Source organism: Mesorhizobium sp. M0060 (assembly GCF_040323155.1).
In the GTDB taxonomy this organism is placed as follows: domain Bacteria; phylum Pseudomonadota; class Alphaproteobacteria; order Rhizobiales; family Rhizobiaceae; genus Mesorhizobium.
On record NZ_JAMYUP010000001.1, the window covers coordinates 394,761 to 479,233 of the forward strand.

The 84,473-nt window shown below is 61.3% G+C and carries 71 protein-coding genes, 1 tRNA gene and 1 other RNA gene (1 of these 73 only partly in view); 38 read left to right on the forward strand and 35 right to left on the reverse strand.

The features are described from left to right. From NKJ94_RS01850 to NKJ94_RS01900, 11 genes are all read right to left on the reverse strand, one after another. Positions 1 to 281, reverse strand: the 5' end (the start) of a protein-coding gene (locus NKJ94_RS01850; protein WP_352522684.1) for an enoyl-CoA hydratase family protein. The gene continues 532 nt to the left of window position 1, outside the view; 281 of the gene's 813 nt are visible here — the first part of the coding sequence; the start codon lies at positions 279 to 281; its stop codon lies beyond the left edge, outside the window. Continuing rightward, the gene (locus tag NKJ94_RS01855; RefSeq protein ID WP_352522685.1) at positions 278 to 748 is read right to left on the reverse strand and encodes a MarR family winged helix-turn-helix transcriptional regulator; all 471 of its coding nucleotides are present in this window, start codon (positions 746 to 748) and stop codon (positions 278 to 280) included. The genes NKJ94_RS01850 and NKJ94_RS01855 overlap by 4 nt, the downstream gene beginning before the upstream one ends. Next, a complete protein-coding gene (locus tag NKJ94_RS01860) occupies positions 742 to 1,515 on the reverse strand; it encodes an SDR family NAD(P)-dependent oxidoreductase (protein WP_352522686.1) in 774 nt (257 codons plus the stop codon). The genes NKJ94_RS01855 and NKJ94_RS01860 overlap by 7 nt, the downstream gene beginning before the upstream one ends. Further along, on the reverse strand, positions 1,512 to 3,806 hold the full coding sequence (locus NKJ94_RS01865; protein WP_352522687.1) for a bifunctional salicylyl-CoA 5-hydroxylase/oxidoreductase: 2,295 nt from the start codon (positions 3,804 to 3,806) through the stop codon (positions 1,512 to 1,514). Before NKJ94_RS01865 ends, NKJ94_RS01860 begins: the two co-directional genes overlap by 4 nt. Before the next feature lie 145 nt (positions 3,807 to 3,951). Beyond that, entirely contained in the window at positions 3,952 to 4,551 is a 600-nt protein-coding gene (locus NKJ94_RS01870) for a VOC family protein (protein WP_352522688.1), read from the reverse strand. Between the two features lie 82 nt (positions 4,552 to 4,633). Further along, complete coding sequence (locus tag NKJ94_RS01875) at positions 4,634 to 5,464, reverse strand: ATP-binding cassette domain-containing protein (RefSeq protein WP_352522689.1); 831 nt, start codon at positions 5,462 to 5,464, stop codon at positions 4,634 to 4,636. After that, positions 5,457 to 6,341, reverse strand: coding sequence for an ABC transporter ATP-binding protein (locus tag NKJ94_RS01880; RefSeq protein ID WP_352522690.1), 885 nt, complete (start codon positions 6,339 to 6,341; stop codon positions 5,457 to 5,459). Before NKJ94_RS01880 ends, NKJ94_RS01875 begins: the two co-directional genes overlap by 8 nt. Further along, the gene (locus tag NKJ94_RS01885) at positions 6,338 to 7,186 is read right to left on the reverse strand and encodes an ABC transporter permease (protein WP_352522691.1); all 849 of its coding nucleotides are present in this window, start codon (positions 7,184 to 7,186) and stop codon (positions 6,338 to 6,340) included. Before NKJ94_RS01885 ends, NKJ94_RS01880 begins: the two co-directional genes overlap by 4 nt. Continuing rightward, positions 7,179 to 8,186, reverse strand: coding sequence for an ABC transporter permease (locus tag NKJ94_RS01890; RefSeq protein WP_352522777.1), 1,008 nt, complete (start codon positions 8,184 to 8,186; stop codon positions 7,179 to 7,181). The genes NKJ94_RS01885 and NKJ94_RS01890 overlap by 8 nt, the downstream gene beginning before the upstream one ends. A 64-nt stretch (positions 8,187 to 8,250) precedes the next feature. Next, positions 8,251 to 9,777 (reverse strand): ABC transporter substrate-binding protein, encoded by a 1,527-nt coding sequence (locus NKJ94_RS01895; RefSeq protein ID WP_352522692.1) that lies wholly within the window; start codon positions 9,775 to 9,777, stop codon positions 8,251 to 8,253. Between the two features lie 109 nt (positions 9,778 to 9,886). Further along, positions 9,887 to 11,461: a phytoene desaturase family protein gene (locus NKJ94_RS01900; RefSeq protein ID WP_352522693.1), complete on the reverse strand. Its 1,575-nt coding sequence runs from the start codon at positions 11,459 to 11,461 to the stop codon at positions 9,887 to 9,889. 117 nt (positions 11,462 to 11,578) lie between these two features. On the opposite strand from NKJ94_RS01900, the gene NKJ94_RS01905 reads away from it, so the two are divergent. From NKJ94_RS01905 to NKJ94_RS01925, 5 genes are read left to right on the forward strand one after another with little or no spacing between them, the layout of a single operon-like run. After that, the gene (locus NKJ94_RS01905; protein ID WP_352522694.1) at positions 11,579 to 12,370 is read left to right on the forward strand and encodes a cyclase family protein; all 792 of its coding nucleotides are present in this window, start codon (positions 11,579 to 11,581) and stop codon (positions 12,368 to 12,370) included. 16 nt (positions 12,371 to 12,386) lie between these two features. Continuing rightward, entirely contained in the window at positions 12,387 to 13,958 is a 1,572-nt protein-coding gene (locus NKJ94_RS01910) for a phytoene desaturase family protein (RefSeq protein ID WP_352522695.1), read from the forward strand. After that, positions 13,958 to 14,437 carry a MarR family winged helix-turn-helix transcriptional regulator gene (locus NKJ94_RS01915; protein ID WP_352522696.1) on the forward strand — a complete coding sequence of 160 codons (480 nt, stop codon included), beginning with the start codon at positions 13,958 to 13,960 and terminating at the stop codon, positions 14,435 to 14,437. The genes NKJ94_RS01910 and NKJ94_RS01915 overlap by 1 nt, the downstream gene beginning before the upstream one ends. A gap of 45 nt (positions 14,438 to 14,482) precedes the next feature. Then, entirely contained in the window at positions 14,483 to 16,636 is a 2,154-nt protein-coding gene (locus tag NKJ94_RS01920) for a thiamine pyrophosphate-dependent enzyme (protein ID WP_352522697.1), read from the forward strand. After that, positions 16,629 to 18,224, forward strand: a complete 1,596-nt coding sequence (locus NKJ94_RS01925; protein ID WP_352522698.1) for an indolepyruvate oxidoreductase subunit beta family protein — start codon at positions 16,629 to 16,631, stop codon at positions 18,222 to 18,224. Before NKJ94_RS01920 ends, NKJ94_RS01925 begins: the two co-directional genes overlap by 8 nt. A gap of 375 nt (positions 18,225 to 18,599) precedes the next feature. Here NKJ94_RS01925 and NKJ94_RS01930 read toward each other — a convergent pair whose 3' ends face one another. Then, complete coding sequence (locus NKJ94_RS01930) at positions 18,600 to 18,875, reverse strand: DUF4238 domain-containing protein (protein WP_352522699.1); 276 nt, start codon at positions 18,873 to 18,875, stop codon at positions 18,600 to 18,602. Between the two features lie 4 nt (positions 18,876 to 18,879). After that, the gene (locus NKJ94_RS01935) at positions 18,880 to 19,806 is read right to left on the reverse strand and encodes a trypsin-like peptidase domain-containing protein (protein WP_352522700.1); all 927 of its coding nucleotides are present in this window, start codon (positions 19,804 to 19,806) and stop codon (positions 18,880 to 18,882) included. Positions 19,807 to 20,113: 307 nt separating this feature from the next. On the opposite strand from NKJ94_RS01935, the gene NKJ94_RS01940 reads away from it, so the two are divergent. Beyond that, positions 20,114 to 21,352 (forward strand): tyrosine-type recombinase/integrase, encoded by a 1,239-nt coding sequence (locus tag NKJ94_RS01940; RefSeq protein ID WP_352522701.1) that lies wholly within the window; start codon positions 20,114 to 20,116, stop codon positions 21,350 to 21,352. Here NKJ94_RS01940 and NKJ94_RS01945 read toward each other — a convergent pair. The 9 genes from NKJ94_RS01945 to NKJ94_RS01985 form a co-directional block, all read right to left on the reverse strand. Continuing rightward, positions 21,315 to 21,905 (reverse strand): hypothetical protein, encoded by a 591-nt coding sequence (locus NKJ94_RS01945; RefSeq protein ID WP_352522702.1) that lies wholly within the window; start codon positions 21,903 to 21,905, stop codon positions 21,315 to 21,317. The two genes, NKJ94_RS01940 and NKJ94_RS01945, sit on opposite strands and share 38 nt — an antisense overlap. After that, positions 21,902 to 22,174 carry a helix-turn-helix transcriptional regulator gene (locus NKJ94_RS01950; RefSeq protein ID WP_352522703.1) on the reverse strand — a complete coding sequence of 91 codons (273 nt, stop codon included), beginning with the start codon at positions 22,172 to 22,174 and terminating at the stop codon, positions 21,902 to 21,904. Before NKJ94_RS01950 ends, NKJ94_RS01945 begins: the two co-directional genes overlap by 4 nt. A gap of 236 nt (positions 22,175 to 22,410) precedes the next feature. Next, positions 22,411 to 22,608, reverse strand: coding sequence for a hypothetical protein (locus NKJ94_RS01955; RefSeq protein WP_352522704.1), 198 nt, complete (start codon positions 22,606 to 22,608; stop codon positions 22,411 to 22,413). Positions 22,609 to 22,610: 2 nt separating this feature from the next. Continuing rightward, entirely contained in the window at positions 22,611 to 26,747 is a 4,137-nt protein-coding gene (locus NKJ94_RS01960; RefSeq protein WP_352522705.1) for a tape measure protein, read from the reverse strand. 464 nt (positions 26,748 to 27,211) lie between these two features. Further along, positions 27,212 to 27,724, reverse strand: a complete 513-nt coding sequence (locus tag NKJ94_RS01965) for a hypothetical protein (protein WP_352522706.1) — start codon at positions 27,722 to 27,724, stop codon at positions 27,212 to 27,214. A gap of 1 nt (position 27,725) precedes the next feature. Continuing rightward, on the reverse strand, positions 27,726 to 27,917 hold the full coding sequence (locus NKJ94_RS01970) for a hypothetical protein (RefSeq protein ID WP_352522707.1): 192 nt from the start codon (positions 27,915 to 27,917) through the stop codon (positions 27,726 to 27,728). Further along, a complete protein-coding gene (locus NKJ94_RS01975; protein WP_352522708.1) occupies positions 27,918 to 28,223 on the reverse strand; it encodes a hypothetical protein in 306 nt (101 codons plus the stop codon). It lies immediately after the preceding gene. Between the two features lie 18 nt (positions 28,224 to 28,241). Further along, positions 28,242 to 28,442 (reverse strand): ribbon-helix-helix domain-containing protein, encoded by a 201-nt coding sequence (locus tag NKJ94_RS01980; protein WP_352522709.1) that lies wholly within the window; start codon positions 28,440 to 28,442, stop codon positions 28,242 to 28,244. 789 nt (positions 28,443 to 29,231) lie between these two features. Beyond that, positions 29,232 to 29,921, reverse strand: coding sequence for a recombinase family protein (locus NKJ94_RS01985; protein ID WP_352522710.1), 690 nt, complete (start codon positions 29,919 to 29,921; stop codon positions 29,232 to 29,234). 398 nt (positions 29,922 to 30,319) lie between these two features. Between NKJ94_RS01985 and NKJ94_RS01990 the strand changes: the two genes are divergently transcribed. Then, on the forward strand, positions 30,320 to 30,589 hold the full coding sequence (locus NKJ94_RS01990) for a Y4lK-related protein (protein ID WP_352522711.1): 270 nt from the start codon (positions 30,320 to 30,322) through the stop codon (positions 30,587 to 30,589). Between the two features lie 66 nt (positions 30,590 to 30,655). Here the strand turns inward: NKJ94_RS01990 and NKJ94_RS01995 are convergent, their stop codons facing one another. After that, positions 30,656 to 31,246, reverse strand: coding sequence for a hypothetical protein (locus tag NKJ94_RS01995; protein WP_352522712.1), 591 nt, complete (start codon positions 31,244 to 31,246; stop codon positions 30,656 to 30,658). A gap of 93 nt (positions 31,247 to 31,339) precedes the next feature. Here NKJ94_RS01995 and NKJ94_RS02000 point away from each other — a divergent pair, with 93 nt between their 5' ends. Beyond that, on the forward strand, positions 31,340 to 31,558 hold the full coding sequence (locus tag NKJ94_RS02000; RefSeq protein WP_352522713.1) for a hypothetical protein: 219 nt from the start codon (positions 31,340 to 31,342) through the stop codon (positions 31,556 to 31,558). A gap of 881 nt (positions 31,559 to 32,439) precedes the next feature. On the opposite strand, the gene NKJ94_RS02005 is transcribed toward NKJ94_RS02000, so the two are convergent. Beyond that, positions 32,440 to 36,342: a hypothetical protein gene (locus NKJ94_RS02005; protein WP_352522714.1), complete on the reverse strand. Its 3,903-nt coding sequence runs from the start codon at positions 36,340 to 36,342 to the stop codon at positions 32,440 to 32,442. Positions 36,343 to 37,220: 878 nt separating this feature from the next. On the opposite strand from NKJ94_RS02005, the gene NKJ94_RS02010 reads away from it, so the two are divergent. The 7 genes from NKJ94_RS02010 (at position 37,221) to NKJ94_RS02040 (ending at position 44,389) form a co-directional block, all read left to right on the forward strand. Beyond that, the gene (locus NKJ94_RS02010) at positions 37,221 to 38,519 is read left to right on the forward strand and encodes a tyrosine-type recombinase/integrase (RefSeq protein ID WP_352522715.1); all 1,299 of its coding nucleotides are present in this window, start codon (positions 37,221 to 37,223) and stop codon (positions 38,517 to 38,519) included. A gap of 216 nt (positions 38,520 to 38,735) precedes the next feature. Then, the gene (locus NKJ94_RS02015; protein ID WP_352522716.1) at positions 38,736 to 38,999 is read left to right on the forward strand and encodes a DNA-binding protein; all 264 of its coding nucleotides are present in this window, start codon (positions 38,736 to 38,738) and stop codon (positions 38,997 to 38,999) included. Positions 39,000 to 39,112: 113 nt separating this feature from the next. Next, positions 39,113 to 39,391: a hypothetical protein gene (locus tag NKJ94_RS02020; RefSeq protein WP_352522717.1), complete on the forward strand. Its 279-nt coding sequence runs from the start codon at positions 39,113 to 39,115 to the stop codon at positions 39,389 to 39,391. Further along, positions 39,388 to 40,290 carry a DUF7146 domain-containing protein gene (locus tag NKJ94_RS02025; RefSeq protein ID WP_352522718.1) on the forward strand — a complete coding sequence of 301 codons (903 nt, stop codon included), beginning with the start codon at positions 39,388 to 39,390 and terminating at the stop codon, positions 40,288 to 40,290. The genes NKJ94_RS02020 and NKJ94_RS02025 overlap by 4 nt, the downstream gene beginning before the upstream one ends. Next, positions 40,287 to 41,579, forward strand: coding sequence for a virulence-associated E family protein (locus NKJ94_RS02030; protein ID WP_352522719.1), 1,293 nt, complete (start codon positions 40,287 to 40,289; stop codon positions 41,577 to 41,579). Before NKJ94_RS02025 ends, NKJ94_RS02030 begins: the two co-directional genes overlap by 4 nt. 225 nt (positions 41,580 to 41,804) lie before the next feature. Further along, the gene (locus NKJ94_RS02035; protein WP_352522720.1) at positions 41,805 to 43,166 is read left to right on the forward strand and encodes an ATP-binding protein; all 1,362 of its coding nucleotides are present in this window, start codon (positions 41,805 to 41,807) and stop codon (positions 43,164 to 43,166) included. Next, entirely contained in the window at positions 43,163 to 44,389 is a 1,227-nt protein-coding gene (locus NKJ94_RS02040) for a toprim domain-containing protein (protein ID WP_352522721.1), read from the forward strand. The genes NKJ94_RS02035 and NKJ94_RS02040 overlap by 4 nt, the downstream gene beginning before the upstream one ends. Positions 44,390 to 45,366: 977 nt before the next feature. Here the strand turns inward: NKJ94_RS02040 and NKJ94_RS02045 are convergent. After that, complete coding sequence (locus NKJ94_RS02045; protein WP_352522722.1) at positions 45,367 to 47,961, reverse strand: DEAD/DEAH box helicase; 2,595 nt, start codon at positions 47,959 to 47,961, stop codon at positions 45,367 to 45,369. Between the two features lie 287 nt (positions 47,962 to 48,248). Between NKJ94_RS02045 and cas3 the strand changes: the two genes are divergently transcribed. The 4 genes from cas3 to cas7c are packed head-to-tail and all read left to right on the forward strand — an operon-like array spanning position 48,249 to position 53,941. Then, positions 48,249 to 50,528: a CRISPR-associated helicase Cas3' gene (cas3, locus tag NKJ94_RS02050; protein ID WP_352522723.1), complete on the forward strand. Its 2,280-nt coding sequence runs from the start codon at positions 48,249 to 48,251 to the stop codon at positions 50,526 to 50,528. Positions 50,529 to 50,574: 46 nt separating this feature from the next. Next, entirely contained in the window at positions 50,575 to 51,243 is a 669-nt protein-coding gene (gene cas5c / locus NKJ94_RS02055; protein ID WP_352522724.1) for a type I-C CRISPR-associated protein Cas5c, read from the forward strand. Continuing rightward, on the forward strand, positions 51,240 to 52,988 hold the full coding sequence (gene cas8c / locus NKJ94_RS02060; protein WP_352522725.1) for a type I-C CRISPR-associated protein Cas8c/Csd1: 1,749 nt from the start codon (positions 51,240 to 51,242) through the stop codon (positions 52,986 to 52,988). Before cas5c ends, cas8c begins: the two co-directional genes overlap by 4 nt. Beyond that, positions 52,985 to 53,941 carry a type I-C CRISPR-associated protein Cas7/Csd2 gene (gene cas7c, locus NKJ94_RS02065; RefSeq protein ID WP_352522726.1) on the forward strand — a complete coding sequence of 319 codons (957 nt, stop codon included), beginning with the start codon at positions 52,985 to 52,987 and terminating at the stop codon, positions 53,939 to 53,941. The genes cas8c and cas7c overlap by 4 nt, the downstream gene beginning before the upstream one ends. Before the next feature lie 1,517 nt (positions 53,942 to 55,458). Here cas7c and NKJ94_RS02070 read toward each other — a convergent pair. Then, positions 55,459 to 55,689 (reverse strand): hypothetical protein, encoded by a 231-nt coding sequence (locus tag NKJ94_RS02070; RefSeq protein WP_352522727.1) that lies wholly within the window; start codon positions 55,687 to 55,689, stop codon positions 55,459 to 55,461. Positions 55,690 to 56,050: 361 nt separating this feature from the next. On the opposite strand from NKJ94_RS02070, the gene NKJ94_RS02075 reads away from it, so the two are divergent. The 3 genes from NKJ94_RS02075 (at position 56,051) to NKJ94_RS02085 (ending at position 57,893) form a co-directional block, all read left to right on the forward strand. After that, positions 56,051 to 56,668, forward strand: coding sequence for a nuclease-related domain-containing protein (locus NKJ94_RS02075; RefSeq protein WP_352522728.1), 618 nt, complete (start codon positions 56,051 to 56,053; stop codon positions 56,666 to 56,668). A gap of 279 nt (positions 56,669 to 56,947) precedes the next feature. Further along, positions 56,948 to 57,256, forward strand: coding sequence for a hypothetical protein (locus NKJ94_RS02080; RefSeq protein ID WP_352522729.1), 309 nt, complete (start codon positions 56,948 to 56,950; stop codon positions 57,254 to 57,256). A 178-nt stretch (positions 57,257 to 57,434) separates the two neighbouring features. Further along, entirely contained in the window at positions 57,435 to 57,893 is a 459-nt protein-coding gene (locus NKJ94_RS02085) for a hypothetical protein (RefSeq protein ID WP_352522730.1), read from the forward strand. A gap of 247 nt (positions 57,894 to 58,140) precedes the next feature. On the opposite strand, the gene NKJ94_RS02090 is transcribed toward NKJ94_RS02085, so the two are convergent. Beyond that, positions 58,141 to 58,638, reverse strand: a complete 498-nt coding sequence (locus tag NKJ94_RS02090; protein ID WP_352522731.1) for a hypothetical protein — start codon at positions 58,636 to 58,638, stop codon at positions 58,141 to 58,143. 130 nt (positions 58,639 to 58,768) lie between these two features. Further along, positions 58,769 to 58,844, reverse strand: a tRNA-Thr gene (locus tag NKJ94_RS02095). A 349-nt stretch (positions 58,845 to 59,193) separates the two neighbouring features. Here NKJ94_RS02095 and NKJ94_RS02100 point away from each other — a divergent pair. Continuing rightward, positions 59,194 to 60,333 (forward strand): hypothetical protein, encoded by a 1,140-nt coding sequence (locus NKJ94_RS02100; protein WP_352522732.1) that lies wholly within the window; start codon positions 59,194 to 59,196, stop codon positions 60,331 to 60,333. A 100-nt stretch (positions 60,334 to 60,433) separates the two neighbouring features. Here the strand turns inward: NKJ94_RS02100 and NKJ94_RS02105 are convergent, their stop codons facing one another. Continuing rightward, entirely contained in the window at positions 60,434 to 62,035 is a 1,602-nt protein-coding gene (locus NKJ94_RS02105) for a cisplatin damage response ATP-dependent DNA ligase (RefSeq protein ID WP_352522733.1), read from the reverse strand. A 229-nt stretch (positions 62,036 to 62,264) separates the two neighbouring features. Continuing rightward, positions 62,265 to 63,275 (reverse strand): ligase-associated DNA damage response exonuclease, encoded by a 1,011-nt coding sequence (locus tag NKJ94_RS02110; RefSeq protein WP_352522734.1) that lies wholly within the window; start codon positions 63,273 to 63,275, stop codon positions 62,265 to 62,267. A gap of 108 nt (positions 63,276 to 63,383) precedes the next feature. Here NKJ94_RS02110 and NKJ94_RS02115 point away from each other — a divergent pair, with 108 nt between their 5' ends. After that, positions 63,384 to 64,328 (forward strand): class I SAM-dependent DNA methyltransferase, encoded by a 945-nt coding sequence (locus tag NKJ94_RS02115; protein ID WP_352522735.1) that lies wholly within the window; start codon positions 63,384 to 63,386, stop codon positions 64,326 to 64,328. Between the two features lie 55 nt (positions 64,329 to 64,383). After that, entirely contained in the window at positions 64,384 to 64,743 is a 360-nt protein-coding gene (locus NKJ94_RS02120; protein WP_352522736.1) for a hypothetical protein, read from the forward strand. Positions 64,744 to 64,797: 54 nt separating this feature from the next. On the opposite strand, the gene NKJ94_RS02125 is transcribed toward NKJ94_RS02120, so the two are convergent. Both NKJ94_RS02125 and NKJ94_RS02130 read right to left on the reverse strand, forming a co-directional pair. Continuing rightward, positions 64,798 to 65,661, reverse strand: coding sequence for a prephenate dehydratase (locus NKJ94_RS02125; RefSeq protein WP_352522737.1), 864 nt, complete (start codon positions 65,659 to 65,661; stop codon positions 64,798 to 64,800). 29 nt (positions 65,662 to 65,690) lie between these two features. Continuing rightward, positions 65,691 to 66,419 (reverse strand): 3-deoxy-manno-octulosonate cytidylyltransferase, encoded by a 729-nt coding sequence (locus tag NKJ94_RS02130; RefSeq protein WP_352522738.1) that lies wholly within the window; start codon positions 66,417 to 66,419, stop codon positions 65,691 to 65,693. Positions 66,420 to 66,611: 192 nt separating this feature from the next. Between NKJ94_RS02130 and NKJ94_RS02135 the strand changes: the two genes are divergently transcribed. From NKJ94_RS02135 to NKJ94_RS02165, 7 genes are all read left to right on the forward strand, one after another. Next, positions 66,612 to 67,265: a c-type cytochrome gene (locus NKJ94_RS02135; protein WP_352522739.1), complete on the forward strand. Its 654-nt coding sequence runs from the start codon at positions 66,612 to 66,614 to the stop codon at positions 67,263 to 67,265. 172 nt (positions 67,266 to 67,437) lie between these two features. Further along, entirely contained in the window at positions 67,438 to 69,321 is a 1,884-nt protein-coding gene (locus NKJ94_RS02140) for an extracellular solute-binding protein (RefSeq protein ID WP_352522740.1), read from the forward strand. Further along, positions 69,321 to 71,189, forward strand: a complete 1,869-nt coding sequence (locus NKJ94_RS02145) for an extracellular solute-binding protein (protein WP_352522741.1) — start codon at positions 69,321 to 69,323, stop codon at positions 71,187 to 71,189. The genes NKJ94_RS02140 and NKJ94_RS02145 overlap by 1 nt, the downstream gene beginning before the upstream one ends. 321 nt (positions 71,190 to 71,510) lie before the next feature. Continuing rightward, positions 71,511 to 72,605: a microcin C ABC transporter permease YejB gene (locus NKJ94_RS02150; protein ID WP_352522742.1), complete on the forward strand. Its 1,095-nt coding sequence runs from the start codon at positions 71,511 to 71,513 to the stop codon at positions 72,603 to 72,605. Continuing rightward, positions 72,605 to 73,744 carry an ABC transporter permease gene (locus NKJ94_RS02155; RefSeq protein ID WP_352522743.1) on the forward strand — a complete coding sequence of 380 codons (1,140 nt, stop codon included), beginning with the start codon at positions 72,605 to 72,607 and terminating at the stop codon, positions 73,742 to 73,744. The genes NKJ94_RS02150 and NKJ94_RS02155 overlap by 1 nt, the downstream gene beginning before the upstream one ends. Continuing rightward, positions 73,741 to 75,372 carry an ABC transporter ATP-binding protein gene (locus NKJ94_RS02160; protein ID WP_352522744.1) on the forward strand — a complete coding sequence of 544 codons (1,632 nt, stop codon included), beginning with the start codon at positions 73,741 to 73,743 and terminating at the stop codon, positions 75,370 to 75,372. Before NKJ94_RS02155 ends, NKJ94_RS02160 begins: the two co-directional genes overlap by 4 nt. A gap of 93 nt (positions 75,373 to 75,465) precedes the next feature. After that, entirely contained in the window at positions 75,466 to 76,407 is a 942-nt protein-coding gene (locus NKJ94_RS02165; protein WP_352522745.1) for a 2-hydroxyacid dehydrogenase, read from the forward strand. A 204-nt stretch (positions 76,408 to 76,611) separates the two neighbouring features. On the opposite strand, the gene NKJ94_RS02170 is transcribed toward NKJ94_RS02165, so the two are convergent. Genes NKJ94_RS02170 through NKJ94_RS02180 form a run of 3 tightly spaced genes read right to left on the reverse strand, consistent with a single transcriptional unit; the run spans position 76,612 to position 78,355 of the window. After that, a complete protein-coding gene (locus NKJ94_RS02170; protein WP_023676866.1) occupies positions 76,612 to 76,914 on the reverse strand; it encodes a Dabb family protein in 303 nt (100 codons plus the stop codon). Positions 76,915 to 76,940: 26 nt separating this feature from the next. Next, complete coding sequence (nudC, locus tag NKJ94_RS02175) at positions 76,941 to 77,882, reverse strand: NAD(+) diphosphatase (RefSeq protein WP_352522746.1); 942 nt, start codon at positions 77,880 to 77,882, stop codon at positions 76,941 to 76,943. Positions 77,883 to 77,935: 53 nt separating this feature from the next. Beyond that, entirely contained in the window at positions 77,936 to 78,355 is a 420-nt protein-coding gene (locus NKJ94_RS02180; RefSeq protein WP_352522747.1) for an HIT family protein, read from the reverse strand. Positions 78,356 to 78,773: 418 nt separating this feature from the next. Here NKJ94_RS02180 and ffs point away from each other — a divergent pair. The 6 genes from ffs (at position 78,774) to recR (ending at position 84,275) form a co-directional block, all read left to right on the forward strand. Next, positions 78,774 to 78,870: signal recognition particle sRNA small type (gene ffs / locus NKJ94_RS02185), an RNA gene on the forward strand. 104 nt (positions 78,871 to 78,974) lie between these two features. Continuing rightward, complete coding sequence (locus NKJ94_RS02190) at positions 78,975 to 80,801, forward strand: DNA polymerase III subunit gamma/tau (RefSeq protein ID WP_352522748.1); 1,827 nt, start codon at positions 78,975 to 78,977, stop codon at positions 80,799 to 80,801. Positions 80,802 to 80,916: 115 nt separating this feature from the next. Next, the gene (locus NKJ94_RS02195) at positions 80,917 to 81,240 is read left to right on the forward strand and encodes a YbaB/EbfC family nucleoid-associated protein (protein ID WP_023719593.1); all 324 of its coding nucleotides are present in this window, start codon (positions 80,917 to 80,919) and stop codon (positions 81,238 to 81,240) included. Positions 81,241 to 81,836: 596 nt separating this feature from the next. Further along, positions 81,837 to 82,205 (forward strand): hypothetical protein, encoded by a 369-nt coding sequence (locus NKJ94_RS02200; RefSeq protein WP_352522749.1) that lies wholly within the window; start codon positions 81,837 to 81,839, stop codon positions 82,203 to 82,205. Positions 82,206 to 82,342: 137 nt separating this feature from the next. After that, positions 82,343 to 83,281, forward strand: a complete 939-nt coding sequence (locus tag NKJ94_RS02205) for a cell wall hydrolase (protein WP_352522750.1) — start codon at positions 82,343 to 82,345, stop codon at positions 83,279 to 83,281. Between the two features lie 388 nt (positions 83,282 to 83,669). Then, positions 83,670 to 84,275 carry a recombination mediator RecR gene (gene recR / locus NKJ94_RS02210; RefSeq protein WP_352448580.1) on the forward strand — a complete coding sequence of 202 codons (606 nt, stop codon included), beginning with the start codon at positions 83,670 to 83,672 and terminating at the stop codon, positions 84,273 to 84,275. Positions 84,276 to 84,473 lie beyond the last annotated feature (198 nt).

The following is an 84,473-nucleotide window of genomic DNA, read 5'->3' on the forward strand; positions in this document are numbered from 1 at the left end:
ATGCGGGTGAAGGCGAGCAGCGCCTTCATGTCCATCTTGACCAGTGGACCGATAATGTCGTGGACATCGCCGCCGGAGCAGAAATTGCCGCCATTGGGCAGGAACACCACGGCATCGACATCGTCGGCGTAGACGAGGTCGCGAAAAGTGTCACGCAATTCGGCATAGCTATCGAAGGTCAGCGGGTTCTTGCGTTCGGGCCGGTCGAGCCGGATTTTTGCGATCTTGCCTTCGACCTGCCAGAGGAAATGCTTCGGCTTGCGGCCGGCCATCTTTGTCATTCCCGTCCCTCCCAATTGCTGCGGAAGGAGGTCAGCATGCCGGTCAGCCGGCGCGCCTCGTCCTCGCTCACATTGCCCAGCAACTCGCCGACCCATTTTTCATGTGCGGCGGCGATAACGGAGAAAGTCTTCGACCCCTCTTCCGTCAGCCGAACCACCGAGGTGCGGCGGTCGCCATTGCGTCGGGCCCGCATGACCAATCCTTCCGAGACCAGCCGGTCGATAATGCCGGTGACATTGCCGTTGGACACCAGCAGGAAGCGCGACAGGTCGCTCATCAGCATGCCTTCCGGCGCGCGATAGAGCGCCGCCATCACGTCGAAGCGCGGCAGCGTGGTGCTGAATTCCTGCCGCAAGCGTTCGCGCAGTTCGGCCTCGATGGTGCGCGAGGCGCGCAGCAGGCGTATCCACAGCCGCAGGCGGTCCTTGCCGGGTCCGGACGGGGCGGGCAGGGGACCGGCTACCATGTCTCACCTCCGGAGATCGAAATCGTCTGCCCGGTGATCGACCGGGCGGCATCGCCGCACAGATGAAGCACGGCGGCCGCGACCTCTTGTGGCTGGATGAAGCGGCCTTGCGGGTTGGTCGAGGCAAGGCTTGTCCGTGCCTGCTCGGCCGAGCGGCCGGTCGTTTCGGCGATGCGCTGGACGGCGCCTTCCAGCATCTCGGTTTCGACGAAACCCGGGCACACCGCATTTACGGTCACGCCGGACTTGGCGGTCTCGACGGCAAGTGCCCGCATCAGGCCGACGACGCCATGCTTGGCTGCGACATAAGCTGCGACATAGGGATAGCCTTTCAGTCCGGCGGTGGAAGCGATGAATATGATACGGCCCGTCTTGCGCGCGGCCATGCCGGCCAGCGCCGGCTTCACGGTCAGGTACGCACCGGTCAGGTTGACGTCGAGCGTGCGCTGCCAGTCTGCCAGCGAGGTCCGTTGCGCCGGCGCACTGCCGGACATGCCGGCATTGGCGACGACGATGTCGAATGGTCCACGTGCCGCTTCCGCGGCCTCGTGTAGCGACGCCATTGCCGCTTCGTCGGTGACATCGGCGACAATGGCGAAGATGCGCTTGTTCTCAGCGGCGACCGCAGCCAGCGGCTCTTCACGCCGGCCGCAGATGGTCACGTCGATGCCGGCGCCGGCAAGCGCCAGCGCGATCGCGCGGCCGACGCCGGATCCGCCGCCGGTGACCAGCGCATGCCGCCCCGAAATCGTCGCGGCGGCACTCATACTTTCAGCCCCGCTGCTGCTTCGCGTTCGGCCAGCCGGTAGAGCTGGTCGCGGCCGGGCAGATAGGGATCCGGCCATTTGACGCCGCGATCGCCAAGCGTGACGGCCGCATGCAGCGTCCAATAGGGATCGGCAAGATGTGGCCTCGCCAGTGCGACGAGATCGGCCCGGCCGGCCATCAGGATCGAATTGACATGGTCCGGCTCATAGATATTGCCGACCGCCATGGTCGCCATGCCGACCTCGTTGCGGATGCGGTCGGAAAACGGCGTCTGGAACATGCGGCCATAGACCGGCCTTGCCACGGCCGAAGTCTGGCCGGCCGACACGTCGCAGATGTCGACGCCGGCTTCATGCAGCAGCCGCGCGATCTCGACGGCATCGGCCGGCGTCACGCCCTCGATGCCGAGCCAGTCATTGGCGGAGATGCGCATTGAGATCGGCTTCTCGGCCGGCCATGCGGCGCGCACCGCATGAAAGATTTCCAAGGGATAGCGCATGCGGTTTTCCAGCGAGCCGCCATAGGCGTCGGTGCGCCGGTTGGTCAAGGGCGTGATGAAGGAGGACAGGAGATAGCCGTGCGCGGCGTGGATTTCGAGCATGTCGAAGCCGCAGCGCGCCGCCATCTCGGCCGAAGCGACAAACTGCTCGCGCACCATATCCATGTCGGCGCGGTCCATCGCCTTCGGCATCTGGTTCTGCGGCGACCACGGCACGGAAGATGCCGCCATCACAGGCCAGTTGCCCGAGGTCAGCGGCACGTCGGTTCCTTGCCAGCCGAGCCTAGTTGACCCCTTGGCGCCCGAATGGCCGATCTGGGCACAGATCTTGGCCTCCGTCTCGGCATGGACGAAATCGACCAGCCGCTTCCAGGCGACCCCGTGCTCGGGCGCATAGAAACCGGGGCAACCCGGCGTGATGCGGCCTTCCGGGCTGACGCAGGTCATCTCGATGTAGACGAGACCGGCGCCGCCTTTGGCCCGTTCGGCATAGTGGGCGAAATGCCAGTCGGTCGGACAGCCGTCAACCGCCTTGTACTGCGCCATAGGCGAGACGACGACGCGGTTCTGCAGCACCATGTCGCGCAGCCGGAAAGGCGCAAACATCGGCGTGCGGCGCAGACTGTTGCCGCCGGCGCCGGCCTGACGCTGGAACCATTCCTCGGCGCCGGCAAGCCATTCGGCGTCGCGCAGCCGCAAATTCTCGTGACTTATGCGCTGCGAACGCGTCAGCAGCGAGTAGTTGAACTGCACCGGATCGAGGCCGAGATAGCGCTCGACCTCTTCGAACCATTCGAGGGAATTGCGCGCCGCCGACTGCAGCTTCAGCACCTCGGTGCGCCGCGCGTCCTCATATTTGCGGAAGGCTGCTTCGAGGTCTGGCTCGGACTCGACATAGTCGGCCAGCGCCACCGCGCTTTCCAGCGCCAGCTTGGTGCCGGAACCGATCGAGAAATGCGCGCTCGCCGCGGCGTCGCCCATCAGCGCCAGATTCTTGTAGGACCAGCGTTCGCACAAGATGCGCGGAAAATTGATCCAGGCCGAGCCGCGGATGTGATTGGCGTTGGTCATCAGCTCGTGGCCGCCCAGATGGCTGGCAAAGATGCGCTCGCAGACGGCAATCGATTCCTGCTGCGACATCGCGCCGAAGCCGAATCGCTGCCAGGTCTGCTCGCTGCATTCGACGATGAAGGTCGCGGTGTCGCTGTCGAACTGGTAGGCATGCGCCCACACCCAGCCATGCTCGGTTTTTTCGAAGATGAAGGTGAAGGCGTCGTCGAATTTCTGACGGGTGCCGAGCCAGACGAACTTGCACTTGCGGACATCGATATCGGGCTTGAACACGTCGACGAAGCTGGCGCGGGCTTTCGAGTTCAGCCCGTCGGCGGCGACGACCAGATCGTGCGTCTCCATATACGGCCTGGGGTCGGCGATATCGGTCTCGAAGACTAGCTTGACGCCGAGTTCGCGCGCCCGCCGCTGCAAAAGGGTGAGCAGCCGCTTGCGGCCGATGCCGCAAAAACCGTGGCCGGTCGAGACCGTGCGCACGCCGTCATGGATGACGGCGATATCGTCCCAATAGGCGAAATGCTTGCGGATCCAGACGGCGCTGACCGGATCGTTCCTGGTCAGGTTTTCCAGCGTTTCGGCCGACAACACGACGCCCCAACCGAACGTATCGTCGGCACGGTTGCGCTCGAACACCGTCACCTCATGCGCGGCGTCCCTGAGCTTCATCGAAATGGCAAAGTAGAGGCCGGCTGGTCCACCGCCGAGAACCGCAACCTTCATTGTGCGATCTCCTCTTCGCTTCTGTTTGTCGAGTTTACGCCTGAGGCTGATTAATTCAAGCTTGAAGTTTCAAGATTGAAACAATCCGCTTCGGATGACTCCGACTTGCCGTCGGTCGGTTTCAACAGGGCGCGTAATATCCCGGCTATTTTTCCGGGTTCTTCGGGCTCCACAGCACCGTTTCTGCATCTTTTTCATAAGCCATGCCATTGGGATAGCTGATTGCTTCCAACTGCAAGCCCCAGGGCGCCTGGAAATAAAGGATGGTCTGGCCGGCGGCCGGGCCTTCGGTAACCGGCAGCGGCCCCATACGCGTCTTGATGCCCCTTTGATCGAGATAGGCTTTTGCGGCGGCGATATCGTCGACATAGAAGGCGATGTGGAAGCCGCCTATGTCGCTGTTGCGGGGCGTCAGGTCCTTCTGGTCCGGTGCAGTGTATTTGAACAGCTCGATGTTCGACCCGTGTCCGCAGCGGACCAGGGTGATCTCCTCGATCACCGCCTTGGGATCGACGCCCAGCAGATCCTGCATGAATGTGCCCTTGTCGTCGGCGAACGGACCGAAGGACATCGCCTTCTTGCAGCCGACCACCTCGGTAAAGAAATCGACCGCCTGCTTCATGTCGGGGACAGTAATGCCGGTGTGGTCGTGGCCGCGCATGCCGGGAATGGAGCTGGCACAAGCGGTGCCGATGCTTCCCAGCACGGTGGCTGCAAGCGTAGCGTATCGGATTGCATTCTTCATATCTGTCATCCTCCATCGCGGGACACTTGCGGACGCACGCCCGAGGCCCGCTCTTCGGCGTGCGGTTGAAGTTGCAGGTGTTTCATGCCGGCGCCTTTGCGGCGGGCAGTAGCCAGCCGTCATCGATCTCGGGCAGTGGAATGGCGGCGATGAGGTCGCGCGTGTAGGCCTGCTGCGGGTGCTCGAACAAAGCGTCGGTCGCGCTGGCTTCGACAATCGCCCCTTCGCGCATGACGATCACTTGCCGGCAGAGCCGCCGGATCACCGACAGGTCGTGGCTGATGAAGGCAACGGTCAGGCCCATTTCGGCTGCGAGTTTTTCCAGCAGCGTCAGGATTTGCGCCTGGGTCGACACATCGAGGCCGGAGACGATTTCGTCGGCCAGTACGAATTTCGGCGACAGTGCCAAGGCGCGGGCAATGCCGACGCGCTGGCGCTGGCCGCCCGACAGTTCGTGGCGGTAGCGGCTGGCGAAACCTTGCGGCAGGCCGACGCGCTGCAGCGCCTCCGCGACACGGTCCCTGAGATTGTCGCCAAGCCCGTTTTGCTTCAGGGGTGCTGCGATGATGCTGAAGATGGTGCGGCGCGGATTGAGCGACGACATCGGGTCCTGGAAGATCATCTGCAGATTGCGACGCAGCGGCCGGAGTTCCGCCTCGGGCAGATGCGTGATGTCGCGGCCGTCGAAAATGACATTGCCGGCGCTGGGCTCCAAAAGGCGCACCAGCGTGCGGCCAAGCGTCGATTTGCCGGAGCCGGATTCGCCGACGATGCCGGTCACCGATCCCCTTGGCAGGTCGAAATCCAGCCCTTTCAGGATCTCGGCCTGCGGCGCCCGGCCGATCAGCGGCTTGCGCGTCATGTCGGGCAACGCAACCTTCAGTCCGCGCACGGAAAATAGCGGCTCAGCCATGCGGCCGCCTCCATGCCCGGTCGGCGGCGGCGATCTCCGCGGCCAGCCCGGCCAGTACCTTGTCGTCGACCGGCTTCAGCGACGCGAACGGATCGGTGTAGCGCGGCGTCGCCGCCATCAGTGCCCGCGTATAAGGATGCTGCGGTGAAGCGAAGAGGGCTGCCGTCTCGGCCTCCTCCACCACCTTGCCGGCATAGAGCACCGAAACTTTCTGGCTGATCTTAGCAACGACACCGAGATCGTGAGTGACGAACAGGATCGCCGTGCCGTGCTCGCGCTGCAATTGCGCGATCAGCCGCAGTATCTGCTTCTGCACCGTCACGTCGAGCGCCGTTGTCGGCTCGTCGGCGACGATCAGCCTTGGCTCGGCCGCGAACGCGGCGGCGATCAGCACGCGCTGGCGCATGCCGCCGGACAGCTCGTGCGGATAGCTTTTGAGCACACGGTCCGGGTCGCGGATCTGCACCTCGTCCAGCAGCTGGCGGATGCGGGCATCGGCCTTCTCACCGCTCCAGCCGAGGATGCGCACCAGCCGGTCGGTCATCTGCGGGCCGATGCGACGCGACGGGTTGAGGGCGGTCAGCGGATCCTGCGGGATCAGCGCGGTGCGCGCGCCGATCAGCGCACGTCTTGCCTTGGGCGCCAGCCGGCCGAGGTCCTCGCCTTCGAGCAGCATATCGCCTTCGACGATGCGCACGCTCAGTGGCAGCACGCCGAGCACCGCCTTGCCGATCATCGTCTTGCCGGCGCCGCTCTCGCCAACCAGCGCGCGAACCTCGCCGGGCTGAACGGAGAGCGATACCGAGCGCAACACGCGTACGCCATTCGGCAGCACCGCGCTCAAGTCTCTGATGGCAAGGCACGGTTTCGCGTTCATCGCAGCACCGGATCGAAACGCGCCCTGAGGCCCTCGCCGAACTGGCTGAACGACAGCACCGTCAGGATCAGAGTGACCAGCGGAAACACCAGCACCCACCAGGCCTGATGGATCGACAGGCGACCCTCGGCGATGATGCTGCCCCAGGTCGGGTCGTCGGTCGAGATCGACAGATTGACGAAGGACAGGATCGCCTCGACGATGACGGCGATACCCATTTCGAGCGATAGCAGCGCCACGATCGACGGCACCACGTTGGGCAGCACCTCGCGCAGCATGATGCCGATCCGGCCGTAGCCGGCGATGCGGGCGTTCTCGACATAGTCCATGCGCGACTGGCCCATGGTCTCGGCGCGGATCACCCGGCAGAAGCGCGTCCAGTCGATGACAACGATGGCGATGATGACCGAGCTCAATCCGGTGCCGAGCACGGCGACCAGGAGGATTGCGAACAGCACCGGCGGAAACGCCATCCAGATATCGACGATACGCGAGATGATGCGGTCGGCCAAGCCGCCGAAATAGCCGGCGATCAGCCCGAGCGCCGAGCCGACCAGGCATGCAGCGATAGCCGCTGCGAAGGCGACAATGAAGGCGATGCGGGCACCGAAGATCAACCGCGACAACAAATCCCGGCCGAGGCTGTCTGTGCCGAGCCAATAGCCAGGCTCGGCGCCATTCAGCCAGAATGGCGGCAGCCGCTCCAGCATCAGATCCTGCGCCAGTGGGTCTTGCGGTGCGACCAGCGGCGCGAAGATCGCGGCAAGCAAAGCCAGCAATAGCCAGCCGCCGGCAAGCCACAGCCTTGCGCCCGAGCCATGTCTCGAAATACGCCCCTCATCCATGGCGCAGCCTCGGATTGAGCAGCGCATACATCATGTCGACGGCAAGGTTGATCAGCACGAACAGCAGTGCGAAGACCAGCACGATGCCCTGGATCAGCGGCAGGTCGCGATTGATGACGGCATCGATCGCCATATTGCCGAGACCTTCATAGGAAAACAGCCGCTCGACAATGACCGTACCGCCGATCAGGAAGGTGAATTGCACGCCGACCAAAGTGAGCGTCGGAAGCGCGGCGTTCTTCAGCGCCTCGCGTAAGATGACCTGCGTTTCCGAAAAGCCCTTCACCCGCGCCAGCACGACATAGTCGAGATCGAGCACTTCCTTGAGAGACTGTTTCAACAACTGCGAAATGATCGCGGCAAGCGGCAGCGCCAGTGCAATCGCCGGCATCAGCATGTGCGCCAGCAGGTCCTTGGTCAGGTCGAAGCGCAGCCGCACGATGCTCTCAAACAGATAGAATTGCGTGACGAAGGGCAGGTCGAGTTGCGGCGACACCCGGCCGGAAATGTCGAAAACCGGCACCAGCACGCCGAACAAAAGGATCAGCACCAAGCCCCACAGGAAATCGGGAATCGAGAGCGCCGCACCGCTGGCGATGTCGATGCCTGCCTCGACCGCGGTGCCGCGTTCGCACGCGCCGAGGATCGCCGTCGTGCCGCCGATCGCCAGCGCCATCAAGAGCGCGACGATCGCGAGTTCCAGCGTCGCCGGCAGGCGGTTGAAGACCAGCCCCAGAACATCCTGCCGGAGCGAAATCGAAGTGCCGAAATCACCTCTGATGACACCGGCCAGCCAGATGAAGAATTGCTGGACGATGGTCTTGTCCAGCCCGTAAAGCGCGCGCAGACGCGCGATGTCGGCATCGGTGGCACCGGGCGGCAGCATCATCGCGATCGGATCGCCGGGGGCGACACGGATCACGACGAAGACCACGACGGCGACGCCGAACAGCGTGATCGCCATCGTCAGAAGACGGATCAGGAATCTCTGCAGCAGCATGGTCGCCCGTGGCGGAAAATGCGCGCCGTCGTTCTGGACGGCGCGCGGCAAGCCCAGGACCGTCTCAGGCCGGGGTCATCAGCGCCGGCAAAAGCGCGCCGGACACATGCTGCACGACATTGACGCCCTTGGCATGCACGATCGGCTGCGCATACTGGATCAGCGGCAGCACATAGGCCTGCTCGGCAATGTACTTGTCGACGGCCTTCCAGCCGGCAATGCGCTTGACCTCGTCCTTCTCGCCCCATAGCGGGTTGATCATGTCGATCAAATCCTGGCTGTCCCACACCGAATGCGGGCTCGGGCCATACATGGCAAAGCCGGTCGAGGTGGTGGGGTCGCCGATGGCATTGCCCCAATTGTAGAAGGCGGCTGGTGCCAGCTTGTCGGCGGCGCGCAGTTCGTAGTGCTTGGCGATCTCGTAGACCTCAATCGTCGCCTCGATGCCGACCTTGCGCCACATGCCGACGATCGCCTGGATCATCTCGTAATCTTTGGGCTTGAAGCCCTTCGTCGTCTGTATCGTGAACTTGACCGGTTTTTCCGGCGAATAGCCGGATGCCGCCAGCAATTCCTTGGCCTTCTCCGGGTTATGCTCGACCTTGATCGACGGATCGTAAGCCGCGTATTCCGGCGTTTCCAGCGTATCGATCGGCTGGCCGTAGCCGCGCAGCAGTCGGTCGACGAGCAGCTTCTTGTCAACCGCCATCACCGCCGCCTGGCGCACGTTCTTGTCCAGCATCACGTCGATGTCGTTGAAGAAGATCATGCCGATGTCGGAAACGTTCTTGCAAGAGCCTGCAAGCTCTTCCGTGGCGATCAGGCGGTCATACTCCTCATAGGGAATTTCGAGCGTCACCTGCGAGGAACCGGACTCGATCTCGGCGACGCGGCTCGCCGCGTCGGTGACGAACTTGATGGTCACGTTCTCGAAGGCCGGCTTGCCGCCCCAGTAGTTGGGATTGGCCTTGAGCCGCAGGAAGGCGTTGCGCTCGAATTTGTCGACCATATAGGGGCCGGTGCCGATCGGGGCTTTCTCGAAGCCCTCGGCGCCGACCTTCTCGTAATAGGCCTTCGGCATGATGTAGCCGGTGAGGAACGACATCCACTTGAAATACACCGGGTCGAACTGCACGATATCGCCGGTGATCTTGTTACCGTCGATCTTGAAGTTGTTGACGTTCTTCCAGACGAACTGGATCGGATTGCCGGTCTTTTCGTCGCCCGCCCGCTGCAACGACCAGACCACGTCTTCGGCCGTGAACGGCGAGCCGTCATGCCAGGTGACGCCCTCGCGCACCGTCATCGTGATCTTGCTGCGATCCTCGTTCCAGCCCCATTCGGTAAGCAGGCCGGAAGCGAAGGAAAGGTCCGGCTTCTGCGGGATGAACTGGTCGAACACCGACTGGTAGAGGCCCTGGATGGTCGGGTTGACCGCCGAAGGCCCGGTGGTCGGGTCCCAGGACGGCAGGTTGACATTGTAGGCGATGGTCAGTTCGCCGGCTGCCTTGGCGATTTGCGGCAGGCCGATGACGGTGGCGCCAAGCGCCGCTGCGCCATATCCAAGCAATTCTCGTCTGTTGATTGTCATGGTCGTTCCCCTGTTGGTTTTTATGCGCGGTGTCGCTGTCGATTGGTGGGTTCAGGCTCCTGGGCAACCGCGCACTGTCCTCCTTCACCCTAAATGAAAAATGCGGCTCTTACCTCCCGCCAAGTTGTTGCGCGAGCATGAAGCCCGAGGCCGCACCTGTGCCGGCGCCCGGCCATGTTGCCGCCCCGGTCAGATGCAGATTGCCGACCGGCGTGTTCCAGCCGGCGTAACCGCGCGCCGGCCGAAACAGGAAGTTCTGCGCCAGATGATGGCTGCCGCAGATCTGGTCGCCGCCGACAAGGTTCGGGTTCTCGCGTTCGAGGTCGATCGGCGAGAACACGGCACGGCCAAGGATCTTCCGGCGAAGGCCTGGCGCATAGGTCTCGATGATGTCGAGAACGCGCTCGGCGTAGCGTTCCCTAACCTTGTCCCAGTGATCTGGCGCGATCTTGTCCGCCGCATCGCCTGATATTTCGGCGGGCAGCATACGCACCTGCACCCACAGCACGTGTTTGCCGTCCGGCGCGCGCGACGGGTCGACCGCCGTCGGCTGGCCGACGACCAGCACCGGTTCGTCCGGCAGCGTGCCGGACATCGCCTGCTGATAGGTCCGCGACATGGCGTCGAGGGACGGCGACAGATGCACATAGGCGAACTGCCGAAGTTCGGCGCCGGCGCGCCAGTCTGGCAGATCGTCGAGTGCCAGATGGATCATCATCGTCCCCGGCGCGTGGCGGAACTTTTTCATTGCCGCGTCGAAGTCGGCGTCGCCGGAGCCGTTTGGCAGCAATTTCCCGGTCAGCGCTCTGGGCGCGACACCTGCGATGACCGCCTTGGTGGCGCTATGGGTTTCGCCGGAAGCGAGCCGCACGCCGGTCGCCTTGCCGGCCGAAACCGTGATCTCGGCCACGTCAGCCCCAGCGACGATCTTGCCGCCGGCAGCCGTGAGCATGCCCGACAAGGCCCGGATAATTGTGTCGGCGCCGCCTCTGCCGAGCACCATGCCGAAGCATTGGTTGGCGATGGATTCGAGGTAAGGAAACACCGCGCCGCCGGCGATGTCAGGCGCGAAATCAAGATGCATGCCCCAGGTGGCGAGCGTCGCCCTCACATGTGGTGACTGGAAAGTCTCCTCGAGCCACGCGCGGGGTGAGGAAAGCAGTAATCGACCGGTATCGAGCGCGCCGGCAAAACCCTTCTTGCGCCAGAGGTTCCAGGCGGTGCCGGCGAGCGCACGGCCGCTCATCGGCGAGCCCAGCAGCCGGAACAGGTGCTCGGCCTCTGCAGGGAAAGCCGCAACCAGACGGCGCCATGTCTGTGCATCGCCCTCGGAAAAAACCGCCATGCGCGCGGCAGTCTTTTCCAGATCGCTGCTGACGCCGAACCAGCTTCCGTCCGGGAAGGCGCTGGCAAAGCAATCGGCCACCGGCGCGAATTCCAGCCCGTGGGTTTTCAATTCATTTGCATATTTCTTGTGAAAGGCCGAGCCGGCGAACAGGCTCAGATTCATCGCGCCGAAATCGTGCCGGAAGCCGGGCAGCGTAAATTCGCGCGTCTGGACGGCGCCGCCGATCGTTGGATTGCGTTCGAAAACCGCTGTGTTCCAGCCTTTGAGCGCCAGATGCGCGGCGCATGCCAGACTGTTGTGGCCCGCCCCGACAAATATGGCGTCGAACTCGCTCACGCCCCGTCCCATTCCTTTATGCTTAAAGATAATTGCAGATGCATATGTTTTCGTCTAGTAGGATATTAAGGGCCGCAACGAGCCTTCAGAGCCATCCAAGAAGAGGGAACAGAGACCATGGACACGCAACAACTCCTCGGCGAAGTCGCCGGCCAGCTTCTTTCAGGCGCCATCCAGGTGGTCGACCTGACGGCGCCGCTCGGGCCCGACACGCCGCTGATCAAGCTGCCGCCGGAACTCGCCGTCGACACGCCGAAGATCGAGATCCATGCCATCTCCGCCTATGACAAGAACGGACCTTGGTGGGCGTGGAACTGGCTGAAGCTCGGCGAGCATTCAGGCACGCATTTTGATGCGCCCAATCACTGGATCACGGGCAAGGATTATCCGGACGGCGCTACCGACACCATTCCGGCTCAGAACTTTGTCGGACCCGTCAATGTCATCGACTGTTCGAAGGAAGCGGCCGCCGATCACGATTTCCTGCTCACCGTCGACTACATCAAGGCATGGGAAGCCAAACATGGCACGATCAACGCCGGCGAATGGGTGGTGATGCGCACCGACTGGTACAAGCGTAACGGCTCGGAAGCCGAATTCCTCAACGCCGACGAGACCGGACCGCACACGCCCGGCCCGACCGCCGAAGCCATCCAGTATCTGATCAGCAAGGACATCAAGGGCTGGGGCAGCGAGACAATCGGCACGGATGCTGGCAAAGCAGGGGGAATGGAGCCGCCATTCCCGGCGCACAGCCTGATGCACAAGGCCAACCGCTACGGTCTCGCCAGCCTCTGCAAGCTCGACCGGCTGCCGCCGAAAGGCGCCATCCTGATCGCCGCACCGCTCAAGATCGAGCACGGCACCGGCAGCCCGATCCGCGCGCTGGCGCTGGTGCCGCGCGCTTAAGCGACAGGCCACGACGATGAGCGATATCGACCACATCATCATCGGCAGCGGCATCAATGCGCTGGTCTGCGCGGCGATGCTTGGTGGCAAGGGGGCGAAGGTGCTGGTGCTCGAGCGCAACGACCGCATCGGCGGCTGCATGCGCACCGAGGAGATCACCGCTCCAGGCTTCATCCATGACGTGATGGCGACGACCTTCGTCCTGTTCATCACCTCGCCGGCCTATGCGGCGCTGGGCAAGGACCTGGCGCGGCACGGCCTGGAGTTCTGCAACACCGGCACGCCGACCGGCGTGCTGCGGCCGGACGGCAGCCATGCCGTCGTGCGTACCGACCGACCCGCCAATGTCGCGGCTGCCAATGCGCTTGCCGCAGGCGACGGCGACCGGCACCGCAGCGATGTCGGTGAGATCGAGCGCAATGCCGGCCTGCTGTTCGGGCTGCTCGGCGGCAGCCTGTGGTCCTATCCCACGGCCAGGCTGCTGGCGGGCGAAGCCTGGCGGCGCGGGCCGCGCGGCCTTGCCGCCTTTCTCGGCGAAGCGCTGGTTCCGGCACGCGGCTGGCTGGAGAGCACTTATCAGTCGGAAATCACCCGCGCGCTGTGGGCGCCCTGGGTGCTGCACGCCGGCCTTGGGCCTGAAGACGCGTTCTCCGGCCAGATCGCCAGGGTTATCGCCTTTGCGCTGGAAGCTGCCGGCGCGCCGATCGTCAGGGGCGGCGCCAAGAATCTGCTTTCTGCCTTCGAAGCGCTGATCAAGGAGCGCGGCGGCGTGATCCGGACTGAAGGGGACGTTGCCTCCATCATCCAGAGTGGAGGCCGAGCCACCGGCGTGCGGCTGGCTTCGGGCGAAACAGTCAACGCGAAGAAGAGCGTGATCTGCTCGGTCACGCCGACCCAACTTTACGAGCGGCTGCTCGGCAAGGATGCTGCAAAGGACGACATCGAGGCGGCGCAAAAATACCGCTACGGCAAAGGCAATTTCCAGATCCACTATGCGCTTGACCGGCCACCGGCATGGCGCGTCGAAGGGCTCGACAAGGTCGCGCTGCTGCATTTGACGCCTGGATTGGATGGCGTGTCGAAGGCCTGCAACGAGGCCGTGCGCGGCATGCTGCCGGAAGTGCCGACCATCTGCGTCGGTCAGCCGCACGCGCTCGACCCTTCGCGCTGTCCGGACGGCAAGGCGATCCTATGGTTGCAACTGCCCGAGGCGCCACGCTATATCAAGGGCGACGCCGCCGGCAAACTGCAGACACCGGCGGACGGCCGTTGGACCGAGGCATTGCGCGAAGCCTATGCCGACCGTGCCGAAGCGATCCTCGCCAGCCATATCGACGGGTTCAAGGACAGCGTCATCGCACGCCACGCCTATTCGCCGGCCGATCTGGAAGCGATGAACATTAATTTGGTCGGCGGCGACCCCTATGGCGGTTCCTCGACCATCGACCAGTCGTTCCTGTGGCGGCCGTTCAAGACGAGCCGCAACCACGACACCGGGGTCAAGGGCCTCTACCATATCGGCGCCTCGACCCATCCCGGCGCCGGGCTTGGCGGCGGCTCCGGCTTCCTGCTGGCGGGGAGGCTGTGATGGAACAGAAGGTTGAAAAGCGCCAGCGCATCTCGACTTTGGGTCAGATCGGCCTGCAGCAGTTCGCGCCCTATCTGATGAACCGCATTATGGGCCGCTACAACGCCACCTTGCGCGACGATTTTCGCAAGCAGGGCCTGACCATCCCACAGGTGCGAACACTCGCCGTGCTGTCGGTCACCGATGGCGTCACCGTCAATGACCTTTCGGTGTATACTGTGATCGAGCAATCGACGCTGAGCCGCACGCTTGATGCCTTGGAAACGCAAGGCCTGGTGCGGCGCGAGCCCGGCGACACCGACAGCCGCGTTCGCAAGGTGTTCCTGACCGATGACGGCCGCGCCGAGTTCGCGCGCGCCTGGCCGGCCATGCATGATGCGTTCGAGGCCATGTTCGACGACGTCGACGATGCCGAATATGCGGCGTTGATCGCCACGCTGCAGAAGATGCTGAAGAACATTCGCAAGCACGACATCTGATCTTACGCGCCGCCAAGTTGCCGGCGGCAACGGAAGGAGCAAAAAATGGCCGAACGGTCTTTTGCCAAGGAAGTCGAGAAGCTCAGGCTCGGTGCCGGCGAGGAGTTTTCCGGCGAAGGCATTCTCGCCATCACCAAGGCGCTGCTGCAATGCGGCGTCGGTTATGTCGGCGGCTATCAGGGTGCACCGATCAGCCATTTGATGGACGTGCTGGCCGACGCGCAGGATATTCTGGGCGAGCTTGGCGTGCATTTCGAGGCAAGCGCCTCGGAAGCCACCGCCACCGCCATGCTGGCGGCATCGGTGCACTATCCGATCCGCGGTGCGGCGACCTTCAAGTCGACGGTCGGCACCAATGTCGCGTCCGACGCGCTCGCCAATCTGGCGTCCGGCGGCGTCACCGGCGGTGCGCTGATCATCGTCGGCGAGGATTACGGCGAAGGCTCGTCGATCATGCAGGAGCGCAGCCATGCCTTCGCCATGAAAAGCCAGGTCTGGCTGCTCGACCCGCGACCGAACCTGCCGTCGATCGTCAAGGCGGTGGAGGACGGCTTCGAGCTTTCGGAGGTTTCCAACACGCCGGTCATGCTGCAGGTCCGCATCCGCTGCTGCCACGTCCATGGCCATTTCATCGCCAAGGACAACAAGCGCCCGGCAATGACGGTCGCCGATGCGCTCGATGCGCCGCGCCGCGACACCGGCCGCATCGTGCTGCCGCCCGCGTCCTTCCTGCACGAGAAGGAAAAGGTGCAGAAACGCTGGCCGGCGGCGGTCGATTTCATCCGCAAAAACAAGATCAACGAGTTCTTCGGTCCGGAGCAGGGCTCCGTCGGCATCGTCATGCAGGGCGGCATGTACAATTCGGTCATTCGGGCGCTGCAGCGCCTTGGCCTGGCCGACACCTATGGCGACACCGACGTGCCGCTCTATGTGCTGAACGCCGTCTATCCGCTGGTCGATGACGAGTTTCTGTCCTTCTGCGAGGGCAAGGACGCCGTTCTCGTCGTCGAGGAAGGCCAGCCCAACTACATCGAGCAGGCCTTTGCCGCGATGCTGCACAAGGCCGGGCGCGGCACCAAACTCGTCGGCAAGGAGCATCTGCCGATGGCCGGCGAATATACCGGCCAGGTGATGCTCGACGGCATCGGATCGTTCCTGCGCGCCACCATCCCGCATCTGCTGCCAAGCGAGGTCCGCGCGCCGAACAAGATCGGCGATGGGCTCGACACTGCCGACCTGATCAATGTCGTCCCGGGCCGCCCGCCCGGCTTCTGCGTCGGCTGCCCGGAACGGCCGATCTTCGCCGCGACCAAGCTGGTCGAGCAGGAGTTGGGCAAGCACCACATCGCCTCCGACATTGGCTGCCATCTGTTTTCGATCATGCCGCCCTTCGAGCTGGGCGCCACCACCATGGGCTACGGGCTGGGGCCTGCCTCGGCCTCGGCGTTGAACTCGCCCGATGCCAAGCGCCGCTCGATCTCCTTCGTCGGCGATGGCGGCTTCTGGCACAACGGCCTGACCTCTTCGATCGGCAATGCGGTGTTCAACAAGAACGACGGCGTCATCGTCATCGTCGACAATTTCTATTCCGCCGCGACGGGAGGGCAGGATATCCTTTCATCCCGCGCCGGCAACAAGACGAAGTCGACAAAGCATCCGATTACCGAGGCGGTAAAGGGCATGGGCGTCAAGTGGCTCCGCCACATCGACCGCACCTACGACGTGACCAAGATGCAAGCCACGTTGCGCGAGGCACTGACGACGGACGAGAAGGGCCCAAAAGTCATCGTCGCCTCGTCCGAATGCATGCTCAACCGGCAGCGTCGCGAAAAGCCGCTGGTCGACAAGGCGATCAAGGGCGGGACGCGCATCATCAAGCCGAAATTCGGCGTCGACGAAGACATCTGCACCGGCGACCATGCCTGCATGCGGCTGTCCGGCTGCCCATCGTTGTCGGTGAAATCGCTAGACGATCCGCTGCGCGATGATCCGGTGGCGCATATCGATCAGAGCTGCGTCGGCTGCGGCAATTGCGGCGAGGTGGCCGATGCGGCGGTGCTCTGCCCATCCTTCTACCGCGCCGACGTGGTGCACAATCCCAGCCGCTGGGACCGTTTCCTGGAAGCCGCCCGCCGCGCCACGATCGGCCTCTTGCAGCGGCGCCGCGAAAGCCGGCGCCTGACATTCGCCGATGCTTGACGCCGTTCCCTCATCGCGCTCGAAAGCCGGCGCTCCCGAAGACGAGCCCGTCATCAAGCTTGCCGTGTTGGCGGTCGGCGGCCAGGGCGGCGGCGTGCTGGCCGACTGGATTACCGACGTTGCCGAGCGCAACTTCTATGTCGCCCAATCGACCTCGGTCGCCGGCGTTGCCCAGCGCACCGGCGCCACCATCTACTATGTCGAAATGTGCCGCGACACCGGCCGTCTGCCGGTCTTCGCGCTGTCGCCGTCGCAAGGCGACGTCGATATATTGATCGCCGCCGAACTGATGGAAGCCGGCCGCGCCATCATCCGCGGCTTCGTCACGCCCGAGCGCACGACGCTGATCGCCTCGTCGCACCGCATCGCAGCGGTCTCGGAGAAGATCGAGCCCGGCGACGGCCGCGCCTCGTCCTCGAAGGTGCATGCCACGGCGGAAGCCGCCGCCAAGCGCTTCATCGCTTTCGACATGGAGAAGATCGCCGCCGACAATGGCTCGATGATCTCGGCCAGCCTGCTCGGCGCCCTGGCCGGGTCCGATGCCTTGCCGTTCACGCGCGAGAGCTATGAGCAGGCGATCGGCGCCGGCGGCCGCGGCGTGAAGGCCAGCCTCGCCGCCTTCGGCGCCTCCTTTGATCGGGCCCGCGGCAGCGCGAGTGCGCCATCGGGCGACAAGACTGCACAGCAGGCGGCCGCTAAAACCGGCTCGGGCGCGGCGACAAAAGTCAGCGGCCCGGAAAGCCTGTTGAAGGGCTGGCAACAACTGGCGTCGCGCGTCGCTGCGCTGCCTGTACCCGTGCACGACATGGCGCTTCGCGGCCTGAGGAAAGTCGTCGACTATCAGGACGTCGCCTATGGCGGTGAGTATCTCGACAGGCTCGACAAGACAGTCGCTCTAGACGATGCCGAACATGGCTACGCGCTGTCGAACGCCGCGGCAAAACATTTGGCCAACGCCATGTGCTACGACGATATGATCCGCGTCGCCGACCTGAAGACACGTTCGAGCCGCGACCAGCGCGTGCGCCGCGAGATCGGCGTCAAGCAAGGCGCGGTCCTGCAGGTGACGGAATATTTCCATCCGCGCATCGAGGAATTCTGCGGCACACTGCCGGCCGGGCTCGGCAGCTACATCGAGGCGCGGCCGAAGCTTGCCGCCTTTCTCGACCGCCGCATAAATCGCGGCCGTCACATCCGCACCGACAGTTTCGCCGGCTTCGCCGCTTTGTGGTTCATCGGCGGCCTGCGCCGCTGGCGCCGCCGCCTGCTGCGCCACAAGGTCGAGACCGCGCATCTCGAGCGTTGGTACGCACTGGCGCTCGGCCAAGTCGGCCAGGACTATGCGCTTGGCACGGAAATCCTCAATTGCCGCCGCCTGATCAAGGGCTACAGCGACACTCACGCCCGCGCGCAGTCGAAATTCGACCGCGTGCTGTCGGCGCTCGACCTGCTCGAGGGCCGCGCGGATGCCGCCGACTGGATCCGGCGCCTGCGCGAAGCCGCGCTGAAGGACGAGAAGGGCGACATGCTCGACGGCGCGCTGAAGACGGTGGCGTCGCTGGGAGATGGCGACGTTCCATCGAGTTGATTTGTGAAATCTTGGTGCCGCCGCTGATATAGCACCAGAACACGAATTCAGTGGAAGCGCTGATCGACAACTTCCTCGACTCGGACGACGGTGCAGGGTTCCCTGGCAAGCTCCGTGCAGCTCCGTCCGACGACCATCTCACGAATCTCATCGCAGGCCTGAAGCAGCGGCGCTAAGCAGGGTCAATTAAGTGAGTTCGCTTCCTCTCCGACCCCATGCACCAGCAACAACGTCTTTTAGCGCTGTTGAACTAATAAGTTCGTTAGCCGTGTTGATTTCCTTTGACGCTCTCTCTCCAAGATGTTGCAAATAGACTTCGGCGTAAAACTCTGCATTTGAAAGTCGATATTGATCCTATGACAATTTCTGTGACATTCAGTTTTGGGCGATCACTGTGACAATAACGGGGGCAGCTGCACTCTCAATAGAAGCCATGTTACCTTCGACTGAGACGACGCCAAAGGGCGTATTGACACGATTAAAGTGTGTTTCACCGAAGAGGCCATCAATATTTGCTGGAAACGCTCTTCCAGTAGATTTGTCGAACACGTTTGCAAAATATTTTCCTGGCCTTCGTTCGATAGCGAAGCGCCGCAACATGAATTGCGGAACGTAGTGGTGGAGCTTCGCGTCCGATGAACTGTTATTCATTGCCTCAGCCTTCAAAGCGCGCATGGTGCTTGACTACGAGCGCCTCTACGGAGCCGATTTTCCATACCCTTCCGACGGAGAGTTCATACTCATCCGGAGAAACACCGTCGCGCCCGGCGTAAACGCCAACCATTAGAGAATCCTCGGCCTTTTGCTCGACCTCCGTGCCCTCATCGGAGTAGAGCTTATCCCCCGCCCTTGCCAGACAAACGACTGGCGACCCGGACATCCCAGATTTGGTCATCGCGTCAACGTAAAAAGCATTGTCATAATTTCGCCCGCAAAGGCTTACCCCCGTTTGCGGCTCGGATGCGATGGATGCTCGTTTCCAGATTGGGAAAATTCCATTCGAACTAATCCCCAAAGGGTAGCCGATCACAAAGACCTCGGATCCGATCCGTGGATAGAAATGGGCGATGTCTTGCGCCCTCACCATTCCTGGCTTGGATGTCACATCTGCCTCCCGCTTCAATGTAACTTTCCCCCCCTCGATACATCTCAGTTTTGAAATTCCGTCGCGCAGCTCTGGAACATGCCGATTGATGGGTATCACGACATAGTCATTCTGCACCTCCGGTTCCTTTTCGTCGAACCAGATGGGAGAACCAGCTTTGTCATACAAATCCAATTCCATTGGTTTGAAGTACATCAAGCCAAGACGCTCCTCTCCGGGTTCCTTGGGCGTAAACACCGCCACGTGAAAAGAGATTCGGTTGGGTATTCCGCCCATTCTGGAGATGCAGGCACCAGTGACCGGGTGGATACCGCTGACGACATGCCAATTGGTCACCAGGCTGTACAGGGGCCCAACGTGCAGCACGAAGCCCGTCGCACAACTTAGACGCTGCTCATTGAAATAGAGGTCTATGCGCGTGGTCGCATAGCTGAGCGGGTGTCCCGGCCAAAATGTGACAGTCGTGGTGTCTGGCAACTTCCCCTCCAAGCGCAAGAAGGCGTCGCCCGCTCACTGGGCGACGCATATGACTCGTGCACGGGGGAGAGCCCTATGCAAGCGATTCTAAATGCTGGGAAATTGTTGGTGCCGCTTAGGTGACTCGAACACCTGACCCCATCATTACGAATATCGTAACTACGCTTTTCATATCTCCTCATCTACGAACATCATTCCCGCTGTAAGCCTTGATTTGCAAGGCGTTGCGTGTTCTAAGCTTCTCATACGTGAACATGCCAGCACCGCTTTGGCTGTGGCCTATGTGTGGCCTATGAGGGGGTATCCGATGAGCGCCTTGACCGAATTGCAGTTGAAGAATGCCAAGCCGAGCACCGACAAGGCCCAGTACGAAATCAAGGATGGAAAGATCGCCGGACTGTTCGTCCGCATCAGCAAGGAATCAAAAACCTTCGTTCTGAAATACCGGCACGAGGGCCGGTCTCTTCGGTTCACGATCGGACGCTATCCCGATATCTCGCTGCTGGAGGCTCGCAACAAAGCGCAGGAAGCTCGCACTCATGTCGCCAAGGGGCTAGACCCTCAGGCAGTCAAGAAAAAGGAGAAGCGAAAGCTCGCCGATCGGGTGGACGCTCTCGTGGGGCAGTTCATCGAGGCCGTACGCGAGGGCGACGGCTTCGACAAGAAGTGGGATTCGTGGAAGCTGGTCGAGCGGAGCCTGAAAGAATACCTTGTCTCCCAGTACGGCACTCGCTCTGTCCACCACGTGACGAAGGCGGACATCAAGAGCGCCTTGAAGCGGATCGTTGCCATGGGTCATCCGCAGGCGGCCAACACGGCGTTTTGGTATATTCGGGCATTTTTCAATTGGTGTAGGAAGGAAGATGTCATCGCTGTTTCGCCGTGCGACGGACTGGACAATCCCGCACCGATCAAGACGCGTGAACGGGTCGTTTCAGATGCGGAGTTAGCGGCGATATGGAAGGGCTGTGAGCCTGCCCCGGATGATGTCGGTTACCCGTTCGGCTCGATTGTCAAACTGCTCATTCTGACAGGCCAGCGCCGTACAGAGGTCGCGGCAATGCGGTGGTCTGAACTCAACCTTGACGAAGGTAATTGGGAAATATCCGGCGACCGAACCAAGAATGAAAACGCCACCACCATCCCGCTACCGACGCTGGCAATCGACATCCTGCGACGCGTTCCCAAGATCAAGGACTCGCCGTTCGTCTTTCCTGCGAGAGGCAATAAGGACAGTCATTTCTCAGGCTACGCGAAGGGCAAGAAGCGTCTGGACGACAACACGGCTATCGATGAGAAGCCGCTGGAGAACTGGACGCTGCACGACCTCCGCAGGACCCTGGCAACGAACCTTGGCGAGAGACAGGTACCGCCGCACGTGATCGAGCACATCCTGAACCACTCGGCAGCGTCCATGACCGGTGTGGCCAAAATCTACAACCGCTACGCCTATGGGAAGGAAAAGCGAGAGGCGCTCCAGTTGTGGGCAGATCAGATCGAAGGGCTGCTTAAGCAAGCGGCGGAAGGGCACGCTCTGGCGGCGTAGGAAGGTGAGGCACCACGATTTCCAGCGCCTCATCGAATTGAAGATCATGTTTGACTAGGAGCCGAGCGGCCAAGGCTTCGATCGCAGGCCAGCATTCGCGTACCAAGCGCGCCGTGCGATCTTCGATATTTCCCCAGTCAGGTCGGCGCGACATCAGGAAATTCAGATCACTGTAGACCCGCTCGGCTTCCACGTAGTCGCTGCTCCCCTCGTTCATGTCGTTCGCCTCCATCGCCATATCAAATGGGTCGTGGTAGCCATCGAAGGCAGCTTCTGCGAAAGGGCCGGCGAGACAGGCGATTATCTCCCAAATCGCCCAATCCCGCTCGATACGCCGAGCCATATCAATATCACCCGCGATTCCGGTATATTCCCGCGTCGAGTACAGGAAATTGCCCTTTACGAAGCCCGGACCCCGAATATTGTCGATGTGAACGCTCTCAAAAGCAGGAAATTCAGGATCGTCTCCGAACACCCGCCGATTGAATAGGATGTAAGCGACTGCGTGTCCCGCCTCGTGGTATGCGACGGCAGACCAATCGACCATGGTCATGAAGCACGCCTTTGCTTGGTCTTCGCATCCATCCATGCCATGATCTCGGAATAGACCCACGCCACGCGGCCGGGGCCGAGGCGAACGCGCTGCGGGAAGAGTCCCGTCTTCTCCAGTCGGTCGATGTGCTGCGGCGATATCGATGTCAGTTGCCGCAATTCCGTTTTGCCGACGAAACGCTCGCCGGTGAAAGCGCGGATTGGCGTCGTCACTGGTGAGTGTTTCTTGACGCCGCGTGGCACGGTCGAAGTGGTGAAAAGGTCGCTCATAATCAAGCCCGTTAGCGAAGCAAACCAACACCGTCAACAGACAAAAAGGCTCTGAAAAACAGGCGCAAGAGGCACAAAAGCGGAGCCGTTGAAAAACAACGAAATCGATCAAGACTTTGCCGCAAGGCTCCGCTTTTGCCGTTGCTGTAAAATAAAAAGAGGCCGCATCGGCGTGAGACGATGCGGCCCAAAACTAGCTCCGGTGCGAGACGGAGCTATTCGATATCTAGCAGTGATCAGAACCTACGTTTGCGTGGGAAGGCTCGCCGGAACGGCCCCGCAAGATCGTAGCACCGTCGCCGCATGATCGGGTCTCGCGGCTCACCCATGTCTGCCAGCCGGTCGAACTCCATCTGGATTTCCTGGGGCAGCACTTCGAGGTCTTTTTCACGGATACCGAGACCATTAATAAAATCGTACTGGTGGATGTTCATGGTCAGGCCCTCATTTCCGCGCGTTTCATCGCCGAGAGCATCTGCCGCTGAGTCTCTTGTTTTGACTTTTTGAAGGTATCGAAGTCGCGGATTCCGTTCAGGTTGAAGTTATTGACCACCGGCCGGTTTTCGCGGCTGCGATCGTTCGACCGGTTATCGTTCCCAAGGTCTACGGGGATTTCACGGCCACGGGTGAGCGGGATCACGGCCTCGTTAGGGTGGAGCACCGCAGGCATTCCGCCAGAGGTGTTGGCCGTGCCTTCCGCATAGTGTGGCGCGTTCGACCACATGCCGGCCGGTAGCGAGGCCCGTGCCAGTGGCGATGTGGAATAGCCGCCTTCCGAGAACAGGCCGCCGAGCATGCTGCCAATGCCCCCTCCGCCCATCATGGATTGGAGAAGCTGCATGATCATGCCACCGAACTGACCAAGACCCGGAATAGCGGACGCCAGAGGGCCAAGGAGGCTGCTGATGCCCTGGCCGAAGCCTCCGACACCGGATGCACCGGCTTGCGCCTGTGTGCCCGCTGTAGCCGCCTGTTGGCCGGCTGTAGCAATCGACTGCCCTGCCGTGGTGAACTGCGGCGAGGCTGTTCCTGCCATGGTGCCGGCCTGCTGCACCTGCACACCTGTCATGGTCGATGCCGTAGCGAGGTTCTGGTTAGCCGCGCGCATCGTATCAAACGCCGGAGCCGTCGATGCTGCCGTGGTGCCTACGGTCTGGAGTTTTACGTTCAAGGCATCAATGCCCTGTGTGGTCGCGGGATCGATAGCGCTTGATTGGAATGTCTTGCCGACCCGGAAGCCTTCAATCTCCTCTTGCTTCATCATCAGGAGTCGACGCTGCTCCGCCGTCATGTCCGACATACGGGTCTGGCTACTTACGCCGGCAGTAGCAGCAAGCTGGCTGGTGTATCCCTTGGTGTTGTTCTCGAATGGTGGAGCGTAACGGTTGATCGCCGACTCCAGCGTCCGGTCGCGATAAGCTGGAGACTCAAACAGAAGGCGTTCACGGGCAGCGCGCCCGTTCTCTAGCGTGTCGAAGGCTGCGAAGCGTCCACCACCTTCCAGATATCCCGGCTGCGAGCGGGTGAACCGTCCGTCCTCAATGTTGCCCGGATTGTTGTTGCGCCATGCGAAGCTGCCGTGGCGGGTCACTGTCGAGCCGTCAGCATTCATGAAGCTGGTGAAGCCCTTGCCGGAAGCAATGACCTTGGTGAAGCCAGCGCCCATGGACTCGCCGGCACGTGCCAGATCACCATTGTTCGGTGTAATGCCCGGCGCGAAGCGTTCAGGATCGACGTAGCCAATCCGATTGGTCTTGGCCGTGGTGTTCGCGCCGATCGGGCCAGTTGCTGCCCATCCTGCCGGCAAGCCTCTGCTCGGCTCGATTGGGAAGCGATCTGTACCAAGCGGCATGCGTGGGGCAACGCTGCTGCCTGGGATATCCGCCAGCGGTGCACGGGTGATCTTGGACATAGGGCCAAGGCCGCCATCGACCGGCATGCCATTGATGGATAGACCGGTCGTGTAGACATTGGTCATGGCAGTTGAGATCGTGCTGCCGATGTTGGCGAGCTTCGCGAGAGCAGCGTCTGCCATGCTGCCGCCGTTGGTCTGACCATCCATACCCATTCCCTTGAACATGTCCTTGAGAAGACTGTTCAGGCTGATCTGGACGAACGTTCTAAGGATCGATCGGGCGAGGCCGGCGAAGTCGGACTCAGCGCCAGTCACAAAATTGGTTAGCTCGTCGGAAAGACCGCCGATGCCGTCTTTAATCGCGTTCTGGATTGAGTCGTTGAAGTCGCCGACAGTCGTGGTCCAGCGCTCGATACCATTGCCAATTTCTCCGGTCATACGACCGACGCCACGGTAATAATCCTGCAAAGCGGCAAGGCCGGAAGCGCCGATGTCCTGACCTTTCTTAAGGAGGTCGTTGTAATCCCTCTGGGCATCGTTGAGGGCCTTCTGTTCGCCTGTCTTGGCGCGAAGGTTGGCGAGATCGTCGCCGTGGTCACGTGCCAGTGCTCCAGCCGGATTGCGGTCATCAAGAGTCTTGACAGCAAGCGCCTTTTTCCACGGTGCGGCATCGATGCCTTTCTTGGCAGCGATAGCGTCTAGGAGGACAAGCTGTTTCTGGTACTCGTCGTTAGCCTTGCCAACGGCGTTGACCTCATCCCAGACGGCTTGCTGGGCATCTGTGAGGGCAGAGAGCTTGGCGGCTGCATTGCTGGCCTCACGAGTGGCGTTTCGGCTGATTAGGTCTTGGTTCAAGAGGTCCGCGTCTTGGATTGCCTTGGCGTATTTATCGGTCTCGGCCATGGCAGCGCCGAAGGCCTTGGACACGCCATCAGCAAGGTCAGCGCCGAAGCTGGCCACCTTATCGGACAGGGCCGTGAAGACCGCGCCAGCGCCATCGATCAATGCGTTGGTGGCTCTACTGTCGTTGAAGGCCGAATCGATTGCGGCAGCGAAGAGTCCAAGGGCGGCGACCGTCAGCATGACTTCGCTGGTGAGAACCGCAAACGCCGCGCCGATGCCACCCACTGCTGCCAGAGTCTCGCCACCGGCGAAGATCATCATAGCTGTTTTCAAACCGCGAAAGGCCGCAGTCGCGCCGGTTACCAGCGGGGCCATCAGGGTAATTGGAAGGACCAACAATCGTAGAGCGCCGGCGGCGGCTGTGATCGCAGCATAACCTGCGAATGCCTTCATGAAGGTGGCGACGGTTTTAGTGTTGTCCGAGAAGATTTTGACCGTTGCGCCGATCACGCGGAAGGCTGATCCGAGATAGGTTCCAATATCAGCGGCGAACTTCTTCACCGGGTCGCTGTTCAATGCGGCGGCCAACTGCTTTGCGAGCGCACCCAGACCAGCGTTGAAGCCATTGTCGAACAGGGTCCGCTGGAAAGTCGTCCAAGCATTCTGGAGCCCTACGATGGATGCCTGCGAAGAATTCATTGCGGACGCCATAGCCGGCCCGAACTGCGACTGGAGTCGCGCGGACATCTTAACCAGAGCTTCCGACCCGACTTCGCCGGCCTGCATCATTTTCTGGAGTTTGAGCGTGGTCACGCCAAGGCTGTCGGCAAGAATCTGGGCCGCTCCAGGCATCGCCTCGGCCAACTGGCCACGCAATTCTTCCATTTGGATGGTGCCCTTCGACATCATTTGCGTGAGCGCAAGGAAGGCGTTCTTCTGCTGCTCCGTGCTCGTGCCCATGGCAGCGAACGCAGTCGAGAACGACGAGAAAATCTTTTGGGTATCAGCGACACTGACGCCGGACAGACGAGCGGCAGTCGCGAACTGGCCATAGCTGGTAGCCACGGCGTCCAACGAGATGGGCATCTGGGCAGTGAGGTTCTGTAGAAACCGCATCTGCTGTCCAACTTCGTCGGAGGACGATGCAACCGTGCCCAGAGTTCTCTGCAAACTGATGAAGGCGCTGCCCGTCTGGTACACGCCGCGTGCTGCTGCAACCGCACCAATGCCTGCCAATGCGCTCCGCAAGAGGTTCGCGGCGGACGTGGTGGATGACATCTGCGACGTGAAACCACGAAGTGAATTCGTCGACTTCGAGAAGTCGGGCATGCTCCCACGGCCGACGCGAAGGCTTAGACCATTGAGGCGCGATAGCGCGGCGGCGGCAGCATTGATGCGAGCGGGATTGGCTACGGCAAGCCCGGCGACAAGGGCGTTTAGGTTGCGAACGGCAGCGAGCGGAGGGCCTTTGAAACCTACCAGAGCAGCCTTGATCTGATTGAGTGACGTGACGAGCCGGCCGTCGATGCGGATACGGTTCAAGTTCGCCAAGGCAATCGGTACGGCCTTTATGGCGGCTGCATTGAAACGGAAGTTGGCGAGGGCCTTCTGGAGGGTCTGGAGATTGGTGACCAGCGCTTTTGAGACCTTGACCCTGTTGAGGGCTTCGAGCGCCTGTGCGGTCCCCCTGGCTGACTTGGCGAGGCTGCCCAAATTGGTGCGGCCGAGCTTGTCGAGCGACGCAAAGGCGCTCTTCGACACGGAGTCGAACTGCCGAAGGGCTTTGAGGGAATCCGAGACGGAGCGGGTGAATTGTGTGACGCCGGTTTGAGCCTTGCGGCTATCGACGCCAATCTGGATTTGAAAATCTGACATGGGACTCCCGTGCGCTGCGAGAGCGCGTGACGATTAGGTACTGTCGGGAGTGAGGCGCACCGCGCCGGGACGCTTATGGTTTTGAGGGCTCGGCCACCTTGCCGGGAGGGGAACGGCAAGGTGGCCGGCTAACCTCGAAGTCTATTAAGCTTCGAGGTTCGGTTGGAATAGGTGCGCCGGCCCAGCCCGGTGATTTGTCTGCTGTCGGAACTGGGCCAGCTGACTCGAAGCGAGCTCTGCGCTTCGAGGATACGGTGCGGCGACTAGCGAAAGGACAACTCTAGCCGCCGCCATGCATACTGAGCTTCACAGGCTTTTTCCCTAGGCCTGCCTGTGCCGCTTAGCGCACGATGCTGCTCTTCAGTTTCCCCGCGTCGGGAGCGGGGTGTTACCGGGCATTCGACCGGCCGTGGTCTCAGTCGATCTGGCACCGGCATGGAGGTGGACACACATTCTTCCGCCTCTCACTTTTTGACGAACTGGCTCAGATGAAGCTTCGCCTGCGCAAGCGAATGTTGATCGTTGAGCGTTGCATGGGTGGGAAGCCCGGCTTTCAGCACCCGGATATGGTCCGCGATGGCGTTGCGTCGCCATGGGCTGAGGGCCGAAATTTTCTCAATGTCGAACTCGGTATGCGGACCGATGATCACAGGGGCTTCCGGCAAGCGCTTGGCGACCTCGACGGGCCCTTCGGCTTCGGTCTTTTTGCGGAAAATGCCGGTGCCGAGCGCCTCATAGTTTTCGATGTCGCTGGGTGAGGTAAGCTGCTCTCGCGGGCGGTCGCCTCGATAGGCTTTCTGCTCAGCGGTCTCTTCAACCGGTTCGGATTCGGGCTCTACTTCGGCCGGTGCTGCTGCCACGGCGCGATCGGCCCGGTTCGCATATTCCAGACGATGCGCCGAATCGGCCTTTCCAGATGTAATATCGTCTTCCGTGAGCCCGAATTGGCTGAGATAGTCCTGCTGCCGGTCATTCATGTTATGATTCTTTCATCTTGTCGGTTTTCGAGCGCTCTACTTCGTCGCGATTGAGCCGTTCCAAGACCGCCTTACGGAGCCAGTCCACGCGGCTCTTGCCTGCCGCCAGTGCGGCTGCATCGATTTTATCGACGACGCCGGGCAGCAGCTTTAAGAGAACCGTGCGGCGGATAGTTTCAAACGGATGGCCCATTCAGCGGGGTCCCCCTTCCGAGCGGTTGAGCTTTTCGAGAAGCGCGAGCCGTAGCCAGTCCCCCCGATCGATATTGTCGCGGGTGCAAGCATCTGCAATGCGCCGCTCCATGGTTTCAGGAATCGCAATGGCAATTCGCTGGAAACCCTCTTGTGGGCGTGTCATTTGCTGGCTTCCTGATCGGCCAAAGCCTTTAGGATAGCTGCCGACAACCAGTCCGGGCGGGATTGGATATTCTGACGCCGCATCGATTGCGCTATGGCGTGACAGGTATCCGGGTGGAGCCGAAACGACACGAGCGGCCATTCCTCTTTCTTCAGCATATCAATGCGAGCCTTCGTTCGCGGCCAAATCGCGCTCTATCGCTTCGTCACGACGGCGCTGGGTTTTCCTCAACGCGATAGCCTGCCTAATAATGGCCGATCGTTTATGGCCTGTGCGCGCGATCTCAGCTTCGATGAACTCCATCAGCGGGTCGGGCAGATGCACGACCACGCGATTCTTTGACACGCCATCATTGATCATCGTAAATTCTCCTGATAACCTTGACTGATCAGGTATTCCTTGATTGCGATCCTCACAACTTCTGAGAAGCTGATGTAGTTCTGACGAGCAAGGTCCTTCACGGCCGATCTATACCGCGCGGGAAGATACACGTTCTGAGACTCACCGGGCTCGATTACAGGCGGTCTGCCCATGCGCTTCTGCGGCATTGACTCTGTCTCTCATTGTTCGGGAGAAAAGCCGATTCGTCCCACGAATTGCGACTTTTGTAATTTTGAATAGTAAACAATGAAACAGGAAATGTCAATCTATTCTTGAAAGTGGCTCACTCAGTTTTAATCTGCACGAAGAAGGCAGGACTAAAAGGGGCCAATATGTCAGCACGTTGATTCTATTGTCTGCGCTTCTGCGCTCAACCCCCTATTCTCTATTGGTCAGCCGCAGTCCGGAGTTGGCGGGATGTGTATGGAATAGGTTGCAAGTCTTTATAGTAAAATGATGAGTGCAGAATGTTGGTTAGAGAATGAGTTCAGACTAAATCCAAACTATACAATGTAGCATTCAGTGACAATCGCCCTGAGAGGTCAAAATCTACTTTGGTGATACGTACGTGTTGGGACCACGGCGCGCCGATAGCTATTAACGACCCTGGAAATAGAGGAAGAAAAAATAGAAGGGGCGGCCCTACCCTGTCGGCGCTGGCGTCGGGGTCGAGGGGAACTGCGCTCAACCTTCTCGAACCACAAGCCGGACAGCAAAAGGCCGGACAAATGCCCGGCCTGATCCGCACGCAACCTGAGAGCTTCGAAGCTATGCGGCTTGGCGTGCGAGGATGCGTGAGACCTGCACGGCCGACCACGCGCCACCACGTGTCGTCGGGATGCTCCTATCATTCAACGCCGCTGCGATCTCCCGAAGGGTTGACGCTCCAGCAGAGCGGATGTCAGCGAGGATAGGCGTCAGGTCCGTAGCGCGCCGTTCAGCCTTGGCCGTCCTTGTGGCACGTCCTGCCTTCCGGCCTTCATCCTGATTACTGAGGTTTTCAGGCTTGCCGAGCTTCACGCCGCGCGCCTTAGCAGCAGCAAGTGCCTTCTTGGTCCGTTCGCTGATCATCCCGGCTTCAAGCTCCGCCACGGCAAGCATCTGTCGAAGCATGAACTTGCCCGCTGGGCCTTCAATCGAAGGAAGATCGCAGAAGCGGACCTCGACGCCAGCGGCCACGAGGCGCGCCATGAAGTCAGGGGAACGCGTCAACCGCGATACGTTGGCGACGATGAGCGTTGCGCCCATAATGCGGCAGTGCGCCAGCGCGGCTTCTAGTTCAGGCCTGTCGGCCTTGCCCGTGCCGCTCTCGACCTCGACGAACTCAGACACAAGACTCCAGCTACCGCCGTTCAGGAACGTGCGCACGGTCTCGCGCTGGGCCTCCAGACCCAGACCGGAACGGCCCTGCCGCCCCGTCGAGACCCGCAAATACGATATGAAGCGACCTTCAGCCATGCTTGTTACACCCTTTCGATCCTTCGTTTGATAGAATGTAACAGGTCGCGAGTCAAACAGAAAATCATGGTTTTTCAGGCATTTAGGCCGGGTGACGTTAAGCCTATGCGGTAAGGTTAATTTCTGGGATGAGTGCAGAGTGTGATATATTTACAACAATGACAATACTCTGATACATATCGAACCGCTCGGTTCGGTAGCGCCCCCTGCCGACGTTTGACACATCGGATTCCGCGTCGGAAAGGTGGTGGAATTTTTTGTAGAAAAGCGCGATTTTGAAGTGCCTACGGTGCCCTTGGCTGGCCCAGTCGAGTCCACAGCGCTGGCTGCCCACGACTCCCTTGACGGTCTGAGAAAGATGTCATAAGCGCGAATTGGCTATCTCGGAAGGTGGAGCGATGGTGCGCATTGGTACAATCATGGAAGAAAAAGACATCCCCGCGTTCGTCCAAGCAATTGTCGACCTTGGCTGTGATATATCCGCCGTCGGCCATTTCGGTTATGTTATAGGAGACACCGACTTGCCACGATCTAAGCAAATCGCCATCGAAGCACAACTGCGATCGATCAGTGAGGCTTTCGGAGAACGTGACCATCTCATGCCAAAAATAATCGAATACCTGCGATCGATCGGACGTTATATCGAGGTGCCGCAGCCAAGAGGCTAATGACGGCAGCCGCACCGAGGACCCAATTCCTAGTCTACGCTGAGAAGCAAGTTTCGTGTGCGCCAGCTATGGTTGAGGCAAGCGTTTTCGTTTTACGTGAATTTGAGGAGGAGGTTTCGAAAGAGCCTCAGGCAACAGCAGTCTTTTAGGCGCTGTCAGAGGCCCAGAAATTGAGTTGTCCTCAATGACACAGCAAAGAACCCAAAGATTGGTCTCCACTAGCCGTATCTCATGGGCAACCCGCCTGAGGCTGGCCAAATCGCTCTTGAAAGTTGATGGGTCGATGGCGTCAATTTTCCTGCTCTTACGCGCTAGTACATATTCTCCATCGAATTGGCCGGCCGTCCAGGCATGAGCAATGGTGTTTCTGTTTAGCCGGTTAATGTCGTATGCGTCTAACGCGTTGAGGATCAGTGCAACACCATCCGCGTGAAACACACGGTTAGCCAAAATCGCCTTGATGCGGCTGCAAATAGCGATATCCCCGAGGTCAAAGACGAGCGCCCACGCGTCTTTTTGGTCAATGCCGGAGACCTTGCAAAACAGTTGAAAAAGCCAGAACTCACACTGGTTCCATCGAAATGTTATGAGTCCGATGGCGTGTAATCGCTCGGGTGAGAGTGGAGAGTTCTCGGCAATCCAAGGATCTGATTTCATGTCAGCTAATGACCAATTTGAATCTCGCGCCAATTATGCGTTTCGACATCGGGCCGAACTCCTATACGCTTACCGGAAAACATGGGAGCCAGAATGCGAATTTCGGATGATGACTATTACACCTTGGACCATTTCATCTCCGCCGTCCTAATAAGGGTGCGAGACGGCCACTGCTCTGCCGGCGAAGGTCGCTCCGCAATTATGCACACGTTGACAGCATGGGATCGCGAGAACTGGCAGGAATTCGGGCCGTGGATGACGCTGATGATGGAACAATGGAAGTCCGACGATGACAACCGTGCGGTCGGTTAACTCAATTGGGAGCCGGAGCATGAGCCGCTACCAGCGGTGAACTAAAGGTGGTACTACGCCCGGATCGAAGTTCAGGGGAGGTCCACAATGTCTGATCGAGGAAACGCAAGCGACGGTAGCGGCCTTGCGGGGCAACTACTATCCGATGCTTTGGCGAACACACTCATTGCCAAGGGTGTGATCGACAAGGCCGATTGGATTCAAGCTGTGAAGGGCGCGTCGGAATTCGACAGAGGCCAGACCGCGACAACGACAGAGCGTCGGAACGCCACGGCAATTCTACAGGGCATACACACCAGACTGGTCGCTCAGAAATAGCGGGCCGCAGTTCCCCCCCGCAGCACTTAAAGGTGTCTGGCCGGAATTCCTTCTGCGCTCAACCTCTCATGCACGGTGTTTGGTGAACTTGGTTAGCGGTATGTGACACTCGCTGCCGTGGGCCTGTCTCCCGGCGCGGTCGTGGAGGCCGGCGTCTATGTGCATTCGATGCGAGGAGTACCGACAGGCGGTGGGTCCAGCCGGTAAGCGTCAAGGACGAGTGCAGAAAGACAATCGAGGGACTTCAGGGGGACTATAGGTGGACTTCAGGGGGACTCTGTTTTTGCGGAAACCCTTGCGGCATAAGGGTTTGCGGCTTTCAGAGGGGGACTAGGGGACTTTTCTTCTAAACTGACTCGTGTGAGATAATTTTATCGATCTTCCGGTGGCAAACTCGCCTGCCACACGCGCCTGTAAAATGGGCGCACGCATATTTATGCGTATGTAAATGGCGTTTTCCCGAAAAGTCCCCTAGTCCCCCTCGAATTCACGCAAACCCTTACGGCATAACGCTTTGCGCGAAATCCAAGTCCACCTCAAGCCCACCTCAAGCCCCCTCCGGCCTAGCCTTTCGACGCTTTTGTGCCTTCGACACTTGCCAGCCTCCACTTACGCGACCCTCCAGAAGTGCCGTCGTCGGTGAATCTCACTACACAATCAGCATCTCCAATCCGGACAGTGTAAGTCTTGTCGCGATAGTTACTCAGTCGCATGCCGAGAATTTGCTTCTGCTTCTCGCAATCCATATCGGTGTGCGGCCCGCTGGGTGGGATATCGAGCACGGCGAAGCGCGATCGGTAGGCAAGGTCGATCGGATCACCGACAGGTTCGAGTGCTACACCAAACACATCAGCCGTCGTGATCTTCCTATCCGCGCCAAAGGCCTCCGCCACGGCCTGCATCAATCCGTCTTCCTTAGGCTTATCGTTCGTCACAGCGGCAAGGAACGCTTCTCGGCCGTCAAGGAAGCCGTCGATACCATTGGCCTCCAGCACGCCGCCCAAAACCGCCGTGAAATCATCAAATGAGGCCAGCCGTTTCTTGCTACGCTTCGCGCCGTTCTGGTGCCACCAGCGGAGCATGGTGATAAGCGCTTCCACGACTTCAGCGCGATTCCTCGGGTCGTCGAAATAGGTGTCCAACGCTGCAATTGCGAAAGTGCGCCCCGTCGTCGGGTCGAGAGTTCCGGTGTTCAGCCGGATTGGCAGTACTCGGCGGGCGTTCTCCAATGAGAAACTGAGTTGGTTACCCGCCACGATCACCGGCACCTTCAACTCACCGACATACACCTCGTTCGTGTTCAAGGGGCGGTCGCTCCATTTGCCGGTTACCAACTTCGGGATCACAGAACCGCCGATATGGCCATGAACGTTGTCGAAGCAGATGGATGCGACCGACGCCATGAGTGACGACGTGATCTGCTTCCGGGTCTCGGCCTCATCCTTGGACATCCACGTCAAGGAACCGGCCCGTTCGCCGGTCCAGATGCGGTGCAGGGTATCGATCAGAAGGGACGCCCCGGTGCCCCAGATTGGTTTGTCGATCGCGAAGATGGGTGCGTTGCCCGTGAACGCCTCGCGCAGGATTGGCATGAAGAGCAGGGCGTACAGATGCGCTTTGGAAGCCGCCGCGCCCTTGCCGTCCGCATCGCTGCCGTAGCCAGCAAATGGGAAGTTGCCGAACACCTTCTCGACAACGGCCTTGACGGCGTCACGCTGTTCGACAGTCACCTTGGCGTCGGGGTCGATGACCAGTTTCATGTCGCCAAGATCGATGATGACCTTGGCCTCCTTATCGTAGCCTGACACCAGCTTGACGTTGCCACTCTTCATAAACAGCGGATGCCGTACGACACGATCGGCAAATGGTGCGAAGGGCTTCCTTGCGGCACCGCGCAACTTGTCGGCTACCTGCTTAGGCAGGAACGCATTCTTGCTCGTATCGCCACTTCCGACCTGATATTCGACCATATCGGCGCACCGGCTCCAGAACTCGTTAGGGTCTACCGTCGCCAGCATGACGCCCTCGCGTTCCTGCATTCCGCGTTCGTCAGGGGTGAGGACGTATTTGAGAGCGCCACCATGCTGGATGAACATGACGCGCTTCTCCATTGCTTGCGTAAGGCCTCGCACAACGGCTTCAGCGATCACGTCATCGTCGTCTTTGTCGGTGGCGCGAGGTTTATCACCGGACTGGCCTTTCGCGGCCTCCTGCACGTCGCGCCGAAGCGTTTTGATATCGGTTGGCGTGTTTCCGACCCTGCCCGCGATCAGCTTGTCGAGGGAGCCCGCTTCGGTCTTTTTAAGCACAAGGGTTTTCTCCAGAAGGTCCTTGATTTCCTCCTGCAATGTGTCGCCCGCGAAGGTGGCAGCGATTTTCTTGGCCTTGGCATAAATGACGCCACGGGCCTTGTCTCGCTTCGGCCCCGCGCTCATCAAGTGGTATACGTCGAGTTCTTTCTTGGTGATCGGCTCCGCCTTGCGGTCGGCTCCTGCGCTGCCAGTGTCATCCTGCCCCGGCGCGGCCTCCATAACAGGCTCATCTTCGCCCGATACCTCCTCCTGGCCTTCATTGTGGTCCTCTTCGTCGGCTCCGCTGATGTCGTAGGCCGGATCGGTCAGAACGTCGTCGGTGAACCAGCCGTCCACCATTGCCTTTTCAAGCATGACCAAGCGATCGCGGCCGGCGCAGCTATCATGCGAACAACGGAACGTGAAGCTTTCGGCATCCATGCCGGCGTCTTGAATGAAGCAGCCGGGATCATCCGGATCGCCGGCATTGCTGTGGTCGTCGTCGAACGGGCATTCGACCGTGTACTTGCCGGGTCCGGTCTCGACACGGATGCGGTCATCGCAGTGATCCTTGAACACCGAACTGATCTGGAAACCATGCGCGCGTTCGGACGCCCATTTCTGGAGATGCAACCCCTTCTGCGGCGATAGGATTTGGCCACGGATTTTGCCGCCCATAATGTTTGCGGCTTGATCGAACGGATCGGACGACATCGAGCCAGCCACGTCAACACGTGGCAGAGAACGCCAGTCCAACGCGTTGCCGGCCGAGACCACCACACGAGCGTTAGTCGCGTTCTTGGCCTTGGAGGGTAGGTAGAACAGCCGGGAACAGTCGCGGGCAGCGCGGTCTACGCTGATGCCTAGCAAGCCACCCATGCCGAGGATCATATCACCCCATGCCTTGATGGCGTCACGTTGTGTTCCAGCCTGCTCAGCGATGACGTAGGGTTGTTCAAGGATGAACAGAAGTCTGAACTTATCTATCGGCCGGGTGGTGATGGTCAACTGAATGCCACTAGTCTCGTGGGACGTGTTTACGCCCGAGACCGACGCGACAACGTCCTCGGTGTATTTGCCTTCGTTTGTCAGGAAAAGCTTGACACGCTCAACAGTGACTTCCAACTCATAGCCATTGTCGGAAGCCCATTTGAAGAAACGATCTCGCTTAATTTCGATGCTGGCTGTGCCATGGGAATGCGTGGTGTAGGCAACGAAGAACAGCCCCATGGACTGGAGCTTTCGCATGGTGTCCAGCATGGAGGCACCGGAGTCCACGTCAAGACCCATCATGTAGAGCTTGGTGACAGCCTGATTTAGGCGTCGCCCGTCCTTCAAGATACCGGGAACCAGACAGGCACCATCCTTCACGCCGGTTCTGATTTTGGACAAGTTCGAAATCAAAATGTCGCTGAAACGAAGTTCCGGCGACACTTTGAAAAACTTCTCTTCGCGTTTCTTGGCGACCGACACGAACAGCGGCTTGTTTAGTATCGCCTGCGGAATCTCCCCGTAGACCTCCGCATCGTTCAGAGTTTGCGTGGGCTCGCCGTCAATGGACACGACCTCGCTTTCTGCACTCAACCCTTCATCTTTGACACCTGATGGATCGTCGTCATCGAACTCCTCCACCTTGCAGACCCTGAAATTCTCGCCGGGCTTCAGCGCCTCCAGCGCAGCCAAGTCATCCGCATGCAGCCCGTACTCGCCATAGGCCAGCGGCACGTCGTCATCCGTGTCGGCGTCGTCGGTATCGCTCTTGCGGCGTTTGGTGAGGAGCGTGGCCAGCCGATCGGACGGCTTCATGGGATAGACAAGATGGATGCTGCCACCGGGGCCATCGAGCGCGTAGGAGGGCTCTGGAAGATCGGTTGCGGCATTGGCGCTGGCTTTGTCCTTGAACGCCAGCCGGAGCCCTGTGAGGGCTGCAAACACATGGTTGTCGCCGGCCAAGTGGCGGGCTTCATGGATAGCTGCTGCAATATCGGCAATTGGCTTGGTGATGATGCCCTCGCGTTTGCCCTCATCGTTGCGATGGAACAGTGTCACAGTCGAGGCACCCGGCAGCATAGCGCGCAGTTGTCGTGCGGCTTGCGAGGGCTCGAATGAATGGATGGAAGCGGATGGCTGGGTGGTGTTGGAGGCCTTGTTCTTGGCCGAAGGGGACTTGGACATGGTTTTCGTTACCCTAGATCATGACGCGCGAATCCGCTGGACGCACCAATGCGGCGCGCGCCTGTTAAGTCGGTGTCAGCGATCTAGGGGAGGTTTTTGCCGATCTCCGCGACGATACGCTAACGGTGAGGGCGATCTTTTTGGCGACCCCGTCACCGAAAACTCGCGTACGTCAGCCAATACATGGCTGCGGCCGGTGCCCGATGGTGACGCCACCGACATTTCTGTCAGTGGCGTCGGGTATCGTGGCGGATCGGCAAGATTGGTATGCGCTCGCTTTAATAATCAGTCAAGGAAATGGTGACAGTGGCTCACGACGAGTTAGACACGCTTGACAGACTGACTGCATATGCGGGACGTTACCAAGTGGTAATCTCGCTCTATACTCGCATTCTGCTTTGGTAACTTTCAAACTTGACCGCATCGCATTCTGCGAGGCTGCGGCACGACCTTTCGGCCGATGCACGTTAACGGTGCCAGCGGAATCGGCGTCACACCTCTCAGAATGACAAGGGGTGTGTGGCCTATGGTGTGGCCTATGGCTGGGTAGCCACTTTCCTTGTGGCCTATGTGTGGCCTAGGGAAACGAAGAAGCCTCGCACTGGAGGGCGTTTTTTACTATCTATCGGTAATTGTTGGCTAATTTGGTGCCGCTTAGGTGACTCGAACACCTGACCCCATCATTACGAATTATATGCCGCGCCCCTTCTTGCCCTGACTATTGCAGACATTTCTGCCGCCAAAATGGCAAAAAAGCTGTTAAATTTCAATCAACTATGCATACAGTAATTAACATTCGCCAACATTCGCTAACATCGCTATGCTGTTCCCCCACGGTTCCCCCGAATGGCCGGGGGAACAGAATTAGGTGGGTTAAAATGGCGAAGGCATTCACAGTCAAATTTATTGAAACGATCAAGCCGACCGACAAGCGGCAAGAGATTCCCGACGGCGGATTGCCGGGGCTTTATCTGATCGTCCAGCCGTCAGGCAAAATGAGCTGGGCCGTGCGCTATCGCTTCGGCGGTAAGATGCTCAAATATACGATCGGCAGCTATCCGGCATTTGGCTTGGCCGACGCCCGCAAGGAGGCCGGCAAGATTTTGCGCGCCGCATCCGAGGGACGCGATCCGCAAGCCGAAAAAAAGCAAGCCAAGACTGCGCAGGCAACCGGCGACGATCTATTCGAGAACGTCATCGCCGAATTCATCAAACGACACGTGAAGAAGAAAAACCGCGACAGCACCGCCAAGGATCAGCAGCGTTTCATCGACAATGAGCTTTTGCCTCGCTGGAAGGGTCGTCGGATCGGCGCGATCACCAAGCGCGACGTGAACGCCATGCTCAACGAAGTCGTCGACCGTGGCGCGCCGCAATCGGCAAACCGGGTGCTTGCGCTCGTCCGCAAGTTTTTCAATTGGTGCGTCGGCACCGAATGGCTCGATGCTTCCCCTTGCACCGGCATTCCGACGCCAGCACCGATCACCAAGCGCAAGCGGGTTCTGTCACCGGACGAAATCCGGCTGGTCTGGAAAGGTGCCGAAGCCATCGGCTGGCCGTTCGGCCCGCTTACGCAATTGCTCCTCCTGACCGGCCAGCGCCGCGAGGAAGTGGCCGGAGCAAGCTGGCGCGAATTCGATCTTGACGCGAAACAGCCAGCTTGGACGATCCCCGAACAAAGGGCGAAAAACGGCAACTCGAATATCGTCGCGCTGGCGCCTGCCGCACTTGCCGTGTTGGCGTCGCTGCCGCGCATCGGCGGGAAAGGCGACCTCGTTCTGACGACCAATGGCGAGACATCGATCAGTGGCTATTCTCGCGGCAAACGGCGGCTTGATGAGGCAATGCTTGCGGCGGCCCGCAAGGAGGCCGAGGAACGCGGTGACGATCCCGGCAAGGTAGCCATCCCGGAATGGACATTGCATGATCTAAGGCGAACTCTGGCGACGCGCGGCGGCGATCTTGGCGTTCTTCCGCATACCATTGAGGCCATTTTGAACCACGCCCGCGTCGGGGTCAGCGCGCACTACAACCATGCGCGATATGAGGCCGAAAAGCGCGCCGCGCTGATTCGCTGGGCGGCCTATGTCGAGCGACTTGTGGCCGGGAAAGCCGGGCTCAAATGTCGTCCCGTTCAAAACAGTGCGGCAATGAATGGTTGCGAAAGCACACCTTGACGCCCCGCTTTGGGCGTCGCGGCAACGCATTGTTTTTCCTTGCCCAGACGACGAGTGCGCTAAAAGGCAAAGTTGCATTAGAAGGTTCGGATGAAAGGAATGCTTGACAAATCAATAACTTAGCATGGGCGCGATTTGCCAGAATGCGCGCGTTTGGCGTATACTGCTCGCAACTGTTTCGGGGTCCGGAGGTCAGAACCAAAGGAGCGCGCCACCATGTCAGGAAAAAAGTACCTCACCCGGCCAGCCCTACGCGAGCGTTATGGTGGTATCGCCGACATCACGGTTGCACGGTGGATCGAAAGCGGACGCATTGATCCGCCGCTTCTGATCAACAACAGGCACTATTTCGATGAGGCCAAACTTGACGAGTCCGACCGTCGGCACGCAGCCTCATTCCAGCGCGCGCGGGCAAACCCGGCAAAGCACAGGCCGCCGCAACGCAACAACACTATCGAGGGCATACTCCCGACAGATTGAGCCCGCCGTACATGACGCGGCGGGCTCGATCAGGATGGTTACAATGGACTCCTGAAATCCTAACCTGACCTGCCTCGTGCGTCAAATCGGCGGTTTCCGCAAGGAGACCGGCCATGAACATTCATCGCCACATTTCGGAATTTGACGGCCGCCGGCCACCACATCTGGCGGTTCAGCCGGCGCTCTTCCACGAACTGATCGAAAGCGTCGTGACCCGCGACGAGCCGTTCTCCGATCCTGACGGATCATGGGGAACACGCATTGTCCGGCCGGCGGGCAAAGGCTGGCGCGTCATCGATGCTCACCGGGATCGGCACACGCGCTGGATGCGCCGGACGCCGATCATCTGGCAGCCGGTGAAGCGTGCCGCTGGCGGATGGAGGCGGCGATGAGCGCCCTTCATGATCTCGCCCGGCGGCTCGGCGGTGACCTCCACGGCGGCCATGTCCTATGTCCCGGTCCCGGCCACAGTGCAAAGGATCGATCCTTGAGCGTCTGGCTCGATCGCGACGGCAAGCTGCATGTCCACAGCTTTGCCGAGGACGATTGGGCGCTGTGCATGGACGATGTGCGCCAGCGCGCCGGCCTGCCGGCTTTCCAGCCGAACGGCGAAAAGGAGAGGCCGCAGCCGGTTTTCCGTGACAACCACAACGAGCGGATCAGCGAGGCGAGCCGGAAGCAGAAGATCGAAGCCGCGCGCCGTCTCTGGCGCGAAAGCGTCGATCCGCGCGGAACGCTCGTCCAACAATACCTACGCGCACGCGGCCTGATCGTGCCCGACGAGGTGGCCGGCCGCACGATCCGCTTTCACCCGGCTTGCCCGTGGGAAGGCGGCTTGTGCGTTCCGGCAATGATCACGCGCTTTTCGCCAATCGAGAACGACCTCGATCCCGAAGCACCGCCAACGGCCATTCACCGGACCCGGATCAAGCCGGACGGCAGCGGCCATGACGGCAAGAAAATGCTCGGCAGCGTTGCCGGCCAATGCATCAAGCTTTCGCCCGACGAGAACGTGGCCGAAGGCTTGCACCTTGCCGAGGGCGTCGAGACTTCGCTTGCGCTCTGGCAGCGTGGCTGGCGGCCGATCTGGGCCGCAGCAACGGCCGGCATCATGCGCGCCTTTCCGGTGCTGGCCGGCGTCGAATGCCTGACTCTTGCCGCCGATCACGACCACACCGGCCTTTCCGCCGCGCAGGAATGCGCCGAGCGCTGGGCCGCCGCCAGCAAGGAGGTCTTTATCAAGTGGCCGCCTGACGTTGGCCGTGACTTCGCCGACGAGGCCACGCCATGAACGACTCCACGATCCATTTCGAGCCTTCCGGCGAGCCGCCTAACGGCAAGGCTGACTATGTCGCCAATCCGTTGAACCTGCGCCGCGAACTGCACCGCAACGCGCTGACCAAAGGCCTCGTCAAGTTCAACGAGTTTTCGCACGAGATCGTGCTGGTGCGGCCGATCCCGCGTCCGAACATGAAGGCGCCAACGGCTTTTGAGCCGCGCCCGTGGACCGACGCCGACGATACCGCGCTCGCCGAGCATTTCAACCATCGCGGCTTTCGCCGGATCGGCCGCTCCTTGGTCCGCGACGTGATCGAGCTCGAAGCGCGATCACATCCGTTCCACCCGGTGCGCGACTATCTGGATGGCCTGACCTGGGACGGCGTGCCGCGCCTGTCGCGCTTCTTCCTCGACCATTGCGGCGTCATTGTTGACGAGGAGGACGAGGCCGACCGGAAAGACGCCTTCCGCTACGTCGAGGCGGTGACGCGCGCCTTTTTCATTTCGGCGGTGGCGCGCATCTATCAGCCCGGCGTCAAGGCTGACTCCATGATCGTGCTGGAAGGCCCGCAAGGCGCCTTGAAATCGCGCCTGCTGCGCGCGCTGGCGATCCGCGACGAGTGGTTTTCCGACAGCCTGCCGCACGATCTCGAAAGCAAGGACGCGCGTGCGCACCTGGCTGGCCGCTGGATCGTCGAAATGAGCGAGATCGCGCAATTCCGGCGCTCCGAGATCGAGATCGTGAAAGCGTTTCTGTCCTGTCAGATAGACCGCTATCGGCCGGCCTATGGCCGCACCGATGTTGCTGTTCCGCGTCAGTGCGTGTTTGCCGGCACGACGAACGCCGAGACCTACCTGCTCGATCCGACCGGCAACCGGCGCTTTTGGCCGATCCGCCTTCAAAAGATCAATCTCGGCGCGATCACGAAGATCGTCGATCAACTATGGGCCGAAGCCGTCGCCGCCTGGCATGCCGGCGAGATCTGGTGGCTCTCGCCCGCGATCGAAATAATCGCCGCAAGCCAGCAGGAAAGCCGCGTCGAGGGCGACCCATGGCACGACAAGATCGCCGATTTCGTCCACACGCGATTCGGCGGCGCGTGGTTCACCACCGCCGATGTGCTGGGCCACCTCAACATCGAGCCCGGCCGTCGCGACAGGGCGCATGAAATGCGCGTTGGCGCTGTGCTTCGGCGCCTGCAATGCGAACGGAAAAAGCAGCGCTTTGGACCCGATCGGAAGCCGCGCTGGGTCTACTGCCGGCCGATGGGCGATAGTGATGTGAACGATGAAACTGAATGAGCGCGTGTTCCTACCGTTCCCACTGTTCCTACCCCTCCATAATAGAGCGTGAAAATGGGGAAAAGGATGAACTCTATAGGCGAAGGCGGGAACGGAAGGAACGGTAGGAACAGGCGAGCCAATCCCGGCGTCAGTCCCGGCGCCGGCAAACATGAAACCGGTGGTCTGCGAGTGACATTCGCGACCGCCGGGAAGTGAAGCATGAACAAATGAAAGGATTGTCCGATGCATAGTCTACAGTCAAAGCAGCCACCCGTCACCCGCCGGCTGGAGCGCACGACCTTCACCACATCGCGACTGCTGGACTTCTGTTCCTACAAGGAACTGCAAGCGCAGACCGGGCACGCCGCCGGCGAATGGCCGCTCGTCATTGTGAAGGAGCTCTTCGACAACGCGCTCGACGCCTGCGAGGAAGCCGGCATCGCACCGGAGATCATGGTCCGCGTCGATGACACCGGCATTTCGATCGCCGACAACGGGCCCGGCCTGCCGGCCAGGACCGTTAAGTCGATTCTGGATTTCTCTTCCCGGACGTCATCCCGCGAAGCCTATGTCTCCCCCACGCGCGGAGCCCAGGGCAACGCATTGAAGACCATTGTCGCGATGCCCTTCGTGCTCTCGGAGGCCGAACGCGGCATCGTTGAGATCCAGGCGCAAGGTAAACGCCATCGCATCACCTTTGCCGTCGACCAGATCCGGCAAGCGCCAGCGATCGGCTATGCGGTCGAACCGTCGAGCCGCAAAAAGGGAACCGAATTGATCGTCCACTGGCCGGATTTAGCAGGCTCAATCCTCGACGGGGCCAAGGCGCGTTTTTTACAAATTGTCGACGACTACGCCTGGCTCAATCCTCACCTCACGGTAACCGTCGACTGGTACGGTTCCACCTCCACGACGACCGCGACGGTGCCCGACTGGACGAAGTGGAAGCCATCCGACCCGACTTCGCCGCATTGGTACACGCCGGATCGCCTTGCCAGGCTGATTGCCGCCTATGCGGTTCATGACGCCGAACGCAAGCGCGATCGCACCGTGCGTGAGTTCGTCTCGGAGTTTCGCGGCCTGTCCGCCACAGCGAAGCAGGGCCTGGTGCTCGAGGCGACCGCGCTGGCACGGACACCGCTTTCCGGTCTGATCACCGGCAATGCCGTCGACTCCGCCGCCTGTGCGGCGCTGCTCGGCGCGATGCGTGGGTATTCCAAGCCGGTCAAGCCGCCCGAGCTCGGCATCATCGGCCGCGGGCACTTCGAAGCCCGTTTCAGGGAAGCCGGCTGCGAGATGGAGAGTTTCGACTACCGCAAGGTCGCCGATCATGACGAGGAAGGTATTCCGTACCTGGTGGAGACCGCTTTTGGATGGCTGGGAGACAATGCCGCCGATGAGCGAAGAATGGTCACCGGCGTCAACTGGTCGCCGGGCATCATTAATCCGTTCCGCCAGCTCGGTAGCTATGGCGGGAGCCTTGATTCGATTCTTCAGCAGCAGCGTGTCGGCCGCGACGAGCCGGTCATCTTTGTTCTCCACGTTGCCTGCCCGCGCGTCGAATATCTGGACCGCGCCAAGAGCGCGGTGGTGGTGGCGTCATGAAGTCGAAAACCCTCATCGATGCCGTCCAGGGCGTCACCGGCAAGTGGGCGAAACAGCGCAAGCAAGAGGAACGGGCCGTCTCGGCGCGGATGAACCGGCGCTATGCCATGATGCGGTACCGCCGGGTCACCATGAAGGAAGCGGCCGAAGCGATATTGCCGGCGGCTTGGAACAAAGCTTCCGGCGATGGTCAGTATCCGGCTTCCGCCCGCCAGGTCTTCTATGCGGCACGCGGCACGCTGCAGGAGATGACCGGCAAAAAGCCGGCCTACAACTACTTCTCGCAGACTCTGCTGCCCGACTACATCGAAATGCACCGGCTCGACTGGGATGTCGTCTATGACGCGCGCGGCAACTATCACGAGCCGCATACGAAAAAGACGGTGCCGCTCGGCACGCTCCAGGTGCGCGACTACCTCGGTGAAATCAGGAGCCACGTTCCCGAAACCGGCATCCCGCGGATCGAGATCAACGCCGAATTCCCGACTGTCGGACCAAAGCACCGCTTCGGGGCGGTCCTGTTTATCGAAAAGGAAGGTTTCGGTCCGCTGCTGGCGTCGGCACGGATTGCCGAACGGTTTGATATAGCCATCATGTCGACCAAGGGCATGTCGGTCACGGCTTCGCGGCAGCTCGTCGAAAATCTCTGTGCGCGCCACGACATCCCGTTGCTCGTGCTGCATGATTTCGATGTGTCCGGCTTCACGATCGCGGGCACGCTGCAAGAATCGACCCGGCGCTATCAGTTCGCGCGCGGTTTCCGAGTCATCGATCTCGGACTCCGGCTGGAAGACGTTGGCGGTCTGGAACCGGAAGATGTGTTTTTCAGCGAGAAAGCCGACTTCAACAGCAAAACTCTGACGCTCTCGCGATATGGCGCCAGCCAGGAAGAGCTGGATTTCCTTCTCAATCGGCAGCAGCGCGTCGAGCTCAATGCGATGACCTCGCCCGAGTTCGTGGAATTCCTGGAAACGAAATTCGATGAACACGGCATTCACAAGATCGTGCCTGACGCCGGGACTTTGCGGCTTGCCGCGCTGCGGGCGGCACGCATCGCGAGAATGCAGAAGGCAATCGAGGCGATTCGTACGGCGGACGAAAGGATCGATCTTCCCGAAAACCTGGAAGAACAGGTGCGGCAGGCGCTCGACGACGAACCCGAGCGCACCTGGGACGACGTGCTGGTCGAGATCATGCGCAATCATCGGGAGGCAGCGGAATAAGGGGCAATGATGCAGTTACCGATCCGTTCGCGATCATCGGGCAGCGTGACCGCAAGGCTGGACCTGCTTCTTCCGAAGCATTCGCAGGATGTGGCGCCGGCCACTGAAGACCCGGCGAACGGCCTCACTGCGGCGTGTGCGGATCAGGGTCCGGCCATCGTGGGACGCATGGCCGAAACACCACGCATCTCCTTGCGAACCCGGTTGTTAAGCGCTGTGTCGGGCAGCAGTGTGTAACAGTCCTCCGCGAGAACTGCGTCAATCTGCTCGATATCACACCGCAGGCGATGTGACATTTGTTGCTGCCCTGGCTTTGCCGATGTCAGTCGACGAAACATCATTCCTCGAGAACGAATGGCGGGCCTGCAATGGAGTCGTGCATGATGTCGTCTGATAACTAGCGCCGAGCGGCGGCTGGCGTGAGGTGAGGGAGCCATGCCCGCACTGCGGCGGCCCGATGCGCATCGTCGAGATATTCCGCCGTGGCCAGCAACCCAGATCCCGTGCGCCACCGAGGGAAAAGGCCGCATGACGAAATGCATGTCACATCAGCCAAGGCCGGCCCGGATCTGCGATGCGCTCCGGGGTGGCGCCGGTTTGCGTCAGGCTTTGCCGAACACCGCAAAATCGCCGAGACACAACGGCAGACGGCCTCAAGAACCAGTCCTCATCACATCATTGGCCGTTGTTGCGCCAACCCGATTGCTGCTGTCGTGCCGGTCGGTCACCGCCAGCCGCACGCTTTCCCCATAGGCTCCACCCAGCCCACGCGGCCTCCTCCTTGGAAGGTTTTTCAACGCGGGCCGACACAGGCCCAGCCGCCACCGTCACGCCGCGGCCCGCATCGAAAAACCCTCACCGAACCTTCACCGATGGCGACCTCATGCCTACAGATCGTCAACGACAGCTTTGCGCCTAATGTCGGTTCCTGAGACTGATCTCGCCATTTCTCGAAAGCGGACTTTGGGAGTGCTAGATTACTTCCCGACAAACTCCATCACATCGGCAGCAGCTTCCAGGCGTTCTATGATCGTGGTCTGAGTTAACCCGTCCTTGTGGAGGCGATCCTTCGCTTCGTCCTTCCAGAAGAGGTCGCTGTGCGGCGGCAGCTTCGCCTTCAGGTCCCTGACTGTCTGAACGGCCTTCTTGGCCCACTTCTGAAAATCGTCGACAGACCAGTAAAGCACCTTCTTCAGTGCGGGCTTCGCACCAATCCCCGCCTTAACGCACGGCGTGATGAGAACAGCGGTCATGCTCAATTCGTCCGCTCCCGGCACGTTTTCCTTGATCCAGTCGGGGTGCATCGCGGCCTGTTTCGCCTTTTCGGCCCCAAACACCGACGTGGCGCTGCCATTAGCGTGATCCTCGAACACGATGCCTTTGGTTTCCCCGAGCCACCATGGATCGGGTGCAGCGTCAGACTCCTCGTTTCCCGCGACGAAGCCGAGCAATTCCCCCAATTCGCGGTGGCCCTCTTCGAAAGTCTCCGGCTTTCCCAGATTTTTGAGGATCCGCTTAGCCTTCTTCTCGAACGCACGGTCGTTTGCTGTGCCCATCGCCAGCAGCGCTGCTTCAAGACGTTCGACTTGGACGATTGCGTCCTCATCCACGATTTCGGCTTCGGTCGCCTCGTCCGCCGATTGCGCCTTTGCAAGTCGAGCCAGCCAGCCGACGGCCGGAGCGGCCCTCATCGCTTCGCTGAACTGCTCCCGCGCCGCCTGCTGGGGCGCGTCATTTGCGGCTTTCGACATGGACCAAGCGACGGCGCCGGCAAGATAATGCCACAGGGCGCGATAGCCGCGGAGTTCGGGCGCTGTCAGCTTTGCCGTGATCGCCCGTGCCTCGACGAGCGCCGTGTCCGCGTCTCCCATCCACAGCGCCTTCGAGTAGCGCACCTCGTGGGCGACTACATCTTCGAGAATGTCCATCGCCGGATAGGGAGTCTGGGTATATTTCTTCGCTTCGTCCAGGATTTCGGCGTTCGCCTCCGCCCAGTCGTTCTTGTTGGCAAGGAAGCTCTTGAAATTGGTAATGAGGTCGTCCGTCTCGACATCCTTCGACTGCTCGACACCGAAGGCGAGTTCCGCCTGAAGCTCAGGATGGAAATGGGCCCAGTTGCGGTCGTCGGCGAGATATTCGAGGAGTTCATGTCCGGTGACGAACACTGCTGAACGATCCTGAAGCGCGCGGGTGCAGCGGCCGGCCGCCTGCAACACGCGCGTCTGAAGCCGCTCGTTAAAAAGCGCCGTCGCGCTCATCTTGGTCATCAGGAAGCGCTCCTGGGCGTTGGTCGCCTTGGGCAGACCGTCAAGGCACAGCAGGCGGCATTCATCGTTGGGAAAGTCGATGCCGTCGAAGCGACCCGCCATGATGGCTGCCGCCTTCTCGGCACCGACGAAATCCTCCTTCGAGTTCTCGATGTCGGCGGCGCTAAAGACCTCGAAGCCGTCCAGTTCCTCGACCTGCTTGCGGATCGTCTTCGCCGCCGGGTCGTTCGATGTAAGCACGACGGATCGTCCGGCGAGATTCTGCATTTTCAGGCGCAGCTTCTCGCATTCGGCCTGTTCAAGCGACAGGCCCGGAAAGATGAAGAAACGACGTCCCACGCCCGTCGACCGGAAACCTTCGGGGGCCGGCAGGCGCTTGATCGACGCGGTGCCCGTCAACCGCTCCAGATCACCACCGGCACCCAGTGTCGCGGACATGAAAATGCGCTGCTTCGCTTTGGCAAAAGGGGCATGGGTCCACACCGGCGGTATCAGCGGGCGAATGAGGATTTCACGGGATGCGAGATAGACGTGGCAGGACCGCAGGTGGTCGCGCAGCAATCGCCAGCGGAACGTCACGTCGTCGCTGGCCTCGGAATTGGCGTCCAAGATCGCAGTGAGCTTCGGTGCGATCTCCTGAAGGACGGTGGAGGGCAGTTTGTCCACCCAACTTGCATCGGAGGGGTCTCTCCACTCCCCGGTTAGACGCGCATGGGATTGGCTGGTCAGATAGGGGCGTAGTAGATCGCTGACGGCGGCATGAAGCGCGGCATGGTCATCGTTGCCGGCCGGTATCTCCAGCGACCACATCTTGGCGATGTAGTTCTCGGCGGCATGGGCATCGTCGATGATGACGACATCGGGATTGTTGAAGAAAGGGCTTACGTTGAACAGGCTCGAATAGGTCGTGACGGCGACCTTGGTCCCGGTCGTATAGTCTGACTTCGCGGCGGCGGGGTAATCCCGCTTCGCGTTGGTGAAGCCCACGGCGTCGATACCATAGCGGTTCTGCGCCTGGTCGACGGTCTGATTGACGAGCTGGCGAGTGGGACAAAGATAGACGACTCGCTCCTTGAACTTGCGACGCCGCCATTCCGCGATCAGCAGGCCCACAAGCGTCTTCCCGCTGCCGGTCGGCAACTGAATGGCAACATCCTTCTCGTCGACCATCTTGTCACCATAGGCGCTGAGCATATCGCGCTGATGCGTCATGACGTCAGGGAGTTTGCGCCGGGTAAGAGTCTGGAACAGCTTGGCGGGAGAGTCCGGCGCGCTCAGAGTCGAAGTGTTCTTCTTGAAAGCCATATGCTGTGCTTATCCCTCAAACATCACTTAATGATTCCTTGACCCGCCTGATCTCAGGAAATCTGCCCGATGTCGAGCCTTGCCAGTATGTCGTGGGTCAACCGACGCAGCCTAATCGACTCGCGGACTTATTTACGTGGAGGACGGAACGACCGCTTTCTTGCCTTGGCCTTTAAATGCGACCGTCGCCTTATGTGCGCGTTCTGACATTCAGACATCAATTTGGCGAGCAAAAGAACTATGCTGGCGGACTCTCAACTGTACGGCATTCAATTATATGAGGCACGATGTACTACGCGCATTCAACGGCTGAATCCGGTCGCTTCAACTGGCAACCGTTGAGCGATCACCTCATCGCCGTGGCTGTACTCGCGCAGCAGTTTGGGGCGCCAATCGGCATCGGACGCGCGGCCTGGCTTGCCGGACTGCTGCACGACGTCGGGAAATATACACCGGAATTCCAGGCGCGTTTGTCCGGAGCGGAGGAGCGGGTAGATCATTCCACGGCAGGCGCTGCCATCGTGACCGAGCTGGCCGCAGGCGACGACCGGCCAATCGCCGAGCTGGTTGCCTATGCGATTGCAGGTCACCACGCTGGCCTTCCAGACAAGCAGGGAGAATCGCTCTCGACACTTGAGGCTCGATTGCGAGGATTTTCCGAAGCACGGCTCGACAAAGTCTGGGCAAGCGACATCAAGCCCGACGCGTCCGGGCTCAAGCCGGATTTCTGTTGGCATTTCGATGACAAGGCGCGCTTTGCGTTCCAACTCAGCTTTCTGGGTCGAATGATTTTTTCCTGCCTCGTCGACGCCGACTTCAAGGACACTGAACAATTCTATGCACGCACGGAAGGAAGGCAGATCGACCGCACCTGGCCGGAGCTGCAGTCGATCCTGCCCAGCCTGATCGAGGTCTTCGACACCCATATGCGCCAAAAGCGTAGGTCGGACACCCCGGTCAACGTCTTGCGGGCGAACATTCTCGACCATGTACGTCCGCAAGCATCCGAAAAACCGGGCCTCTTCACGCTGACGGTGCCGACCGGCGGGGGCAAGACGCTCGCATCCCTCGGCTTCGCGCTCGACCACGCCAAAATGCACGGACTTGATCGCATCATATACGCGATCCCTTTCACCTCGATTATCGACCAGACGGCGTCGATCTTTCGCGGGATACTTGGGGACGATGTCGTGCTGGAGCACCATTCGGCCATTGAGGATGAAGAACGCCGCCCGCGAGACGCAGACAGCACTAAAGCCGACAAAGACAAGCTCAAACTCGCCATGGAAGACTGGGCGGCACCCATCGTGGTGACGACGAATGTGCAGTTATTTGAAAGCCTATTTGCCGCGCGTACCTCGCGGTGCCGCAAGCTGCACAACATCGCCAGGAGCGTGATCATCCTCGACGAAGCGCAAACCTTGCCGCGCCAGCTTCTCATCCCAGCCATTTGGGCGCTGCGCGAACTCGCCGAGAATTATGGTTGCAGCATAGTGCTGTGCACCGCGACCCAGCCGGCGCTCGACCAACGGAATTTTCCGGCAAGGCATCCGGTCGGGCTGCCGCTGGAGGGCCGCGAACTGGCGCCCGACCCCGCCGATCTAGCAAAGAGGCTGGAACGTGTCATGTTGGTGCATGGCGGGGTGATGGACGACGCGGCCCTTCTCGCGCAGCTCGGCAAGGTCGATCAGGCCCTCGTCATCGTCAACAGCCGCAAGCATGCGCTGACGCTGTATCGGCAGGCAAAGGAGACGGGACTCGATGGCCTCGTCCACCTGACGACGCGGCAATACGCGGCGCACCGGCGTGAGATTCTGGCGATAGTCAGGCAAAAGCTAATGAACGGAGAGCCCTGTCGCGTGATCGCGACCTCGCTGGTGGAGGCCGGCGTCGATCTCGATTTCCCCAAAGTCTGGCGTGCCGAAGCCGGGTTGGACCAGGTAGCGCAGGCGGCAGGGCGCTGCAATCGGGAAGGACGTCGGTCGGTGGAGGACAGCATGGTCACTATCTTCAAGGCACCAGAAAATCCGCCACCGGCTGAGATCGCGGGCCTATCGGGCGACATGGCCCGGATGATGGCAAGGCACGAAAAGCTTCTGTCGCCCGCCGCTATCGAGGATTTCTTCAGCGAAGTCTATTGGCGCGTCGGCCCCGAAGGACTGGATCGTGGACGCAACGACAAACTGCCCATAGTGGATAAGTTTCGGATCGGCAGCGGCGGCACAAACTTTTCCTATCGCTCGGTCGCCGAGAATTTTCGCATGATCGACAGCGGTATGGTGCCGGTGATTATCCCGGGCGACGGGAAAGCGAAGGCGGCGATAGCAAAGCTCGAGACCGAGACTATCCCGTCCGGCGTGATCGCTCGCGACTTGCAGACCTATGTCGTGCAGGTGCCGCCAAAGGCGCGGGCGCGACTTATCACTTGCGGGCATGTCAAATTCGCAGCGGAGAGATTGCGCGCCGACCAATTCGCCGTGCTCATGACACCCAATCTCTACGACCCGGAAGTTGGTCTTGTTTGGGAAGACGCCGAATATTTATCGCTAGAAGCTATTGTTATTTAGTTCTTGGTATGTTCGTAGTCTATCTAAATTCTCTATGGGGGAGCGAATGTCTTTTGGGATCAGGCTGAAGGTTTCAGGAAGTCATGCGTGCTTCACGCGGCCCGAGATGAAGGTTGAGCGCGTCTCCTATGATTTGATGACGCCTTCGGCGGCACGGGGAATTCTGGAGGCGATCCACTGGAAGCCGGCCATCAGATGGGTGGTGGACAGCATCCTTGTCCTGAATGCCATTCGCTTTCAGTCCATCCGCCGCAACGAAGTTGGCAGCAAGGTCTCCGCGCGCAACGTCAAAACGGCGATGAACAGCGGCAACCTCGAAGGCCTGCACCTCCGCGTCGATGAAGATCGCCAGCAGCGAGCCGCCACCGTGCTCGTCGATGTCTCCTATGTGATCGAAGCGCATTTCGAGATGACCGACAAGGCCGGCCCCGACGACAACGAGGGCAAGCATCTCGATACGTTCAACCGCCGCGCGGCGCGCGGGCAATGTTTTCATCAGCCTTGTCTCGGCACACGCGAATTCGCGGCGGCCTTCGAATTGATCCCGCCTGATGCGCCCATGCCGGAGGCGATCAAGGAAACTCGCGACCTTGGCTTCATGTTGTGGGACATCGACCACGCGGCACCGGACAAGCCGTCGATGTTCTTTCGCGCTGCCCTCAATGACGGCGTGATGCGCGTTCCGGCTCCGAATTCTCCGGAGATTCTGAGATGAGCATTTTGGCTTCGCTTGCCAAGGCCTACGACCGGCTGCCGGAGGCGCCACCTTTCGGCTATTCCACGGAAAAGATCGGCTTTGTCATCTCGCTCAACCAGGATGGGACGTTGGCCAGCGTTACCGATCTGCGTGATGGCACGGGCAAGAAGAAACTGCCGCGTATGATGCCGGTGCCGCAGCCGGCCAAACGCACCGCCGGCATCGCACCCAATTTCCTCTGGGACAAGACCTCTTATGTGCTTGGCGTCACGGCAGGAGAAGGCAAGCGCACAGCCGACGAGCATGCCGCTTTCGTAAAGCGCCACCGCGAGGCGCTTGAAGACTCGGAGGACGCCGGCCTGCGGGCGCTCTCTCTATTCCTTGAAGGCTGGGGGCCGGAACGGTTCGTGCAACCGGAATGGCGAGATGACATGAAGGATCAGAACGTGGTCTTCGCGCTCGAAAGCGAGAGGCGCCAGGGCGCGTATCTTCATGATCGGCCGGCCGCCAAGGCTTTGTGGGTGGACCGGAGAAGCGGCGGCGGGGATGCCTCGTCGATCTGCCTTGTGACCGGCTCGAATGGAGCGGTAGCGCGCCTTCATCCGGCAATCAAAGGTGTGTGGGGTGCGCAATCCTCTGGCGCTTCCATCGTATCGTTCAATCTCGACGCCTTCACGTCCTATGAACACGAGCAGGGCGACAATGCTCCTGTCTCCGAAGCTGCCGCCTTCAAATATTCCACTGCGCTCAACACATTCCTTGCCGGCAAGACCAATCGGATCCAGGTCGGCGATGCCTCCACCGTTTTCTGGGCTGATGCGTCCAACGCCGAAGTGGCGCGCACGGCGGAAGGCACGTTCGGCGCGATGTTTTCGGAAGTCGACGAAGTCACCCAAGCCGGCAAAGTCGGCAACATCCTCGCTCAGATTCGCAAAGGCCTGCCGCTCAAAGAGATCGCCCCCGAACTTGAAAACGGCGTCCGCTTCTATGTTCTTGGTCTTGCTCCGAATGCCGCGCGGCTTTCGATCCGGTTCTGGTTCGAGAACGATTTCGGCGCGCTGGCGAAAAACTACCAGCGCTTCGTCGCCGAAATGGACATCGATCCGCCGCCGCGAGATGCGCATCCCGCACTCTGGAAATATCTCGCCGAAACCGCGGTGCTGGGCAAGCGCGACAACGTGCCGCCGAATCTCGCCGGGGAATGGATGCGATCGATCCTGACCGGCACCCGTTATCCGCTGACGTTGCTCTCGACGGTGCTGCTGCGCATTCGCGCGGACGGAGAGGTGAACGCGCTCAGGGTCAGTATCCTGAAAGCGCTGCTCGTTCGAAATTTCAACAAGGTAATTGGGGAGGCTCCCGTGTCGTTCGAACCGGAAAATAGGAACAAGGGCTATCTGCTCGGGCGGCTGTTCGCTGCCTATGAACAAATACAGACGGCCGCGCTCGGCCGCAACGTCAACGCCACCATCAAGGACAAGTTCTACGGTTCGGCGTCTGCGCAGCCCCGCAAGGTGTTCGCCTTGCTCGACCGGGGATCTGCCAACCACCTTTCGAAGCTCGGCAAGCAAAGACCTGGACAAAGAGTCAATCTAGAAAAGGCCATCGGCGCGATCCTCGAACGCATGTCGCCCGACGATGATCCCTTCCCGGGCTCCCTTTCGGCCGAAGACCAGGCACTCTTCAGCCTCGGTTACTACCACCAGCGTGGTGAATTCTTCCGAAAACCCGAAACCGCCGTCATAGTGGATGCTGCATCATGAACGCCCTTTCCAACCGCTATGACTTCGTCCTGCTGTTCGACGTATCCAAGGGCAACCCGAACGGCGATCCGGATGCCGGCAACATGCCGCGGCTCGATCCGGAGACCAACCATGGCCTGGTTTCGGATGTCAGCCTCAAGCGCAAGGTGCGCAATTATGTCGAGTTCGCCAAAGGCGATGATCAGAGCTACAACATCTACGTCAAGGAAGGCGCGATCCTGAACGAACAGCATCGCAAGGCCTATGTTGCGCTGCGCCCAGATGACGGGAAAGCCGCCAAGGACGCCAAGCTAAATCCCAAAGGCGACGATGAGGCGCGAGCGCTCACAAAGTTCATGTGTGCGAATTTCTTCGATGTTCGCACCTTCGGCGCGGTCATGTCGACCGGCATCAATGCGGGCCAGGTGCGTGGGCCGGTACAGATGACCTTTGCGGGCTCCATCGAGCCGATCGTACCCCAGGAAATCTCTATCACCCGCATGGCTGCTACCAACGAGGCCGAGAAAAAGCAACGGGTGGAGGGCAGCGAGGAAGGCAATGACCGCGTCGACAACCGCACGATGGGTCGCAAGCATATTGTGCCCTACGGTCTCTACCGGGCTCATGGTTTCGTCTCGGCGAAACTCGCCGAACGCACTGGCTTTTCCGATGCCGACCTAGACCTGCTCTTCGAGGCGCTCTCAACGATGTTCGAACACGACCGGTCCGCCGCGCGCGGAGAAATGGCAAGCCGCAAGCTCGTCGTCTTCAAACACGCGAACACGCTCGGCAACGCGCCGGCCCATGCGCTCTTTGATCGCGTAAGGGTTGGCCGCAACATCGACGGCGTCTTCCGCAATGTAGACGATTCCGGCATCGGCAACTATCCTCCGGCCCGGAAATTCAGCGATTACAAAATCGAGATCGATCATGAAGGCCTGCCGGACGGCGTGGAGATTATCGAGCGTCTGTGAGCATGGCGACGGGTGCGGGCGAAACTCTGGTCGCGATGCCCTCATCGTCTGTAACCATTGTATGGCAGCGCGATACGGCGCGAACATACAGCGTGCGGCAAATCCCGACGGGTTCGCACCGGCGCTGGTTCTTTGAAATCGTGAAACTATTTGAGCCAAGCAAGGCTATCGGCCGGCCTTTGGTTCGGCCGTTAACTTATGTCCGCTTTTTAACTCGCCTTTGCTCAATCATCGCAGTCTGTTAATTGATGGGCGGTCGCCCCTCTCGCGGGGGCGTGGATCGAAACCAGAGAGGCGATCCTGGCGGGGAAGGAGAGCGAGAGTCGCCCCTCTCGCGGGGGCGTGGATCGAAACCCGCACTACCTACGCGATACTCTCGATCCTGAAAAGTCGCCCCTCTCGCGGGGGCGTGGATCGAAACTTCGTCAAGCCCGGCAGTGCGACAAGCATCAAGGTCGCCCCTCTCGCGGGGGCGTGGATCGAAACTTCTGGCGTGCAATGCCCATCTTGCGCTTTCGGCCGTCGCCCCTCTCGCGGGGGCGTGGATCGAAACGGGCGAGCCGGGCCGTTATAAGCAGCCCGAACAGGTCGCCCCTCTCGCGGGGGGCGTGGATCGAAACGGGCGAGCCGGGCCGTTATAAGCAGCCCGAACAGATCGCCCCTCTCGCGGGGGTGTGGTCGAAACCCCGCCAGGATGATTGCCTCTCTGGAAAGGGAGGGTCGCCCCTCTCGCGGGGGGCGTGGATCGAAACTCAGCAATCCCGAAGCGCCAGCCGCACCGGTGGGTCGCCCTTCTCGCGGGGGCGTGGATCGAAACAAGGAAGTCGATGCCACCAATATGCCGAGCATCTGGCGTCCCTCTCGCGGGGCGTGGATCGAACCTGCCATGCACGATCGACGTTGATGGCTCTCCGGTCGTCCTATCGCGGGGCGTGGATCGAAACTTCTCGTCGAAGATGTTTGCGAGCGCCGGGGCTTGTCGTTCTCTCGCGGGGCATGGATCGAAACATTGTCGGGTTTTGTCGCCCCCGCGCGCAGGGGCGTGGATCGAAACACGTAACGCGAAACGACGACGGTATCGATGTTGCGCGTTATTTGCTTATTGGCGCGAAGCCGCCATAGGAGGGGCGTGATCCCAAGTCGGCCAAGGGTCCAAAACCAGTCATTGCACAGTAAGTGGCACCATTTCCAATCTATATCACGCATCTTCACCTTGATCTCGTCGATAGGCAGATACGGGTATATGATGTCGCGCTGCTTCGGTTCCTTCGGCAGACCGCGCGGAGTCCGGCGTCGGGCTGCCATGAGGGAATTCATCACCGCGCCTGTGCGCAGCGGAAAAGCGGCATCAGGATTGCCGACGCATTCCTAGCTCGGCCACGCGGGCGGCGAGACCTTCCGAAAGCCCCGCCCGGCGGGCCGGCGGCTGGGTGAGGCGATCGCGCCAGCCGCTGGTGCCCGAGGCGGAATACCGGTTCCGACCCGTTGCAGCCATTTAAGAGAACTGCGAACTTCGGTTACAAGATTGCGGGAGCACGCTCATCAAAAGCCACCAACAGGCCCAGGGCAGTAGCCGCCTCGACGATAGCCTCGGTTAGCTCGTCGTTGGATGCGACCAAATCAGGCGCAGCCTGCCGAATTTGGTTCAATGCCGCTTTGATCGAGACGGTGTCCCCATGGTCCGTCCTGTTGAGGACTGCGGTAATCGCCTGATCTAGAACTGGACCGACTCTTTGGACGATGCTCATCCACCTTCCCCCCCGGGAACGCGAGGGGGCAATGATAGCGTGTCCGAGGCCGGTCTGCAACCGATGCGCGAAATCGATGGTTTCTCCTTTGCGGAAGCTCGTTCGCCCTCGGCCGGATTCACGTCCTTGACCCTGAGCGGACATAGACTCGCGCCAGAAATGAAGCGCACGAAGCGAATTTTCGCGGCCGTTGCGCATTGCTTTGATCCAGCCTGAGTCAGCTAAAGGGGACAGGCGATAACCTATGTACCGGGCGTCATCCGTTGGAGACCAGCCGGCATGTGGTAAAGGGCAAAACTCGTTTCCCCAGTTCGTCGGTTTGCAGTACCGGTCGGCGACAAGAAATTCAGGGCACAGAGTTATGGCGAGACAATTCTTCCGGGGCCGTCCCTTCCGAAATACCCACGAAAACAGGGCCTTCGACCGGCTTTGTCATGCGGTTGAGCTCTACACTCAAAACACCGACGACGTTCGGGTCATAGGCAACGTCGAGTACGACAGTGGTCAGATCGATGCGCTCGTGCTGAAGAGCCATGCTATCACCATTGTCGACTTCAAGGACTGGGGTGGGGTCATCACGATTGGTCCAAACCTTCCGTGGGTGAACCAGGACGGCCTCAAGGTGAAAGGTGGGAGCTATGCAAACCCCTTCATGCAAATCTGCGCCTATCGTGCCGAACTGGCTTCGGATTTGGAGACCGCCAAGTGGCCGGGCCAGGATTATTCGCACATCTCCGGATTTGTCCTGTTTCTGCAGAATACGGAGTTCCAAATGTACCCCCATGATCCCTTCAGCAGAGAGACTGGTCATTGGTTCAGCGCTGGTGACTGGGACGGTGGCGTACAGCACATCTGCCACCTGTCATCCCCAAAGCTGGACCTCTCGGTCGCCCAGCTCGACGAACTGGTCTCCCTTCTGCGGGTCAAATCCTACATACCTCAGCCAGAAGGCAGGCTTGTGCCAGCAAGGGACCTGTAGCCGGAGTCCACGATACCTTCTGTCCGTCGGGGCGCGACGAAGACGATGGGCGAAAACTATCGTTGGGTGTCGGCCCAGAAGACGCTGCCGCCAGGAGCCTTAGGGGATAGAGACGCCATGGCCGCTTTTGGCGCTACCTGCTCGTTCCGATCGACGAGAAGAATGGCAACATTCCACCCTAGACGGTAGTTTGGCATGACGGGGGCGGTTGAAAACTTGCCGAGTCCGCGTGCCGGCGGGCCGGCGGGGCTCTAACGCGCGGAATTTTTTTCCTATGTCATGAAAAATCGCGGCCGCCCTGCACATGAGCCCACCGAAACCAGCCGGCGTTTCGTCGAGGCGCTGGCCGGAATCGCGGTTTCGCAGGCCGAGATCGCCACTGCGCTCGCGATCACCTTGCCGACGCTACGAAAGCACTACCGGGCGGAATTGGACCGAGGCGCCGCCCGCGTCGAGGCCAAGCTCGTCGGCCACCTCTTGCGCCTTGCCAACGGCAGCGACGGCACCGCGTTGCGGGCGGTTATGTTCGCCTTACAGGCTCGATTTGGCTGGTCGCAATATGTGCCCCGGCCGGATGCCGGCACATGACGAAAGGCCAGCGCGCCATGGTCGCCGCCATGGCCGATCCCGAACCGAAGCAAGGGAGCCGCGAAACCCCTATACAAAATATAGAGGTCGGAAAAGATTACTTGTCGCGCGCCCGCATCGTTTTGCGTCATGCTCCCGATCTGGTCGAACGCGTGCGCCGCATCGAGCGCGGTGGCGATTGCTGGCCGAGGTCAAGGCGGCCAAAGGTGCATCCGGCGCCAAACGGCGGCTCGCCGACGAATACGACGCCGCGCAAAAGCGGGGCGAGGTTTCCGGTCAAGGTAAACCCTCCAAAGCGGAAGGTTATACGACCGCCGCCGATATAGGCTTGACGCACAAGGACATCCACGAAGCGCGGATCATTCGCGACGCCGAAAAATTAGGGCGCACGTTCGCCATGGTCAGCCGCAAAACGCTTGATAATTTCCACCGCCTCGGCTTCGGAGACATCCCACTCGTCCTTGAATGCGATGAGGAAAACGATATCGGGGTCTTCGATGTCGTGGTTCTTGCAATAGGCGTGGACGAAGGCTTCGAGCGAACCGTCGCTGGCGCTCAGATACCACTCGCCATCGTCGCCATCTGCCTCGTCGTCATTTTCACTAAGCTGTTTCGGCATTGTCCCCTCCTTTTCTGACTCGGCAATTGAGAGCGCCAAAGGGAAAGTCGGCGGCCCATCTTTCGAGGGCGTTGCCTGAACCCGCCGACCCTGCGGATTGCCAAAGCGCCCCGCGATTCAGAGCTTTGCGGAAAACAAGGCGTGCCGTCCACCAATGTAGGCGTGTATCCGCGCCCCACAGGCGGGCATTTCCGCCGCCGCCACTTTTCCCCGGCCAAGATCGCGACGCGCGCTGACGGGCCGGATAGGCGGGAAAGCGGGCCATTTACCGCCGCCGCGTCGCCAGCCGCCACAGGACGGCCAAGTCATCGAGACTCATCCGCAAGAGATCAGCCGCGACCAGGCGCGCGCGCTTCTCCTTGCCGGCGATTTCATGGAGCGAATGTCCTTCGCCGGCCACCAAGGAAACCAACTGATAGCCGCGCACGCCGAGCAAGACGCGGCACCGTGCGAGTTCCTTGCCGGCATTCACCTGCCGCTCGTTGAAAGGCTCGCGCGCCTTGCCGCCATCGACCACGATGCGGCCCGGATCGATGCCGGATGCTCCCGCGCCGCCAATTGCCTCCCACAATGCCCGAAAGCGATCGGCCGCCGCGACCTGAGCGGCGTCCAATTGGCCGCGCGCCGCCAATGTCGTCACCGCCGATTCGCGAACGTTGACGGCGGCCGGGATCGTGCGCGGGTTGCTGGCGTCGGCCGGATGGGCGCGCGCAAAGTACGGGTTCGGGACGGAGACGGCGCGGAGGCGGGCTTGTGGCGACATGCGGCAAGCATGCCAGATTGGCAGGGGAACGAAAAGCCGCCGCTGTTCCCCCAAGTGTTCCCCCGGCGCGATTCGGGGAGACAAATGTTTCGTAGCCGAAACCATAAATATTTGGTGTTCTTGAGGTTTTTGGTGCCGCTTAGGTGACTCGAACACCTGACCCCATCATTACGAATGATGTGCTCTACCAACTGAGCTAAAGCGGCCCGGGAAGCCGAGCTTCCAAGATGGGCTGGGTGATAGACGCAACCGGCGTCGAATTCAAGATGGCAGCCGCGAATTCAAGACGAGGCTTGGCAATTCGTGTCGGTCGCAGGCCGGGCGCAAGCGCAGCCGCCGCGCCGATCCGCCATAGGTCGCGCGATGCCACACCGGCAGGCCGCCCGCCGCCGTGACGAGAAAATCGGTGAAAAATGTTGATTCCTTTACCGAAAATCGCCGAAATGGGCCTTGGATGCGTCGCCAAGGCAGAATGCGGCCGCTCGCTTGTTGATTGATTGGTCGCCTGCGGCTAACGATCATGACAATGTGAGCGAAATTGCAGAGGGAACTCGCTTGGACGCGATCGAAAAAGCGATCCGCAATGCCTTCGAGAAAGGCAATGCCGACGACCGGGCGTTTCGCGAGCGGGTCTATCGATCGGCTTTCGCGGCACTGGACCGTGCCCTGCAGGCCAATCCAAACGTGACCGTGGAAGTCGCCATCAAGCGCCGCAAGGCGGTCCAGGCGAAGATCACCGAAATCGAATCGGAATTCCTGCCGGCGGTTCCCGACGTCGCCACGCCGACCGACAGTTCCGAGGCCGCACCGGCGGTGGAGCCTCCGGCTGAAGCCGAAGCCGAGCCCACGCCCGATGTCGTCGTGGAGGGGCCGGCGGAGCCGCCCGAATCCGAAGCGCCCCGGTCGCGCGTCTTGCCGGTCGTCCCCGACATCATGCCCGACGCGCCTGTTCCCGAGGCGCCGGTGATCGACATGTGGGCGCCCGCTCCGACCGAGGCCGCCGACGCGGAAGTGACGCCCGACCGCGACGACCGGCGGATCAAGGGGCGGCGCCTGCCTTTGACCGCGATCTTCCTCGGTGTGACGCTGCTCGCAGCCGCCGGCATCGGCCTTTATTTCGCCAACCAGACCGGCGTCTTCAAATCGGCGACCGAGCTCGACACGGCGCCGCCGGAAGCGCCGCCAACGGTGGACGGCGATGATTTCACGCCGGACGACACCGCTTCGCCGCCAAAGCAGGGCGAGCAGGACCAGGCGCGCGACTGGATCAACGTGTTTTCGCCGGGTGACCCGACGCAGGTCAATGCACCGTCGGATGCCAAGGCCGACGTTGTCCAGGACGAAAGCGGTTCCTTCCTGCGCATCCGCTCGGGCGCATCCGGCTCGGCCATCAGCTTCGACGTCGGACAAGGCGTGCTGGAGAGGATCGCCGGCAAGCATGCCACATTCGACATCATCGCACGCTCCGAGGAGGGGCAGGAGACGCAGATTTCCGTCGACTGCAATTTCGGCGAACTCGGCGACTGTGGCCGCAAGCGCTATGCGGTCGGTCGCGAGCGCAATGAATATCTGTTCGACGTGCGCCTTCCCGACAAGCGTCCGGGCGCTGCCGGCACCATCGCCATCAATTCCGACTTCGACAAGCAGGGCAAGTCGGTCGACATTTACGAGATCCGCGTTTCAGTCGTTCCCTAAAGCGCGTCGCGTTCGACCGGCCTCATGCGACGCGCTTTAGGTTCTTGTTTTGATGCATATCGTTACTGCAAAACCGCTGCACACCTTTGCGCGACATGCATTAACTGTCGAGCAGAGCCTGCAGCGTCTCGATGCGGTCAGCTTCGGCCGCCGGCTTGTCCCAGCGCAGCCGCGAAATGCGCGGAAAGCGCATGGCAACGCCCGACTTGTGCCGCGTCGAGCGGTTGAGCCCTTCGAACGCCACCTCCAGCACGAGGCCTTGTCTGCGGTCGGCACGCACAGAGCGCACCGGGCCAAAGCGCTCGATCGTGTTGTCGCGGACATATTTGTCGATCTGCCTCAGTTCTTCGTCGGTGAAGCCGAAATAGGCTTTCCCCACCGGCACCAGTTCTTCCGATCCTTCCGGCCCGGACCAGACGCCGAATGTGTAGTCGGAATAGAAGCTCGAACGCTTGCCATGACCGCGCTGGGCATACATCAGCACCGCGTCTACCGTGTGCGGATCGCGCTTCCATTTGAACCACGGGCCCTTCGGCCGCCCGGCCACATAGGGCGAATCCCAGCGCTTCAGCATGACGCCTTCGATGACCGGATGCAGCGGCTTGCGGCGCAATTCCTCCAGCGCCTGCCAGTTGGTGAATTCGACCAGCGGCGACAGATCGAAGCGGCTCGGATCGAGTGTCCTCGCGAAGGCCTCGAGCCGGCCGCGCCGTTCGCGGAAGGGAAGTCCGCGCAAATCCTCGTCCCCAATCTGCAGCACGTCGTAGCAGCGCATAAAGGCGGGGTATTGCTGCTGGATCTTAGGCGCTACGCTCTTGCGGTTCAGCCGCTGCTGCAGGTCGGAGAACGTTCCCGTCGCCTGCCGGGGGTCACCGACCAGAAGCTCGCCGTCGAGCGCGCCTGAAAAATCCATCGCCTCGGCAAGATCGGGAAAGGCGCCGGAGACATCGTCACTGGTGCGCGAATAGAGCCGGCGAATGCCGCCTTCGCAAACCGCCTGGACGCGGATGCCGTCCCATTTCCATTCGGCCGCGTAGTCGGCCGGGTCGAGTTTTTCGAGGTCGTTGTCGCCGACGGCATTCGACAGCATCACCGGCCTGAACAGCGCCAACGCCGTCTTCCTGGGTTTTTCCGCCTTGCCTTCCAGCCAGGCGAACAGCCCGGTATAAGGCGGCGTCAGCCCGTGCCAGAGTTCCTCGATCTCGGCGATTTCGACCTTGCCGAAATCGGCGAGCGCCTGCTTGGCCAGCCGCGCCGAGACGCCGATGCGCAGGCCGCCGGTGACCAGCTTTATGATGGCAAAGCGCGCCGAAGTGCTGGCGCTGTCGAGCAGCCGGGCCAGCACCTGCGGCCCGTCGGAACGGCTCGCCGCCTGCAGCTTCGCCACCACCTCGGCCAGCGTCGGCTCGTGGTTCGCAATGTCGACCGGCGCTTGCGGCCAGACCAGCGATACGGTCTCGGCCAGGTCGCCGACATAGTCGTAGGAATAGCCAAACAGCACCGGATCCATGCGCTCGACGACCAGCGTCCGCAGCATCGCCGGCTTGACCGCGGCGATGGACAGATCGCCGGTGATGGCAGCCAGCGCCAGCCCGCGGTCCGGATCCTCGACGCTGCGGAAATAATCGGTCAAAAGCGTCAGCTTGCCGTTGCGCGACGGCGTCAGCACGAGGCGGTCGAGAAGCTCGGCGAAGCGGTTCATGGGAGGGGCGCCAAGGAGGGAAGCTTGCGATCCGTCGCGCCCCCCTCTGGCCTGCCGGACACGAGGGGGGAGATTGGCGGTCTCGTCCTTGCCGCCCGTCCTGCAACGTTAGTGGTTGGCGAAAGCCGGTGCGACATCCGATCTCCCCCCAAGTGGGGGAGATGGCCGGCAGGCCAGAGGGGGGCGCCGTCGAGCGCCGTACCGGCGATTGCTGGATCCAAAAACGCCATCAATCGCCCTCGTCCTCATAGCCAACGAGATGCAGCGGCCTGGCCGCAATGCCTTCGAGCTCGCACCAGCGCACCAGCGCCTCCTCGCGGCCATGCGTTACCCAGATTTCTTCCGCGCCGGTCTCCTTGATCGTCGCGGTCAATTCGTCCCAGTCGGAATGGTCGGAAATGATCAGCGGCAGTTCGACGCCGCCCTGCTTGGCGCGCTGGCGGATGCGCATCCAGCCTGAGGCGAAGCACGACATCGGATCGGGAAAACGCCGCGCCCAGCGATCGGCGAAGGCGGATGGCGGGCCGATGACGATGGCGCCGGCAAAGTCGCTTTTCGCGCCGCTCTCGACGGTCGCCGGTTCGAGCGCGCCGAGATTGATGTCCTGGCTCTGATAATACTCGCTGATTTTGGCCAGTGCGCCGTGGATGTAGATCGGCTTGCCGTAGCCGGCATCGCGCAGCAGCCGCATGACGCGCTGCGCCTTGCCGAGCGCATAAGCGCCGACCAGATGCGTGCGCTCGGGAAACTGCTCGGTCGATTTCAGCAGCCGTGCGATCTCTTCGGTATCGGGCGGATGGCGAAACACCGGCAGGCCGAAGGTCGCCTCGGTGATGAAGACATCGCATTTGAGCGGCTCGAACGGCTCGCAGGTCGCGTCCTTCTGGCGTTTATAGTCGCCGGACGCGACGATGCATGTGCCCTGATGCGCGACCTTGATTTGCGCCGAGCCCAGCACATGGCCGGCCGGGTGAAAGCTGACGGTGACGCCGTCGAGCGCAATCGTCTCGCCGAGCACGGCGGCCTGCGTCGTTCCCGCAAAACCTTCGCCGTAGCGCAGCGCCATAATGTCGAGTGTCTGCTGCGTCGCCATCACCGAGCGGTGGCCGGAGCGGGCATGGTCGGAATGGCCATGCGTGATCAGCGCCCGGTTGACCGGCCGCACCGGATCAATGAAGAAATCGCCGGGCGGGCAATACAGCCCTTCGGGCCGAGGATGAAGCAGGTCGCTGGCGCGCATGGCCCCAAGATAGGCGCTAATTCCGGCGCGGGAAGTCTGTTGTAAGTCACTGCTGACTCCAGCATAGAGCGCAAGCCGGCTGCAAACACCCGGCGGAACTCGATCGCCATGAAACCGCTCCAGACCTCGTCCGGCGATTTGACCGCCGACCGCCGCGCCGACTATGCCGAAATGCTCCATACGTCCGGCGATCACGCGGCTGCGGCGGAATTGCTGCTCGGCGCGCTCGAACTGGCGCCGCAATGGGCGGCCGGCTGGTTCCGCCTCGGCGAGATGCAGGAGGCGGCTGGCGCGCCCGATCTCGCCGCGCAGGCCTGGACGACGGCACTGCGGCTGGACCCGGCGGACAGGCTCGGCGCGGTGCTCAAGCTGCAATTGATCGGCAAGGCAGCGGCGACCCAGGCGCCGCCCAGCGCTTTCATCGAGACGCTATACGACCACTATGCCGAGAGCTTCGAGGGTGAACTGGTCGACAGGCTCGGCTACCGTCTGCCCGAATGTCTCGACCGCGCCATCCGGGCGGCACGGCCGGGCCGGTTTCCGCTGGTGCTCGATCTCGGCTGCGGCACCGGCCTTATGGGCCAGAAGCTGCGGCCGATCGCCGATCGGCTGGCGGGTTACGACATCTCGGCCGGCATGCTGAGGCAGGCGCGCGCCAAAGGCGTCTACGATCTGCTCGTCAAGACGGACCTGCAGGATTTTTGCTATTCTGGCCCGAAAGCCGATCTGGTGACGGCGGCCGATGTGTTCATCTATCTCGGCGCACTCGACAAAGTGATGAACAAGATTGCCGGAATGCTTGCCGACGGTGGTCTGGTTGCATTCTCCGTCGAGACGCTGGCTTGTGACGGATTGTCTGGCAGCGCCGGCTTCGCCCTGCAGCCGTCCCGCCGCTACGCGCATTCGCAAGGCTATGTAGAGCGGACTCTCGACGCCAACGGCTTTTCGGTCCTGTCGCTGCAGGCAACGATTATCCGGCAGGATCGCCGCGAACCGGTCGACGGGCTGGCCGTAGTGGCAAGCTTGCTTTCCGGCAGCGAAAAATCTGGCTAAGACTCCTGCCGCTGCGCATGAGAAGCCGCAGCTGCGAAAGACAAGGAGCACGTTCATGCGCTGGAACATGATGGTCTTGGCATCTTGCCTGGCGATGGCCGGCTGCGTCGGCAATTCGATGTCCGAACGGCAGGACGAAAACGTCCAGTCCTCGCTGCAATATGACAAGGTGCCTTGCGATCAATTGCTGGCGCAACGAAACGGTCAGGCGCAGCAATATCATCTGCCGTTGGACGCCAAGCCGTCCTTCTCCAACCCGGCGACGGGCTTTGGCCCGTTCACGCCGGATATGCGCTCCAAAGCCAAGCGCGACGCCGACCAGGCAAGCGGCAAGATCGACGCCATGAACCGGTCGATCACCCGCCGCGAATGCGGCAAGCCGGCGAAAAAGAATAAGCTCGGCCTGCCAGGTTAGACGCAGGTGATTTTGCCTGGTTGGAGGTCGTTAGACAGCGAATAGTGATCTAGTCTAATCCGCCACCTTCCATTGCTCGCGCGAGGCACTGGCGGGATAGACGCCGAGAATGCGCATTTCGCGCGAGAAGAAGGCGAGTTCGTCGAGCGCCAGCTTCACCAGCGGATCGTCGGGATGACCCTCGATATCGGCGTAGAACAGGGTCGCTGTAAACGCGCCGAGCTGGTAGCTCTCCAGCTTGGTCATGTTGATGCCGTTGGTGGCGAAGCCGCCCATCGCCTTGTAGAGCGCGGCCGGCACGTTGCGGACGCGGAAAATGAAGGTCGTCATCATCTTGGCGTCGGCCGAGGGCCGTTCGGCCCATTGCTTGTTCTTGGTCAGCACGACGAAGCGGGTGACGTTGCTGTCGGTGTCCTCGACATTCTCCTCGACGATGTCGAGCCCGTAGAGCGTCGAGGCCAGCGACGGCGCCAGCGCGGCCATGGTGCGGTCCTTCATCGCGGCGACCATCTTGGCGGCGCCCGCCGTGTCGCCGGCCACCGTCGCCTTCCAGCCGTTCTTGCGGATATATTTGCGGCATTGGCCGAGCGCGTGGATGTGGCTGTGCACGGTCCGGATCTCGTCGCGCCTGACACCGGGCAGCACCATCAGCTGGAAATGGATCGGCAGGAAATACTCGCCGACGATGTGCAGCTTCGATTCCGGCAAGAGGTGATGGATGTCGGCGACGCGGCCGGCAATGGTGTTCTCGATCGGGATCATGGCCAGATCGGCCTTGCCGGTCTCGACCGCGTTGAAGGCATCCTCGAAGGTCGGGCACGGCAACGGCTCCATCGACGGGAACATGTTGCGGCAGGCGGTGTCGGAATTGGCGCCCGGCTCGCCCTGGAAGGATATTTTGTTGGTCTTGTCAGGCATGCGCAAAGTCTCGGGATTGGGGGAATGTCTTAGTTGGAGAGGATCGCCCTGGCGCGTTCGAGATCGTCCGGCGTGTCGACGCCAAGCGGCACCGACTGCACGATCTCTGCATCGATGCGCATGCCGGCCTCCAGCGCCCGCAACTGCTCCAGCCGCTCGCGGCGCTCCAGCGGCGACGGCCTTAGCGCAACGAAGCGTTCGAGTGCGGCGCGCCGATAGGCGTAGAGGCCGATATGATGGTAGAGCGGGCCTTCGCCCCAGGGGGCGGTGGCGCGGGTGAAATAGAGCGCCCTGAGCCGCGTCGCCGAGAGTGGCGAGCCGACCAGCTTGACGACGTTCGGATTGGTCTTTTCCTCGTCGCGGACGATCTCGACGCAGAGCGTGGCGATGTCGACCGCGGCATTGTCGAGCGGCTTCAACGCGGCGCCGACGATGTTGGGATCGATGGTCGGCAAATCGCCCTGCACGTTGACGATCGTTTCGACCGCGTGTCCGGGGTCCAAAATGGTCAGTGCCTCGAAGATGCGGTCGGAGCCGGTTTCGTGGTCCGCCCGCGTCATCACCGCCTCGAAATCATGCGCGCGCACCGCCTCCGCAACGCCTTGCGTATCGGTGGCGACGACCACCCGGCCGAGCCCGGCCTCGGCGGCGCGGCGGGCGACGTGGACGATCATCGGAGTGCCGGCAATGTCGGCCAGCGGCTTGCCCGGCAGGCGGGTCGAGGCCATGCGGGCCGGGATCAGGATGAGCGTGGACATGAGGCGGGCAGGGGCTCGAAAAAGAGGAGGGCAAAAGTGGCAAAAGGTCTCACTGGCAGCGCCCTTATAGGTGTTGCAACGCTGGAGCAAAAGACCTAGTTTCCGCGCGATTTGACCGCCTCACAGGGTGGTTCACGATACCGACGGACGGAGTGGACGGATCGGTCCGCCGGAAAAGGGAGCCTGGGGCGTATGGATTCCAACGAAGTCAACAAGCTGCTCGCCGGTTTCCTCGGTACCGTGTTCATCGTCTTTTCCGTTGGCATCGTGTCCGACGCGCTGTTTGCCTCGCCGGCGCCGGAAAAGCCCGGCTTTGCCATCGAGGCGACCGAGCCCGCCGAAGGCGGCCCGGCCGCGCCCGCCGCGGAGGCCAAGCCGATCGCCGAGCTGCTGGCCACCGCCAATGCCGAAGCGGGCGCCGCCATCTTCAAAAAATGCCAGGCCTGCCATTCCGGCGAAAAGGGCGGCCCCAACAAGGTCGGCCCCGATCTGTGGGACATCATCGACCGTCCGGTCGCCGAGCATGAGGGCTTTGCCTATTCGGCCGGCATGAAGGAGTTCTCCAAGGGCGGCAGCGAGAAGTGGACCTACGACAATCTCAACCACTTCATCACCTCGCCGAAGAAGTTCGTGAAGGGCACGGCAATGGGCTTCGCCGGCCTGCCGAAGGATGAGGACCGCGCCAACGTCATCGCCTATCTGCGCACGCTGTCGGACAATCCGAAGCCGCTGCCGGCGCCCGGCGCCTCGGCCGAGAACGCGCCCGCCAAGCCGGCCGAAGGTGCAGCCCCTGCCAAGCCGGCAGAAGGCGCGGCGCCAGCCGCTCCGGCCGCACCCGCAAAATAACAAAACTGTAATGACATAATCCTTGAAAAAGCCGGGTTCAGCCCGGCTTTTTCGTTAGGAAAAATGCATATGCGACGACAAAGCCGCTCGGTTGCGGTTTTCAGCGCCGCCAAATGATCTAGATTGGGCCAGACGCTATCGTGACGGCGCTATATCACGAAGAGGAGAACGCATGACGGTTGGCCGAGCGCGGACGCTTCTGAAATCAGTGCTGTTTGTGGCCGCTTTTGCCGGCGGCCTGCAGGCGGCCTTTGCGGACGAATGGCGCACGATCTCCTCGCTGATTGGCGAATCCAAATACGGCGACAATTTCCAGCACTACGATTACGTCAATCCAGATGCGCCGAAGGGCGGCACAGTGAACTCAGTGGTGCTCGGCACGTTCGACAGCTTCAACCCCTATATCGTGCAGGGTTCGCCGGCCGCCGGCTTTGCGCAGTTCGGTGGCGGCTTGCTCTACGACACGCTGATGGAGCAGGCGACGGATGAGGGCAGCACCAGTCATCCGCTGATCGCCGACGCTTACAAATATCCGGCCGACTATTCCTCGGCGACCTACCGGCTCGATCCGCGGGCGAGGTGGCATGACGGCCAGCCGATCACGACCGACGACGTGATCTGGTCGTTCCAGGTGCTGAAGGCCAACAGCCCGATGTACAGCCGCTATTTCGAAAACGTCACCGACGCGGTCGCGATCTCCGACCGTGAGGTCGAGTTCCATTTCAGCCAGAAGGGCAACCGCGAACTGCCGAAAATCCTCGGCGATCTCGTCGTGCTGCCGAAACACTGGTGGGAAGGCACAGGCGCCAACGGCAAGCAGCGCGATGTCACCAAACCGACGCAGGAGCCGCCGCTCGGCTCCGCCGCCTACCAGATCGCCAGCTTCAAGCCGGGCTCGGAAATTATCTGGCAGCGCGTGCCGGACTACTGGGCGGCCAAGCTGCCCGTAAAAATTGGCCGCGAGAATTTCGACAGGCAGCGTTTCACCTATTTTCTCGACGACAATGCCGCCTGGCAGGCCTTCACCAAGGGCGGGCTGGACGACATCAAGCCGGAGAACAGTTCGAGGCGCTGGAACACGGCCTACGATTTCCCGGCAGTCCAGGCCGGCGACGTCATCAAGAAGGAATTCAAGACCGCGTCGCCCGAACCGATGCAGGCCTTCGTGCTCAACACCAGGCGCCCGATGTTCCAGGATCGCCTGGTGCGCGCCGCGCTGATGTACCCGTTCGACTTCGAGACGATGAACCGGACCCTGTTCTTCGGTTCCAACACCCGCACCAGCAGCTATTTCCAGGGCACTGAACTGGCGTCGAGCGGCCTGCCGCAAGGCAAGGAACTGGACATCCTCGAGCAGTACCGCGACAAGCTGCCGCCTGAAGTCTTCACCCAGGAATTCAAGCTGCCGGTCTACGACACCGCCCAGGCGGAGCGCAAATACCTGAAAACCGCGGTCGATCTGTTCGCCAAGGCCGGCTGGGTCATCAAGGGCGGCAAGATGGTCGACGCCAAGACCGGCGAACCGTTCAAATTCGAGATCCTGGGCTGGAACGACACCGACCAGGTCATCGCCAGCCCCTACATCGCCAATCTGCGCAAGATCGGTGTCGACGCCACGCTGCGCCTGATCGATCAGACCCAGTATATCAACCGCGTCACACATTTCGACTTTGACGTGGTCACTTCGATGCTCGGCCAGTCGGACTCTCCCGGCAATGAACAGCGCGATTTCTGGAGCTCCAAGGCCGCCGATACGCCGGGATCGCGCAATTACGCCGGCATCAAGAATCCGGTCGTCGATGCGCTGGTCGACCGGGTCATCTTTGCCACCGATCGCGACGATCTGGTTGCCGCCACCCATGCGCTCGACCGGGTGCTGCTGTGGAACTACTATGTCGTGCCGCAATATTACCGCGCCGTGGTCTGGCTCGCCTACTGGAACAAGTTCGGTATGCCGGAAAAGCAGCCCGCCTACAGCGGCGTCGACCAGAATTCCTGGTGGATCGACCCCGAGAAGGAAAAGGCGCTGGCGGCCAAATACAAGAGTGGCAATTGATGGCGACGCTACCCCGTCGCGACTTCCTCGCCCTGGGCGGCGCTGCTGCCGCCGCGGCGCTGCTGCCGGGCCGGGCTTTCGCAGCCATTCCGACCGGCGTGAAACTGCACGGGTTGTCGGCCTTCGGCGATCTCAAATACGGGCCGGATTTCACGCATTTCGACTATGTCAATCCGGACGCGCCCAAGGGCGGCCGGATGAATTTCGCCCCGCCGAACTCCACTCTCAATCAGAGCTTCCTGACTTTCAACACGCTGAACTCGCTGGTGTTGAAAGGGGATTCGCCGCCGCGCACCGAGCTCTGCTTCGATTCGGTGATGGCAAGGGCAGTCGATGAGCCGGATGCGGTCTACGGCCTGCTTGCCGAATCCGTTACCTTGTCGCAGGATCGCAATGGCTACCGCTTCAGCCTGCGGCCACAAGCGCGCTTCCATGACGGCTCGCCGCTGACCGCCGAAGACATTGCCTTTGCCTTGAACCTCTACAAAGACCGGGGACACCCGAACCTTTCCCAAGCTCTGCGGCATATGACGGAAGCGGTCGCAATCGATCCGCTTACAGTCAGCCTTTCCTTTAACGGCCAGCAGTCGGCGCAGAATATCCTCGCGATCGTCGTAATGCCGATCGTGTCCAAAGCCTTCTACACGGCCAATGATTTCGACGCCTCGACGTTAACCCCACCGCTTAGCTCCGGACCATACAGGGTGGGACGGGTCGTGGCCGGGCAGACTGTCGAATATGAACGCGTCGCCGACTATTGGGGCCGCGATCTGGCCGTGAACCGCGGCCTTAATAATTTCGACCGCATCCGTATCGATTTCTACCTTGATCGCCAGGCAGCCTTTGAAGCGTTCAAGAAAGGGGATACGCATTTTCGCGAGGAGTTCACCGCGCGGGTATGGGCGACCGGCTACGACTTTCCAGCGCTGAAGGATGGCAGGGTCGTCAAACGCGAATTTCCCGGCGAGAAAACGCCATCCATGCAGGCTGTCGCGCTCAATCAGCGCCGTCCGCAGTTCCGCGACATTCGCGTGAGACGGGCAATCGCCTATTGCTTCGACTTCGAATGGACCAGGCGGGTTCTGTTTTTCGACTCCTACGAGCGTTCGCAATCGAACTTCGAGCGATCGGATTACAAGGCCAAGGGCCTGCCCTCACCCCAGGAATTGAAACTGCTGGAGCCGTTTCGAGCCGAGTTGCCGCCGGAGACCTTCGGCGAACCGGTGATGCAACCCGTCTCCGACGGTTCTGGGCACGACCGTAAGCTGCTGCGCGAGGCTTCGAGGCTGCTTGCCAAAGCCGGCTGGAAGCGAGCGGGCAATTTCGTCGTCAACGACAAAGGCGAGCGACTGCAGGTGGAAATGCTGGCCGAGGACGAGGGTCTCGTTCGCATTTTCGCGCCGTGGTCCGAGAATATGAAGGCGATCGGCATCGACGCTTCGATCCGGCAGGTCGACTCGACGCAATTTGAAGCGCGGCAGAGCAATTTCGACTTCGACTTCAATATGCTCGCATGGTCGATCGGAGCGACGCCCACCGCCGACGGTTTGGAGATTCTCTATGCTTCCCGGATGGCGAAAACGCCGGGGATGCGCAACTATCCGGGTACGGAAAGCAAAGCCATCGACGCGCTGATCGAGGCAGCCGGCAAGGCGCAGAGCCGGATCGAACTCGTCACAGCGCTCAATGCGCTCGATCGGGTCTTGCGCGCGCGGCTAGACTGGATTCCAACATATCATCTGGCGAATCACCGGGCAGCCTTCTGGGACATGTTCGGCTTTCCCGCCCAAAAGCCGGATTATGACTTTCCGGTCGAGACGCTGTGGTGGTTCGACAAAGACAAGGCGGCAAAAATTGGCAAAGGCTGAATTTCTTGCGGGCGTTGGCGCCGCCCCTCACCTGCCTGCCGGCATCCTCTCCCCGTATAGCGACGGGGAGAGGGGCGCTGTCATCGACGATTTCGCCAATCACAAGTGTCGCAATAAAAGCCCCGAGACTACGGCCAGCCCCTTTCTCCCCGTCACTATACGGGGAGAAGTGCCCGGTCCACCCTCCGCAGCTGCAGCGCAGCTGCTGCGGAGGACGGGCAGGACAATGAGGGGCGGCGCCGGCGTCGACAATTGGTCCGAAGCGATTGCCTTGGGGGCACCTTCAGACACAATGGTCGTCCTCAAGGAGGATAAAAACTGATGGGCGCCTATATACTGCGCCGCATCCTGTTGATGATCCCGACCCTGTTCGGCATCATGGCGGTGTCCTTCGCCGTCATCCAGTTCGCTCCAGGTGGACCGGTCGAGCAGGTCATCGCCAGGCTGACGAACCAGGGCGGCAGCGATCGCCTCGGCGGCGGCGGCGGCGATGCCGGCGGCGGCAATGTCGACGTCGCCGGCGACGTCGGCTCGAAATACCGCGGCGCGCAAGGGCTCGATCCGGAATTCATCAAGAAGCTGGAGAAGCAGTTCGGCTTCGACAAGCCGCCGCTCGAACGCTTCGGCATGATGCTGTGGAACTATCTCCGCTTCGATTTCGGCGACAGCTATTTCCGCGACATCTCGGTGCTCGACCTGATCCTGGAGAAGATGCCGGTGTCGATCTCGATCGGGCTGTGGATCACGCTTTTGTCCTACCTGATCTCGATCCCGCTCGGCATCCGCAAGGCGGTCAAGGACGGCTCCACCTTCGACGTCTGGACCAGCGGCGTCGTCATCGTCGGCTACGCCATTCCCGGCTTCCTGTTCGGCATCTTGCTGATGGTGCTGTTTGCCGGCGGCTCGTTCTGGGACTGGTTTCCGCTGCGCGGCATCACCTCCGACAATTGGGACCAGCTGTCGTGGCCGGCGCGGATCGTCGACTATTTCTGGCATATGACCTTGCCGCTGACCGCGCTGGTATTGTCGGCCTTCGCCACGACGACGCTTTTGACCAAGAATTCCTTCCTCGAGGAAATCCGCAAGCAATATGTCGTCACCGCCCGCGCCAAGGGCCTGTCGGAGCGGCAGGTGCTCTATGGCCACGTCTTCCGCAACGCCATGCTGATCGTCATCGCCGGTTTTCCCGGCGCCTTCATCTCGGCCTTCTTCACCGGCTCGCTGCTGATCGAGAACATCTTTTCGCTCGACGGCCTCGGCCTGCTCGGCTTCAACTCGGTGGTGCAGCGCGACTATCCAGTGGTCTTCGCCAATCTCTACATCTTCTCGCTGCTTGGCCTGTTCGTCGGGCTGCTGTCCGACCTGATCTACACCTGGGTCGACCCGCGCATCGATTTCGAGCGGAGAGACGTCTGATGGCGCAGGCCACGGTCGAAACGGCGCCGGCTCGGATCGCGCGGCCCTTTCTGTCGCCGCTCAACCAACGGCGCTTGCAGAACTTCAAGTCCAACCGGCGCGGCTACTGGTCGTTGTGGATATTCCTGTTCCTGTTCGTGCTGTCGCTGGTTTCGGAATTGGTCGCCAACGACAGGCCGATCATCGCCTCCTACAAGGGCGAGATCCTGTTTCCGGTCCTGGTCGCCTATCCCGAGGAGAAGTTCGGCGGTTTCTACGCGGTCACCGACTATCGCGATCCGGTCATCCAGGACGAGATCAATGCCAATGGCTGGATGATCTGGCCGCCGGTGCGCTACTCCTACCAGACCGTCAACAACGCCATTCCAGAGGCAGCACCGACCAAGCCGTCCTGGCTCTACGACAAGAAGACGCGCTGCAACCAGTATCCGAAAGGCGAGGCGGACCCCAATTGCATCGTCGGCAACTGGAACTGGCTGGGCACCGACGACCAGGCCCGCGACGTGCTGGCGCGCGTCATCTACGGCTTCAGGGTCTCGGTGCTGTTCGGGCTGATCCTGACCGCCGGCTCGGCGCTGATCGGCGTGGCGGCCGGCGCTCTGCAGGGCTATTTCGGCGGCTGGACCGACCTTCTGTTCCAGCGCTTCATCGAGATCTGGTCGGCGATCCCGGTGCTGTATCTGCTGCTGATTGTCGCCGCCATCCTGCCGCCCGGCTTCTTCATCCTGCTCGGGCTGATGCTGCTGTTCTCCTGGGTGGCGCTGGTCGGCGTGGTGCGGGCCGAGTTCCTGCGCGCCCGCAACTTCGAATATGTCAACGCGGCGCGCGCGCTCGGCGTATCCAACGTCACCATCATGTTCCGGCATCTGCTGCCCAACGCCATGGTGGCGACGCTGACCTTCCTGCCCTTCCTGCTCAGTGGCTCGATCTCGACGCTGACCTCGCTCGACTATCTCGGCTTCGGTCTGCCGCCCGGCGCCGCCTCGCTGGGTGAGCTGTTGAAGCAGGCGCAGCGCAACCTCAACGCGCCATGGCTCGGCATTTCCGGTTTCGTCGTCATCTCGCTGATGCTGTCGCTGCTGGTCTTCGTCGGCGAGGCGACGCGCGACGCCTTCGATCCGCGCAAGACGTTCAGATGAGCGATACCCCGCTGCTCTCGGTCCAGAACCTCAGCGTCGCCTTCACGCAAGGCGGCAATCAGTCGATCGCGGTCGACCATATCTCATTCGACCTCGCCAAGGGCGAGACGGTGGCGCTAGTCGGCGAATCCGGCTCCGGCAAGTCGGTCACCGCGTTGTCGGTGCTGAAGCTGCTGCCCTATCCGACCGCCAGCCATCCGTCGGGAAAGATCCAGTTCCTCGGCGCCGACCTGCTTGCTGCCGACGAGAAGGAATTGCGCCGCGTGCGCGGCAACAAGATCACCATGATCTTCCAGGAGCCGATGACTTCGCTCAATCCGCTGCACACGATCGAGCAGCAGATCGTCGAGGTCCTGAAGCTGCACCAGGGGCTGGGGGATCGCAACGCCAAGGCGCGCACGCTGGAACTTCTGCACGAGGTCGGCATCCGCGAGCCGGAGAAACGGCTCGACGCCTATCCGCACCAGCTTTCCGGCGGCCAACGCCAGCGCGTCATGATCGCCATGGCGCTGGCCAACGAGCCTGAACTCTTGATCGCCGACGAGCCGACGACGGCGCTCGACGTCACCGTCCAGGCGCAGATCCTCGAACTGCTCGCCGGCCTGAAAAGCCGCAAGAACATGTCGATGCTGTTCATCACCCACGATCTCGGCATCGTCAGGAAGATCGCCGACCGGGTCTGCGTGATGACCAAGGGCAAGATCGTCGAGACCGGGCCGACCAAAGAGATATTCGCCAATCCGCAGCACGCCTATACACGGCATCTGCTTGCCGCCGAGCCGAAAGGCAAGCCGCCGGCGGCCAACGAAGCAGCCAAGCCGGTGATGGTCGGCAAGGACATCAAAGTCTGGTTCCCGATCAAGAAGGGTTTCTTCCGGCGCACCGTCGACAATGTGAAGGCGGTCGATGGCATCGACGTCACCGTGCGGGCCGGCCAGACGCTTGGCGTCGTCGGCGAATCGGGCTCCGGCAAGACGACACTCGGCCTGGCTCTGGCCAGGATGATCTCGTCGACCGGGAACATCCAGTTCAACGGACGCGGCATCGATCAGCTGTCCTTCAACGAAATGCGGCCGCTGCGGCGCGAACTGCAGATCGTCTTCCAGGATCCGTTCGGCTCGCTCAGCCCGCGCATGTCGGTCGCGGAGATCATCGAGGAAGGGCTGAAGATCCACGAGCCGAAGCTGTCGCCCGATGAGCGCGACGAGCGCGTTGTCGACGTGCTCGGGGAAGTCGGCCTCGATCCGGCGACGCGCAACCGCTATCCGCACGAATTCTCCGGCGGCCAGCGCCAGCGCGTCGCCATTGCGCGCGCCATGGTGCTCAACCCGCGCTTCGTCATGCTGGACGAGCCGACCTCGGCGCTCGACATGAGCGTGCAGGCGCAGGTCGTCGACCTGCTGCGCAGCCTGCAAGCCAAGCACGACCTCGCCTACCTCTTCATCAGCCACGATCTGAGGGTCATCCGCGCGCTGGCCAATGACGTCATCGTCATGCGCAATGGCAGGATCGTCGAGGCCGGCCCTTCGGAACAGATTTTTGGCAACCCGCAGACCGATTATACAAGGGCGTTGATCTCGGCCGCCTTCAAGATCGAAACGGCGCCGGTCGGCATCGTCAGCGAGTAGATTTTCGCTGACGATCATGCACAAAATCAAAACGCTGCAGCGCCCTTGCACGTTGGGACGCGAACGCTGTTGGTAAAAGGAAAAAAATCCGCAATGGAAAAAGGCCGCATCCTGCTTGCCCTCACCGGTATTCATCCGCTGCGCTGGCGCGAGCTGCTGTCGGCGGAGCGCGAGGTGGTGCTCGAGCCGAATGGCGCCGGCGATCCTTCGATCACCTATGCGGTGGTGTGGAAACAGCGGCCTAACCTCTTGTCGTCGCTGCCCAATTTGCGCGCCATCTTCTCGATCGGCGCCGGCGTCGACCACATTTTCGCCGATCCCACCTTGCCCGACGTACCGGTCGTCAAGGTGGTGGCCGACAACCTGACCCAATACATGACCGAATACGTCGTCTGGCGGGTGCTCGACCACCATCGCCAGGGCATGCTCTACCGCGCCCAGCAGCAAAAGAAGATCTGGCACGAGCCGCCGCAGCGGCCGGCCGGCGACATCTCTGTCGGCATTATGGGGCTCGGCACGCTTGGCCGCGCGGCGGCGTCGGTGCTTTTGTCGCTCGGCTTTCCGGTCAATGGCTGGTCGCGCAGCGACCGGCCGATGCAAGGTGTCTCGACCTATACGGGCGAGGCCGGCCTGATCCCGTTCCTCAACGCTACCGACATCCTGGTGGTGCTTCTGCCGCTGACGCCGCAGACGCAAGGCATCATCAACCATGGCGTGCTGAAGGAGCTGCGAAAGCGCAACGGCCTCGGCGGCTCGGTGCTGATCAATGCCGGACGCGGCAGGCTGCAAAAGGACGCCGACATTTTGCGCGCGCTGGACGACGGCGCGCTGAAGGAAGCCAGCCTCGACGTGTTCGAGGTCGAGCCGCTGCCGAAGACCAGCCGGCTATGGAGCCACCCGAAAGTGTTCGTGACGCCGCATGCGGCGGCGACCTCCGATCCGGTCCACCTGGCGCCGATCATGCTGCGCCAGATGGACGCTTTCGAGCGCGGCGAAGCGCTGGAAAATGTGGTGGATCGCGACGCGGGGTATTAGAGCAATTCCAGGAAAAGTGTGAACGGTTTTCCGTCCGGAATTGCGTCAACAAAAAGATGGACCGGTTCGGCGTTTCCGTGAAACGATGAACCGTTCTAGAGCGCCGCGTCGGTCGGCTGCGGCAGTGTTTGCTGTCGAGGCCCCGATCTTCGCCAAATCCACGTTGCAGCCGCCTGAGGCCCGGGCATGGCGATCGTCCCAGTCTCAGCCCCAGCCGAGCGGCACGTAGTCGATCTCCATAAACGCCTCGACCTCAGGGATCCAGCGGTCGCGGACGAAGGCGACGTGGTCGGGGTGGTCGTTATAGCCGGAATAGGCCCTCTGATCGGCGAACTCCATCGAGAAGCCGAAGCGGTAGTCGTTCTTGGGGCTGACCTGCCGCAATTGCTCGAAATGCGTGACGCCCTTTATCGCCGTGAGGATTCTCTTGGCGTCGGCGAGGAACCTTTTTTCCTCGAGCGAATGCGGCGGATGTTTCAGCGTGAACACGACGGTGTGACGGATCATTTTCTGCTCCTGCGATGTCGATCCTGTTACGCGCTGTCGGCCCAGGCGCGGATCAGGTTATAGGCGATCGCCCCCTTCGGCGGCGTCACCAGGCCGCCCGGATGCTCCCTGGCCAGCATCGAAAGCACCTCGTCGCGAAAGAACCAGCGGCAATCTTCCAACTCGTTGAGATCGGGATGGATGTCGTCGTTGAGCGGTTCGCCGAAGCAGCCGATCATCAGCGAATAGGGGAACGGCCAGGGCTGGCTGGCATGGTAGACGACGCGGCCGAGCCTGATGCCGGCTTCCTCCAGCGTTTCGCGGCGCACCGCCGCCTCGATCGTCTCGCCCGGCTCGATGAAACCGGCGAGCGCCGAATACATGCCGGGCCCGAAATGCCGGCCGCGGCCGAGCAGGCATTTTTCACGCGTCGCCGTCAGCATGATCGCCACCGGGTCGGTGCGCGGAAAGTGCTCGGTGCCGCAGGCCGGGCAATGCCGCTTGTAGCCGCCGGCCCGCATCTCGGCTTCGGTGCCACATTTGCTGCAGAAGTGATGGCTGGCATGCCAGGCGAGCAGGGCCGCCCCTTGCGCCAGCGCGCCGGCCGCTGCTTCGTCGATCAGCCCCTGCATATAGACCGAGCGATAGTCGATGGCCTTGATCGTCTCGGGAAGCTGCTCGGGCTCGACCCCGGCCGGCACCGCCAGCACCGGGCCGCTTTCGGAAAAGCCGAGCAGGACGCCGTTTTCGAGCGATGCCTCGAGCGGCCGGCTTTCGGCCGCGCCGAACCAGGGATCGAATGCGCCTTGCGCAAGCTTCAGATAGAGCCGGCCGCCATGCATCAGCAAAAGCCGCGCCGAGGGATCGGCGAGCGCCTTTTCGACGGAATCGTCGGTGCGGTTTTCGGACTGCCGGTCGATAATGTTGCCGGCGAAGCCGACGAACTGGCTCGGCTCGCGCACGGGCGCGTCAAACAGGCTGAAGCTCATGCAGACTCGGGAAGGTTCAAGATGGACAGGTTCACGATGGACACGGGAGAGGCTTATAGCGCTGCCTTGATCTTTTCCGCAAACCGGCGAAGGTCGGAGCGCTGGTAGGGCTCGCGCAGGCCGTGCCCCCATACCGGGCCAGGCCAGCCGGGATCGCCTTCCGAGCGCGCGATGACATGCACGTGCAATTGCCGCACGATGTTGCCCAGCGCGCCGGTGTTGATCTTGGTGCAGCCGGTCACCCGCTTCAGCGCCAGCGCCACCATGTTGGTCTCGAAGGTCAGCATCGCCTGGTCGAGCGGCGTCATGTCGTGGATTTCCTCGGCGCCCGGCCGCTGCGGCACCAAAAGCAGCCACGGCCAGCGGCGGTCGTTCATAACGCGCAATTCGCACAGGCCGAGCCACATCAGCTGCTCGCTGTCCGCTTCCAGCCGCGCGTCAAGCGTGAATCCGGCCTTGAGGCCCGGCAGCATTGGCGTTTCCTCGATTATGACGTTTTTTGAACTTTATGGACGCTAGAGCGGCTGCCGGGGGGCCGCAAGGGGCAGCAGGCAAACATTGGCCATCGTGGCGCTGATTGTCCGGCGAAGAATTCAGGCCTGGGGCAAATCGCTTCAGGTTTGCGCTGCCCCTCACCGTTACCTTCTCCCCGTTGTTCACGGGGCGAAGGTGCCGGCAGGCAAATGAGGGGCAGCACCGAGGTAAAAAATTGACCGCAGTCATATTTTGTTCTTGCTTTGTGCCGGCAGCTATGCTATTAATTTCCATATGGTGCTTATTGGCGCCAGCGACCCGCCCGCCGAGGCGGGTTTTTGTTTCAGCTTTCGCCGTCCTTCACTACTCTATCATCCGCACTTGCATTTCATCGCCGGATTGCCGATATGGGGAGCGGGAGGTTGGTGGTGGACGATCCACTCGCCAACCGGGTCAGGTCCGGAAGGAAGCAGCCCTAACGAGCCCGGAACGGGTCATTGTTCCAGCCTCCCGCCTCTTCGCCTTTTGCCCCGACATTGACGGCGCCAAGCCGTGCGGGCGAAACTATGCGCAGGAATCGGCCGCCTCCAGTGGCAGCCCTGGGAGCTTAACGGGCGAATGAGCGAAGCCGGAAACGAGGCCGGGAAGTCGGGCAAGCCTGCCGCCTATCGCGTGCTGGCGCGCAAATACCGACCGTCGAATTTCTCCGAACTGATCGGCCAGGAGCCGATGGTCCGCACGCTGACCAATGCCTTTGCCACCGGCCGCATCGCCCAGGCCTGGATGCTGACCGGCGTGCGCGGCGTCGGCAAAACGACGACCGCGCGCATCCTGGCGCGGGCGCTCAACTACAAGACCGCCACCGTCGACCAGCCGTCCGTCGACCTTGCCGTGCTCGGCGAGCATTGCCAGGCGATCATGGAAGGCCGCCATGTCGATGTCATCGAGATGGACGCAGCCTCGCATACCGGCATTGACGACATCCGCGACATCATCGAGCGCGTGCGCTACGCCCCGGTATCGGCGCGCTACAAGGTCTACATCATCGACGAAGTGCACATGCTCTCCACGCAAGCCTTCAACGGCCTGCTGAAAACGCTGGAAGAGCCGCCGCCGCACGTCAAATTCATCTTCGCCACCACCGAAATCCGCAAGGTGCCGATCACCGTCCTGTCGCGCTGCCAGCGCTTCGACCTCAGGCGCATCGATGCGGCAATGATCAAGGCCGACCTTGCCAGGATAGCCGGTCTGGAGGGCATCGAAGTCGAACACGATGCGCTGGCGATGATCGCGCGCGCGGCCGAAGGCTCGATGCGCGACGCGCAGTCCATCCTCGACCAGGCGATCGCCCATGGCGGCGGCGCGGTCAGCGCCGAGGCGGTGCGCGCCATGCTCGGCCTGGCCGACCGTGCCCGCATCGTCGACCTGTTCGAACATGTCATGAAGGGCGACATCGCCGCCGCGCTTGCCGAATTCCGCGCCCAATACGATACCGGCGCCGATCCGGCAGCGGTGCTGACCGACCTTGCCGAGTTCAACCATCTGGTCACCCGTCTGCGTTTCGTGCCGGCGGCCGTCGACGACGCCTCGCTGTCCGAGGACGAGCGCCGGCGCGGCGCCGATTTCGCCAAGACGCTGTCGGTCAAGGTGCTGTCGCGGACATGGCAGATGCTGCTGAAGGGCATTCCCGAGGTGCAGACCTCCAACCGCCCGGTCAGTGCCGCCGAGATGGTGCTGATCCGGCTGGCGCATGCCGCCGACCTGCCGACGCTGGACGAGGCGCTGAAATCGCTGGAGAACGGCTTTTCCCCGCCGGGTGCCGCGCCGCGCGCGAATGGCACACCGGCAAGCCCCGGCCCAGCAAACCATGGGCCTGCAAGCGGTGGTGCCAGTGCCGTTGCGCAGGCGCGGATGCCGACTGCCAATGGCGGCGCGCAGACCATGCGGCTGGTCGAGGCCGAGCTGACACCCACAGCCTTCGTCGCAGTGCCGAAACCTGTGGACGAGGCGCCGCCGGTGCCGGTGAAATCGCTGGCCGACATTGTCGCCCTTGCCGACGCCCAGCGCGACATGGCCTTCAAGGTGCTGGTGAAGCGCTGCGTGAGGCTGGTGCGCATCGAGCCCGGCCGTATCGACGTCAGCCTGACCGACGATGCGCCGAAGATGCTGCTCAACGATTTGACCGCCAAGCTGCGCGCCTGGACCGGCCGCAACTGGCTGGTGTCGCTGTCGAAGGAGGAGGGCGGCCAGACCTTGGCCGAGATGGAATCGACAAAGCGCGAAAACGCCTTCCTCGATGCCAAGAGCGACCCGACCGTCGCCGCCATCCTGGCGCGCTTTCCCGGCGCCAAGATCATCGACGTGCGCATTCCCGACGCGCCGGAAGCCGATGCGGCCGAGGCCGAAGTGCCGGTCGAGCCGCCGTCGGACGACGACGAAACCTAGAGCATGATCCCGAACCGAAGGTCAGCGTAGCAAAAAGTGGGACCGGTTTTTCGGCGAAGATCATGCTCAAATAGAGATACAACAGCAACCAGCACCAACTGCAAAGGACCGTGCGATGAAAGATCTTCTTGGCCTGATGGGCAAGGCAAAGGAAATGCAGGCCAAGTTCCAGGCCATGCAGGACGAGATCGCCACGCTGGAAGCCACCGGGCAGGCCGGCGGCGGCCTGGTCAGCGTGACGCTGACCGGCAAATTCGAGATGAAGTCGCTGAAGATCGACCCGTCGCTGTTCAAGGAGGACGAGGTTGAGATTCTCGAGGACCTGCTCCTCGCTGCCCACAACGACGCCAGGACCAAGGTCGAGCAGACCATGCAGGAGAAGACCAAGGCGCTGACCGCGGGACTGCCGATACCGCCGGGAATGAAGCTGCCGTTCTAGTGATGAAAACCTGACATTTGGTACCCCGCGAGGGATGGCAGGGTTCGACCCTTTAAGTCGCTCGGGCGAATGCCGCTGAACGGCTCAAAAAGGGTGAAAAGGTGACGTTCAATACTTATCGCGAAACAATGAAATCCCCGCCGATTGATTAATCCAGAAAATCCCACGGAATCTCACTTTTGAACCTCGCAATGGCCTCCTCTACTCCAACGGAATGTCCGCTCGGTAGAGGGTTACTTCTCTGGCACGCTTTGTGTCATCACGAAAAATCTCCAATACAAGGTCGCCTTCAATCAAAAGCTCGACGCCGATTCCGTCCCGGTCACTTACGTCGCTCGCGACTATCCAAGAATTTTTCGGTGCTGCGGCCATTAGGCAAATCCGGAGTGTGCGGCTAAGCGAGTGTATCTCCACCAATGAAGGTCTGAAAAGGGGTACTTCCAGACATCTGTTGAACGAGTACTCGGCGGCCGCTTTCCACCCTGAGCAGTAGTTGAGTTTCGGATACCATTCGTCAGGTTTTCACTAGAGTTGAACTTTAGCGTTTCAGCGGCGCCATGACCGAGGAGCCGTCCGCCAGGCCGATAGAGCAGCGCGTGCGAAACCGGATCTACGAGATCCTGGATATCCTTGCCTATTGCGACGACGCCGTCGATCTCGTCGGGATCAGCGGCTATTTCAACCTGTTCGACGATTTCGTCCATCGTCCGTCCGCCGAGATCGCCATGCCGGTGCTGTCGAACGATGAACGCGCGATCGTGCTGGAAGTCGCCGAGTTGCTGGAGGCTGCCTGCGCGGCAACGCCAGACTTCACCAGGGCCGAGTTCGTCGATAGCGGCTGGCCGCGGCAGATCGCGCCGAAGGCAAGGGACGCGCGGAGCCTGTTCCTGCGGCGCGGCTTGTTTTCGGAGGAATTCGAAGAATACGAGCCCGGGCAACCGGCGGTCGTACCGGCAGGCAGATAGGCCAGTCTTGCCCGCCAAGCTGTGTCTATTGGGCAACTCCCCACACTTAATAACGCTTTAGCCATCTTTTTGCCTGAAAGTGTCTCATTCTTGCCGCAACCAGGGGCGGGCTGGCAGCAGAATTGAGGGGACACCTGTTGATCTCTACCCGATGGAAGACGCCGTTGCGGCTCGGCGTCGTTATCTCGCCGCTGTTTTTGGCCGCCTGCAGTCAGACCGCCTCGCACGGCATGTCCAGCCTGACCGATGCCATTACGCCGAGTTTCCTGAACTCGCGCTCCTACAATTCCACGCCGAAGGAAAAGGAGTGCCTGGAGCGGGCAATGTTCTTCGAGGCCAACCGGTCGAGCCGTGACGGCATGATTGCGGTCGGCACGGTGGTGATGAACCGGCTGCGGTCCGGCAATCACGGCAGCACCATCTGCGAAGTGGTTGGCGAGCGCGGGCAGTTCGCGCCGGGCGTCATGACACGGCCGATGAATTCGAAGGCGATGCCCGACGTCGAGGAAGCCGCCGAGGCGGTGCTCAAGGGCGAGCGCAAAGCCAAGCTGAAGAACACCATGTTCTTCCACACCGCCGGCCTGCGCTTCCCCTACAAGAACATGCACTACACCATGGTCGCCGGCGGCAATGCCTTCTATGAAAAGCGCGGCCGCAACTGGCAGCCGCTGCCGGACGAACCGGTAGTCGCCGTGGCCCAGGCCAAGCCGCAAGCGCCTGCCGCTCAGGCCATACTTGTCGCCTCGGCGGAGCCGGCACGCAGCGCCAAGCCGACATTCGCCAAGGCGACCTATGTGACCGCCGCGGCATCGCAGCCGGCAAAGCAGACAAGGGTGACTGCCGGGATGGCAACCGCGGCGAGGGCGACACCGGAGAAGCCGATGCTTGTAGCGCTGCAAGAACCAATGCAGGAGCCGGATGCGGCCCGCTTCGGTGGAACCGTGAGCGCGCGGCCTGTCACCTCCTTCCAGGCCGCGCCGGCAGAGCCGACAATGTCGTTCGAGGCGACGCCCGAGAACACCGACGCCATCGGCGCGATGATCGCCGGCCAGACCCGGCCACTGGAAGAAAACTGAGGCGGTCGATTGTTGAGGGCGCCGCCGCCCTCATCTGGCTGCCGCCATCTTCTCCCCGTATAGTGACGGGGAGAAGGACGCCTTTGCAAAGGATTTCGCCAATTTCCGGCGCTGCAAAAAGGGTGCCGAGGTCGCGGTTGGCCCTTTCTCCCCGTCACTATACGGGGAGAAATGCCCGGCAGGGCAATGAGGGGCGGCGCAAACCTAAAGCGATTGCCTCTTTGCGCGTCGAACAGCACGCGCCTCAGCAGTGTTCCAAAGCCGGTTGAAAAATCCTAGAGCCGGATCCATTCCGATAGATCGGAATGGGGCTCTATCGTCTTGTTTGACCATGATCTTTTCCGAAAACCGGTTTCCACTTTTCGGGATCATGGTCTAAACCGGTGCGATGTCGAAGCGAATCGCCGGTCCCGAGATCGAACGCCTGATCCAGCTGCTGGCCAAGGTGCCGGGGCTCGGTCCGCGTTCGGCACGCCGCGCCGCGCTCCACCTCATCAAGAAGAAGGAACAGCTGCTGGCGCCGCTCGCCGCCGCCATGGGCGAGGCGGTCGACAAGGTGCGCATCTGCTCGACCTGCGGCAATGTCGATACCTCAGATCCATGCATGATCTGCACCGACCCGCGCCGCGACCCCACTACGCTCATCGTCGTCGAGGACGTGGCCGACCTTTGGGCGCTGGAGCGGGCGACAGCCATGAACGTGCGCTACCATGTGCTCGGCGGTACGCTGTCGCCGCTCGACGGCATTGGTCCTGATGAGCTAAACATCCGTTCGCTGGTCGATCGCGTCGCCGGCGGCGAAGTCAAGGAAGTGATCCTCGCGGTCAACGCCACGGTCGAGGGCCAGACCACCGCGCACTACCTCACCGACCAGCTTTCCGGCTTCGACATCAAGGTGACGCGGCTGGCGCACGGTGTTCCGGTCGGCGGCGAACTCGATTATCTCGACGAAGGCACGCTGGCCGCCGCACTGCGCTCGCGGACGGTGTTTTGAGGAAGTTGGGGGGAGAGTGCTTCCGAGATGATTGCGTTCCGTCGCGCCCCCCTCTGTCCTGCCGGACATCTCCCCACTTGGGGGGAGATTGGATGTCACGCCGGCTTTCGCCAACCTCCAGCGCCGGAGAAAAGGCGCCATCGTCAAAGCTGCCAATCTCCCCCCAAGTGGGGGGAGATGTCCGGCAGGACAGAGGGG

Coding starts and splice junctions, on each gene's coding strand:
- NKJ94_RS01855 (WP_352522685.1), bottom strand. CDS start 748: ATGGTAGCCGGTCCCCTGCCCGCCCCGTCCGGACCCGGCAAGGACCGC.
- NKJ94_RS01860 (WP_352522686.1), bottom strand. CDS start 1,515: ATGAGTGCCGCCGCGACGATTTCGGGGCGGCATGCGCTGGTCACCGGC.
- NKJ94_RS01865 (WP_352522687.1), bottom strand. CDS start 3,806: ATGAAGGTTGCGGTTCTCGGCGGTGGACCAGCCGGCCTCTACTTTGCC.
- NKJ94_RS01870 (WP_352522688.1), bottom strand. CDS start 4,551: ATGAAGAATGCAATCCGATACGCTACGCTTGCAGCCACCGTGCTGGGA.
- NKJ94_RS01875 (WP_352522689.1), bottom strand. CDS start 5,464: ATGGCTGAGCCGCTATTTTCCGTGCGCGGACTGAAGGTTGCGTTGCCC.
- NKJ94_RS01880 (WP_352522690.1), bottom strand. CDS start 6,341: ATGAACGCGAAACCGTGCCTTGCCATCAGAGACTTGAGCGCGGTGCTG.
- NKJ94_RS01885 (WP_352522691.1), bottom strand. CDS start 7,186: ATGGATGAGGGGCGTATTTCGAGACATGGCTCGGGCGCAAGGCTGTGG.
- NKJ94_RS01890 (WP_352522777.1), bottom strand. CDS start 8,186: ATGCTGCTGCAGAGATTCCTGATCCGTCTTCTGACGATGGCGATCACG.
- NKJ94_RS01895 (WP_352522692.1), bottom strand. CDS start 9,777: ATGACAATCAACAGACGAGAATTGCTTGGATATGGCGCAGCGGCGCTT.
- NKJ94_RS01905 (WP_352522694.1), top strand. CDS start 11,579: ATGGACACGCAACAACTCCTCGGCGAAGTCGCCGGCCAGCTTCTTTCA.
- NKJ94_RS01910 (WP_352522695.1), top strand. CDS start 12,387: ATGAGCGATATCGACCACATCATCATCGGCAGCGGCATCAATGCGCTG.
- NKJ94_RS01915 (WP_352522696.1), top strand. CDS start 13,958: ATGGAACAGAAGGTTGAAAAGCGCCAGCGCATCTCGACTTTGGGTCAG.
- NKJ94_RS01920 (WP_352522697.1), top strand. CDS start 14,483: ATGGCCGAACGGTCTTTTGCCAAGGAAGTCGAGAAGCTCAGGCTCGGT.
- NKJ94_RS01925 (WP_352522698.1), top strand. CDS start 16,629: ATGCTTGACGCCGTTCCCTCATCGCGCTCGAAAGCCGGCGCTCCCGAA.
- NKJ94_RS01930 (WP_352522699.1), bottom strand. CDS start 18,875: ATGAATAACAGTTCATCGGACGCGAAGCTCCACCACTACGTTCCGCAA.
- NKJ94_RS01940 (WP_352522701.1), top strand. CDS start 20,114: ATGAGCGCCTTGACCGAATTGCAGTTGAAGAATGCCAAGCCGAGCACC.
- NKJ94_RS01945 (WP_352522702.1), bottom strand. CDS start 21,905: ATGACCATGGTCGATTGGTCTGCCGTCGCATACCACGAGGCGGGACAC.
- NKJ94_RS01950 (WP_352522703.1), bottom strand. CDS start 22,174: ATGAGCGACCTTTTCACCACTTCGACCGTGCCACGCGGCGTCAAGAAA.
- NKJ94_RS01955 (WP_352522704.1), bottom strand. CDS start 22,608: ATGAACATCCACCAGTACGATTTTATTAATGGTCTCGGTATCCGTGAA.
- NKJ94_RS01960 (WP_352522705.1), bottom strand. CDS start 26,747: ATGTCAGATTTTCAAATCCAGATTGGCGTCGATAGCCGCAAGGCTCAA.
- NKJ94_RS01965 (WP_352522706.1), bottom strand. CDS start 27,724: ATGAATGACCGGCAGCAGGACTATCTCAGCCAATTCGGGCTCACGGAA.
- NKJ94_RS01970 (WP_352522707.1), bottom strand. CDS start 27,917: ATGGGCCATCCGTTTGAAACTATCCGCCGCACGGTTCTCTTAAAGCTG.
- NKJ94_RS01975 (WP_352522708.1), bottom strand. CDS start 28,223: ATGGCCGCTCGTGTCGTTTCGGCTCCACCCGGATACCTGTCACGCCAT.
- NKJ94_RS01980 (WP_352522709.1), bottom strand. CDS start 28,442: ATGATCAATGATGGCGTGTCAAAGAATCGCGTGGTCGTGCATCTGCCC.
- NKJ94_RS01985 (WP_352522710.1), bottom strand. CDS start 29,921: ATGGCTGAAGGTCGCTTCATATCGTATTTGCGGGTCTCGACGGGGCGG.
- NKJ94_RS01990 (WP_352522711.1), top strand. CDS start 30,320: ATGGTGCGCATTGGTACAATCATGGAAGAAAAAGACATCCCCGCGTTC.
- NKJ94_RS01995 (WP_352522712.1), bottom strand. CDS start 31,246: ATGAAATCAGATCCTTGGATTGCCGAGAACTCTCCACTCTCACCCGAG.
- NKJ94_RS02000 (WP_352522713.1), top strand. CDS start 31,340: ATGCGAATTTCGGATGATGACTATTACACCTTGGACCATTTCATCTCC.
- NKJ94_RS02005 (WP_352522714.1), bottom strand. CDS start 36,342: ATGTCCAAGTCCCCTTCGGCCAAGAACAAGGCCTCCAACACCACCCAG.
- NKJ94_RS02010 (WP_352522715.1), top strand. CDS start 37,221: ATGGCGAAGGCATTCACAGTCAAATTTATTGAAACGATCAAGCCGACC.
- NKJ94_RS02015 (WP_352522716.1), top strand. CDS start 38,736: ATGTCAGGAAAAAAGTACCTCACCCGGCCAGCCCTACGCGAGCGTTAT.
- NKJ94_RS02020 (WP_352522717.1), top strand. CDS start 39,113: ATGAACATTCATCGCCACATTTCGGAATTTGACGGCCGCCGGCCACCA.
- NKJ94_RS02025 (WP_352522718.1), top strand. CDS start 39,388: ATGAGCGCCCTTCATGATCTCGCCCGGCGGCTCGGCGGTGACCTCCAC.
- NKJ94_RS02030 (WP_352522719.1), top strand. CDS start 40,287: ATGAACGACTCCACGATCCATTTCGAGCCTTCCGGCGAGCCGCCTAAC.
- NKJ94_RS02035 (WP_352522720.1), top strand. CDS start 41,805: ATGCATAGTCTACAGTCAAAGCAGCCACCCGTCACCCGCCGGCTGGAG.
- NKJ94_RS02040 (WP_352522721.1), top strand. CDS start 43,163: ATGAAGTCGAAAACCCTCATCGATGCCGTCCAGGGCGTCACCGGCAAG.
- NKJ94_RS02045 (WP_352522722.1), bottom strand. CDS start 47,961: ATGGCTTTCAAGAAGAACACTTCGACTCTGAGCGCGCCGGACTCTCCC.
- cas3 (WP_352522723.1), top strand. CDS start 48,249: ATGTACTACGCGCATTCAACGGCTGAATCCGGTCGCTTCAACTGGCAA.
- cas5c (WP_352522724.1), top strand. CDS start 50,575: ATGTCTTTTGGGATCAGGCTGAAGGTTTCAGGAAGTCATGCGTGCTTC.
- cas8c (WP_352522725.1), top strand. CDS start 51,240: ATGAGCATTTTGGCTTCGCTTGCCAAGGCCTACGACCGGCTGCCGGAG.
- cas7c (WP_352522726.1), top strand. CDS start 52,985: ATGAACGCCCTTTCCAACCGCTATGACTTCGTCCTGCTGTTCGACGTA.
- NKJ94_RS02070 (WP_352522727.1), bottom strand. CDS start 55,689: ATGAGCATCGTCCAAAGAGTCGGTCCAGTTCTAGATCAGGCGATTACC.
- NKJ94_RS02075 (WP_352522728.1), top strand. CDS start 56,051: ATGGCGAGACAATTCTTCCGGGGCCGTCCCTTCCGAAATACCCACGAA.
- NKJ94_RS02080 (WP_352522729.1), top strand. CDS start 56,948: ATGAAAAATCGCGGCCGCCCTGCACATGAGCCCACCGAAACCAGCCGG.
- NKJ94_RS02090 (WP_352522731.1), bottom strand. CDS start 58,638: ATGTCGCCACAAGCCCGCCTCCGCGCCGTCTCCGTCCCGAACCCGTAC.
- NKJ94_RS02105 (WP_352522733.1), bottom strand. CDS start 62,035: ATGAACCGCTTCGCCGAGCTTCTCGACCGCCTCGTGCTGACGCCGTCG.
- NKJ94_RS02110 (WP_352522734.1), bottom strand. CDS start 63,275: ATGCGCGCCAGCGACCTGCTTCATCCTCGGCCCGAAGGGCTGTATTGC.
- NKJ94_RS02115 (WP_352522735.1), top strand. CDS start 63,384: ATGAAACCGCTCCAGACCTCGTCCGGCGATTTGACCGCCGACCGCCGC.
- NKJ94_RS02120 (WP_352522736.1), top strand. CDS start 64,384: ATGCGCTGGAACATGATGGTCTTGGCATCTTGCCTGGCGATGGCCGGC.
- NKJ94_RS02125 (WP_352522737.1), bottom strand. CDS start 65,661: ATGCCTGACAAGACCAACAAAATATCCTTCCAGGGCGAGCCGGGCGCC.
- NKJ94_RS02130 (WP_352522738.1), bottom strand. CDS start 66,419: ATGTCCACGCTCATCCTGATCCCGGCCCGCATGGCCTCGACCCGCCTG.
- NKJ94_RS02135 (WP_352522739.1), top strand. CDS start 66,612: ATGGATTCCAACGAAGTCAACAAGCTGCTCGCCGGTTTCCTCGGTACC.
- NKJ94_RS02140 (WP_352522740.1), top strand. CDS start 67,438: ATGACGGTTGGCCGAGCGCGGACGCTTCTGAAATCAGTGCTGTTTGTG.
- NKJ94_RS02145 (WP_352522741.1), top strand. CDS start 69,321: ATGGCGACGCTACCCCGTCGCGACTTCCTCGCCCTGGGCGGCGCTGCT.
- NKJ94_RS02150 (WP_352522742.1), top strand. CDS start 71,511: ATGGGCGCCTATATACTGCGCCGCATCCTGTTGATGATCCCGACCCTG.
- NKJ94_RS02155 (WP_352522743.1), top strand. CDS start 72,605: ATGGCGCAGGCCACGGTCGAAACGGCGCCGGCTCGGATCGCGCGGCCC.
- NKJ94_RS02160 (WP_352522744.1), top strand. CDS start 73,741: ATGAGCGATACCCCGCTGCTCTCGGTCCAGAACCTCAGCGTCGCCTTC.
- NKJ94_RS02165 (WP_352522745.1), top strand. CDS start 75,466: ATGGAAAAAGGCCGCATCCTGCTTGCCCTCACCGGTATTCATCCGCTG.
- NKJ94_RS02170 (WP_023676866.1), bottom strand. CDS start 76,914: ATGATCCGTCACACCGTCGTGTTCACGCTGAAACATCCGCCGCATTCG.
- nudC (WP_352522746.1), bottom strand. CDS start 77,882: ATGAGCTTCAGCCTGTTTGACGCGCCCGTGCGCGAGCCGAGCCAGTTC.
- NKJ94_RS02180 (WP_352522747.1), bottom strand. CDS start 78,355: ATGCTGCCGGGCCTCAAGGCCGGATTCACGCTTGACGCGCGGCTGGAA.
- NKJ94_RS02190 (WP_352522748.1), top strand. CDS start 78,975: ATGAGCGAAGCCGGAAACGAGGCCGGGAAGTCGGGCAAGCCTGCCGCC.
- NKJ94_RS02195 (WP_023719593.1), top strand. CDS start 80,917: ATGAAAGATCTTCTTGGCCTGATGGGCAAGGCAAAGGAAATGCAGGCC.
- recR (WP_352448580.1), top strand. CDS start 83,670: ATGTCGAAGCGAATCGCCGGTCCCGAGATCGAACGCCTGATCCAGCTG.